General features: G+C 59.2%; 91 protein-coding genes and 3 pseudogenes (2 of these 94 cut by a window edge). 48 read left to right on the top strand and 46 right to left on the bottom strand.

The features are described from left to right. Positions 1–811, top strand: partial view of an IS66 family transposase gene (tnpC, locus tag BLU63_RS29060; RefSeq protein ID WP_083376068.1) — the 3' portion only. 725 nt of this gene lie to the left of the window's left edge; the window shows 811 of its 1,536 coding nt (coding positions 726–1,536); its start codon lies off the left edge, out of view; its stop codon occupies positions 809–811. Between the two features lie 33 nt (positions 812–844). Here the strand turns inward: tnpC and BLU63_RS29055 are convergent, their stop codons facing one another. From BLU63_RS29055 to BLU63_RS29035, 4 genes are all read right to left on the bottom strand, one after another. Next, a complete protein-coding gene (locus BLU63_RS29055; protein WP_083376069.1) occupies positions 845–1,378 on the bottom strand; it encodes an NUDIX hydrolase in 534 nt (177 codons plus the stop codon). A gap of 92 nt (positions 1,379–1,470) precedes the next feature. Beyond that, positions 1,471–2,322, bottom strand: coding sequence for a universal stress protein (locus BLU63_RS29050; RefSeq protein WP_083376070.1), 852 nt, complete (start codon positions 2,320–2,322; stop codon positions 1,471–1,473). An 11-nt stretch (positions 2,323–2,333) separates the two neighbouring features. Continuing rightward, positions 2,334–3,821 carry a SulP family inorganic anion transporter gene (locus BLU63_RS29045; protein WP_083376071.1) on the bottom strand — a complete coding sequence of 496 codons (1,488 nt, stop codon included), beginning with the start codon at positions 3,819–3,821 and terminating at the stop codon, positions 2,334–2,336. A gap of 548 nt (positions 3,822–4,369) precedes the next feature. After that, the gene (locus BLU63_RS29035; RefSeq protein WP_083376888.1) at positions 4,370–4,819 is read right to left on the bottom strand and encodes an antitoxin Xre/MbcA/ParS toxin-binding domain-containing protein; all 450 of its coding nucleotides are present in this window, start codon (positions 4,817–4,819) and stop codon (positions 4,370–4,372) included. A gap of 335 nt (positions 4,820–5,154) precedes the next feature. Between BLU63_RS29035 and BLU63_RS29030 the strand changes: the two genes are divergently transcribed. The 3 genes from BLU63_RS29030 (at position 5,155) to BLU63_RS29020 (ending at position 8,687) form a co-directional block, all read left to right on the top strand. Then, complete coding sequence (locus BLU63_RS29030) at positions 5,155–6,456, top strand: ISL3-like element IS1411 family transposase (RefSeq protein WP_011920678.1); 1,302 nt, start codon at positions 5,155–5,157, stop codon at positions 6,454–6,456. A 948-nt stretch (positions 6,457–7,404) separates the two neighbouring features. Then, positions 7,405–7,734, top strand: a complete 330-nt coding sequence (locus BLU63_RS29025; protein WP_083376887.1) for a hypothetical protein — start codon at positions 7,405–7,407, stop codon at positions 7,732–7,734. A gap of 47 nt (positions 7,735–7,781) precedes the next feature. Next, positions 7,782–8,687, top strand: coding sequence for a hypothetical protein (locus BLU63_RS29020; protein WP_231990921.1), 906 nt, complete (start codon positions 7,782–7,784; stop codon positions 8,685–8,687). A 418-nt stretch (positions 8,688–9,105) separates the two neighbouring features. Here the strand turns inward: BLU63_RS29020 and BLU63_RS29015 are convergent, their stop codons facing one another. The 7 genes and pseudogenes from BLU63_RS29015 to BLU63_RS28990 form a co-directional block, all read right to left on the bottom strand. Then, entirely contained in the window at positions 9,106–9,612 is a 507-nt protein-coding gene (locus BLU63_RS29015; protein ID WP_144443426.1) for a hypothetical protein, read from the bottom strand. A gap of 158 nt (positions 9,613–9,770) precedes the next feature. After that, positions 9,771–10,196 (bottom strand): annotated as a pseudogene (locus tag BLU63_RS32900) (IS30 family transposase); the annotation flags it as partial. Then, positions 10,197–10,724, bottom strand: a pseudogene (locus BLU63_RS34005) (IS21 family transposase); the annotation flags it as partial. It lies immediately after the preceding pseudogene. A gap of 259 nt (positions 10,725–10,983) precedes the next feature. Then, positions 10,984–11,424 carry a hypothetical protein gene (locus BLU63_RS29005; RefSeq protein ID WP_083376885.1) on the bottom strand — a complete coding sequence of 147 codons (441 nt, stop codon included), beginning with the start codon at positions 11,422–11,424 and terminating at the stop codon, positions 10,984–10,986. Further along, positions 11,417–13,483 carry an integrase gene (locus tag BLU63_RS29000; protein WP_083376884.1) on the bottom strand — a complete coding sequence of 689 codons (2,067 nt, stop codon included), beginning with the start codon at positions 13,481–13,483 and terminating at the stop codon, positions 11,417–11,419. Before BLU63_RS29000 ends, BLU63_RS29005 begins: the two co-directional genes overlap by 8 nt. A gap of 4 nt (positions 13,484–13,487) precedes the next feature. Continuing rightward, positions 13,488–15,029 carry a site-specific integrase gene (locus BLU63_RS28995; protein ID WP_159454568.1) on the bottom strand — a complete coding sequence of 514 codons (1,542 nt, stop codon included), beginning with the start codon at positions 15,027–15,029 and terminating at the stop codon, positions 13,488–13,490. A 137-nt stretch (positions 15,030–15,166) separates the two neighbouring features. Continuing rightward, positions 15,167–16,378, bottom strand: coding sequence for a site-specific integrase (locus BLU63_RS28990; protein ID WP_083376882.1), 1,212 nt, complete (start codon positions 16,376–16,378; stop codon positions 15,167–15,169). A 120-nt stretch (positions 16,379–16,498) separates the two neighbouring features. On the opposite strand from BLU63_RS28990, the gene dnaQ reads away from it, so the two are divergent. The 3 genes from dnaQ to BLU63_RS28975 all read left to right on the top strand — a co-directional run bounded on the left by dnaQ (position 16,499) and on the right by BLU63_RS28975 (position 20,363). Further along, the gene (gene dnaQ / locus BLU63_RS28985) at positions 16,499–17,275 is read left to right on the top strand and encodes a DNA polymerase III subunit epsilon (protein WP_083376881.1); all 777 of its coding nucleotides are present in this window, start codon (positions 16,499–16,501) and stop codon (positions 17,273–17,275) included. A 203-nt stretch (positions 17,276–17,478) separates the two neighbouring features. Further along, complete coding sequence (locus tag BLU63_RS28980; protein WP_010459804.1) at positions 17,479–19,734, top strand: Orn/Lys/Arg family decarboxylase; 2,256 nt, start codon at positions 17,479–17,481, stop codon at positions 19,732–19,734. A 14-nt stretch (positions 19,735–19,748) separates the two neighbouring features. Further along, entirely contained in the window at positions 19,749–20,363 is a 615-nt protein-coding gene (locus tag BLU63_RS28975) for a GNAT family N-acetyltransferase (protein ID WP_010459805.1), read from the top strand. Here BLU63_RS28975 and BLU63_RS28970 read toward each other — a convergent pair. Both BLU63_RS28970 and BLU63_RS28965 read right to left on the bottom strand, forming a co-directional pair. Next, positions 20,329–21,222: a LysR substrate-binding domain-containing protein gene (locus tag BLU63_RS28970; protein WP_010459807.1), complete on the bottom strand. Its 894-nt coding sequence runs from the start codon at positions 21,220–21,222 to the stop codon at positions 20,329–20,331. The two genes, BLU63_RS28975 and BLU63_RS28970, sit on opposite strands and share 35 nt — an antisense overlap. Before the next feature lie 88 nt (positions 21,223–21,310). Further along, a complete protein-coding gene (locus BLU63_RS28965) occupies positions 21,311–21,571 on the bottom strand; it encodes a hypothetical protein (RefSeq protein ID WP_010459809.1) in 261 nt (86 codons plus the stop codon). A gap of 175 nt (positions 21,572–21,746) precedes the next feature. On the opposite strand from BLU63_RS28965, the gene BLU63_RS28960 reads away from it, so the two are divergent. Both BLU63_RS28960 and BLU63_RS28955 read left to right on the top strand, forming a co-directional pair. Next, on the top strand, positions 21,747–22,307 hold the full coding sequence (locus tag BLU63_RS28960) for an NADPH-dependent FMN reductase (protein WP_083376880.1): 561 nt from the start codon (positions 21,747–21,749) through the stop codon (positions 22,305–22,307). Between the two features lie 112 nt (positions 22,308–22,419). Beyond that, entirely contained in the window at positions 22,420–23,703 is a 1,284-nt protein-coding gene (locus BLU63_RS28955) for an arsenic transporter (protein WP_010459813.1), read from the top strand. 131 nt (positions 23,704–23,834) lie between these two features. Here the strand turns inward: BLU63_RS28955 and BLU63_RS28950 are convergent, their stop codons facing one another. Next, the gene (locus BLU63_RS28950) at positions 23,835–24,785 is read right to left on the bottom strand and encodes a DUF1853 family protein (RefSeq protein ID WP_077749647.1); all 951 of its coding nucleotides are present in this window, start codon (positions 24,783–24,785) and stop codon (positions 23,835–23,837) included. A 107-nt stretch (positions 24,786–24,892) separates the two neighbouring features. Between BLU63_RS28950 and BLU63_RS28945 the strand changes: the two genes are divergently transcribed. The 8 genes from BLU63_RS28945 (at position 24,893) to BLU63_RS28910 (ending at position 35,271) form a co-directional block, all read left to right on the top strand. Beyond that, positions 24,893–25,783 (top strand): NAD(+) kinase, encoded by an 891-nt coding sequence (locus BLU63_RS28945; RefSeq protein WP_010459816.1) that lies wholly within the window; start codon positions 24,893–24,895, stop codon positions 25,781–25,783. Beyond that, positions 25,780–26,754, top strand: a complete 975-nt coding sequence (locus BLU63_RS28940; RefSeq protein WP_370654424.1) for a metallophosphoesterase — start codon at positions 25,780–25,782, stop codon at positions 26,752–26,754. The genes BLU63_RS28945 and BLU63_RS28940 overlap by 4 nt, the downstream gene beginning before the upstream one ends. Then, positions 26,751–27,620, top strand: a complete 870-nt coding sequence (locus BLU63_RS28935; RefSeq protein ID WP_077749648.1) for a rhomboid family intramembrane serine protease — start codon at positions 26,751–26,753, stop codon at positions 27,618–27,620. The genes BLU63_RS28940 and BLU63_RS28935 overlap by 4 nt, the downstream gene beginning before the upstream one ends. A gap of 30 nt (positions 27,621–27,650) precedes the next feature. After that, entirely contained in the window at positions 27,651–27,911 is a 261-nt protein-coding gene (locus tag BLU63_RS28930) for a YeaC family protein (protein WP_010459822.1), read from the top strand. Next, on the top strand, positions 27,908–28,738 hold the full coding sequence (locus BLU63_RS28925; protein ID WP_042932108.1) for a DUF2797 domain-containing protein: 831 nt from the start codon (positions 27,908–27,910) through the stop codon (positions 28,736–28,738). Before BLU63_RS28930 ends, BLU63_RS28925 begins: the two co-directional genes overlap by 4 nt. Positions 28,739–28,748: 10 nt before the next feature. Beyond that, the gene (gene pepN / locus BLU63_RS28920) at positions 28,749–31,406 is read left to right on the top strand and encodes an aminopeptidase N (protein WP_083376879.1); all 2,658 of its coding nucleotides are present in this window, start codon (positions 28,749–28,751) and stop codon (positions 31,404–31,406) included. A 384-nt stretch (positions 31,407–31,790) separates the two neighbouring features. Next, positions 31,791–32,858 carry a WD40/YVTN/BNR-like repeat-containing protein gene (locus BLU63_RS28915; RefSeq protein WP_083376878.1) on the top strand — a complete coding sequence of 356 codons (1,068 nt, stop codon included), beginning with the start codon at positions 31,791–31,793 and terminating at the stop codon, positions 32,856–32,858. A gap of 28 nt (positions 32,859–32,886) precedes the next feature. Then, complete coding sequence (locus BLU63_RS28910; RefSeq protein WP_042932105.1) at positions 32,887–35,271, top strand: efflux RND transporter permease subunit; 2,385 nt, start codon at positions 32,887–32,889, stop codon at positions 35,269–35,271. Positions 35,272–35,384: 113 nt separating this feature from the next. Here BLU63_RS28910 and BLU63_RS28905 read toward each other — a convergent pair whose 3' ends face one another. Beyond that, on the bottom strand, positions 35,385–36,104 hold the full coding sequence (locus BLU63_RS28905; RefSeq protein ID WP_010459832.1) for a FadR/GntR family transcriptional regulator: 720 nt from the start codon (positions 36,102–36,104) through the stop codon (positions 35,385–35,387). 188 nt (positions 36,105–36,292) lie between these two features. Beyond that, on the bottom strand, positions 36,293–38,029 hold the full coding sequence (locus BLU63_RS28900; protein ID WP_010459835.1) for an IlvD/Edd family dehydratase: 1,737 nt from the start codon (positions 38,027–38,029) through the stop codon (positions 36,293–36,295). A 193-nt stretch (positions 38,030–38,222) separates the two neighbouring features. On the opposite strand from BLU63_RS28900, the gene BLU63_RS28895 reads away from it, so the two are divergent. The 9 genes from BLU63_RS28895 (at position 38,223) to BLU63_RS28860 (ending at position 45,199) form a co-directional block, all read left to right on the top strand. Then, positions 38,223–39,545 carry an MFS transporter gene (locus BLU63_RS28895; RefSeq protein WP_083376877.1) on the top strand — a complete coding sequence of 441 codons (1,323 nt, stop codon included), beginning with the start codon at positions 38,223–38,225 and terminating at the stop codon, positions 39,543–39,545. 150 nt (positions 39,546–39,695) lie between these two features. Further along, positions 39,696–40,688 carry an AraD1 family protein gene (gene araD1, locus BLU63_RS28890; protein WP_010459837.1) on the top strand — a complete coding sequence of 331 codons (993 nt, stop codon included), beginning with the start codon at positions 39,696–39,698 and terminating at the stop codon, positions 40,686–40,688. Between the two features lie 10 nt (positions 40,689–40,698). Then, the gene (locus tag BLU63_RS28885; RefSeq protein ID WP_083376876.1) at positions 40,699–42,279 is read left to right on the top strand and encodes an aldehyde dehydrogenase (NADP(+)); all 1,581 of its coding nucleotides are present in this window, start codon (positions 40,699–40,701) and stop codon (positions 42,277–42,279) included. A gap of 200 nt (positions 42,280–42,479) precedes the next feature. Further along, a complete protein-coding gene (locus BLU63_RS28880) occupies positions 42,480–42,776 on the top strand; it encodes a DUF5629 family protein (protein ID WP_083376875.1) in 297 nt (98 codons plus the stop codon). Next, the gene (locus tag BLU63_RS28875; protein WP_083376874.1) at positions 42,763–43,938 is read left to right on the top strand and encodes a lactonase family protein; all 1,176 of its coding nucleotides are present in this window, start codon (positions 42,763–42,765) and stop codon (positions 43,936–43,938) included. Before BLU63_RS28880 ends, BLU63_RS28875 begins: the two co-directional genes overlap by 14 nt. Before the next feature lie 156 nt (positions 43,939–44,094). Then, on the top strand, positions 44,095–44,274 hold the full coding sequence (locus BLU63_RS28870; RefSeq protein ID WP_010459844.1) for a hypothetical protein: 180 nt from the start codon (positions 44,095–44,097) through the stop codon (positions 44,272–44,274). Between the two features lie 217 nt (positions 44,275–44,491). Further along, positions 44,492–44,617: a hypothetical protein gene (locus BLU63_RS33580; protein ID WP_255311789.1), complete on the top strand. Its 126-nt coding sequence runs from the start codon at positions 44,492–44,494 to the stop codon at positions 44,615–44,617. Between the two features lie 115 nt (positions 44,618–44,732). Then, the gene (locus BLU63_RS28865) at positions 44,733–44,945 is read left to right on the top strand and encodes a hypothetical protein (protein WP_010459849.1); all 213 of its coding nucleotides are present in this window, start codon (positions 44,733–44,735) and stop codon (positions 44,943–44,945) included. Next, positions 44,942–45,199, top strand: coding sequence for a hypothetical protein (locus BLU63_RS28860; protein ID WP_077749656.1), 258 nt, complete (start codon positions 44,942–44,944; stop codon positions 45,197–45,199). Before BLU63_RS28865 ends, BLU63_RS28860 begins: the two co-directional genes overlap by 4 nt. A 171-nt stretch (positions 45,200–45,370) precedes the next feature. Here BLU63_RS28860 and BLU63_RS28855 read toward each other — a convergent pair whose 3' ends face one another. The 3 genes from BLU63_RS28855 to BLU63_RS28845 are packed head-to-tail and all read right to left on the bottom strand — an operon-like array spanning position 45,371 to position 50,846. Beyond that, the gene (locus tag BLU63_RS28855) at positions 45,371–45,967 is read right to left on the bottom strand and encodes a glutathione S-transferase (RefSeq protein WP_083376873.1); all 597 of its coding nucleotides are present in this window, start codon (positions 45,965–45,967) and stop codon (positions 45,371–45,373) included. Further along, positions 45,964–49,605, bottom strand: coding sequence for an AAA family ATPase (locus BLU63_RS28850; protein ID WP_083376872.1), 3,642 nt, complete (start codon positions 49,603–49,605; stop codon positions 45,964–45,966). The genes BLU63_RS28855 and BLU63_RS28850 overlap by 4 nt, the downstream gene beginning before the upstream one ends. Further along, complete coding sequence (locus BLU63_RS28845; RefSeq protein WP_010459857.1) at positions 49,602–50,846, bottom strand: exonuclease SbcCD subunit D C-terminal domain-containing protein; 1,245 nt, start codon at positions 50,844–50,846, stop codon at positions 49,602–49,604. Before BLU63_RS28845 ends, BLU63_RS28850 begins: the two co-directional genes overlap by 4 nt. A 210-nt stretch (positions 50,847–51,056) precedes the next feature. On the opposite strand from BLU63_RS28845, the gene BLU63_RS28840 reads away from it, so the two are divergent. Continuing rightward, positions 51,057–52,640: an ABC-F family ATP-binding cassette domain-containing protein gene (locus tag BLU63_RS28840; RefSeq protein ID WP_083376871.1), complete on the top strand. Its 1,584-nt coding sequence runs from the start codon at positions 51,057–51,059 to the stop codon at positions 52,638–52,640. Positions 52,641–52,646: 6 nt separating this feature from the next. Here BLU63_RS28840 and BLU63_RS28835 read toward each other — a convergent pair whose 3' ends face one another. The 7 genes from BLU63_RS28835 to BLU63_RS28805 form a co-directional block, all read right to left on the bottom strand. Then, positions 52,647–54,284 carry a BatD family protein gene (locus BLU63_RS28835; protein ID WP_083376870.1) on the bottom strand — a complete coding sequence of 546 codons (1,638 nt, stop codon included), beginning with the start codon at positions 54,282–54,284 and terminating at the stop codon, positions 52,647–52,649. Continuing rightward, on the bottom strand, positions 54,281–56,020 hold the full coding sequence (locus BLU63_RS28830) for a tetratricopeptide repeat protein (protein ID WP_083376869.1): 1,740 nt from the start codon (positions 56,018–56,020) through the stop codon (positions 54,281–54,283). Before BLU63_RS28830 ends, BLU63_RS28835 begins: the two co-directional genes overlap by 4 nt. Beyond that, the gene (locus BLU63_RS28825) at positions 56,017–57,096 is read right to left on the bottom strand and encodes a vWA domain-containing protein (protein WP_083376868.1); all 1,080 of its coding nucleotides are present in this window, start codon (positions 57,094–57,096) and stop codon (positions 56,017–56,019) included. The genes BLU63_RS28830 and BLU63_RS28825 overlap by 4 nt, the downstream gene beginning before the upstream one ends. Continuing rightward, complete coding sequence (locus BLU63_RS28820; RefSeq protein ID WP_010459865.1) at positions 57,089–57,583, bottom strand: DUF4381 domain-containing protein; 495 nt, start codon at positions 57,581–57,583, stop codon at positions 57,089–57,091. The genes BLU63_RS28825 and BLU63_RS28820 overlap by 8 nt, the downstream gene beginning before the upstream one ends. Then, positions 57,580–58,524, bottom strand: a complete 945-nt coding sequence (locus BLU63_RS28815; protein ID WP_010459867.1) for a DUF58 domain-containing protein — start codon at positions 58,522–58,524, stop codon at positions 57,580–57,582. Before BLU63_RS28815 ends, BLU63_RS28820 begins: the two co-directional genes overlap by 4 nt. A gap of 5 nt (positions 58,525–58,529) precedes the next feature. Continuing rightward, positions 58,530–59,489, bottom strand: coding sequence for an AAA family ATPase (locus BLU63_RS28810; protein ID WP_003218556.1), 960 nt, complete (start codon positions 59,487–59,489; stop codon positions 58,530–58,532). Between the two features lie 294 nt (positions 59,490–59,783). Beyond that, on the bottom strand, positions 59,784–60,137 hold the full coding sequence (locus BLU63_RS28805; RefSeq protein WP_010459880.1) for a hypothetical protein: 354 nt from the start codon (positions 60,135–60,137) through the stop codon (positions 59,784–59,786). A gap of 503 nt (positions 60,138–60,640) precedes the next feature. Between BLU63_RS28805 and BLU63_RS28800 the strand changes: the two genes are divergently transcribed. After that, the gene (locus BLU63_RS28800) at positions 60,641–65,542 is read left to right on the top strand and encodes an NAD-glutamate dehydrogenase (RefSeq protein ID WP_010459882.1); all 4,902 of its coding nucleotides are present in this window, start codon (positions 60,641–60,643) and stop codon (positions 65,540–65,542) included. A 101-nt stretch (positions 65,543–65,643) separates the two neighbouring features. Here the strand turns inward: BLU63_RS28800 and BLU63_RS28795 are convergent, their stop codons facing one another. The 4 genes from BLU63_RS28795 to pdxR all read right to left on the bottom strand — a co-directional run bounded on the left by BLU63_RS28795 (position 65,644) and on the right by pdxR (position 69,001). Then, positions 65,644–66,354: an ATPase gene (locus tag BLU63_RS28795; protein WP_083376867.1), complete on the bottom strand. Its 711-nt coding sequence runs from the start codon at positions 66,352–66,354 to the stop codon at positions 65,644–65,646. A 226-nt stretch (positions 66,355–66,580) separates the two neighbouring features. Further along, complete coding sequence (locus BLU63_RS28790) at positions 66,581–66,994, bottom strand: cupin domain-containing protein (RefSeq protein WP_010459886.1); 414 nt, start codon at positions 66,992–66,994, stop codon at positions 66,581–66,583. Positions 66,995–67,150: 156 nt separating this feature from the next. Beyond that, entirely contained in the window at positions 67,151–67,444 is a 294-nt protein-coding gene (locus BLU63_RS28785) for an antibiotic biosynthesis monooxygenase family protein (protein WP_010459887.1), read from the bottom strand. A 123-nt stretch (positions 67,445–67,567) separates the two neighbouring features. After that, positions 67,568–69,001 carry a MocR-like pyridoxine biosynthesis transcription factor PdxR gene (gene pdxR / locus BLU63_RS28780; RefSeq protein WP_083376866.1) on the bottom strand — a complete coding sequence of 478 codons (1,434 nt, stop codon included), beginning with the start codon at positions 68,999–69,001 and terminating at the stop codon, positions 67,568–67,570. A gap of 206 nt (positions 69,002–69,207) precedes the next feature. Here pdxR and BLU63_RS28775 point away from each other — a divergent pair, with 206 nt between their 5' ends. The 3 genes from BLU63_RS28775 (at position 69,208) to BLU63_RS28765 (ending at position 71,352) form a co-directional block, all read left to right on the top strand. Continuing rightward, on the top strand, positions 69,208–69,648 hold the full coding sequence (locus tag BLU63_RS28775) for a carboxymuconolactone decarboxylase family protein (protein ID WP_010459889.1): 441 nt from the start codon (positions 69,208–69,210) through the stop codon (positions 69,646–69,648). A gap of 86 nt (positions 69,649–69,734) precedes the next feature. Then, positions 69,735–70,655: a LysR family transcriptional regulator gene (locus BLU63_RS28770; protein WP_174604237.1), complete on the top strand. Its 921-nt coding sequence runs from the start codon at positions 69,735–69,737 to the stop codon at positions 70,653–70,655. A 175-nt stretch (positions 70,656–70,830) separates the two neighbouring features. Next, positions 70,831–71,352, top strand: a complete 522-nt coding sequence (locus BLU63_RS28765; RefSeq protein ID WP_083376864.1) for a GNAT family N-acetyltransferase — start codon at positions 70,831–70,833, stop codon at positions 71,350–71,352. Position 71,353: 1 nt separating this feature from the next. Here the strand turns inward: BLU63_RS28765 and BLU63_RS28760 are convergent, their stop codons facing one another. Further along, positions 71,354–72,046 (bottom strand): aspartate/glutamate racemase family protein, encoded by a 693-nt coding sequence (locus BLU63_RS28760; protein ID WP_083376863.1) that lies wholly within the window; start codon positions 72,044–72,046, stop codon positions 71,354–71,356. Positions 72,047–72,124: 78 nt separating this feature from the next. Between BLU63_RS28760 and BLU63_RS28755 the strand changes: the two genes are divergently transcribed. Further along, a complete protein-coding gene (locus tag BLU63_RS28755; protein WP_083376862.1) occupies positions 72,125–72,901 on the top strand; it encodes a helix-turn-helix domain-containing protein in 777 nt (258 codons plus the stop codon). Between the two features lie 70 nt (positions 72,902–72,971). Then, positions 72,972–73,466 (top strand): hypothetical protein, encoded by a 495-nt coding sequence (locus BLU63_RS28750; protein WP_010459894.1) that lies wholly within the window; start codon positions 72,972–72,974, stop codon positions 73,464–73,466. A 130-nt stretch (positions 73,467–73,596) separates the two neighbouring features. Here the strand turns inward: BLU63_RS28750 and BLU63_RS28745 are convergent, their stop codons facing one another. Both BLU63_RS28745 and ccoN read right to left on the bottom strand, forming a co-directional pair. Then, complete coding sequence (locus BLU63_RS28745) at positions 73,597–73,818, bottom strand: hypothetical protein (RefSeq protein WP_042932102.1); 222 nt, start codon at positions 73,816–73,818, stop codon at positions 73,597–73,599. 8 nt (positions 73,819–73,826) lie between these two features. Continuing rightward, on the bottom strand, positions 73,827–75,254 hold the full coding sequence (ccoN, locus tag BLU63_RS28740) for a cytochrome-c oxidase, cbb3-type subunit I (protein ID WP_010459896.1): 1,428 nt from the start codon (positions 75,252–75,254) through the stop codon (positions 73,827–73,829). Between the two features lie 274 nt (positions 75,255–75,528). Between ccoN and BLU63_RS28730 the strand changes: the two genes are divergently transcribed. The 3 genes from BLU63_RS28730 (at position 75,529) to BLU63_RS28720 (ending at position 78,902) form a co-directional block, all read left to right on the top strand. Then, positions 75,529–77,202 carry a nitrite/sulfite reductase gene (locus BLU63_RS28730; RefSeq protein ID WP_010459897.1) on the top strand — a complete coding sequence of 558 codons (1,674 nt, stop codon included), beginning with the start codon at positions 75,529–75,531 and terminating at the stop codon, positions 77,200–77,202. Then, positions 77,199–77,678: a DUF934 domain-containing protein gene (locus BLU63_RS28725; protein ID WP_083376860.1), complete on the top strand. Its 480-nt coding sequence runs from the start codon at positions 77,199–77,201 to the stop codon at positions 77,676–77,678. The genes BLU63_RS28730 and BLU63_RS28725 overlap by 4 nt, the downstream gene beginning before the upstream one ends. Before the next feature lie 255 nt (positions 77,679–77,933). After that, complete coding sequence (locus BLU63_RS28720) at positions 77,934–78,902, top strand: hypothetical protein (protein ID WP_083376859.1); 969 nt, start codon at positions 77,934–77,936, stop codon at positions 78,900–78,902. 115 nt (positions 78,903–79,017) lie between these two features. Here BLU63_RS28720 and BLU63_RS28715 read toward each other — a convergent pair whose 3' ends face one another. Beyond that, entirely contained in the window at positions 79,018–81,372 is a 2,355-nt protein-coding gene (locus BLU63_RS28715) for a tetratricopeptide repeat protein (RefSeq protein ID WP_083376858.1), read from the bottom strand. A 214-nt stretch (positions 81,373–81,586) separates the two neighbouring features. Here BLU63_RS28715 and BLU63_RS28710 point away from each other — a divergent pair, with 214 nt between their 5' ends. Beyond that, positions 81,587–82,258: a DUF3313 domain-containing protein gene (locus BLU63_RS28710; RefSeq protein WP_083376857.1), complete on the top strand. Its 672-nt coding sequence runs from the start codon at positions 81,587–81,589 to the stop codon at positions 82,256–82,258. Between the two features lie 136 nt (positions 82,259–82,394). Here the strand turns inward: BLU63_RS28710 and BLU63_RS28705 are convergent, their stop codons facing one another. The 7 genes and pseudogenes from BLU63_RS28705 to BLU63_RS28675 all read right to left on the bottom strand — a co-directional run bounded on the left by BLU63_RS28705 (position 82,395) and on the right by BLU63_RS28675 (position 88,634). Continuing rightward, entirely contained in the window at positions 82,395–83,390 is a 996-nt protein-coding gene (locus BLU63_RS28705; RefSeq protein ID WP_083376856.1) for a DUF3829 domain-containing protein, read from the bottom strand. Next, positions 83,387–84,760, bottom strand: coding sequence for a J domain-containing protein (locus BLU63_RS28700; protein WP_083376855.1), 1,374 nt, complete (start codon positions 84,758–84,760; stop codon positions 83,387–83,389). The genes BLU63_RS28705 and BLU63_RS28700 overlap by 4 nt, the downstream gene beginning before the upstream one ends. Positions 84,761–84,906: 146 nt before the next feature. After that, entirely contained in the window at positions 84,907–85,935 is a 1,029-nt protein-coding gene (locus BLU63_RS28695) for an HAD family hydrolase (RefSeq protein ID WP_010459905.1), read from the bottom strand. Continuing rightward, positions 85,932–86,201 (bottom strand): annotated as a pseudogene (locus BLU63_RS28690) (hypothetical protein); the annotation flags it as partial. The pseudogene BLU63_RS28690 and the gene BLU63_RS28695, both read right to left, overlap by 4 nt. A gap of 55 nt (positions 86,202–86,256) precedes the next feature. Continuing rightward, complete coding sequence (locus BLU63_RS28685) at positions 86,257–87,657, bottom strand: DUF1254 domain-containing protein (protein ID WP_083376854.1); 1,401 nt, start codon at positions 87,655–87,657, stop codon at positions 86,257–86,259. A 16-nt stretch (positions 87,658–87,673) separates the two neighbouring features. Beyond that, the gene (locus tag BLU63_RS28680; RefSeq protein WP_077749976.1) at positions 87,674–87,886 is read right to left on the bottom strand and encodes a hypothetical protein; all 213 of its coding nucleotides are present in this window, start codon (positions 87,884–87,886) and stop codon (positions 87,674–87,676) included. A gap of 322 nt (positions 87,887–88,208) precedes the next feature. After that, positions 88,209–88,634 (bottom strand): YciI family protein, encoded by a 426-nt coding sequence (locus BLU63_RS28675; RefSeq protein WP_010459909.1) that lies wholly within the window; start codon positions 88,632–88,634, stop codon positions 88,209–88,211. Between the two features lie 495 nt (positions 88,635–89,129). Here BLU63_RS28675 and tpx point away from each other — a divergent pair, with 495 nt between their 5' ends. The 7 genes from tpx to BLU63_RS28640 all read left to right on the top strand — a co-directional run bounded on the left by tpx (position 89,130) and on the right by BLU63_RS28640 (position 102,264). Continuing rightward, entirely contained in the window at positions 89,130–89,630 is a 501-nt protein-coding gene (tpx, locus tag BLU63_RS28670; protein ID WP_010459910.1) for a thiol peroxidase, read from the top strand. 444 nt (positions 89,631–90,074) lie between these two features. Beyond that, positions 90,075–91,391, top strand: a complete 1,317-nt coding sequence (locus BLU63_RS28665) for an MdtA/MuxA family multidrug efflux RND transporter periplasmic adaptor subunit (RefSeq protein ID WP_083376853.1) — start codon at positions 90,075–90,077, stop codon at positions 91,389–91,391. After that, on the top strand, positions 91,388–94,492 hold the full coding sequence (locus BLU63_RS28660; RefSeq protein WP_010459912.1) for an MdtB/MuxB family multidrug efflux RND transporter permease subunit: 3,105 nt from the start codon (positions 91,388–91,390) through the stop codon (positions 94,490–94,492). Before BLU63_RS28665 ends, BLU63_RS28660 begins: the two co-directional genes overlap by 4 nt. Next, positions 94,489–97,596, top strand: a complete 3,108-nt coding sequence (locus BLU63_RS28655; protein ID WP_010459913.1) for an efflux RND transporter permease subunit — start codon at positions 94,489–94,491, stop codon at positions 97,594–97,596. The genes BLU63_RS28660 and BLU63_RS28655 overlap by 4 nt, the downstream gene beginning before the upstream one ends. Continuing rightward, the gene (locus tag BLU63_RS28650; RefSeq protein ID WP_010459914.1) at positions 97,593–99,074 is read left to right on the top strand and encodes an efflux transporter outer membrane subunit; all 1,482 of its coding nucleotides are present in this window, start codon (positions 97,593–97,595) and stop codon (positions 99,072–99,074) included. Before BLU63_RS28655 ends, BLU63_RS28650 begins: the two co-directional genes overlap by 4 nt. 207 nt (positions 99,075–99,281) lie before the next feature. Beyond that, the gene (locus BLU63_RS28645) at positions 99,282–101,381 is read left to right on the top strand and encodes a putative bifunctional diguanylate cyclase/phosphodiesterase (protein ID WP_077749971.1); all 2,100 of its coding nucleotides are present in this window, start codon (positions 99,282–99,284) and stop codon (positions 101,379–101,381) included. Between the two features lie 136 nt (positions 101,382–101,517). Then, entirely contained in the window at positions 101,518–102,264 is a 747-nt protein-coding gene (locus BLU63_RS28640) for an SDR family oxidoreductase (protein ID WP_083376852.1), read from the top strand. Between the two features lie 166 nt (positions 102,265–102,430). Here BLU63_RS28640 and mapR read toward each other — a convergent pair whose 3' ends face one another. The 3 genes from mapR to BLU63_RS28625 form a co-directional block, all read right to left on the bottom strand. Beyond that, on the bottom strand, positions 102,431–103,840 hold the full coding sequence (mapR, locus tag BLU63_RS28635) for a GntR family transcriptional regulator MpaR (RefSeq protein ID WP_010459917.1): 1,410 nt from the start codon (positions 103,838–103,840) through the stop codon (positions 102,431–102,433). A gap of 131 nt (positions 103,841–103,971) precedes the next feature. Continuing rightward, positions 103,972–105,399, bottom strand: coding sequence for a cytochrome c oxidase accessory protein CcoG (gene ccoG / locus BLU63_RS28630; protein ID WP_083376851.1), 1,428 nt, complete (start codon positions 105,397–105,399; stop codon positions 103,972–103,974). A gap of 208 nt (positions 105,400–105,607) precedes the next feature. Further along, positions 105,608–105,841: a DUF3203 family protein gene (locus BLU63_RS28625; protein WP_010459921.1), complete on the bottom strand. Its 234-nt coding sequence runs from the start codon at positions 105,839–105,841 to the stop codon at positions 105,608–105,610. Positions 105,842–105,966: 125 nt separating this feature from the next. Between BLU63_RS28625 and BLU63_RS28620 the strand changes: the two genes are divergently transcribed. Then, a complete protein-coding gene (locus tag BLU63_RS28620) occupies positions 105,967–106,479 on the top strand; it encodes an MgtC/SapB family protein (RefSeq protein WP_010459923.1) in 513 nt (170 codons plus the stop codon). Between the two features lie 10 nt (positions 106,480–106,489). On the opposite strand, the gene BLU63_RS33115 is transcribed toward BLU63_RS28620, so the two are convergent. Beyond that, the gene (locus BLU63_RS33115; RefSeq protein ID WP_167362284.1) at positions 106,490–106,657 is read right to left on the bottom strand and encodes a hypothetical protein; all 168 of its coding nucleotides are present in this window, start codon (positions 106,655–106,657) and stop codon (positions 106,490–106,492) included. 208 nt (positions 106,658–106,865) lie between these two features. Here BLU63_RS33115 and BLU63_RS28615 point away from each other — a divergent pair, with 208 nt between their 5' ends. The 3 genes from BLU63_RS28615 (at position 106,866) to glgB (ending at position 114,636) form a co-directional block, all read left to right on the top strand. Continuing rightward, a complete protein-coding gene (locus tag BLU63_RS28615) occupies positions 106,866–108,863 on the top strand; it encodes an alpha-1,4-glucan--maltose-1-phosphate maltosyltransferase (RefSeq protein WP_077749968.1) in 1,998 nt (665 codons plus the stop codon). A 197-nt stretch (positions 108,864–109,060) separates the two neighbouring features. After that, on the top strand, positions 109,061–112,402 hold the full coding sequence (treS, locus tag BLU63_RS28610) for a maltose alpha-D-glucosyltransferase (protein WP_083376850.1): 3,342 nt from the start codon (positions 109,061–109,063) through the stop codon (positions 112,400–112,402). Between the two features lie 2 nt (positions 112,403–112,404). Next, a complete protein-coding gene (gene glgB, locus BLU63_RS28605) occupies positions 112,405–114,636 on the top strand; it encodes a 1,4-alpha-glucan branching protein GlgB (RefSeq protein WP_010459929.1) in 2,232 nt (743 codons plus the stop codon). Between the two features lie 158 nt (positions 114,637–114,794). Here the strand turns inward: glgB and BLU63_RS28600 are convergent, their stop codons facing one another. Continuing rightward, positions 114,795–115,343: the 3' portion of an autotransporter domain-containing protein gene (locus BLU63_RS28600; protein WP_083376849.1), read on the bottom strand. 525 nt of this gene lie beyond the right edge of the window; only the last 549 of its 1,074 coding nucleotides appear in the window; its start codon lies off the right edge, out of view; the stop codon is at positions 114,795–114,797.

The following is a 115,343-nucleotide window of genomic DNA, read 5'->3' as shown; positions in this document are numbered from 1 at the left end:
GCATGTGTTGGCCCAGGGCGTGATCCACGCCGATGAGACCCCGGTTCAGATGCTCGCACCAGGCGAAAAGAAAACCCACCGCGCTTACGTGTGGGCCTATAGCACCACGCCTTTCTCGGCCCTCAAGGCCGTAATCTACGACTTCAGCCCCAGCCGTGCCGGCGAACATGCGCGTAACTTCCTGGGCACGTGGAACGGTAAGCTGGTCTGCGATGACTTCGCCGGCTACAAGGCCAGCTTCGAGCTGGGCATCACCGAAATCGGCTGCATGGCCCATGCACGCCGCAAATTCTTCGACCTGCATGCAGCCAATAAAAGCCAGTTGGCGGAGCAGGCGCTTCACTCGATTGGCGGGTTGTATGAAGTCGAGCGACACGCCAAGGAAATGAGCGACGAAGACCGCTGGCGATTACGTCAGGAAACAGCGGTGCCCATCGCTGAAAAACTGCATGAGTGGATGTTGGCCCAACGCGAACTTGTGCCCGAGGGTTCGGCCACGGCCAAGGCCCTGGATTACAGCCTTAAACGCTGGGTAGCGCTGACGCGCTACTTGGAAGATGGTGCTGTACCCATCGACAATAACCAGATCGAGAATTTGATCCGGCCGTGGGCGCTTGGGCGCTCGAACTGGTTATTTGCCGGGTCGCTGCGCAGTGGAAAAAGGGCGGCGGCAATCATGAGCCTGATCCAGTCGGCGCGTATGAATGGGCACGATCCGTATACCTATCTCAAGGATGTGCTGATGCGGCTGCCGACACAGCGGGCGAGCGAAATCACGCAATTACTCCCGCAGCATTGGATGCTTGCCTGAGACAGGCTAAGTGGACTTCGCCAAATAGTCAGCTCAAAGGCTGACTTGTATCAACAATTCGGAAGCGACTTTTCTCAGCATATAGGTTTCGCGCAGAATTGATTGCCCCATCGAAGACTCGTGACGCTGCATAACGGCTTCATTGTGCGTGATGGCTTCATGCAGGTTGATCCAGACAGGCCGCATACCATTAGCGATTTCGTGGCTTTCCATTCTCACGGGCTCTAGCTGGGGCGCTACTTCGCATTGATAAAAATGCGAGGTCATGTGCATCAGATCGTACTGTGGCCCCCAGTAGGGCCGGTACTCCTCAATGTAACCGTAGTGCTGGAGCACCTTTATGTCACGAGCACCAGTCTCTTCCTCAAGCTCACGCTTCAGGCCTGTGACAATGTCCTCGTCACCATCAAGGCCGCCTCCAGGAAAGCTGAAGTCGTTATAGCGCTCGGTGAACAGCAACAGGATCTGTTCATCCCGCATCACGATGCCGCGTGCTGCATGTCGACGGAATACTCTGCCCTGTTTGGATTTCAGCTCGGGGTGAACAATTTCAGTTATGAGTTGCATGTGGTCTCGTTACGGCAAAATCAGTTAGTCATCGTCCAGGGTGGCCACGGCATTTCCGCAGTTCTGGAAATACTGTGGCCAGTGGAACTGGCTCAGCGAAGCAGCAATACGGGTAAAGTGGATGTTCGCAGCATCGTCGTGGTCGTGCTGCCTACCAGAAACTGCCTGATGCGTGAGTGCCCGTACGCCCCCATGACCAAGAGGTCAATGCCGTGCTCTGCCTGATACGCATGAAGTACCGACTCTACTTCGCCTGGGCGGATCTCGGCATGCACTAGCGGGCCAGAAGAGGCAAGTGTGGTTCGTGCTTTCTCCAGCTCGTTCTGGTTTTCTTCAGAGTCCGTACCAACCATGACGATATGAATTGGCAGGTCTTCGCACAGCGGGCTTGAAGCAAGCATCTGTACGGTCTTGTGGCCTGTAGCGCTGCCGTCAAATGCCACCATGATCGTTTCAGGTTTCCTGAAATGGCTGGTTGTAATCAGGATGGGGCGGTGGATTGTTCGGACTACCGCTTCAATCTGGCTGCCAAGACTTTGGGCACTGCGCGTGCTGTCCTCACCGACTCTTCCAATCACCAGTAATCGAATATCGTCTTGGAGATCGCTCAGGCTCTCGACGAGATGGCCATGGCGCTGCTTCAGATCAGGTGACATGGCGCCAGAGATGACTGTTCGCTCGCGAGCTTTTTCAAGCATGTGCTGCCCATGCTCCAAGGCCAGTTTTGCACGCTGCGCATCCAGCGTGGCCAACTCTTCCAGTAGATGTTCTCTGCTACCGAGACCGATATTGCCGCTGAGGTCAGCGGATGCAGGATATTTTTCCCTATCCAGCACATGGAGCAAGGTCAGGGGAGCGCTGAGTCGTTGCGAGGCCCATGCTGCGTAATCGCAGACCGCCAATGAGGATTGTGAGTTATCAATGCATGCCATTACGTGGGTCATTGTCGTTCTCCTTAGTGGCTCATGAGCTTGTCGATGGCACCGGGTTTGTCATGCACGCCGAAGCGGTCAACGATTGTTGTGCTGGCTTCATTGAGACCGAGCACTTCAACCTCAGCGCCTTCACGGCGGAACTTGATCACGACCTTATCCAGCGCTGCGACGGCGGTGATATCCCAGAAATGCGCTTGTGTGAGATCGATGGTGACTTTGTTGAGCGCTTCCTTGAAGTCAAAAACTTCAGTGAACTTGTCCGCAGAGCTAAAGAACACCTGGCCCACGACGCGGTAAGTCCGATGCGATTCCGTCTCTTCCAAAGTGCTCTTGATATCCAGGTAGTGCCCAACCTTATTGGCAAAGAACAGCGAAGCCAGCAGCACACCTACCAGTACGCCGTAGGCTAGGTTGTGAGTGGCCACGACGACCACGACGGTCGCCACCATGACGAGGTTGGTCGACAGCGGATGCTCTTTCAGATTGCGCAAGGAATCCCAGCTAAAGGTGCCGATGGACACCATAATCATCACAGCCACGAGTGCCGCCATAGGGATTTTGGAGAGCCATTCGCCAAGAAATACCACCATCAGCAGCAGGAAAACGCCGGCACACAATGTCGAGAGACGGGTGCGGCCACCAGATTTCACGTTGATGATCGACTGGCCGATCATGGCGCAACCTGCCATGCCGCCAAGCATGCCGGCAGCGATGTTGGCCACACCCTGGCCTTTGCACTCGCGGTTTTTGTTGCTGGTGGTATCGGTCAGGTCGTCGACGATGGTCGCGGTCATCATCGACTCCAGTAGGCCTACAACTGCCAGCGCAGCGGAGTAAGGAAAGATGATGCGCAGGGTTTCAAAGTTCAGCGGCACTTCAGGCCACAGAAAAATCGGCAGCGTATCCGGCAGTTGGCCCATGTCCCCCACGGTACGGATATCTAGCCCCAGATAAATGGCGATGGCAGTCAGGGTCAGGATGCACACCAGTGGTGAGGGAACCAGCTTGCCGATCTTAGGTATATACGGAAACAGGTAGATGATTCCAAGGCCCGCTGCGGTCATCGCGTAGACGTGCCAGGTCACGTTGGTCAATTCAGGTAACTGCGCCATAAAAATCAGAATCGCTAATGCGTTCACAAAACCCGTGACCACAGAGCGAGAGACGAAGCGCATCAGCGAACCTAGCTTCAGGTAACCCGCGAGGATTTGAAGTACCCCACAGAGCAACGTGGCTGCCAGCAAATACTGAAGTCCGTGCTCTTTAACCAGAGTGACCATGAGAAGTGCCATGGCGCCGGTAGCCGCCGAGATCATGCCGGGACGACCGCCGACAAAGGCAATAACAGCACAGATACAGAAGGAGGCGTAAAGTCCGACCTTTGGGTCAACGCCGGCGATGATGGAAAAGGCGATGGCTTCAGGGATCAGCGCAAGTGCGACTACGAGCCCCGCGAGCACATCTCCACGGACGTTGGAAAACCACGTTTGTCTAAGTTTTTGCAGCATAGAAAATATCCAAGGCAAAGCATCGCGCACGCCAAGGGAATGGCGAGCGAATCGATACAAATTCAAATTTTGAGGATTTTTTTGCTGTGTGCTTAAGGCGTATAACCAGGCGTACAGCAGTGCGCACCCGCGAGCGAGGCTAGCGGAAGCAGGTTGTTGCGAGGGGGCGTAGCGCTAAGGCGGCGTAGGCTGCCAGTAGATCGTTTGGAGTACAGTCATGCTGATGTTCCTGTAGCTCAAGGGGTATGCGGAGCAGAAGTATACAATGAAGCCATCGTCGATTGCGACCCGCTGCCAAGCTCCGCATGAGCTACGTCAGATACAGGCTTATTCAATGGGTATACCTGCGGGCAAGGCTTTGTTTTCCACCCGTTCTTGTCTGAGCTGGTCTGTGTGCTGAGAGGTGAGTTGGCCAGACGGTTACGACTGAGGGTTTGGCTTCGTAATACTTAGGAGTTGGCTTCAACCGCTATCGACTTATTTTGGATATGGTACTGATACGGCATTGTTTAGGGGGACGAGGTGCATGCTGATTGACCCTCACAGGATCAGAATACTAATCCTTCCGCGGCCTGAATCAGTACCTCTTCTACTCGACGAGTGCCCTGTATTGTGGAGAGCATTGCGATTGGGCTTTTTCCTAAAAAACGGAGTTGGGATTTGTTGAGCCAGTTTTCAGCTTTCTGATTGTTCCCGAAAAGCACCCCTGCCATGGCTGTGATGTGTGCGACACGAAATAGTCGATCGCTTTCGTCGACTGTCAATCGATGACCGCGCATAAGCCTCTCATCAAGGTTTTTTTGTGGAATGATGAGGTCACGCGCTTCAATGCTTAGAACTCCATGGTCGCAAAGCTTATCGACAATACCGGCTGGGAAGCCGGCCTCGATCAGATCGTGGATATCCTGATCTGAAGCGCGGATTTGGATATGAAGAATCACTTCCAAACGGAGCCGATAGGCGCGGTAAGCATCATCACGAAAAATATCTGTAACCATGGGGGACGCTTATCCTGGCTCGTCTCTTGCGGTGAGCAAAAGCAATTTTTTGTACCTTTTGGCAATGGGCGGATTTATTCACCATAGTTTTTCAGTCCTCACTGTTGAGACTTACAAATCGTCGGGGTCTCGGAATGGGAGAGTGGCCACGTAACACCGCTTTGACCGATTCGGCAGCTCGCTCAAGGCTATCTCGATCGGCCAAGTACACTGCCTCTATAAGCTTATCCGGCTCTTCGCATTTAAGGGTGTAGAAAAAATCTGACCGGCTGGAAAAGGAGTCGAGGATCTTAGAAAATGTAAGCTCTCACACCAACAAAAACTAAGCCCCCGACGTGAACAATCTTACCTTTTCTAGCCCTGATCTTTCCAGCTTTTGCCAACTGAATAACCTCGGCCTGACTGCCACTGGACAACATCTTTGTGCAGAGCGCGCCGTCATCGAATGTCGTTTAACCAAAGCACCCGAGCCATGCCCCAAGTGCGGGGCTGCTGGTGTTTCACGCGGTACTGTCGATAGGCATCTTGCTCACACACCTTACGGACAACGACCAACCAGATTGCTGCTGCGTATCCGTCGCTGGCGTTGTGCTTGCGGCTGTTTCTGGCATGAAGATACAAACAGTGCAGCACCTCCACGTTCAAAGCTTTCATATGGGGCGATACGCTGGGCATTAGCTGCCATCGTGCTGGATCATCTGTCGGTATCTCGTGTTGCGAGCCAGCTTGATGTTGCATGGCACACCGCTAATAATGCCATTATCAACGAAGGACGGCGCCTGCTTTTTAATGACTCGACACGTTTTGACGGTGTGACCGTGCTGGGCGTGGATGAGCATGTTTGGCGACATACACGCTGTGGTGACAAGTACGTCACCATCGTGGTTGACCTTACGCCCGTGCGTAACAAAAACGGGCCGGCCCGCTTGCTCGATGTGCTGGAAGGCCGCTCCAAACAAGCCTTTAAGCAATGGCTACAGAGTCGCCCCAAATCGTGGCGTGACCAGATCGAAAGCATTGCCATGGACGGTTTTACGGGGTTTAAATCTGCAGCGCAAGAAGCCCTGCCTCAAGCCCAAACCGTGCTGGATCCTTTCCATGTCGTGCGCTGGGCAAGCAACATGCTGGATGAATGCCGCCGGCGTGTGCAACACGACATCCTGGGCCGCAGAGGGCGTAAAAATGACCCGCTCTACAAAAGCCGTCGAACGCTACTGACTCGGATCAGCTACCTGTCTGACGCCAACAAAAAGCAACTGTTCCAGCTGTTTGCAGATGAGCACCACCTCGAAGTGGATTGCACCTGGAGCATGTACCAACGGGTGGTCAGCGCCTACAACGAGCCGGATCGAAAACGTGGTAAAAAACTCATGGAAGAGGTCATAAATATCATTACAGCCAGCGACTTGCCCAAAGCGCTCATCGAGGTGAAAGGCTTGGGGGAAACGCTGAAAAAATACGCTGAGAGCATCCTTGCCTACTTCGACCGGCCAGGAACCAGCAACGGTCCAACAGAAGCTATCAACGGGCGACTTGAGCACTTACGAGGTACCGCCTTGGGCTTTAGAAATTTAACCAATTACATAGCCAGGTGCTTGCTGAAGTCAGGAGGGTTTAGAAATCAGCTACACCCTTAAATGCGAAGAGCCGCTTATCCCTGCCTATTCGTTTGGCGTCAAGTATCTCGTCGACGCTGGAGTTTTTCGAAAGCTTCTTGTCTACACCCATTGGGATGACCCTCTCAGAGGTTGCTGGACATGCTTACAAAACTATCCTAGTGCACATTGTGCCTACGCCCTAGGGCGCAATGATCCAAATGACCGAACGGTTAGAGGGCTGTATTGGACATAGCGTTACGGATTACCTCACGAATTACAGCTGCGCGGATAAGTTTGTCGTATCTATAGAGCTGCTTTTCACTCCAGTACACGAAAGCCGGCGGAGACTCAGATGAATCTAAGCTCTGGCCACGGATCGTTGATTGCTTGCTTTAACCAGACCCCAGAAGCATCCTCCTCCCGATAAAAAGAGCAAATACGTAGTGCTCTCGCCAGCCTTTCGCAATTGAACCGTAAGACGGGAACGTTATCATCCGGTATACCGGTGCCATCCGGACGGCCGACATAGGTCCGTTCCGACAACATGATCGTCAATCCTACATTCAGCAGTGAGTAACAGCTTGAAGTAATCCAGTCTGGATGCCTTTCTGAAATGGTTGTGGTTTGTCAGAGCATGAAGTACAGCGTCTTCACCTATTGGCGGATTAGCGTCAAGCCGTCATTTTTCAGCGGAGACTGAGCGTCTTCGGATTCGCTGGCTTCTGGGCCAATGCCGATTTACCCCCCGTGTGGCAGGGAAGTACTTGCCCAACTCCTGGCCGCAGGATTGCAAGCTGAGCAATGAAGATTTCGAGGTCACCAATGAGTTTGCTCATGTACTCTCGTGAGCTTCGTAAGTAGTTTGAAACCGCTGCTGCGTGCAGCGACCCTACGAATACCGCAACCATCATTTACAGGAGTTTGAAGTTGAACAACTTCTCACACAGAACGCGCGCGCGCGGGAGAATCCGCCGCAAGAGATCCTTAGTGGCTATCACGCTGGTCGCTGTGGTCGCACTATTGGTCGCTGCAGCACTGGTTCAAAATCGCGGACTGCAGATTGATGCAAAGCGCAATGGATTCGGCGTCAAGCTCGATCCGGCGGAGCAACCGGCCCCCTCTATTGCCACCCATAACGATGGCTCTCCCATCGTTACCGCAGCTGACGCGCAGGTCGAGGTCCACGTCACCGGGCCAACTAAATCGGCGCCTGCACAAAACCCTGTAAGGGACGGAATGTCCACCCACGGAGCGGCCTCGCCGATCGTTACAGGGCAAGGCGCTGTGGTTAAGGCCACAGTCGATACCCGGCCGTGAGGGGGGCTAAACTTCGCCGTACGGCGATGATGCTTTTGGTGTTGGTTATGCCTCCGTTGGCCTTGGCGCAGTCACCTGATATGCAGACCACGGGCCCATGCTCGTCCATCGTCAGCGGTGCGGGCGCATCGGGGACAAGTTATTGCATCGGTATCACCAAAGAAGCGTTGGAACGCCTGACAAACATCACTGCCGCGAGCCAGGGCCGCAGGCTCTTTGTCGCAGAGGCTTGGCTTAGCCCGACTCCGATGTTCGGACGCCCTAGCGGTTACAAGCAATCCGTTAACGAGCAGGTTTTCTTGACCGTGCGCGCGACGAACATCACGGCGGCGCCCATTGTCCTGACAGCAGCCAAGTGGGAGATCGTGCAAGCGAAAAATCTGTCCAAGGGCGGCGGCTCATTCGGCTACAGGAACTTGCTGTGGCCTGCGCTTTCAGTGAATAAGCCAATCAAGATCGAGGCTGGAGAACAGGTCGACATCAAGTTCGGTGAAGGTTTGGAGCTGAATGGCATGGCCAGCCGCCTGCGTAAAAACCGCGACCTGGACAGTGCATATACATTGCCTGTCGAACCGACACGGATCAACGGCGACAGATACATCAATTGGTTTGCCGAACAGATGGAGCTGCTGTACGGGGCCAAGGCCAAGCTGCGACTCACTTTTTATGAGGGTGACTACAAGCCTATCGCCAGTTTGTCATTGCCACTCGCACAGGGCGTGGACTTTTTCTATCATGGCGAGGCGGTGGACCAGAAAGGAAACGTGCAGTACGCGCCCCGCCTTGCGTACGACGCCTTCCTTGGCCAGTACCTCGAAATGCGGGCGAAAATAGAGCCAGGGTTTCGTATTAACACTCCGCCGACCACGTTGATTGAGGTAACTCCAGATCCTAGCGTGTGGGGTAAGCAAAGGTATCGAGATCTGGGGATTCAAGAGCAGCCGGAGGATTGATGTTGCGCGCATAGTGGCAGTGCTCTCGAGTCCTATAGCTGGCGGCTCAAGGCATTGTTATGGTGTGGCATTTTCCTTCCTGACGAAACATACATCCGCTACATTGATTTTTTAATTGGAGCAATGAATATGAAAGGTGTCGTGTACGATCCACCAGGGCCAGGCCTTCCATACCTGGCTGTTGTTTTAAACAACGGCGAGGTCGTTGTCGCCAGAAGTGTGTCCTCAGTAGCAGCAGGTGAGGCAATGATCGCAAAGGTCTTCAGTGACTTCGCTGATGCAAAGGCACAAGGAAAAATCTAATCAAATGCCCGTGCCTGCTGCTCGCACGGCAGGCACCTTTCCTATTATTTTCCGGCACTATCCCAACCGCCCTCGGCTGCCTTTTTTGCTTTCCTATTTGGCCAACGGTATAACCTTAAAGGTGTTGACGATTGCTGCGTATCAGGTGAGAGAGATAGGGGGTGATCTTTTCCATCATCAGTTCTGTAAATTCCTTAGCTCTTTCTTGAGGTATTTCCTCACCCTCAGCTATGCCCAGAGTCTTGGCCGCATATGCAAAGCCTTCCCTGACGGCACCTTCAAGCGCTCGCTGTTCACTTCTCCTGATCAAGATTGGTAAGGCCAAATCCGCAGCTGCTCTTTGGACAGCGGGGTCGAAGCCATAGCCGCTTATGACCTTGATAAACTCCTCATCGGCAACGCTACTGCTCACCTCAACGTCGATTTCCTCACTGGTTATAGGATCAAGCGCATAGGTCTCATCTATGTCTGGGCCTACGTAGTTGTCATTGATGAGAACTAGGACCCGGAACATTCCGAAATACTCAATATAGGACCAGAGCCTGTTTTTATCGGAGTCGCTCTTCAAGGAAACGCAGTGGAATATCGTTTTGCTGTCTCGATTGATCACCAGATCACTCAAGTAAGCGTGCCCATAAGGCGGTTCAGCTTGATCGTCCAGTAGGTAGTCAAGTGCCTTGCCAAATTCTCGATGCGGTACTCGACAGTAAGAGGCAAACGCTAATGCTGTCTTGACGAGCGAACGCCCAGCCGCCTTTCCACCGAGACTGAGCTCTACCGTTAAGGGGCTATCCAGGTAGGGCGGCTATTCTGCCTTGCCACTTCATTGAGCGTGGCTTGCGAGTGATCAGCAAGGTCAGTCCCTTTCGGGAAGTACTGTCTTAACAGCCCATTGGTGTTCTCATTCGATCCCCGCTGCCAAGGACGATGAGGATCACAAAAGTAGACCTTGATGTCGGTAGCCACCGTAAAGCGCTTATGGTCAGCCATCTCTTTGCCGCGATCCCACGTCAGCGATTTGTAGAGTTCTTGGGGTAAGTTGCGGGCGTTTTCGATCAGGGCGCTGATGGCCGTCTCGCTATCCTTACCGACCAACTTCACCAGCATTACGTAGCGGGTATGACGCTCAACAAGAGTTGCAATTTGGCTGTTCCTGCTACCGCACAGCAAGTCGCCTTCCCAATGACCTGGAACCGCCCGATCCTTATGGGCATCAAACAGCATCTCGTGGCCTTGGCTGGGGTACGCAACCAACCAGAATGCGCGACTGGCGCACAGCTTCATGTGGGAGACCTGGATACGTCGAAACAGGCCACCGATCAGCAGACTCTCTTCGCTCCAGTCAAATTGAAACGCCTCGCCGAGGGCAAAAGTCAGCGGTACAAAAGCGCGTAAAGACTTGCCTTGCTCACCTCGCCAAGAGCGTACAAACGCCGTGAGCTGGCTGTAGCCGCCGTCGTAACCCTCGGTTTTGATCTGCTCGAAAAGCGCTTTGGCGCTCCTGCGGTTGTGTTTTGGCCGGAACGAATCGGCCTTGAGCGCCTGTTGCAGGGTCTCGTGGAAAGGGCTGAGTTTGTTGAAGGTTGCGCAGCGTTCGTAAGCCGGCTGAGTGGCTTTGGGCGCTCTGACCCATTTTCGGGTGGTGTCTCTAGACAGCCCGGTACGCTTGGCTATCTGATGCAGCGAGAGCTTGTCGCGGAAGTACATCCGCCGGATTTTCCCCAACATTTCCATGCTGATCACCCTGTGTTCTCCTGCTCAAAAAGTGAGCAGAAGCAGTTGAACACCTGGGTCAGTTTTCAGTCGGCAGAACAGCCTTTACTGGGTCAGTTTTCGGTCAGCGGCAACATCGATGTGTCTTGGAGTATTGAAAATCGTATATAAATAATAGTAGTTTGGGGCTGAGTTAGGTCTTATTGCCGCGGATTACCATCCTCGTAATCCATATACTATCACTAGCGAGGCAATAGAAATTCAAGATTACTTTCAATGATCACTGAATTTTAACGTTGCGCGGTTGTGGCTCACGGATTGTCGGAAGTGGAGCCATCAGCCGCTCTCGTGTAAGGCCTGCAATGGTTGCGTTGTAAATGAGTCGATTTGCGATTTCGGCCATCCTGGCGAGTTCTGCTTTCAGTTCATCATTCTCTGCCTGAAGCCTAGAGATCTTCTTCATGGCGTCCAGCGTGCTCCGTGGTCTTGGTATATCCGAGAGCTTTTGTTTTTCTGTTTTGAGATGCTGCTTCTTATTCTTATAAGCGACTTTTACAGCTATTTTCTTGTCGAGCGCCTGACGAGTTGGCGGGTTATCCCAACCCATTATACCTTGTGCACCAATGCAGACTGAGTTCCAGTCCAGCGCATGCTCGGCTGGCCAGTTGCGGATCATCTGAGCGATTTTTCTTTCATGTAGTTCTGTGATCGTTTTAGGCATTATCCGAACTCCGAAGCAACTCCAAGCAAGCCAAGAGATCATCGCCGTATGTAATGCGCAGCTCATTCCTGTCCAGCAACTTTACACCTGCTGCTTTGGCTTTCTCGGACATAATTACCTTCTCGTGGCTGAAATCCTCCCCCGCCATTTCGATTGGGCTGCCGTCAGGTATGTCCGGGTTGTGTAGGATTGCCAACAGTTGATCGAGTCGTTCAATCTGCGGTCCTGCCTTTTCAGTCCATCGCGATGCAGCCCGCTCGTCTTTCGCTATCGCCCGTTGCGCGGCTGTGTAAGTCAGGAATAAATTGTCACGGTCTAGCTTGATGATTTCTGCGGCGATCTTGTCGCCCTTGCACATGAGCAGTTCCGAGCAGTTGAGGCAGTCGGCGAACTTGTTGCAGGGACCGGCTCGCCAACTTCGGCGACAGATGCCATAACGGCTGCGATGGAATGGCCCCTGACCATAAAGCTCTGCTTCCTCATAGGTGACTGGCGTCAGGGGTTCTTGCTCTTGGATTGTCCCGAGCAAGGCTGCTCCATCAGAAGCCGCTTTAAGCGGGTCGTCGTGCAGGTAAGTTCGAGTCTGCCGGATGGTGGCGCGACTACTCCAATCGGTAAGTAATTCTATGGAAACACCGCTGCTGCGCCCTAGTCTGTTTAGAAGGTGGCGAAGGCTGTGAGACTTTAGGTTGATAGCACCATAGCCATTTCTTCGGAAAAAGTTCCCAGCGTGTGGTGTTCTTGGTCCTGTCGACAAATACGGACCAAATGTATCGCTAGTGTAAGGTGCAAGCAGCACCGGACTGATATTAAATTCAGGTGAAAGCTGAAATCGACGAAAACACAGCAGAGATTCGGACATTCGAAGCGGTGGTCGCACCGAATTGCGCGGGTTTTCCTGATAGGGAAAGTGTGGATTGAGTCTACGATGTACTTTTAACACCAGGTTCCAAAGAACATCCAGCGTGAAACCTTTCAACGAAGCACTGCCAGTGTGCAATTTTACGAAGCTCATGCAACTATTCGGGTTGGAAAAACCTAGCGCTTGTACTACCTGACGACTGCTAAGAACTTGGTCGTCAGGTACATTTGGACAGTTCGCGTGTCGATAGAAATGGTCTGGGTTAGTTTCCATATAGCGTGCTAGACGACGACCTTCCTCGGTAATTTTGCTCAACCGTCGAATAGAATCGGTAGCGACTGTTGCCATCGTCTTCGGAATGGCTTTACGAGCGAAATGCCCCGACTTCGGTACCCAGTACGCTAAATAATTCTGGAGTTTTCCATCTTTATCGGCGTCGTCGCGCAAGCAGTCGGTCCGTAGACGCAGGGTTTCGCCAATGCGCATGGGCGCACTCATTAGAAGCCCTGTAACACAAGTGATCATAATATCGTTGTCTATTTGCGTTTCACTGGTGCCTCGCGAGAAAACTTCAGCAATGGCTAGCAGCGCGTCCTGATCTGGTATTTTCTTTAATTTGGCCTCACTTGAAGCGTTTGCGCCGTTGATCGCATCGTAACTGTGTTGTCCCACGTAGGGATTACTCCAGAAACCTGGATCTACCTGAAGAATAAAAAAATCCGCCAGCATCTTCAAGGTTCTCTGAATATGGCTGCACAGCCCTTGGCGGCTGGGTATGTCTACAATAGTGCTGACGACCGCTTCCCAGTGTCGTTGTTCGAACTTGGTGATGTCAGGCACTGGCATATCGATTCGCAAAACGTATTCTATAACCCGAAGCGCTTGTATCTGCATGCATATTGATTTTTGTGGGTGGATCGTATGTCTATATCGCAAATAGGCCTTGGCTAATTCGGTAAAAGCCGGGTGCATTAATTGATGCGTGTCAAGGCGCGTGGTACGGGATGGCAGATTCCGGTATTCGTGGTTGATAAAACGGATGCCTGAGTAAGTTGTTGGCCAGCGATCTGCATTCCAGGCAAAATCCTTCAGGTCAGACCATAGCGTCAGGTTATCTTTGGCCATGGTAACGAATTCACGAAGGTTCTGTTTGGCAGACAATTCGCGTTTAGGGGTGAATCGAATGGACTGACTCATAAGTTCATTTCTCACTCGCTGCATTGCGTGCATTGCGTGCATTGCGTGCATTGCAGCGTCCAATGCAGCTTTTGACAGCGCGTATGTCTGCTGATAGATCTATAGGTATCAATATATTTCGCAGCCCTCCGATTTTGAACGCTTGTTGTTCCGCGGTTTGTCGCTGTTCCAACGCATCCAATACCTCTTGATGTGGCGCATCCACCAAAGGTTCGAAATACCTACAGCGATAACAGGGAATCGGCACAGAGGTTGTCGCGCAGAAACTGAATTTTCCGCAGTGACCGACTGTTTTTAGCAATCCAGCGCGAGCGAATTCCAACTTGCTGGTTTGGTCGTTGGCTCGAGTGGCCTGATCTGCTGAGTCGATCAGGGTTCCCGTAAAAGCCATTGCGAATGGGGCCAGAGCAGGTGCCATTGTTTCATCGAGTTGCCGCGCTTGTTCCGCAGGGTCGTTGTAGTAGGCAACTAAAGTTTGTTCAGACGTGTGACCTAGCCAGTGAGACAGCATGTGAAGTGGTACGCCTTGTCGGGCGAGTTGTCGCGCCCGGGTATGGCGCATACGCGTGGCAGTGACAACCATTGTCCGTCCAGTACGTGGACTGGTGGGAGGCTGCTGTAACGAGTATTTAATCTTTGCCTCACCATATTCGCAAGTCGGAAAATTATTTTCCCAAGTGAGAATTTTAGATACGCTTTCTCGTCGTAGATGAAAAAGCTCGCTGTCTAGATTCCTCAAAAGGCTGAGTCGATTTTGGCCTTCAATGAGTTGCCGAGACTGCCTGACTCGGAATTCGCTGCAAAACAGAGGCAATTTTTTCAGTTGATCATCAGTAAGAGAAAGACCCAGAGTCTCTTCGTAAAGCGCTCTTGCTTCAAGATATTGAAGATGGCATAAGTTCCACAAGTGATCGGCCATAGAGTGAGGCTCAAATTTGCTATCACGAAAACCTATTTCTGCTCCCTTGTCCTTGCTGCCAGGGAAGAGAATGACTTTCCCTATAGGGCTCATTTTATCCGAGCCGTCGTTTTCTTGAATGTCGCCAATTTTTAGGTTCGCAATCTGTACAGGTCTACGTGCATATTGCATTGAAAGAAGCTTGATGAGCGTAACTTGAGTGCTGGATTTGCCACTGTCATAATTATTCCATACTACGCTGAGCAGATCATCATATTCCTCGTTGGTAAGCCAGCTTTTATTTGGATCGTCTGAAAGCACATTGCGCGGGGCTGAGAGATGGGCGGCACTACCATTCAGCAAACTTAAAGCGCTCTGATCAATCATGACGTTGTCGCGTTCCAGCCAATGTAAGAAAAAACATAAGATTCTGTTCTTGATTCTATGGAATGTTGGGACTGTTAGTGCTTTAGCTATCCAGCAAGAGTCGAACGAGCTGGTAGGATATGTAAGTAGAGCTTTTCGAAACGCTGAGATGAGATTGCCATAGCTAGCTGGCGCATAGTCACATTGTGCCGTGAAAGATATTAAGTGATGTTTTAATGACGGTACGAGCGTGGGGTTCAAGTTGGACAGGGCTTTTTCCATGTTGAATCTATTCTGACCAATCTGAACACATGTATCCCCATCCCAATAAAACGCTCCGCACTGAGCGCTGGGGCGCGTAGTACGGTTGAGATCGAGGTCAAATAATGGGGGGTGTGCTGGCAAAGATATTTTTCCATTCATTGTAAAATCCTTGCAGTGTCGGAAGCAATTTTGCGGCCAATTACATGTGATTTTTCTTCAATATGGCGGCGGTTGTAACGTGTTGACATGTGTGAGCCTGGTACCCAACCCATTAGTTGTTCTCTCAGGGTTCTTTCTTCTTCAAAAGACATACCTTCTCTATCTGCGTGCTTTGAAAATCGATAATTCCAGTCGTGCCGTAGTAGGTGGGGGTGAAGGGGTTTTAGTGCTCCAAACATCTGCTTGAGATTAGTAAGTCCTGTACTGAATGCCGTCTTGGGTAGTGCTTGACCTTGGCTGCGTCCTCCGCGATGGACTATAAAAATAAAGGTCTCCTCAGAAAATCCGACATGCGGTACTTCAGCCCGCCAATTGTCTCGATAGTTAATCAGCTGTTCTTCTAAGTTTTCCGATATCGGAACTCTACGCCCCTGAGTTTTGGCGACTGGCTGATGCAGTCGAGCGTCAAATTCATCATGGTGGTTGCGCTCGATGTCCAAGTAGGCGCTATCGATGCCACTGGCTTCGATTAAGTGCTTAAGTTTTAGGCTTAGCAGCTCACCGAATCGCATTCCGGTTTCGTAAAGAACTCGTAGCATCAAAATGTTGCGTAATCTGTGGCCAAAATTTTGTGCTTGTCGAACGCCCTCAAAGGGCTGATCAAACAGGTCCAACAGCCTGCTACGAGTTTCGTTAGGCAGGCTCAAACTTACGATACGCTGCTCGCGTGCAGCTTTTGATCCGACTTTGCGCTTCTTTTTTTCCAAAAGCATTGTGTTTTGCGCCTCAACAGCATCTCTGACTTCGTGCGTATTTGAGTCTGTTATTACCTCATGGGTGAGCCATCGGATGTATCCTGCAGCGTATACAACATAAGTGTTGTACTTTGCGTTGCTGATGACACTAGCCTTGCTGGTCAACTTACTTGCACGCAGACAATTTGTAAGGTCATCAATCTCAGCAGCGCTAAGAAACTTACGGCTATGAAAGCGTTTGGCTAGGTCGATGTATCTGCTGGTTTCCCACTCACAGACTCTCTTGATTGCTGCAAGGTAGACCTTTTGGGTTTCGTGCGTAGTGGATGGCCTGATTGAGCGGGCGATGAAAGCTGTCGGATAAAACAAGGGGAAGCCAGAGGCATTAGCTTCATAGAGTTGAGAGAACCGTTCGCCATCTCTTGCAACAAAGGTCTTGAGCGTATAGTTCATATTTACATCTCTGCGTAGTGGAAGAGAATGTCGATTGCTGTTTACACCTGCTCCTCAGCACTTGAGGCGTTTTTCTGACGCTATGTTAAGATTTGCCTGTTATTCAGAGGCGGTGATGCGATGACGATTTACAAAAGTGTAGCTAACAGGATGGTAGTACTCGATACCGAAACCACCGGCATGCCGGTGACCGACGGCCACCGGATTATCGAAATCGGTTGTGTCGAGTTGATCGGTCGGCGCCTGACGGGCCGGCATTTCCACGTTTACCTGCAACCGGATCGCGAGAGTGACGAAGGCGCCATCGGCGTCCACGGCATTACCAACGAATTCCTGGTGGGCAAACCGCGGTTCACTGAAGTGGCCGATGAGTTTTTCGAATTCATCAAAGGCGCGCAGCTGATCATCCATAACGCGGCGTTCGACGTTGGCTTCATCAACAACGAATTCGCCCTGATGGGCCAGCACGACCGTGCGGATATCACGCAACACTGCTCGATCCTCGACACCCTGATGATGGCCCGGGAACGTCACCCGGGGCAGCGCAACAGCCTCGATGCGTTGTGCAAACGTTATGGTGTCGACAACTCTGGCCGTGAACTTCACGGCGCCTTGCTCGACTCCGAGATCCTCGCCGACGTTTACCTGACCATGACCGGCGGCCAGACCAGCCTGTCACTGGCCGGTAATGCGTCCGACGGCAACGGTTCCGGCGAAGGCGCTGACAACTCCGCCACCGAAATCCGCCGCTTGCCGGCCGACCGCCAGCCGACCCGGATCATCCCCGCCAGCGAAGATGACCTGGCCCGGCACGTGGTACGCCTGGAAGCCATCGCCAAGTCCGCCGGCGCCCCGTCGCTGTGGCAGCAGTTGGTCGAGGCCAAGGCGCAGGCTTGAGGCGAATTAGATGTAACAGGGCTTTTGTGGCGAGAGCGCTTCCTTGCCACAAGTAGTCCTGCTGAATGTTGGAGAGTTGATGGCCACATGATGGTGCACTCATTGACCCGCTTCAGGGCATCGTCGCTCGCCACATCCGCTTCAACCCTCTACCCTGAGCATATTGGCAGGCCACGGTCTGCAGCCTCAGGACACTGAGCCTCATGTATAAAGATTTGAAATTCCCGGTCTTGATCGTGCATCGCGACATCAAGGCCGACACCGTCGCCGGTGATCGCGTGCGTGGCATCGCCCGGGAACTGGAGCAGGAAGGCTTCAGCATCGTTTCGGCGGTGGACTACACCGAAGGGCGGCTGGTCGCTTCGACCCATCACGGCCTTTCCTGCATGTTGATCGCCGCCGAAGACGCCAGCGCCCACTCTCATTTGTTACACAATATGGCCGAGCTGATCGGCCTGGCGCGAGTGCGGGCGCCGGACTTGCCGATCTTTGCGCTGGGCGAACAGGTCACGCTGGAAAACGCCCCGGCCGATGCCATGGCCGAACTCAATCAACTGCGCGGCATTCTCTATCTGTTCGAAGACACCGTGCCCTTTCTGGCGCGGCAAGTGGCCCGGGCGGCCCGTAAATACCTGGATGGTTTGCTTCCGCCGTTTTTCAAGGCGCTGGTGCAACACACCGCCGATTCCAACTATTCCTGGCACACACCCGGCCATGGCGGTGGCGTGGCGTATCACAAGAGCCCGGTGGGGCAGGCGTTTCACCAGTTTTTCGGGGAAAACACCCTGCGTTCGGACTTGTCGGTGTCGGTGCCGGAACTGGGTTCCTTGCTCGATCACACCGGCCCGCTCGCTGAAGCGGAAGCCAGGGCGGCGCGCAATTTCGGCGCCGATCACACCTTTTTCGTGATCAATGGCACCTCGACTGCCAACAAGATCGTCTGGCATTCGATGGTCGCTCGCGATGACCTGGTGCTGGTGGACCGCAACTGCCACAAGTCTGTACTGCACTCGATCATCATGACCGGCGCGATTCCGTTGTACCTGTGCCCGGAACGCAATGAGCTGGGGATCATCGGACCGATTCCGCTGAGCGAGTTCAGCCGCGAATCGATTCAGGCAAAGATCGACGCCAGCCCGCTGACCCAGGGGCGTGAGCTCAAGGTCAAGTTGGCCGTGGTGACCAATTCGACCTACGATGGCCTTTGCTACAACGCCGAACTGATCAAGCAGAGCCTGGGCAACAGCGTCGAGGTCCTGCATTTCGACGAGGCCTGGTACGCCTACGCGGCGTTCCACGAGTTTTTCGCCGGTCGTTATGGCATGGGCACGTCCCGTAGCGAAGACAGCCCGCTGGTATTCACCACGCATTCCACACACAAACTGTTGGCCGCGTTCAGCCAGGCCTCGATGATTCATGTCCAGGACGGAGGTGCGCGGCAACTGGATCGCGATCGCTTCAATGAAGCGTTCATGATGCACATCTCGACGTCGCCGCAGTACAGCATCATCGCTTCGCTGGACGTGGCATCGGCGATGATGGAAGGCCCGGCCGGGCGTTCGCTGTTGCAGGAGATGTTCGACGAAGCCCTGAGTTTTCGCCGGGCGCTGGCCAATCTGCGCCAGCACATCGCTGCGGACGACTGGTGGTTTTCCATCTGGCAGCCACCGTCGGTGGAAGGCATCGAGCGCGTGGTCACCGAAGACTGGCTGCTGCAACCCGACGCGGACTGGCATGGCTTTGGTGGGGTGACTGACGATTACGTGTTGCTTGATCCGATCAAAGTCACCTTGGTGATGCCTGGCCTGACGGCGGGCGGTGCGCTGAGCGAACGCGGGATTCCGGCGGCCGTGGTCAGCAAGTTCCTTTGGGAGCGCGGGCTGGTGGTCGAGAAGACCGGCCTCTATTCATTCCTGGTGCTGTTCTCGATGGGCATCACCAAGGGCAAATGGAGCACGTTGCTGACCGAATTGTTGGAGTTCAAGCGCAGTTACGACGCCAATGTCAGTCTGGCGACGTGCCTGCCATGCGTGGCGCAACAGAACGTCGCGCGTTATCAGGGCATGGGTTTGCGGGATCTGTGCGATCAACTGCACGCCTGTTATCGCAGCAATGCCACGGCCAAACACCTCAAGCGCATGTACACCGTGTTGCCGGAAATCGCCATGAAGCCGGCTGACGCCTATGATCATTTGGTGCGGGGAGAGGTGGAGGCAGTGTCGATTGATGCCCTGGAAGGGCGAATTGCCGCGGTGATGCTGGTGCCGTACCCACCCGGCATCCCGCTGATCATGCCGGGGGAGCGGTTCACCGAGTCGACCCGGTCGATCATTGATTACCTGTCGTTTGCTCGCACGTTTGACAGCAGCTTCCCCGGGTTTGTCGTTGATGTGCACGGACTGCAACACGAAGACGAGGGCAATGGACGGCATTACACCGTCGATTGCATCAAGGAATGAGGACCTTTCCCAGCATGCAGCCGATCATGAATCCCAAATACCCAGGCCTCTCGGTGCGTGTCGCCGATGAGGGGTTTGCGCCCTATATCTGGGGCAGCGATTTCAGTTTTGAAGTCGCGGCCTATGGTGCAGCTGAAATCGGCAAACCGGTGGAGCAGTGGCGGGTCACGCCGATCACCCCTTATCGAAAGTGCTACGGGATTGATCCCGAGGAGTTCAGCAGTTTTCGCGATGCCGCCGACAGTGCGGTGTTCATGGCCTATCTCGATGACGAGCCCGTCGGTCATCTGGTGGTCAGCACCAACTGGAACGGCTTTGCCCATATCGACGAGTTGGCCGTGCATGCGCCAGCGCGCCGTCACGGTGTGGCCAAGGCGTTGCTGGATGTGGCGCAGTTCTGGAGTCGCAAGAAGAAGTTGCCGGGCATCATGCTCGAAACCCAGAACAACAATCTGGGCGCCTGTCGACTCTATGAGCGCTGTGGTTTCGTGATAGGCGGGATCGATCATCTGCGTTATCGCGGCATCGACCCGAACACCGCCGAAGTCGCGCTGTTCTGGTATCGCCTGTTCGATAATCCGCTGGAAAACCCGCTCAGCTCGACAACATCGCCACGGCTTGTTCCGTGAGGATGTCCAGCAGCACCTGAACGGCGGGCATGGGCTCGCCGTTCTTCAAGGTCAGGGCATAGAGGCTGATCGGCACCGCAGGCGCCAAGGGGCAGGCATCCAGGCCGCTCGACTTGGCCCCAAGGGCGGTGAAGGGGTCGACAATCGCCAGGCCTTCGCCGGCCTCGACCATGCTGCGCATCATCTGATGGGTCTGCACCCGCGTCTGGATGACCGGGGCAGGGCGCAAGGCATGCAATTTGTTATCGAGCGCCGGGCTTAGCGGATCATGACCTTCCAGGCCAACCATCGACTGGCCGGCCAGGTCCTGCAACGAAATGTACTTCTGTTTCGGTTGCAGCCAGCCATGGGGCGCCAACAGCTGGAGCTTGCCTTGGGCAATCACTTGGCAATAAATGTCGGCGTGGTCGGGATCGTGCAGGCTCAGCCCCAGATCGCTTTCACGCAGCAGCAGGCTTCTGACGATCTCGCGGGTGGGTTGGCTCAGCAGGGTGCAAGCCGCATCGGGAAGGCGTCGGCGCAGGGCGGCGATGCTGTGGGGCAATAACTGCTGGGCCAGCGGCGGGGTGCATATGATGCGCAGCGGGTGCGCCTGATACTGCTTGAGGCTGCTGGCCAGGCGCTGGACCGGTTCAAGCGCGTCATACACGCGGGCGATTTCAACCTGCAGCTCCCGCGCCTCGCGCGTCGCCTGCAAACGTCCACGCACGCTGGAAAACAGCATGAATCCCAACTGATCCTCGGCATCGCGCAAAATGCCTTCGACCTCGGCCACCGGCAACTGCAGCCATTCGGCGGCGGTGCCCAGATGACCGGTCTGCAAGAGCGCGTGGATCACTTCGATATGACGTAAACGCATGCGTGAAGTCCATGTTCAGCAGGTGAGGGAGTCAGTGACTGAATCCTAACTCAAGTGCGCGCATATGACTTCTGCTCATAACGCGGGGTTATGAGGCGGTGGTGATTTCCGGTCGGATGCCGACGTAAGTGTCGGGTTCGCGAACGATGGTGACATCCGACTGAATCAGCAGAAACTGGTTGTCATCGAGCTTCTTGACGCGATCGCCAATGGCCAGCTTATAGGTGGTGACAGGCTTCGTGTCGCCGAGGCCGTCTGCCGACGGGGTGGATTCCTGGAACTCATGCACGGAATAAACGCGGCCTTCCGCGTCTCTTGCATGGAACTGATCGACGAGTACTGCTGCCATCTGCTTAGAACCTCTGGAGATAAATCACTCAATTTGCGGTTCTGTAGACCGTGGTTAAGCGAAGTAAGTTTTCCTACAGGAAAAAAATAGTCAGGGGCGGTGAATTCAACAGCCCACTGGGTGAATCGTCATCTATAACTACAAGTCTTTCCCATCGAACAGTCGAGAGTCTTCAATGAGCAACGTCTACACGATCGCTGTACTGGTCGGCAGCTTGAGAAAGGAATCAATCAACCGCAAGGTTGCGCTCGCCCTGGCCGACCTGGCGCCTGCCAATCTCAAGCTCACCATCGTCGAAATCGGCGATCTGCCGCTCTACAACGAAGACATTGACGGGACTTCACCGCCGGCAGCCTACAGCACTTTCCGACAACAAGTGAGTTCATCCGACGCAGTGCTGTTCGTCACCCCTGAATACAACCGCTCGGTGCCGGCACCGCTGAAGAATGCGATTGACGTGGGATCGCGTCCCTATGGCAAGAGCGCCTGGAGCGGCAAGCCAGGGGCGGTGATCAGCGTTTCGCCGGGGGCTGTCGGTGGGTTTGGGGCCAACCATCACTTGCGTCAGTCAATGGTGTTTCTGGACGTGCCGTGCATGCAGCAGCCGGAAGCCTATCTGGGGGGCGCAGGTTCGGCGTTCGATGAGTCGGGCAAATTGTCCGAATCGGTGAGGCCGTTCTTGCAGAATTTCATCAATGCGTATGGCAAATGGGTCGAGCAGCATAAGAAAGAGTGACCTGAACGCAACACATCCCCTGTAGCAGCTGCCAGGTTGTTCAGTCTTTGCTTTACTGCATATTCGGAATTCCATATATTCACGCCTCGTTTTTCCAGAGGCGTTTACCCGCATGCTTATAGCGTCGCTGATTTTCCTGCTGACCATCACCCTGGTGATCTGGCAACCCAAAGGCCTGGGGGTTGGCTGGAGTGCGACATTCGGCGCCGTGCTGGCGCTGATTTTCGGGGTGGTGCACCTGGCTGATATCCCGATTGTGTGGCAGATCATCTGGAACGCCACCGGCACCTTCGTGGCGCTGATCATCATCAGTCTGTTGCTGGATGAGGCGGGATTCTTTGCCTGGGCAGCCTTGCATGTGGCCCGGTGGGGAAAGGGCAGCGGGCGCAAACTCTTCGCTTATATGGTGCTGCTCGGGGCGCTGGTGTCGGCGTTGTTCGCCAATGACGGTGCGGCGCTGATTCTCACGCCTATCGTGATTTCCATGCTGCTGGCGCTGCGCTTTTCCCCGGCGGCGACGTTGGCATTCGTGATGGGCGCCGGGTTCATCGCCGATACCGCGAGCCTGCCGTTGGTGGTGTCGAACCTGGTGAACATCGTTTCGGCGGACTACTTCGATATCACCTTCAACCGCTATGCGGCGGTGATGATTCCGGTCAACTTCGTGAGCGTCGCCGCCACGCTGGCGATGTTGATGTGGTTTTTTCGTCGTGACATCCCCAAGGCTTACGACCCCGAGCAACTGGAACATCCGTCGACGGCGATCCATGACAAGGCGACGTTTTATGCCGGTTGGGCAGTGCTGGCCATCCTGTTGATCGGCTGCTTCGCCCTTGAGCCGCTGGGCATTCCGATCAGCGCCATTTCCGCTGTCTGTGCCGCGTTGCTGCTGGCCATCGCCGCCCGTGGCCACAAGATCTCCACGCGCAAGGTGATGAAAGAAGCGCCATGGCAGATCGTGATTTTCTCGTTGGGCATGTACCTGGTGGTCTATGGCCTGCGCAATGCCGGGCTCACCGGGTATCTGGCGGGGTGGCTGGACGGGTTCGCGCAGTACGGCGTTTGGGGCGCGGCGATGGGCACGGGCGTGCTGACGGCGCTGTTGTCGTCGATGATGAACAACTTGCCGACGGTGTTGATTGGTTTGCTGTCGATCGATGCCAGCCAGGCCACGGGAGTGGTGAAGGAAGCGATGATTTATGCCAACGTCATTGGCAGCGACCTGGGGCCGAAAATCACGCCGATTGGCAGTCTGGCGACGCTGTTGTGGTTGCATGTGCTGCAACGCAAGAACATTCAGATCGGCTGGGGGTACTACTTCAAGGTCGGGGTGGTGTTGACGGTGCCGGTGTTGTTGGTGACGTTGGCGGCTTTGGCTTTGCGGTTATCCATTTAGAACGGGGGTGGCTTCTTCGCGGGCAAGCCTCGCTCCTACAGGATTTATGACGAATGCAAATTCAGCGAACGATACAAAACCTGTAGGAGCGAGGCTTGCCCGCGAAGAGGCCAACCCAGGCACTACAAATCTCAACCACTGCCCGGCACGTTCGGCCAAAGATCCGCCACCAGAAACAACCGTTCCGCTTCCTCCCAATCCCCATCCGCGTTCTCGATCAGGCGCACCATCAACTGCGCCGGGGCCAATGGCTCCAGGTCACTGAGCCATGCGTCCAGCTGCCCGGTGTTCCAGGTCTGTTCCGCCGGGTAATGCGCCGGCGCCAGCCACGCATGGCGGGGCAGGGGTTGCCAGCGGCCGAACGGGCGCTGCACGACAAAGTCCGCCCAGTCTTTCTGATGCAGCCAGCTGCCGCGCAGATGCTGTGGATGGGCACCGTGGGGGGGCTCGGCTTGTCCTGGCCACGGATACAGCAGATAACCGCCCAGCCACAGATGCGCGCTGAACTGCTGAATATCCAGCGCCGCCAGCACCTCGCGACTCTCGGGGCGGGCGGAAATCGGCAGTTGGTGTTGCGTCAGATGCGCCAGTTTGCGGTCCAGTCGATCATGACAGCCTGGTCCGAGCCACTGCGCCGTGTCCTGTCCGTCACCATTCTGCGGCCCCAGATACAGCTTGATCGCCAGTTCCAGATGATGCACGCCGTCGCGATCGCGCAACAGCATGTCCAGCTCGCCCAAGGTGTGGCCTTCGCGGCGGATCGGCATGTTGGCGGCAATCAACTCGATACCCGGCGCATGGCGCACGGCGTATTGCCACAAGCGTTCGTAGTACAGGCCCAGTCGCCGGGTCCTGGCCTGCGCCAGCCAGTGCAGCAAGTCGTAACTGTCACGGTCGAGTTGCTTCAGCCAGCGTTCCAGCTGCTCAGGTGCCTGCACCCAGTCGCTGCCGGCCAGCGGATGGCGTTGCGGCCACGGAGTGGTGTCGAGCATCGGCGGCGCGAGGATGACCCAGGCAAGGTCGCGCACTTCGGGGTGGCGCAACTGGTGGGGTAACTGGAGCAAATCGGGAAATAGGATCATCTTGCGAGCATAGCCCTAAACATGAGTACACCCTTGTGGCTGAAAGGATTTTGTCTATCCCGCGCTTTCGCCCATAATCGTGTTTTTCACCGTCGCGCAGGAACCCCATGGAGCAATTTCGTAATATCGGCATCATCGGTCGCCTGGGCAGTTCGCAGGTGCTGGATACCGTCCGCCGACTGAAACGGTTTCTGCTTGATCGTCACCTGCACGTGATTCTCGAAGACACCATCGCCGAAGTCCTGCCCGGTCATGGCCTGCAAACCTCGTCTCGCAAGATGCTCGGCGAAGTCTGTGACATGGTGATTGTGGTCGGCGGTGACGGCAGCCTGCTTGGCGCCGCGCGTGCCTTGGCTCGACACAATATTCCGGTGCTCGGCATCAACCGGGGCAGCCTCGGTTTCCTGACCGACATTCGCCCGGATGAACTGGAAGTCAAAGTCGCCGAAGTGCTCGACGGCCATTACCTGGTGGAAAACCGCTTCCTGCTGCAAGCCGAAGTCCGGCGCCATGCCGAGGCCATCGGCCAGGGCGATGCGCTGAACGACGTGGTCCTGCACCCGGGCAAATCGACGCGGATGATCGAATTCGAGTTGTACATCGACGGCCAGTTCGTCTGCAGCCAGAAGGCCGACGGCCTGATCGTCGCAACGCCCACCGGTTCGACCGCCTATGCGCTGTCGGCGGGCGGGCCGATCATGCACCCCAAGCTCGACGCTATTGTGATTGTGCCGATGTACCCCCATACCTTGTCGGGCAGGCCAATTGTGGTCGATGGCAACAGTGAGCTGAAAATCGTCGTGTCCAAAGATATGCAGATTTACCCGCAAGTCTCCTGTGACGGGCAGAACCATTTCACCTGCGCGCCGGGCGACACCATCACCATCAGCAAAAAAGCCCAGAAACTGCGGCTGATCCACCCGCTCGACCACAACTACTATGAGGTCTGCCGGACCAAGCTTGGCTGGGGCAGCCGGTTGGGTGGTGGAGGCGACTGATGCTCGATCCCGCGCGTAGCTACGACCTGATCGGTGACGTGCACGGTTGCGCTCTGACCCTTGAGCACTTGCTCGACCGGCTCGGTTATCACAAACAAGGTGGCGTCTGGCGGCATCCATCGCGCATGGCGGTGTTCGTCGGCGACATCATCGACCGCGGCCCGCGGATTCGCGAGGCGCTGCATATCGTCCACGACATGGTCGAGGCCGGTCAGGCGCTGTGCATCATGGGCAACCATGAATTCAACGCCCTCGGCTGGGCCACGCCGGCGCCGCCAGGCAGCGGCAAGCAGTTCGTGCGCGAACACACGCCACGCCATGCGCGCCTGCTCGGTGAAACCCTGACGCAATTTGAACATCACCCCGGCGACTGGCATGACTTCCAGCAATGGTTTTACGAACTGCCATTGTTTGTGGATGCCGGGCGTTTCCGCGTGGTGCACGCCTGCTGGGATGCCGGCCTGATCGAGCCGCTGCGCGCGCTGTTCCCCGATGGCTGCGTCGACGAACATTTCCTCCAGGCCTCGGCCGTGCCGGGCAGTTTCGCCTGCACCGTGTTCGATCGTTTGCTGCGCGGGACCGACATGCGCCTGCCCCACGGGCTGACCATGACCAGCGGCGATGGCCTGACGCGATCGTTCTTCCGCACCAAATTCTGGGAAGACGACCCGCAAACCTACGGAGACATTGTGTTCCAGCCCGACGCCTTGCCCGAACCCGTGGCCCAGACGCCCCTGTCGTCCACCGAAAAAAATACCTTGCTGCGTTACGGCGTCGATGAGCCGCTGTTGTTCGTTGGCCATTACTGGCGCAGCGGCAAACCGGCGCCGATCCGTCCGAACCTGGCCTGCCTGGATTACAGCGCGGTGCTCTACGGCAAACTGGTCGCCTATCGCCTGGATCAGGAAACCCGCCTCGACCCGCACAAGTTTGTCTGGGTCGATGTCGAGCGGCCGGAGGTGTTGCGATGACTACCGTTGCTGTTTTACGCCTGCCGCTGGCCGTGGATTTGAGCGGGTTCGTCAAACTGCTGCAACGCATGCAGGTGCCGCATCGGGTCAGCGAAGAGTCCGGTGAACAGGTGCTGTGGGTGCCGGCCAATATCAGCGAAGACGTCCGTTCCTTATATGAACGTTTCCCGGCGGGCGACCCTGATCAGCAGCTGGACATTCCGGTCGCGCAAACCACCAGGCGGCCTGGTTTCGTCGAGCAGCTGCGTCATGCCAAGGCAACCGGCTTGGTGTTGCTGCTGAGCCTGATCGTCGGTGCGGTGACGCTGCTGGGGGAAAACCTCGACACGCTGCGTTGGCTGACCTTCCTCGATTTTCGTATCGTTGGCGAGTACATCCATTTTGTGCCCTTGGCCGACAGCCTGGCGGCGGGGCAGTGGTGGCGTCTGGTGACGCCGATGCTGATCCACTTCGGCATCCTGCACCTGGCCATGAACGGCATGTGGTACTGGGAGCTGGGGCGGCGCATCGAGTCGCGTCAGGGCAGCATCAACCTGATCGGCTTGACCTTGCTTTTCAGCCTGGTGTCGAACTACGCCCAGTTTGTTTTCAGTGGCCCGACCCTGTTCGGCGGGTTGTCCGGGGTGCTTTACGGCCTGCTCGGGCATTGCTGGATTTTCCAGATATTGTCGCCGAACCCGGCATATCGCCTGCCGCGCGGCGTGCTGGTGATGATGCTGGTGTGGCTGGTGCTGTGCCTGTCGGGCCTGGTCTCGATGATCGGTTTCGGTGAAATCGCCAACGCAGCCCATGTCAGCGGGTTGCTCGTCGGATGCTTGACCGGTTTGTTGGGCGGTTTGTACAACCGCCGTAAACTGGCCGTCTAATCAGTTATGTATTAAAGAGCGGAGCCCTTGATGTCCTCTTTTAACGAAATGATTCAAAACATCACCCCCGATATCTACCAGAGCCTGAAGCTGGCGGTGGAGATCGGCAAATGGTCCGACGGTGGCAAACTCACCGCCGAACAACGTGAATTGTCGCTGCAAGCGATGATCGCCTGGGAAATCCAGAACCTGCCCGAGGAAGAGCGTACCGGCTACATGGGCCCGCAGGAATGCAGCTCGAAGTCGATCAGCGTGCCGAACATCCTGTTCAAATCGGATGCCATCCATTGATTGAGATTGGCCGTGGTGCAATCAGCAAAATGTCGGCGCGCCTTGACGGGCCGAACGTGCAGTACGCGTTTCGTCTGGATGACGTCGAGGTGCCGGTCAATCCCTTGATCGGCAGCACGGTGCGTCTGGAATATCTGGGGGCGATTCATTGCACCCATTGCGGGCGCAAGACCAAAACCAGTTTCAGCCAGGGGTATTGCTACCCATGCATGACCAAACTGGCGCAGTGCGACCTCTGCATCATGAGCCCGGAGCGTTGCCACTACGACGCTGGCACCTGCCGTGAGCCGGAGTGGGGCGAGAAGTTCTGCATGACCGATCACATTGTGTATCTGTCGAATTCGTCCGGGGTGAAAGTCGGGATTACCCGCGCCACCCAGCTGCCGACTCGCTGGATCGACCAGGGCGCCCGTCAGGCGTTGCCGATCATGCGCGTTTCGACCCGCCAGCAATCGGGGTTTGTCGAGGACCTGTTCCGCAGTCAGGTGGCGGACAAGACCAACTGGCGTGCTTTACTCAAGGGCGACGCGGTGTCGGTGAACCTGGCCGAGGTTCGCGATCAGTTGTTCGACAGCTGCGCCGAAGGGTTGCAAGGTTTGCAGGAACGATTCGGCCTACAAGCAATCCAGACCATTGCCGACGTAGAAACCCTCGAAATCCGCTATCCGGTCGAGCAATACCCGGCCAAAATCGTCAGCTTCAACCTGGACAAGAATCCGATTGCCGAAGGCACGTTGTTGGGGATCAAGGGCCAATACCTGATTTTCGACACCGGCGTCATCAATATTCGTAAATACACGGCTTATCAGCTCGCCGTGCATCAGTAAGGACTCCAGCATGCGCACCGAACAACCGAAGATGATCTATTTGAAAGACTATCAGGCGCCCGAGTACCTGATCGACGAGACGCACCTGACCTTCGAGTTGTTCGAGGACCACAGCCTGGTCCATGCGCAACTGGTGATGCGCCGCAATCCCGAGCGCGGCCCGGGCCTGCCGCCGCTGGTGCTGGACGGCCAGCAACTCGAGCTGCTGTCGGTCACCGTGGCTGACCGCGAGCTGAGCGACGCTGATTATCAGCTGACGGAAAACCACCTGACCCTGCACCCGACCAGCACCACCTTCACGGTCGATACCAGCGTCAAGATCCACCCGGAAACCAACACCGCCCTGGAAGGTTTGTACAAATCCGGCACGATGTTCTGCACCCAGTGCGAGGCCGAAGGCTTCCGCAAGATCACCTATTACCTCGACCGCCCGGACGTGATGAGCACGTTCACCACCACGGTCATTGCCGAGCAGCATAGCTATCCGGTATTGCTGTCCAACGGCAATCCGATTGCCTCCGGTCCCGGCGAAGACGGCCGGCACTGGGCGACCTGGGAAGACCCGTTCAAGAAACCGGCGTACCTGTTCGCACTGGTGGCCGGTGACTTGTGGTGCGTCGAAGACAGCTTCACCACCATGAGCGAACGCTCGGTGGCGCTGCGCATTTATGTCGAGCCGGAAAACATCGACAAGTGCCAGCACGCGATGAACAGCCTCAAGAAGTCGATGCGCTGGGACGAAGAGGTCTACGGTCGCGAGTACGATCTGGACATCTTCATGATCGTCGCGGTCAACGACTTCAACATGGGCGCCATGGAGAACAAGGGCCTCAACATCTTCAACTCCAGCGCCGTACTGGCCCGCGCCGAAACCGCCACCGATGCCGCGCACCAGCGTGTCGAAGCGATCGTCGCGCACGAATACTTCCACAACTGGTCGGGCAACCGCGTGACCTGCCGCGACTGGTTCCAGTTGTCGCTCAAGGAAGGCTTCACCGTGTTCCGTGATTCGGGCTTCTCCGCCGACATGAACTCGGCCACCGTGAAACGCATCCAGGACGTGGCTTACCTGCGTACTCACCAGTTTGCTGAAGACGCAGGTCCCATGGCTCACGCCGTGCGCCCGGACAGCTTCATCGAGATTTCCAATTTCTATACCCTGACCGTTTACGAAAAGGGTTCGGAAGTGGTCGGCATGATCCACACCTTGCTCGGCGCCGAAGGCTTCCGCAAAGGCAGCGACCTGTATTTCGAACGCCATGACGGCCAGGCCGTGACCTGCGACGACTTCATCAAAGCCATGGAAGATGCCAACGGTGTCGACCTGACCCAGTTCAAGCGCTGGTACAGCCAGGCCGGTACCCCGCGTCTGGCGGTGAGCGAGTCCTACGACGCCGCCGCGAAAACCTACAGCCTGACTTTCCGCCAAAGCTACCCGGCGACCCCGGACAAGGTGGAAAAACTGCCGTTCGTGATTCCTGTGGAATTGGGCCTGCTTGACTCGAAAGGGGCGGCCATTGCATTGCGTCTTTCCGGTGAAGACCGCACCCAAGGCGCTTCGCGGGTGATTTCGGTGACCGAAGCGGAGCAGACCTTCACCTTCGTCGACATCGCTGAACAGCCGCTGCCTTCATTACTGCGCGGCTTCTCGGCGCCGGTGAAACTGAGCTTCCCGTACAACCGCGATCAACTGATGTTCCTGATGCAGCACGACAGCGACGGTTTCAACCGCTGGGATGCCGGTCAGCAATTGTCGGTTCAGGTGCTGCAAGAGCTGATCACTCAGCAGCAGAAGGGCGAAGCACTGGTGCTGGATCAACGTCTGGTTTCTGCTCTGCGCACCGTGCTGTCCGACGAGACGCTGGACCAGGCGATGGTTGCGGAAATGCTCTCGCTGCCGGGTGAGGCGTATCTGACCGAAATCAGCGACGTGGCTGACGTCGACGCCATCCATATCGCTCGCGAGTTTGCCCGCAAGCAATTGGCTGAAGGTTTGTTCGAGGCGCTGTGGTTGCGTTATCAGGCCAACCGCGATCTGTCGAAGAAAACCCCGTATGTGGCCGAGGCCGAGCATTTCGCCCGTCGTGCCTTGCAGAACATCGCGCTGTCGTACCTGATGCTCAGCGGCAAGCCGGAAGTGTTGGCGGCGACGCTGGAACAATTCGAGACCAGCGACAACATGACCGAACGCCTGACCGCGCTGGCGGTGTTGGTCAATTCGCCGTTTGAAGAGCAGAAGGCCTTGGCGCTGGCGAGTTTTGCCGAGCACTTCAAGGACAATCCGCTGGTCATGGATCAGTGGTTCAGTGTCCAGGCGGGCAGCACGTTGCCCGGTGGTCTGGAGCGCGTTTGTCAGTTGATGGAGCACCCGGCGTTCAACATCAAGAACCCGAACAAGGTGCGGGCGCTGGTCGGTGCGTTTGCCGGGCAGAACCTGATCAACTTCCATGCGGCGGACGGTTCCGGGTATCGCTTCCTGGCGGATCTGGTGATCGAGTTGAATGGCTTCAACCCGCAGATCGCTTCCCGCCAGTTGGCGCCGCTGACTCGCTGGCGCAAATACGACGACGCCCGTCAGGCGTTGATGAAAGGCGAGCTGGAGCGGATTCGTGCTTCGGGTCAGCTGTCCAGCGATGTGTTTGAAGTGGTCAGCAAAAGCCTGGCTTGATCCCTGTTCCGCGGAGTACCTGATCATTCCCACGCTCTGCGTGGGAATGCATCCCGTGAAGCTCCGCGCACAGCCTCTACAGCGGACGCAGAGCGTCCATCGCGGCTTTCCCACGCAGAGTGGGAACGATCTTCACGATCTTGCTTAACATCACCCCTCCGAATGCCTCCCCATTCATCCGCACCCGCTATCGCTCCAGTTAACAAAACATAACGTGGCGTCGATTGTCAGACCTTTCCAAACCCCGATAGGATAAGCCAGCTTCCGAAGGGGCTCTAGATTGCGCATTTCAGGACTATGCTCCAGAACAGGCAATCCCGATGAGCACCCCTTACGGCGCCCTGAAAGGTTGAACGACCTAACAATAATAATGGGGGAAGGTCTATGAGTGAGCCTGTCATGGGTGTGGGTATCTGCCGCCCGCCGGCATTACGCAAGTTCGCGTTGCTGGCCACAGCGCTCTCGCTGTTGGGTTGTGCCGTGCTGTCGGCACCTGCGGTGGCCGCTGCGGCGCCAGCGTCCGACACTGTTTACGCCGTTGAATCTGCCAAAGCCAGCAAGAGCCTGATGCTCGACGTCGTGCACGTCGGCAAGCGCCTGGTGGCTGTGGGTGATCGCGGGCATATTCTGTATTCCGATGACCAGGGTGCAACCTGGACCCAGGCCAAAGTGCCGACCCGGCAATTATTGACGTCGGTGTTTTTCGCCGATGACCAACACGGCTGGGCCGTCGGCCATGACGCTCAGATCCTCGCCAGCGAGGACGGTGGCGCCACCTGGACCAAGCAATTCGAAGATTTGAAACGCGAATCGCCGCTGCTCGACGTCTGGTTCCAGGACGTCAACAGCGGCTTTGCCGTGGGCGCCTACGGTGCGTTGCTGGCCACCACCGACGGTGGCAAGCACTGGGAAGATGCCAGTGATCGCCTCGACAACGAAGACCAGTACCACCTCAACGGCATTGCGGCGGTCAAGGATGCCGGGCTGTTCATCGTCGGGGAGCAGGGCAGCATGTTCCGCTCCGCCGACTGGGGCCAGACCTGGGAGAAGCTTGAAGGACCATACGAAGGTTCGCTGTTCGGCGTGATCGGCACCGCTCAGGCCAACACACTGCTGGCCTACGGATTGCGGGGCAATCTGTTCCGCTCGACCGATTTCGGCACGACCTGGGAACCGGTCGAACTCAAGGCTGCTCGCGGTGCGCTGGAGTTCGGTCTGTCCGGCGCAACGCTGCTCGACGACGGCTCCATTGTCATCGTCGGCAACGGCGGCTCGGTGATCCGCAGCAACGATAACGGTGAAACCTTCAGCGTGTTCAACCGCCCGGATCGCATTTCCGTTTCGGCGGTGACCGCAGCAGGCAACGGCAATCTGATTCTGGCAGGACAGGGTGGCGTTCGCGTCACCACGCCAACCGGCGCAGAGAATGGCAAAAACGGGTCGTCCAAATGAGCCGGGCAAATAATAAGAAGGCGGGTCTATGACATCCTTGAGCAGTCATCACCAAGACAAGGCGACGTTTCTGGAACGCCTGATTTTCAACAACCGCCCGGCAGTGATCGTCATCTGCCTGCTGGTCAGCATCTTCCTGTTCTGGCAGGCGACGCTGATCCGGCCGTCCACCAGTTTCGAAAAAATGATCCCCCTGGATCATCCCTTCATTCAAAAGATGATGGAGCACCGCAACGATCTGGCGAACCTGGGCAACACGGTGCGCATTTCCGTGGAAGCCACCGACGGTGACATATTCTCCAAGGAATACATGGAGACCCTGCGTCAGATCAACGACGAAGTGTTCTACATTTCCGGCGTCGACCGTTCCGGCCTCAAGTCGCTGTGGAGCCCGAGCGTGCGCTGGACCGAGGTGACGGAGGAGGGCTTTGCCGGTGGCGAAGTGATCCCGCAGAGCTATAACGGCTCCCAGCAAAGCCTCGACCTGCTTCGCAACAACGTGCTCAAGTCCGGTCAGGTCGGGCGCCTGGTGGCCAACGACTTCAAGTCGAGCATCGTCGACATCCCGCTGCTGGAGTCCTACCCGGACCCGCAGGATCAGGGCAAGTTGCTGGCGCTGGACTACCGCAAGTTCTCCCACGAGTTGGAAGAAAAGATCCGCGACAAGTTTGAAGCGCAGAACCCTAACGTGCAGATCCACATCGTCGGTTTCGCCAAGAAAGTCGGCGACCTGATCGATGGCCTGGTCATGGTGGTGATGTTCTTCGGCGTCGCCTTCGTCATCACCCTGATCCTGCTGTACTGGTTCACCAACTGCATGCGCAGCACCGTGGCGGTGTTGAGTACGACGCTGGTGGCGGTGGTCTGGCAGTTGGGGTTGATGCACTTCTTCGGTTTCGGGCTTGATCCGTATTCGATGCTGGTGCCGTTCCTGATCTTCGCCATCGGTATTTCCCACGGCGTACAGAAGATCAACGGGATCGCCTTGCAGTCCAGCGAAGCCGACAACGCCTTGACCGCCGCACGCCGCACGTTCCGCCAGTTGTTCCTGCCAGGGATGATCGCGATCCTTGCGGACGCGGTGGGCTTTATCACGCTGTTGATCATCGACATCGGTGTGATTCGTGAACTGGCCATCGGTGCCTCCATCGGTGTCGCGGTGATCGTGTTCACCAACCTGATCCTGCTGCCGGTCGCCATCTCCTACGTCGGCATCAGCAAGCGCGCTGTCGAACGCAGCAAGAAAGACGCGCACCGCGAACACCCGTTCTGGCGCCTGCTGTCGAGCTTTGCCAGCCCGAAAGTCGCACCGGTGTCGATCGTCCTGGCCTTGCTGGCCTTCGGCGGTGGCCTCTGGTACAGCCAGAACCTGAAAATCGGCGACCTCGACCAGGGTGCCCCGGAACTGCGGCCGGACTCGCGTTACAACAAGGACAACAACTTCATCATCAGCAACTACTCGACCAGCTCCGACGTATTGGTGGTGATGGTCAAGACCAAGTCCGAAGGTTGCTCGCGCTACGAAGCCATGGCGCCGATCGACGAACTGATGTGGAAGATGCAGAACACCGAGGGCGTGCAGTCGGCGATCTCCCTGGTGACCGTGTCCAAGCAGATGATCAAGGGCATGAACGAGGGCAACCTGAAATGGGAAACCCTGTCGCGTAACCCGGACGTACTGAACAACTCCATTGCCCGTGCCGATGGCTTGTACAACAACAGTTGTTCCCTGGCGCCGGTGCTGGTGTTCCTCAACGACCACAAGGCCGCCACCCTGGATCGCGCCGTGCATGCGGTGCAGGACTTCGCCAAGGAAAACAACAAGGACGGCCTGGAGTTCATCCTCGCGGCGGGTAACGCCGGTATCGAGGCGGCGACCAACGAGGTGATCAAGGAATCCGAGCTGACCATCCTGATCCTCGTTTACATCTGCGTCGCGACCATGTGCATGATCACCTTCCGTTCCTGGGCGGCGACCTTGTGCATCGTGCTGCCGCTTGTGCTGACCTCGGTACTCGGCAACGCCCTGATGGCCTTCATGGGCATCGGCGTGAAAGTCGCGACCCTGCCGGTCGTTGCGCTGGGGGTGGGGATTGGCGTGGACTACGGCATCTACATCTATAGCCGCCTGGAAAGCTTCCTGCGTGCAGGCCTGCCGTTGCAAGAAGCCTACTACCAGACGCTCAAGTCCACTGGTAAAGCCGTGCTGTTCACCGGCCTGTGCCTGGCGATCGGTGTGTGCACCTGGATCTTCTCGGCCATCAAGTTTCAGGCCGACATGGGCCTGATGCTGACCTTCATGCTGCTCTGGAACATGTTCGGCGCGCTTTGGCTGCTGCCGGCGCTGGCTCGCTTCCTGATCAAACCGGAGAAACTGGCGGGGCAGAAGGGCAATTCGTTGTTCGCTCACTGATCCCTGGCTGAAATAGAAAAGCCGCAACCTGGGTTGCGGCTTTTTTTCATCTTGGGATTAACACAACCCTTTGCAGGAGCCGGCTTGCTGGCTCCTAAAAAGGACCGCGTTGGTTATGAGGGATCAGTGCCGAGCACGACGTTCAGCGCACTGCGCGCATCGTCGAGCTGAACGAGGGTCGCATGCCGCGCACCCAGCGCATCGCGGTTCTCGATCGCCGTCAGGATCGCCTTGTGTCGGGGCAGCGCCAGTTCATGCAGGTTCGGCCGCTGGTTGGAATGTTTCAGCGCTTCAGCAATCGCCACCGACAGCATGTTGCACAGGTTGGCCAGCAGATCGTTGTGGGTCGCATCGGCGATGCGGCTGTGAAAATCCAGGTCCGGCTGCAACAGCGCTTCCGGCGTCGGTGCGGCTTCCATGCGCTGGTAGGCTTCACCGATGGAGGCGATGTCTGCGTCGGTCGCGAACTGCGCGGCGAGGGCGGCGGCAGCGGGTTCGATGATGCTGCGCACGCTGGTCAGCAACTCGAAAAATTCATTCTGCGGGCTGCTTTGCATCAGCCAGTGCAGCACATCCGGATCGAGCATGTGCCATTCCTTGCGCTGCTTGACCACGGTGCCGACCCGCGGACGGGAATACACCAGGCCTTTGGCAACCAGCACGCGGGTGGCTTCGCGCAGCACCGGGCGGCTGACCGCGTACTCCTCGCACAGCAGGGCTTCGGCGGGCAGTTTGTCGCACGGTTTGAAGCGCCCGGAAACGATCTGCATGCCCAATTCCTGGACGATGCGCGAGTGCATGCTTTTGCGGTCGGAGGGTTTGCGGTAATCCATGGGGAACGGCGCGATCCTGTGCGATGGAGATGCCGCGCATGATAGCAGGCGCGGACCCGGTCCTGAATCAGATGAAGAGCCAATGTGGGAGTGAGCCTGCACGCGATAGCGGTCGCTCAGTCAACATCAATGTTGAATGTTCGACCGCTATCGCGAGCAGGCTCGCTCCTACAGGGGGATTGATGTGATCAGTGAGAGTGGCGCGGGACTTCGGAACCGCGGCAGCCAACCAGGAAGTCGAAATCGCAGCCCTGATCCGCTTGCAGCACATGGTCGATGTACAGCTGACGATAACCGCCCACGATCAGATTTTGCGGCGGTTGCAGATCCGCCATGCGCGCCGCCAGTTCAGCATCCGGGATGTCCAGGTGCAAACGCCCGTTGGCGCAATCCAGTTCGATCCAGTCGCCTTCCTTCACCGTCGCCAGAGGTCCGCCGGCCGCTGCTTCCGGGGCCACGTGCAAAACCACGGTGCCATACGCCGTGCCGCTCATGCGTGCGTCGGAAATGCGCACCATGTCCGTCACGCCCTGGGCCAGCAGCTTGGCCGGCAAGCCCATGTTGCCGACTTCGGCCATGCCCGGATAACCCTTCGGCCCGCAGTTCTTCATCACCAGAATCGAGTTGGCATCGACGTCAAGGTCCGGATCGTTGATCCGCGCCTTGTACATGTCGAAATTCTCGAACACCACCGCACGCCCGCGATGCTGCATCAATTCGGCACTGGCCGCGGATGGCTTGAGCACTGCACCGAGGGGCGCGAGGTTACCGCGCAATACGCAAATGCCGCCGTCGGCGCGGATCGGGTTGTCGAGGGTGCGGATCACTTCGTCCTGGCCATAGATCGGCGCGTCCTTGGTGTTCTCGCCCAGGGTTTTGCCGTTGACGGTCAAGGCGTTCGGGTTGGGGATCAGGTTGGCTTCACCGAGGCGACGCAATACCGCTGGCAGGCCGCCGGCGTAGTAGAACTCTTCCATCAGGAAGCGCCCGGACGGTTGCAGGTCGACGATGGTCGGCATGCCGCGACCGATGCGGGTCCAGTCATCCAGGTCCAGCTCGACGCCGATACGACCGGCGATGGCTTTCAAGTGGATCACGGCGTTGGTCGAGCCACCGATGGCGGCGTTCACGCGGATGGCGTTTTCGAAGGCTTCCTTGGTCAGGATCTTCGACAGCCGCAGATCTTCACGGACCATCTCCACCGCGCGCATGCCGGACATGTGCGCCAACACATAACGCCGCGCATCCACCGCGGGAATCGCCGCGTTGTGGGGCAGGGACGTGCCCAGTGCTTCGGCCATGCAGGCCATGGTCGACGCCGTGCCCATGGTGTTGCAGGTGCCGGCCGAACGGGACATGCCGCCCTCGGCCGCGAGGAAATCGTCAATCGTGATGGTGCCGGCTTTGACTTGCTCGCTGAGCTGCCAGACCACGGTGCCGGAGCCAATGTCCTGGCCTTTGTGCTTGCCGTTGAGCATCGGCCCGCCGGTAACGACGATGGCCGGCACGTCGCAACTGGCCGCGCCCATCAGCAGCGCCGGGGTGGTTTTGTCGCAACCGGTCAGCAGGACCACGCCATCAATCGGGTTGCCACGGATCGCTTCTTCAACGTCCATGCTTGCCAGGTTGCGGGTGAGCATGGCGGTAGGGCGCAGGTTCGATTCGCCATTGGAGAACACCGGGAATTCCACCGGAAAACCACCGGCCTCGATCACCCCGCGTTTGACATGCTCCGCGATCTGGCGGAAATGCGCGTTGCACGGGGTCAGTTCCGACCAGGTGTTGCAGATGCCGATGATCGGCTTGCCGTGGAACTGGTGGTCGGCGATGCCCTGATTTTTCATCCAGCTGCGGTACATGAAGCCGTTCTTGTCAGCGGTGCCAAACCATTGGGCGGAGCGCAGGTTGGGTTTTTTATCGGACATGATCGATTCTCTTATTGTATGACTATATTGTTCGAGCTAAGGCGTAACATAAGCGCAATTTCGCCGGTTTGGAAGTGTTGTTGGTTAATTAGTAATACTATATAGTCGCTTTCAACGGAGGGATTGCCCTGGCGGTTTTCAGCGAGAGGCGTCCCCCGAGGTTCTATAACAACAACAATCGGAGACCGATCTCATGAGCCAGGAACTGCGGCTTATTCGTCGCATTACGCTGAAACTGATTCCCTTCCTGATCCTGCTGTACCTGATCGCCTATGTGGATCGCTCCGCCGTAGGTTTCGCCAAGCTGCACATGGGCGCCGACATTGGCCTGGGTGACGCAGCCTATGGCCTCGGTGCAGGGTTGTTCTTCATTGGCTACTTCCTGCTGGAAATCCCCAGCAACCTGATGCTCGACCGCTTCGGTGCCCGACGCTGGTTCGCTCGAATCATGGTCACCTGGGGCGCCATCACCATCGGCATGGCGTTCGTCCAAGGGCCGCACAGCTTCTATGTCATGCGCTTTCTGCTCGGCGCGGCCGAAGCCGGGTTCTTCCCGGGCGTTCTCTACTACATCACCCAATGGTTCCCGGTTCGTCATCGCGGCAAGATCCTTGGCCTGTTCATTCTTTCCCAGCCCATCGCGATGATGATCACCGGCCCGGTGTCCGGCGGTTTGCTTGGCATGGACGGCGTCCTTGGTCTGCACGGGTGGCAGTGGCTGTTCATCGTCATCGGCACCCCGGCGATCCTGCTGACCTGGCCGGTACTGCGTTACCTGCCTGACGGGCCCCAGCAAGTGAAATGGATGGATCAGGCCGAGAAAGACTGGCTGACCGGCGAGCTGAAAAAGGACCTGGAGGCCTACGGCCAGACCCGTCATGGCAATCCGCTGCATGCCCTGAAAGACAAGCGCGTGTTGCTGCTGGCACTGTTTTATCTGCCGGTGACCTTGAGCATTTATGGCCTGGGCCTGTGGCTGCCGACCTTGATCAAACAGTTTGGTGGTACGGACCTGGTGACCGGTTTCGTGTCATCGGTGCCCTACATCTTCGGGATCATCGGGCTGCTGATCATTCCGCGCAGTTCCGACCGCCTGAATGATCGTTACGGTCACCTCGCCGTGCTTTACGTGCTGGGCGCCATCGGGCTGTTCCTCAGCGCCTGGCTGACGGTGCCGGTGCTGCAACTTGCGGCGTTGTGCCTGGTGGCGTTTGCGCTGTTTTCCTGCACCGCAGTGTTCTGGACCTTGCCCGGTCGTTTCTTCGCCGGCGCCAGTGCCGCGGCCGGGATCGCGTTGATCAACTCGGTGGGCAACTTGGGCGGCTACATTGGCCCGTTCGTGATCGGTGCACTGAAGGAGTACACCGGCAACCTGGCGTCGGGGCTGTACTTCCTGTCGGGGGTGATGGTGTTCGGGCTGGTGTTGACCGGCGTGGTCTATCGGTTACTGGAGCGCAAGCATGTGCTGGCGGCCGACCAGTTCGCGGCCAGTGCTCGCGGCGCGACTCGCACCTGAGAGATCACACAAATCCTCTGTGGGAGCGAGCCTGCTCGCGAAGGCGGAGTGTCAGTCGGTAATGATTTTGGATTTGACGGCCTCATCGCGAGCAGGCTCGCTCCCACAGGGTGCAATGCCGCCTTCAAGATTGTTTACAGGAGAAAATCCATGCGTTTAGTGCAGTTCGAACTGAGTAACGGCGAGCGCCGGGTAGGCGTGGTCGAGGAGGGGCTGGTGCGCGAAGTGCAGGACGCGCGCACGGTCCGTGACCTGGCCCTGGCGGCAATCGAGGCGGGCGTCAATCTGCAGCAGCAGGTGAAAACCCTGGGCCTGGGCATCGGCCATGACTACGCGGAGCTGCTGGCGCAGCTGCGGATACTCCCTCCGCTGGATCACCCGGACCCGGCGCACATGCTGGTCAGCGGTACCGGCCTGACCCATCTGGGCAGCGCTTCGGCCCGCGACAAGATGCACCAGCAGGCCGGCGATGAAGCGGCAATGACCGACACCATGCGCATTTTCAAATGGGGTGTGGAGGGCGGTAAACCGGCGGCCGGGCAGGCCGGTGTGCAACCGGAGTGGTTCTACAAGGGCGACGGCAGCATCGTCGTGCGTCCGGGCCAGCCGTTCCCGCTGCCACCCTTTGCCGAAGACGCGGGTGAAGAGCCTGAACTCAGCGGCCTCTACGTCATCGGCCACGACGGTAAACCGTATCGCCTCGGTTTCGCGGTGGGCAACGAGTTCTCCGACCATGTGATGGAGCGCAAGAATTACCTCTACCTGGCGCATTCGAAATTGCGCAGTTGCAGCTATGGCCCGGAACTGCGGGTCGGCGAATTGCCGGCACATCTGGCTGGCACCAGCCGCATCCTGCGTGACGGTGAAGTGCTGTGGCAGAACGAGTTCCTCAGCGGCGAGGCCAACATGTGCCACAGCTTCGAGAACCTTGAGTACCACCATTTCAAGTACAGCCAGTTCTTGCGTCCGGGGGACGTGCACATTCATTTTTTCGGCACCGCGACCTTGTCCTTTGCCGACGGCATTCGCACCCGGGAGGGTGATGTGTTCGAGATCAGTCAGGCCGAGTTCGGCGCGCCTTTGATCAACGGGATCGCCCCGGTTGAAGCCGCTTTCGAGCCCGGCACCGTCGGCACCCTTTAAGGAGATACGCATGCCTCAGATTCTTGGTCACAACTACATCGGCGGTCAGCGCAGCGCGACTGGCACCGTCAAAATGCAAAGTGTTGATGCCAGCAGCGGCGAAGCCTTGCCTCATGATTTCTTCCAGGCAACGCCTGAGGAAGTCGATGCCGCCGCCAAGGCTGCCGCCGCCGCTTACCCGGCCTATCGCAGTCTGAGCGCGGAACGTCGCGCGCAATTTCTCGATGCGATTGCCGATGAACTCGACGCCTTGGGCGATGACTTTGTCGCGGTGGTCTGCCGCGAAACGGCATTGCCGGCCGGACGTATTCAAGGCGAGCGCGGGCGCACCAGCGGGCAGATGCGTCTGTTCGCCAAAGTGCTGCGTCGCGGCGATTTCTACGGCGCGCGAATTGATCTGGCAATGCCGGATCGCCAACCGCTGCCACGACCGGACCTGCGCCAATACCGCATCGGTCTTGGGCCTGTTGCGGTGTTCGGTGCGAGCAACTTTCCGTTGGCGTTCTCCACGGCGGGCGGCGACACCGCGTCGGCGCTGGCCGCCGGTTGCCCGGTGGTGTTCAAGGCTCACGGCGGCCACATGGCCACCGCCGAACTGGTCGCCGATGCGCTGATTCGCGCGGCGGAAAAAACCGGCATGCCGGCCGGCGTGTTCAACATGATCTACGGCGGCGGAGTCGGCGAAGCGCTGGTCAAACACCCGGCGATTCAGGCGGTCGGTTTTACCGGTTCGCTGAAGGGTGGCCGCGCCCTGTGCGACATGGCTGCCGCACGTCCACAACCGATCCCGGTGTTCGCCGAGATGTCGAGTATCAACCCGGTGATCGTGTTGCCGAAGGCATTGGCTGCTCGGGCCGACACCGTCGCCCGTGACCTGACCGCTTCGGTCGTGCAGGGATGCGGTCAGTTCTGCACCAATCCCGGTCTGGTCATCGGTATTCGCTCGCCGCAATTCACCGCGTTTGTGCAGCAGGTCGCGGGCCTCATCGGCGATCAGGCGGCGCAAACAATGCTCAATGCCGGGACGTTGAGCAGCTATGGCAACGGCCTGCAAAAACTCCTTGCTCACCCGGGCATTGAGCATCTGGCTGGCAATCCGCAGCAAGGCAATCAGGCGCAACCGCAGTTGTTCAAGGCTGACGTCAGCCTGCTGATCAATGGCGATGCAGTGCTGCAGGAAGAAGTGTTCGGCCCGACCACTGTGTTCGTCGAAGTGGCGGATCAGGCGCAACTCAGTGCCGCGTTGAACGGCCTGCACGGGCAGCTGACGGCGACGATCATTGGTGAGCCGGCGGACTTCGAACAGTTCGGCGAGCTGACGGCGTTGCTGGAACAAAAGGTCGGACGGATCCTGCTTAATGGCTATCCGACGGGCGTTGAAGTCTGCGACTCGATGGTCCACGGCGGGCCGTACCCGGCAACTTCCGATGCACGCGGCACGTCGGTCGGCACGTTGGCGATTGATCGATTCCTGCGGCCGGTGTGTTTCCAGAACTATCCCGACAGCCTGTTGCCGGAACCGCTGAAGAACGCCAACCCCCTGCGCATCCAGCGCCTGGTGGACGGCAAACCTTCCCGCGACGCCCTTTAACAGCTCACCGTAATCCCCGTGGGAGCGAGCCTGCTCGCGAAAGTGGTGCATCAGTCAACAACAATATCGACTGACACTCCGCATTCGCGAGCAGGCTCGCTCCCACAGTATTTTGTGTCGCCAGCATGTTGTATGAGCGACACAGACCCACCCTCACATTGAGCTATCATTGCGTCTTTCCCATTCAAAGATTGACTGCCATGACTGCCGTATCCGACACCTTGATCAACGCCCTCGAACACTGTGACATGCTGGAAATCGACGGGCTGCACGCCTTCGATTTTTCCCTCGATGAAGACGATAACCTGCACATCGAATGCATGGACGGCCGAGCACTCAAACGTTGGGAGTTCAGCATTGCGCAGATCACAGCGGCGACTTTCGATCCTGATTTGAAGAGCTGGATCATTACCGGCGATTCCGGTGAGCATCGACTAGTGCCTATGGACGCGTTCGGCGGTGGTGACGATGAGGAAGAAGGGAATGAGGATGCATAAGCTCTGGCCGCTGTTGATGGCCGGCAGCATCGGCGCGATGGGCATTGAAGCCGCGTCGGCCGACGACTATCAGTTGCTGGTCGGTTCCTACACGGCGGGGCAGAGCCAGGGGATTTATCGCCTGAACTTCGACAGCGCCACCGGGCAGATCAACCCCAAGCCGCTGCAAGTGGTCACCAGTGAAAACCCGTCCTGGCTGACCGTTTCCAAGGATCAGCAGCGTTTGTTCGTGGTCAATGAAAACGGCCCCGGCCAGAAAGACCCGGTCGGGCGCGTCAGCAGTTATTCAATCGATCCCAAGACCCATGCACTGAGCTTGATCAATCAGGTGCAGAGCCTGGGCAACGAGCCGACGCATTCGAGCCTCAGCGGTGAGGCCAGTCATTTGTTCGTCAGCAACTATTCAGTGGTTGAAGACCCGGGCGGCACGTTGGCGGTGTTGCCCGTGGGCGCCGACGGTAAGCTCCAGCCCGTGGTGCAGATGAGCAGTCACCCGTCGAGCCGGGTCAATCCCGAGCGGCAGATGTCGGCGCATGTGCATTCGACGGTTTCCTCGCCGGACGGCCAGTACGTGTTCTCCAATGACTTGGGCGCCGACAAGATCTTTGTCTACCGCTTCGATCCCAAGGCCAATCCGGAGCTACCGTTGACTGCCGCCACACCGGCGTCGGTCCAGTTGCCAGCCGGCAGCGGGCCGCGTCATTTGCTGTTCAGCGCCGATGGCAAACACGCCTGGCTGACCATGGAAATGAGCGCGCAGGTCGCGGTGTTCGATTACCAGAACGGCAAACTTGAGCAGACCCAGATGGTTGATCTGGCGGCGGGCCAGCCTGTTTCCGACAAGGCCGCCGCTGCGTTGCACGCCTCGGCCGATGGCAAGTTCCTTTACGTCAGCAACCGTGGCACCGCCAATCAGGTGCTGGTGTTTGCCATCGATCCTGCGACCGGCCATCTTCAGGAGCTACAACGTCGTTCGGTGGACGGTGATCACCCGCGCGAGTTCAGCCTCGACCCGAGTGGCCAGTTCTTGCTGATTGCCAACCAGAAGAGCAACCAGATTGTTGTGGTCGAACGCGATGCCAAGAGCGGTTTGTTGGGTAAAACCGTACAGAAACTGCCGATGGATGCCCCGAGCGACCTCAAGTTTCTGGTGCGTCAATAGGCCGCAGGCCCCGGTTGATGGGGCCTGCATCCTTGTATTAATGAGGCTGATATCTGCTAATGCTACAAAAGATTTCAAGGCGCCAACCCTCGAAGGTTAAGTTTGCTCCACGGCCCCATCGGGCAAACAAGCCAACTGAATCCGAGGAATACCGCCATGAACTTCAATCTCTTCTCCATCATCGCCGCTTCTGCCATCTCCGCCACCGTTGCTCTGCCAGCCAGCGCCAACGTTGAGATCAGCGACAAAAAATCCCACGCCCAGAGCTACACCCAGAAATACCTGCAACAGAGCGCCAACTTCTACGCGGCACTGGATCACAAGACCCAAGCCTGAAATTCAAGCCCTGCACCCTTTATGCAGGAGCGAAGTCACTTGCGCCGATCGATCGAAATACGTCGAACGTCGAACGTCGATGAGTGATGTCGCTCCTGCATAACGCGTTTACGACAGCATCACATTGCCATCAATGTATCGCTTGATATCACATAGCCATGCATTTAGATTTGACGTTGATTTTTTGACTCAACATCTAATAACAAGGATCGACAGCATGGCGATGCGTCTGGCAGTGGTTCTTCTGTTCCTCTATTCAACCCCCATTCTTTCGGCTGCTCAGCCCGTTTCCCAGGAGCCGGACGCGGCCCGCGAACGCTTGATGAGTTTTATTCAAGACTGAGATAGACGGGCTTAATGATCAATGAAGCTGATGGTGACTATGGAAAACCCTGAGTGGTTGTCACCGCTTTTTTGATCGATTCTGTGGGCACTTAAACATGCCCACGGAGAACACCATGGCCAGCTCAATCCTCACTTCTGCCAAATACGGCGCCTACCTGGCCATAGGTCTTTACGTGGCCCTGGTGCTGATTGTCAGCGTTTCGTCCAATTTGCAGCACACCTTTGAAGCGCCGGTTCAGGTCGCTTATCCCGCCATCCAGTTCGAACACCGTGCTCAAAGCGTCGTGGTCGATCAAGCCGCATCGGCGGGAGTGGCAGGGGCATGAAAGGCAGCAAACTCTGGGTCATTGCCTTCCTGGCATTCATGACCAATGGCGCTTCCCTGTTGGGGATAGGGCAGGGCTCGGCGGGTTCAGTTGCGCGGTCCATCGAAGCCAATCACAACCTGGCGCGTAATATTGAAACGGCGAAAGCTCTGGGTTTGCTGGCCGGCAATCCGCCCATGAAACGGCAAGACGATTTCTTCGGGCCGTTCCAGGTGGATTGCTCGGTAGTGGAGATGTGCGAGGTGTTCGCCTGAAAACGAGCGGCTATTGAGATCCATTGTGGCGAGGGCGTTTGTCGGAACGCCGCATCGCCCCGTTGGGCTGCGAAGCAGTCGTAAATCGGGCGACTCGGTGTGTCAGAAAGATTGAAGGGGGCTGCTTCGCACCCCAGCGGGAGCAAGCTCCCTCGCCACAGGGATTGTGCGTTACTTCTGCATCACGCCTACAAACAACTCTGACGCCAGAAACCGCTGCAACCACCCCTGCAACCGCACATAAGACGTCTGCCCGAACCACTCGCGATCGACATGGGCGAATTGCCGTATGAACGGCATCAACGCCACATCCGCCAGGCTCGGATGCGCCGCCAGCAGATACTCGCGTCCCTCCAGCAACACCTCCAGCTTGCGCAAGAACACCTCACCTTCAGCACGATAGGTGTCCATCGGCTGCTCGGGGTAACGCTCGGCGTACTTGTAGCGATTCAAATGCACCTTGAACACCTGATCGTTCTCTTCAATCAGCGCGGCGATGTGCCCCTGTCCGGCAGGATCACCCTTGAGCAACCAATCCTGCGGATCGTTCTGCGCCAAGGCCCAGTGCATGATCGCCAGGCTTTCATCGATGACTTGACCGTCGATACTCAGCACGGGGACCGTGCCCTTCGCCGACAGCGCAAGCATTTCGGCAGGTTTGGCTTTCAGGCTGACCTCGACAATCTGCACCGCTACGCCCGAATAGCGCAGGGCCATGCGCGCTCGCATGGCGTAAGGGCAGCGGCGGAACGAGTACAGCGTATTCATTTGACCTCCAGGGTACTCAAGCCATTGCCCTGGCGTTGGACCTGAATCTGCACCGGAATCCGCTCATGCATTTCCTGCACATGGGAAATCACCGCGACCTTGCGGCCCTGGGCTTGCAAGCCGTCGAGTGCGTCCATGGCCAGTTGCAGGGATTCCGGATCGAGGCTGCCGAAGCCTTCGTCGATGAACAGCGATTCGATTTTCAGTGTGCTCGAAGCCATCGACGCCAAACCGAGCGCCAGGGCCAACGACACCAGGAACGTCTCGCCGCCCGACAACGAATGCACCGAACGCAGCTCATCGCCCATCTCGGTGTCCATCACCAGCAACCCGAGCATGCTGCCGCCGCGTTTCAGGCGATAGCGCCGCACCAGTTGTCGCAGCTGTACGTTGGCGTGATGCACCAGCAAGTCGAGGTTGTAGGCTTGGGCGATCTTGCGGAAGGTGTCGCCGGTCGCCGAGCCGATCAACGCATTCAGGCGAGCCCAGCGTTGATACTCGCTGTAGGCGTCGGCGATCTGCTGCGCCAGGGCTTGGTTGGCGTTCTGCCGACGCTGATCCTCGGCCTGTTCGGCGCGCAGTTCGGCGCAACGGTGTTCGCTGGCGGCGAACAGGTTTTGCAGGTCTGTCAGTGCCGTGGCGAGTTGCTCGGCATCGAGATTGCCGTTGTGTTGCGCCTGATGATTGAGCAGGCGCTGGTCCCGTTCCTGCAATCGCACGTTGGCCTGTTCGATGGCTTTTTCGCTTTGCTGCAAGTGCTGCCGCAGTTCGCTGACGTGCTGGTCGTCGACGCTCAGCAGCGCTTCCAGTCCGCCATCGTCGAGCTCTGGATGCAAGGCGCGCCAGTCGGCGATCTTTGCGCTCAGTTCGCGGTCTTCGGTTTCCAGGGCCAGCAGGCGCTCTTGTCTGGCTTTGAGTTCAGCGGCCAGTTCGACTAACCGCGTGCGCACGGTTTGCAGTTCCTGATGGGCTGTTGCCTGGGCAGTGCGCGCCTGTTCGACGGCTTGATCCAGTTGCTGCTGCCAGTGTTCGGCGCTGCTGTGTTCGCCCAGCAATTGCGTCAACCGTTCCTGGCAAGCCTGTTGTTGCTCGGCGAGGATGGTGAATTGCTGCTGCGCCAATTCCAGTGCCTGGGCGCGGGCCAGTTGGCGGTCCTGTTCTTTTTCCAGTGTCTGCTGGCGTTGTTGCTGTTCGCCGAGCTCATCGCGTTGCTGTTCGAGCTGCTCCAGGCGCTGGGCGATCTGCCGGTCGAGTTGCATGAAGGTCGCGGCCGGTTCGTTGCGCAAGGCCTCCAGTGTCTCGGCCGGAAGCAGGGTACTGAAGGCGCTCAGCTCTTCGTCGAGACGCTGGCGATCACTGGCCAGCTCACGCTGCTGGTTACTCAAGTGCTGCGTCGCTTGCTGGCTAGTAGCCTCGGCGCTGCGCAGTTGCTGCTGAAGGCGAGCCGCATCTTGTTGCAGGGTGAGCAGGGCGGTCTGCCGTTGTTCATCCTGGGTGATGCTCTGGTTCAACTGGCTGTTTTGCTGCGCCAGCCAACTGTCGCGCTTGTTCGCGTCCTGAGCCAGCAGTTGCGTCGACAACGGATGGGCTTCGAGGCTCGGCGTCAGGCCTTGTTGCTGGCTGGCGAGTTGCTCCTGTTGCTGCAGCAGTTCTTTTTGCTGAGCAATCAAACCGCCGACTTCACCGCGCAAATCGGTGAGTTTCTCTTTCAGCAGGTCGACGGCCTTCTGCGCATTGGCCTGCTCGCTTTCATCGTGGCGACCGAGGCTTTGCAGCAACGCTTCGGGTTGATGATAGGGATGGTCGGGGCTGCCGCAGACCGGGCAGGGCTGATCGTCCTGTAGCTGTGCGCGCAGTTCTTCGACGCTGGCGCTGCGAGCCAGACGCTGACGCTCCAGCAGTTCGCGAGTGACGGTCAGGGTCTGTTCGGCGATGACCAACTCGTTCTTGGTCTTCACGCCGTCCTGGGTCAGGCGATCACGTTCCTGCTGGGCGCTGAGCTGGCGTTGCGTCAGCTCGGCGCTGCGCTTGTCGATCTCCTGCTGGCTGGCCCACAGCCGTGTCAGTTCTTCAAACGCCCGCAGTTGTTTGCGGTTGTCCTGCAACAAGTTGCCCAGTAACTGGATTTGTTCGGCCACGGCTTCCGGCTCGGCACCGGCTTCTTTGTAGAGCACTTCCAGATGCTGCTTTTGAGCCGTCAGTTCTTCGCCGGCGCGGGCGGCGCTTTGCTCCAGAGCCGCCAGTTCAGCCTGGCCCTTGTTCAAGCGATTACCGATCAACATCAGCTGTTGCAGGCGATCACGGTAGGCGTTCCACGCCTCGCTCAACGGTGCTAAATGCGTGCTTTGCTCAAGCTCCCCGGCAATCCGCTCCAGACGTGCAGCCACCTGTTTTTGTTGCTCGAGCAGGCCCTGAATCGTGTGCTGTCCTTGAGTGCTGGCCAGTTCCGCTTGTTGCTTGTGCTCTGCACTCACACTGGCGTCTTTGACCAGCCGAGCGAGGGTGCTTTGCTCTTCAAAGGCCTGGCGCAGCAACGGAGCTTTTTTCGTGTGCTGGCTTTGGGCGTCGACCAGCGCGGTCTGCGCAGCGCTCAAGCTCTGTTCGAGTTGCGCCTGCCGCTCGTTCAACTCGGCCTGCTGTTGGATGTGCTGCTGAATCTGCGCCGCCAGCGGGGTGAGCTGGGCGGTGAGTTCGGTCTTGCGGGCGAACTGGTGCCGTTGCGGGGCCAGTTGTTCCAGGCGCGTCAGCTTCAACCGGTCGCCAGCCAGGCTTTCCCAGTGCTGCTGGGCGCTGGTCAGCTGTTCGGTGGCGCTCTGTTGTTCGTCCTGCAATTGCCGCAGGTCTTTAAGCCAGGTGTGCTGCAATTCAAGCTGTTTGAGCTGCGCTTGCTGGGTCTTGAGTTGCTGCTGCGCTTCGTTGAAGCGCGCATCGAGTTCGGCTCGGGCTTCGGGGGCCAGCGGCGTCACCCCCGTGGCCTGATCCTGCAACAGCTTGTGCGCTTCACGCGCCTCTTTGGCTTTGTCGAAGGCGCGGCGACCGAGGCGGGTGTACAGCGCGGTATCGGTGAGCTTTTCCAGCAGTTCGCTGCGTTCGTTGTCGTTGGCCTTGAGGAAGGCACTGAACTCGCTCTGGGCCAGCAGCACGGCGCGGGTGAACTGTTCGAAGTTCAGGCCCAGCACGGCTTCGAGCTGGGTTTTGAACTCGACTTTCTGACTGGCCAGCAACTGATCCTGATCGATGTCGCGCAGGCTCTGACGACTGGCTTGCAGCTTGCCGCCGGCCTTTTCGCGAGCGCGATTGGCTTCCCAGCGAGCACGGTAACGACGGCCATCGATGCCGACGAAATCCACCTCGGCATACCCTTCGCCGGTGCCACGCCGCAGCAAGGTGCGCGGGTCGCCGGTGCTGATTTCGCCATCGGCGTCCGGTGCCTTGGCCGACACCTGAGCGTTGCTCAATCGCGGAACGGCGCCAAACAGCGCGAGACACAAGGCGTCGAGCAAGGTGCTTTTGCCCGCGCCGGTCGGCCCGGTGATCGCGAACAGGCCGGCACTCGCCAGCGGTTCAGCGGTAAAGTCGATTTCAAAGGGCCCGGCCAGCGAGGCGAGGTTTTTCAGGCGGATCGCGAGGATCTTCATGGTTGTTCGCTCTCCATCTGCACGTCCTGCAACAGCTCGGCAAAGTCTTTCAGCGTTTGCTCATCGACCTCGCTGCCGTAGCTGTCCTGCCAGGCACGACTGAACAATTCCTGCGGCGTGAGCTGGTCCAGTTCGATCAACGTGGTGCCATCTTCGACACCCTCGCGACTGCCGTTGCCGGCATATTCGGCGGCGATGCGCACCAGGCGCACGGCTTTGCCTTGAAGGGCGCTTTCAACCTGGTGACGCAAGTCGGGTTGTGGTTCGTCGAGACGCACCCGCACTTCCAGCCATGGCTGGCGCTGGATATCGGCCAGCAAATCGATGTTCGGCAGGTCGGCCAGTTGCAAGAGAATCTCGGCCAGCGGTGCCGGGCCGATGCGTTGCAGGTTGACCGCACGGGGAATCAGTTTCGGCTCGACGCTGACCAGGGTTTCGCCGTCGAGCGTGACGTCGAGAATCTGATGCTGATAGCCGATTTCCGAGAACGACAATGGAATCGGCGAGCCGCTGTAGCGGATGCGCTCTTCACCGTTGACCTTCTGCGGCTTGTGTAAATGCCCCAGCGCGACGTAGCTGATGCTCGGCCCGAACAGGCTGGCGGGCAGGGCTTCGGCATTGCCGATGATCAGGCTGCGCTCGGAGTCTTCCGACACGGAACCACCGGCCATGTGCGCATGACTGATCGCAATCAGCGCCTGGCCAGGCTTGCGCTTGGCATTGGCCGCCTCGATCAGCCATTCATGAACCTGACCGATGCCGCGCAAGTAGTTGTCACCCAACTGCGCGCCGGTCACTTCGGCCGGGCGCAAAAACGGCAGCGCCAGGCACCAACCGGCGATTTCCCCGCTGGCATCCGGCAACGGCAACAACAGCCGCTCGGCATCCAGTTGACCGTCGTCGAGCCACAGCACGCGGCCAAGCGCATGGGTGCGCAAACGCCGCATCAACGGCGCCGGCAATTCGATCCGCGAGCCGGAGTCGTGGTTGCCGGCGATGATGACGATGGTCAGCAGCGGTTGCTGCTCGTGGGCGCTGACGATGAATTCATAGAGGCGTTCCTGGGCTTTGACCGGCGGGTTGACCGTGTCGAAGATATCGCCGGCAATCAACAGCACATCAGGCTGGTCCAGCTTCAGCTGGCGTAGCAGCCATTCGAGAAAGCAGGCGTGCTCGAAATCGCGGTCCTGGCCGTGCAGGTTTTGCCCAAGGTGCCAGTCGGAGGTGTGAAACAGACGCAAGGCGTACTCCGTAGGAAATAAGGTGATGGCCGCGTGGAAATTGATGGCGGCGAAAGGGGAGAGAGTTTAATGGCAAAAGACCGGGGGATGCTGAAAGCTTTAAACGATTGCCTATCGATTGTGTGGGATTTCAGTATGGTAGGCAGTCGCAGTGACGAGACGGATGCTGTAGCGCACCACCAGGGAGTTTTGAATAGTTAAGGAGACGTCATGACCCAACGATTACTTCAACTTGATCAAGTGTCGTACAACCTGCCCGATGGGCGCGTTCTGTTCGATCACTTGAATCACACCTTTAACTCCAGGGCCACTGGCATCGTGGGTGCCAATGGCTGCGGAAAGTCGTTGCTTGGCCGCCTGCTGACGGGGCAACAATGTCCCACCAACGGTATCGTCCGTCGCGAAGGTCAGGTCTATGCCGTGGCGCAGTTATTGGAGCCCGAGCGCTATCCCACCGTTGCCGCGCTGGCCGGTGTCGACTTAATTCTGGCGGCGCTTGATCGCATCGCCCAGGGCAGCGTCGACGAGGATGACCATGCGTTAGCGGTCGATCAATGGGATTGCGCCACACGCCTTGAGGCGGAGCTGGAGAAGATCGGCCTGGGCCATTTGAATGCCGACTCGCACACCGACGTCCTTAGTGGGGGCGAGCGGCAGCGGGTCGCGCTGCTGGGGGCGTGGTTGTCTCGGGCCGACTGGCTCATTCTGGATGAGCCCAGCAACCACTTGGATATTGATCAGCAACACAAGCTTGCGCAGCAGATCGATCGCTGGCCCAGCGGCCTGGTGTTGATCAGTCATGACCGGGGCCTTCTGGAGCACGTGAACGAAATTGTCGAGCTTTCGCCATTGGGGTTGGCGGCCTATGGCGGCAACTACAGTCAATATGTGGCGGCGCGCGAGCAGGAACAGCAGTCGTTCCAGTCGGCATTGCAAGGCGAGCGGGCACAGGCCAAGCGCGAGCAACGTGAGATGGCCGTGCAGATGGAGCGTCAGCAACGGCGTAATGCGCGCGGCGACCGTCAGGCCCGCGACGGCAATCAGGCCAAGTTGATCACCAACGCCCAGAAAGAACGCAGTGAAAACAGTCAGGGAAAATTGCGCCTCAATCAGCAAGTGGCCCGGGAGCAGCAACAACAACGTATTGCCGAAGCCCGGGCGCGGTGTGCGCCGGATATCCAGCGCATGATGCTGTCCCCGGAAAGCGTGGTGCCCGATGGCAAGCTGATTGTGCAGCTCAACGACGTCATTCTGCCGTTCGGTCACACGGCGCCGGTCAATCTGACGCTGACCGGGCCTATGCGCATGGCAATCCTCGGCGCCAACGGTAGCGGTAAGTCGACCTTGTTGCAGGTGATCGCCGGCCAGTTGGCGGTTCGCGAAGGCGAAGTCATACGCACCTGTCATGTCGGCTGGCTGGATCAACACGCCGGGTTGCAGCACCCCGAGCGCACGGCGGTGCAATGGCTCTACGAGAGCAATCCGGAGTTGCCCGAAGCCGAGGCGCGAACCCGGTTGGCGCAGATGGGCATTGATGCGGATCGAGCGACGCTCAAGACCAGTCAGTTGAGTGGTGGCGAACGCCTGAAAATAGCCCTGGCGGCGCAGTTGTATGCACTGCGGCCACCGCAGTTACTGTTGCTGGACGAGCCGGACAACCATCTGGACTTGCCCAGCAAAGTAGCGCTGGAACAGATGCTCAATCAGTTTCAGGGCGCGTTGATCGTCGTCTCTCACGACAGCGCTTTTTTACAGGCCATTCATCTGGACGCCGAGTTTCATCTCAACAGTTAGAGGTCGTTACTTCGGATACAACGGCGGCAGGCCACTGTCACCCACCGGATCCTGAACCCGTTCGGCAATCGGGATCGCTTTGATCGCCCGCCACAGTTCTTCGCCTTGCCAGTGCTGGCCGGTTTCGCTGTAGAGCGCGCCGTTCAAGCCGTCCAGTGCGTCGGACAGTGGCACGAAGCGGGCGGCCATGTCGGCGAGGGTTTCCGGTTGTTGCCGGGCCCAGGCGTCGAGGGCCTGGCGGGTGGCGTGGGGATCGTTGGCCTGGCAGGCGCGCTTGAGTTCGTCGAGGACGGTGCGTGGGCTCGGGCCGGTCTGCGCGGCGCGCAGCACGGCGGGTTGCCAGCGGCCACGCCACCAGAGACCGAAACCGAGCAGGGTGGTGCAGGCCAGGATCAGGGTGCTGAGTTTCCAGCGCCAAAGGGTTTCGCTGTCGGCTGCGGACATGACCGACGGCGTGCCAGCCGGAGTATCGACCACCAGGCTCGGATTACTCGCCACTTGCAGGCTTCGGGCCGGCAGGCTGCTGTGTTCCAGGTGATCTTCGAAGGTGTTCCACCAGACCACTTCCACCGCAGGCAACTCGATGGCGCCACTGCGGCCCGGCACCAGCGCTTCGCGCTCTTCACGACTGCCGATCAGGCCGCGCTCGGTGCTTTGGTTGCTCAGCACCGGTTGGTCCGGGTAACGGCGCAGGCCGTTGACGTCGGTGGCGGGCAGCGGCGGCAGTTGGGAACTGGCCAGGCCTTCGGCCTTCAAGGTCAGGCTACGAGTCAGCGAATCACCCGCCTGCGCATGGTCCGGCTCCGGGTTCCAGCTTTCGCTCAGGCTCAGGCTGCGGGCCGGCAACCAGGGCAGGTCGGCAGGGTAGGTAATGGGTTTGGCCTTGACCGTCAGCAGAATCGGAGTGGAGCTGACACGCATCAGTTTCCCGGACTTCGGCGCCTGGGTGGCGTCCTGGGTGGGTTGGGTGTCGACGAGCGTGGCACTGAAAATCTGCGCCGGAATGGTCAATTCGCCGCTGTGTTGCGGGTAGATCGCATAGCGCATTTCAATCACGCCATGACGCAGGCCGTTGATGGCTTTCTCGTAAGTGCGCGACTCGCCCAGTTGTTCGATGCGCGCGTCGGGAATCTGCAACGGAGTCAGGCTGCTGTCGTCGTACAGCGACACCGAATGATAGATGCGTAAAGTCAGAATGGCCTGGGCCTGCACATAAACACTGGACTGGTCGAGGCTCGCGTCGATAAACACCGGGGCCAGTTTGTTCGCGGTGTCCTGGGTTTCGCTTTCGACCACTTGCACGGTAATCGGCTGGCTCTGCACCTCGCCCAGTTGCAGCGGGGGAATCGTCACGCTGCCGTTTTCCTTGGGCAGCAAGGTGATGATCCAGCGCGTGGTAGCGCGGTTATCGCCGTTCAGGGTGGTCAGTTGGTTGACCTGGCGGGTGCCACGCACTTCGAACAGCGGTTCCAGCGGTGCCAGGTCAGGCTTGCCGAATTGGGTGACGTCGTTGGATTCCAGGGTCAGTTCGACCGTCTCGCCGGAGTTCAGGCGACTGCGATCGACACTGGCGACCAGCGCCGCCGCCTGAGCCTGGACGGTGCTGAGCAGCAGGGCGAGCATGAAAAGGGTGAAGCGGGTCATCGCGTTTTTTCCTGATCCTGATGTTGTTGCTGTTCGTACCAGAATTTGCGCCTGAGCAATTCGCCCGGGTCATCGGGGATCTTGCGCAGCCATTGCTCCAGCGCCTGACGCTGTTCGCCGTCGATATTGTCGCTGGCCGGCCGCATCGGTGGTGTGGTGCTTTGCTCGTCCCCCAACTCGCTGCCCGGGACTTCATTGGCGCCCGGTTTCGGCGGTGTTGTGGCCTGTTGCCCGGCGTCCGGCGTGGTCTGCCCGGCGTCGGACTTCGGTGGATTGTTGTCCGCGGGCTGTGTGGCGGCACCCGGTGGCGTTTCTTGCTCGGTGTCCTTGGTCTCGTCATCGGCGGATTTCTGCGGCTCAACCGGTGGCGGTGCGTTTTTCTGCTTGAGCAGACTTTCTACCAGTGCTTTGTTGGTCTGCGCGGGGCGCAGATCAGGCTGGCGTTCCAGCGCCTGATCGTAAGCGTCCAGCGCCGCTTCCAGCTCACCGCTTTTGGCCAGGGCATTGCCACGATTGTAGTGGGCGTGGGCATCGTTGCCCTCGGCGAACCGCTGGGCGGCGCCGCTGTAGTCGCCGGCCTCATACAGCGCGACGCCTTGCCACTGCGGATCCTCAAAATGCTGCGAAGCCTTCGCCGGATGGCCTTGCCTGAGCAGATGCAGGCCCCGTTGATCGGGGCGCAACCACAAGTCTTCAAAGTCGAAGGCATAGCTCGGTTGCGGCAACAGGAACAGTAAAGGCAGGCAGAACAACCAGCCACGGCGACCTGCACACGCCGCCAGCAGCAACAGCGGCAGCAGCAGCCAGTAACCCTGATCGGCCCAGGTGTCCAGGCGCAAGGTCTGGCCGTCGTTGCGCAGGGTGCGTGGACCGTCAAGCAGGCCGAGCCCGCGCAGGTCGGTATCGCCCAGTCGCGCTGGGCGATAGCGTCCGCCAAGCTCGTTGGCAAAAGCTTTCAGGCTTGGACTGTCCAGGTACGGCACAAGGATCGCGCCCTGGTCGTCCTTGAGAAAACTGCCGTCCTCCTGTGCGACCGGTGCGCCTTCGGCGGTGCCGATGCCGAGCATCAGGAACTGCGTCGATTTTCGATCCAGTGCCTGGCGAATGCCTTCACGTTCCAGGTCCGTCAGGGTGGAACCGATCAACAGGATCCGGCCTTCACCCAATCCCCCCTGACTCAGCAGTGCCAGGGCCTTGGTCACAGCGAGGTCCGCGCGATGGCCGGCTTCGGGCATCAGCGACGGCTTGAGCGCATCGAGCAGATTACGGCTGGTCGACAGGTCATCCGACAGAGGCACCAGGGTGTGGGCGCTGCCGGCGTAAACGACGATTGCAGTCTGGGCGTCGCTGCGCACTTGCAGCAGGTCCAACAGTTTGCGCCGGGCCTGTTCGAGTCGGTTCGGCGCAACGTCGGTGGCGAGCATTTCCGGGGTCAGCTCAAGCACGACCACCAGCGGGTCGGCGGGCTTCTGACTGATTTGCTCGACGCGCTGCCAACTCGGCCCCAACAAGGCCAGGACGGTCAGTATCCAAGCCAGGCCGAGGACGACCCACGGCAGTTTGCTGTCGCGCCCGCTTCCACCGCTCAGCAAAGCAGCGTGGAAGGCCGGTGGCAGGATCATCTGCCAGCGCCCGGCGCGTTTTTGTCGATGCCAGAGTTGCCAGAGCAGCCAGCCCAGCAGCGGCAACAACAGCAACCACCAGGGGCGGAACCAGTACGGCCACAGCGCACTCATCGGCGCCTCCGCAGGCGCAGGCGTTTGAGCCGCTGGCGCCAGTCAGGCAATTGCGTTTGCAAAAACAGGTCCTTGGTAAAGAACCGTTGCAGCGGGTTGTCCGGCCAACGCTCGCGCACCACCAACAACATGCTCAACAACAATGCCAGCGCCAAAGGCCAGTGATACAGCGCCTGCGCCGGGCGGGCCTGGGTCGGCTGTTGGGTCACGGGCTCAAGTGTGTCGAGGGTGTCCTTGATCGTTTGCAGCTCTTTGCCATCGTGGGCGCGGAAGTACTGACCGCCGGTGACTTGGGCGATGGCCATCAACGCCGGTTCATCCAGATCCAGGCTCGGATTGACCCCCAGGAACCCCAAGGTGCCGCTTTGCTCCGGGTCAGCGCCGATGCCGATCGGGTAGATTTTCACGCCTTCCTTGGCCGCCAGGCGCGCCGCCGTGAGCGGGTCGATTTCACCGCCATTGTTGGCGCCATCCGTGACCAGGATCAACACACGGCTCTGGGCCGGACGCATGCGCAGGCGCTTAATCGCCAGGCCGATGGCATCACCGATTGCCGTGTTCTTGCCGGCGATACCGATTCGCGCTTCGTCGAGCCACACGCGCACGGTGTGCCGGTCGAACGTCAAGGGCGCTTGCAGGTAAGCCTGGCTGCCGAACAGGATCAGGCCGACACGGTCACCGTCGCGACTTTCAAGGAAGTCACCGAGCAAGTGCTGAACCAGCGACAGTCGACTGACGTCTTCGTCCTGCCACTGCATGTCGGGGAAATCCATGGAGCCGGACACGTCCACGGCCACCAGCAGATCGCGACCACTGGCGGCAATCGGCAGGGGATCGCCCAGCCATTGCGGGCGCGCCGCCGCTATCAGCAGCAACAGCCACAACAGAATGAACGGTGCTTGCTGGCGCCAGGCCGGCAGGTTGGCGCGCGCACGGCGGCGGGCGAGGCCTTCGAGGTCATTGAGGAAACTGACCTTGAGCGCCGGTTCGCCACTGTCGGCCACCGGCAGCAGGACGCGCATCAACCAGGGCAGCGGCAGCAGGGCAAAGATCCACGGCCAGGCGAACTCAAACATGTTTGCGAATCCAGGTATCGACGGCTTGAGTGAGGCCGGCGATGGCCTTGTCGTCGAGTTTGCATTCGGGTTTGTAGGCGCCTTCGACCAGCACCATCCAGCGGGTCAGACCGGCGGCCGGGCAGCGGTTGTCGAGGAACGCCAGCCATTTGCGCCCGTTGAGGGTGTGGCTCTGGCTGTAGGGGTAATGGTTGCGGCACAGGCGTTTGAGCAACCCATTGAGTTGTTGCAGCCAGGCGCCGGCCGGTGCGCCGTCGTAGGGCTTTGGCATCCGCGCCAATTCGGCGAGTGCGGCGATGCGCACCGGGTCCAGCGGTTGTTCGGCACGGACGATCGGGCGCTTGTTCGGAATGAATCGCCGCGCCTTCCACAGGCCGAAACCGATCAGCGGCAGCAACAACAGCAACAGCCACCAGCCGGGCGCGGGGGGCCAGAACTCGATGGGCGGCGGGGTAATCAGCGGTTGCAGTTGATCGAGGCTGCTCATCGACCTTTCCCCGGTTTCTGTGGGTTGAGGTACTCGCGCAGTTGCTCGACCATCTCGCTCTGGGTGCTCAGCGGCATCAGCAATACCCGCAGCTTTTGCGCGAGCAATTCCCAGCGGGCGATGCGCGCTTCGGCCTGGGCGCGGTAGGTCTGGCGCAGGTCGAAATTCAGGGTGTCGAGTTCCAGTTGCGCGCCACGTTCAACGAAACGAAGCAGCCCGGCGGCGGGCAGGGCGTGGTCCAGCGGATCGGACAGCGGCAACAGCAACAGGTCGCAATGGCGCGACAACAGGCTCAGTTGCTGTTCCGAACCTTCGGTCAAGGCGCGTTCATCGCAGATCACAATCACCAGGCTGCCGGGGCGCAGCACCTCCCGTGCACGACGCAGGGCCATGTTGAGGGAATCGCGGTTCTGTTCGCTTTCGGTGTGCAGCGACTGATTGACCCGCACCAGACGGTTAAGCAGTTGCAGCAGGCTTTGTTTGCTGCGCCGGGGTTTGATTTCGTAGTGCTCGTTGTCGCCGAACACCAGCCCGCCGACCCGGTCGTTATGGCCAAGGGCCGCCCAGCCAATCAGGCTCGCTGCCTGAGCGGCCAGCACTGATTTGAACATCAGCCCCGAACCGAAAAACAGCCGACGGCTTTGCTCGACCATGATGAAAATCGGTCGCTCGCGTTCTTCGTGAAACAGCTTGGTGTGGGGCTCCTGGGTGCGGGCGGTAACGCGCCAGTCGATGGTGCGCACGTCGTCGCCGGCCTGATAAACCCGCACCTGATCGAAGTCCACACCACGGCCGCGCAGTTTGGAGTGGTGCAGGCCGATCAGGGGGCTGCGCTGGCTCGGCGTGGAAAACAGCTGCACTTCGCGCACGCGATGGCGCATCTCGATCAGCTCGGCGAGGCTGACGCGGATGCCCGGCTCGGGCGGAAGGAGGGCGTTCATGGGGGTCAAGCGACGGCTACGACGTCGAGAATCCGCTGGACCACCCGGTCCTGATCGATGCCAGCGGCTTCGGCTTCAAAGGACAGAATGATGCGGTGGCGCAATACGTCGAACAGCACGGCCTGGATGTCTTCCGGGCTGACGAAGTCGCGACCGGCCAGCCAGGCATGGGCCCGGGCACAGCGATCGAGGGCAATCGAACCGCGAGGACTGGCGCCATAGGCGATCCACTCGGCCATCTCCGGGTCGAACTTGGCCGGGGTGCGCGTGGCCATGACCAGTTGCACCAGGTATTCCTCCACGGCGTCGGCCATGTACAGGCCGAGGATTTCCTTGCGTGCGGCAAAAATCGCCTGCTGGCTGACCCGGCGCTCGGGCTTGGTTTCGCCGTTCAGGGCTTCGCCACGGGCCTGTTGCAGGATGCGGCGTTCGACGGCGGCGTCCGGGAAACCGATTTTCACGTGCATCAGGAAGCGGTCGAGCTGGGCTTCCGGCAGGGGATAGGTGCCCTCCTGCTCAATCGGGTTTTGCGTGGCCATCACCAGAAACAGCGGTGACAGCTCGTAAGTGCTGCGCCCGACACTGACCTGGCGCTCGGCCATGGCTTCCAGCAATGCCGATTGAACCTTGGCCGGGGCGCGGTTGATTTCGTCCGCCAGCACCAGGTTATGGAAGATCGGGCCCTGCTGGAACACGAAGCTGCCGGTTTCCGGGCGATAGATTTCCGTGCCGGTGATGTCGGCCGGCAGCAGGTCGGGGGTGAACTGGATGCGATGGAACTGGGCTTCGATGCCTTCGGCGAGTTCTTTGATGGCCTTGGTCTTGGCCAGCCCCGGGGCGCCCTCGACCAGCATGTGGCCGTCGGCGAGCAAGGCGATGAGCAAGCGCTCGATGAGTTTTTCCTGGCCGAGAATCTGCGTTGAAAGAAAGGTTCGCAGCGCTAGCAGCGCTTCACGATGTTCCATCGATGACTGTTCCTGGAAAGGGTGACCGAAGACGTTCGAATAACGCCAGGGCTGGGGGCGTTACTTTAATCCATCGCGGGGGGCGGCGACTAACGGCATTTTGTGCAAAGTGCGGGAATTGATGGGTGAAATTGTTGGAAATTTGTAGGCGAGGGACAGGGTGGTGATCTGGCTGGCCTCATCGCGAGCGGGCTCGCTCCCACAGGTGACCGGGTTCTCACATGAAAATACGATCAAATGTGGGAGCGAGCCTGCTCGCGATGAGGCAGGTTCAGGCACCCGAGATTCCGAGGCTTAGAGCTGGCTTATATAGGTACCGGTGCCTTTAAGGATGTTCTGCAAGGTCTCTTCCACTTCCGCCAGATCCTGCGCATCGGTGCCGTGCAGGATTTCCAGCGAGTCTTCGCCATCGAGCACATCGATGTCCGCAGCGGCGATTTCGATCAGCAGGCGGTCAGGGCTGAGGGTGACTTTCACACCGTTGAGGGCCGAAGGTTTGTCGTGGAAGATGATCTCCAGCTCATCCTCGTCCGGAAAGCGGCTCATCAGGAACATTTCGCCCTCGACGCTGTTGCAGCAGAGCATGGCCAAGTTGTCTTCTTCTTCGTCGCACGGGTTGACGATCAAGAGGTCAGTTGTCATTTGCATGGGAAAATCCTGGCTCGGCGAGCGTGGTGAACGTAACAAAAGGCAATTCTGCCAGCCCCGGGGAATTTCTGCTCGCCTGAGTGTCAGATCATGTGTCGTGAACACTTGGAGTGTTACTGGTCATTTCTGGTACGGATGTGCCGCAAAACCGGGGATAAAGCGCCCGTTTTCCTGCACGACTGCTAGTGTTGTTCGAGGCGCATGTCGTGAGCTGCGTACCGATGACCGAATATGTCGCAGCGCCGCAAGCACAGGCCTTGCCGCACTCGTTAAGCTGCGCATCGAATGGATATCCGTAAAGACAGTGTGCAATTCATCGCACAGGCGTTTTTGCCGATACCCCTTCATGGAAGGTGAATGTGACCTGAGTGTCTCGTCCAGCTTCACCCACCTGTCACCCTGTTTCCTCTGCCCGAGAATCAGGAACAGGGTGACGGATCGCCCCGAAAGGGGTTTTGCACGCGACGCTTCCATCAATAACAAGCCCAAGCGGAGTACCACAGATGGCGTTCTTCACCGCAGCCAGCAAAGCCGACTTCCAGCACCAACTGCAAGCGGCACTGGCCCAGCACATCAGTGAACAGGCACTGCCACAAGTGGCGCTGTTCGCTGAACAATTCTTCGGCATCATTTCCCTGGACGAGCTGACCCAGCGTCGGTTGTCCGACCTCGCCGGCTGCACCCTTTCTGCGTGGCGCCTGCTTGAGCGCTTCGATCACGCGCAACCGCAAGTGCGCGTCTACAACCCGGATTACGAACGCCACGGCTGGCAGTCGACCCACACCGCGGTCGAAGTGCTGCACCACGACCTGCCATTTCTGGTGGACTCGGTGCGTACCGAGCTGAACCGTCGCGGCTACAGCATTCACACCCTGCAAACCACTGTGCTGAGCGTGCGTCGCGGCAGCAAGGGCGAGCTGCTGGAAATCCTGCCGAAAGGCACCCAGGGCGAAGGCATTCTGCAAGAATCGCTGATGTACCTGGAAATCGACCGCTGCGCCAACGCGGCCGAGCTTAATGTCCTGACCAAAGAGCTGGAGCAGGTTCTCGGTGAAGTCCGCGTCGCGGTCACCGATTTCGAACCGATGAAAGACAAGGTCCAGGAAATTCTCTCCGGCCTGGACAACAGCCAGTACGCCGTCGATCCAGAAGAAAAAGCCGAAATCAAAAGCTTCCTGGAATGGCTGGTGGGCAACCACTTCACATTCCTGGGCTATGAAGAGTTCGTGGTTCGCGATGAAGTCGACGGTGGTCACATCGTCTACGACCAGGATTCCTTCCTGGGCCTGACCAAACTGCTGCGCACCGGCCTGACCTACGATGACCTGCGCATCGAAGACTACGCCGTGAACTACCTGCGTGAACCGACCCTGCTGTCGTTCGCCAAGGCTGCGCACCCAAGCCGTGTACACCGTCCGGCTTACCCGGATTACGTGTCGATCCGCGAAATTGACGCCGACGGCAAAGTCATCAAGGAATGCCGTTTCATGGGCCTGTACACCTCTTCGGTGTATGGCGAGAGCGTGCGGGTCATTCCGTACATCCGCCGCAAGGTCGAAGAAATCGAACGCCGTTCCGGCTTCCAGCCCAAGGCTCACCTGGGCAAGGAACTGGCGCAGGTGGTCGAAGTGCTGCCGCGTGACGATCTGTTCCAGACGCCGGTGGACGAGCTGTTCAGCACCGTGATGTCGATCGTGCAGATCCAGGAGCGCAACAAGATTCGCGTGTTCCTGCGCAAAGACCCGTATGGCCGTTTCTGCTACTGCCTGGCCTACGTGCCGCGCGACATCTACTCCACCGAAGTGCGCCAGAAGATCCAGCAAGTGCTGATGGATCGCCTGAAAGCCTCGGACTGCGAGTTCTGGACCTTCTTCTCCGAGTCCGTGCTGGCACGCGTGCAACTGATTCTGCGCGTCGATCCGAAGAACCGTCTCGACATCGACCCGGTCCTGCTGGAAAAAGAAGTGGTCCAGGCCTGCCGCAGCTGGCAGGACGACTACGCCAGTCTGGTAGTCGAAAGCTTCGGCGAAGCCCACGGCACCAACGTGCTGGCTGACTTCCCGAAAGGCTTTCCAGCCGGTTACCGCGAGCGTTTCGCTGCCCATTCGGCCGTGGTCGACATGCAGCACCTGCTGAGCCTGACCGAAAAAAATCCGCTGGTGATGAGCTTCTATCAACCACTGGGCCAGGTGTCTGGTCAGCGCGAATTGCACTGCAAGCTGTATCACGCCGATACACCGCTGGCGCTGTCCGACGTGTTGCCGATCCTGGAAAACCTCGGTCTGCGCGTGTTGGGTGAATTCCCGTATCGCCTGCGCCACAACAGTGGCCGCGAGTTCTGGATTCACGACTTCGCGTTCACCGCCGCTGAAGGCCTGGAACTCGACATCCAGCAACTCAACGACACCTTGCAGGACGCCTTCGTCCACATCGTGCGTGGCGATGCCGAGAACGATGCGTTCAACCGCCTGGTGCTGACCGCCGGCCTGCCTTGGCGCGATGTGGCGCTGTTGCGTGCCTACGCCCGTTACATGAAGCAGATTCGACTGGGCTTCGACCTGGGTTACATCGCCAGCACCCTGAACAACCACACCGACATCGCTCGCGAGTTGACCCGGTTGTTCAAGACCCGTTTCTACCTGGCGCGCAAGCTGACCAGCGACGATCTGGAAGACAAGCAGCAACGCCTGGAACACGCGATCATTACCGCGCTGGACGAAGTCCAGGTGCTCAACGAAGACCGTATCCTGCGTCGCTACCTGGACCTGATCAAGGCCACGCTGCGGACCAACTTCTACCAGACCGATGCGAACGGCAAGAACAAGTCCTACTTCAGCTTCAAGTTCAACCCGCACCAGATTCCAGAGCTGCCCAAGCCCGTACCGAAGTTCGAAATCTTCGTTTACTCGCCACGCGTCGAAGGCGTGCACCTGCGCTTCGGCAACGTCGCTCGCGGTGGTCTGCGCTGGTCTGACCGTGAAGAAGACTTCCGTACCGAAGTGCTGGGCCTGGTAAAAGCCCAGCAAGTGAAGAACTCGGTCATCGTGCCAGTGGGCGCCAAGGGCGGCTTCCTGCCGCGTCGTCTGCCACTGGGCGGCAGCCGAGACGAGATCGCGGCCGAGGGCATCGCCTGCTACCGCATCTTCATTTCGGGTCTGTTGGACATCACCGACAACCTGAAGGACGGTGCGCTGGTTCCGCCGGCCAACGTCGTGCGTCATGACGACGATGACCCGTACCTGGTGGTCGCTGCGGACAAGGGCACTGCCACCTTCTCCGACATCGCCAACGGTATTGCCATCGACTACGGCTTCTGGCTCGGCGATGCATTCGCATCGGGCGGTTCTGCCGGTTACGACCACAAGAAGATGGGCATCACCGCCAAAGGCGCGTGGGTGGGCGTTCAACGTCACTTCCGCGAGCGCGGCATCAATGTCCAGGAAGACAGCATCACCGTGGTGGGCGTCGGCGACATGGCCGGTGACGTGTTCGGTAACGGCTTGTTGATGTCCGACAAGCTGCAACTGGTCGCAGCCTTCAACCACTTGCACATCTTCATTGACCCGAACCCGGAGCCGGCCAACAGCTTCGCCGAACGTCAGCGCCTGTTCGACCTGCCGCGCTCGGCCTGGTCGGATTACGACACCAGCATCATGTCCGAAGGCGGCGGGATCTTCTCCCGCAGCGCGAAAAGCATCGCGATTTCCCCGCAGATGAAAGAGCGCTTCGACATCCAGGCGGACAAACTGACCCCGACCGAACTGCTGAATGCCTTGCTCAAGGCACCGGTAGACCTGTTGTGGAACGGCGGTATCGGCACCTACGTCAAAGCCAGCACCGAAAGCCACGCCGATGTCGGCGACAAGGCCAACGATGCACTGCGCGTGAACGGCAACGAACTGCGCTGCAAAGTGGTGGGCGAGGGCGGTAACCTCGGTATGACCCAACTGGGTCGTGTCGAATTCGGCCTCAATGGCGGCGGTTCCAACACCGACTTCATCGACAACGCCGGTGGCGTGGACTGCTCCGACCACGAAGTGAACATCAAGATCCTGCTGAACGAAGTGGTTCAGGCCGGTGACATGACCGACAAGCAACGTAACCAGTTGCTGGCGAGCATGACCGACGAAGTCGGCAACCTGGTGCTGGGCAACAACTACAAGCAGACCCAGGCCCTGTCCCTGGCGGCGCGTCGTGCCTTGCCGCGGATCGCTGAATACAAGCGCCTGATGAACGATCTGGAAGGTCGCGGCAAGCTGGATCGCGCCATCGAGTTCCTGCCGGCCGAAGAAGCCATCAACGAGCGCGTCGCTGCAGGCCATGGCCTGACCCGTGCCGAGCTGTCGGTGCTGATCTCCTACAGCAAGATCGACCTCAAGGAAGCGCTGCTCAATTCCCAGGTGCCGGACGACGATTACCTGACGCGTGACATGGAAACCGCTTTCCCGCCAAGCCTGGTGAGCAAGTTTTCCCAAGCCATGCGCCGTCACCGTCTGAAGCGCGAAATCGTCAGCACCCAGATCGCCAACGATCTGGTCAACCACATGGGTATTACCTTCGTTCAACGACTCAAAGAGTCGACCGGCATGAGCCCGGCGAACGTGGCCGGTGCTTATGTGATCGTGCGTGACATCTTCCATCTCCCGCATTGGTTCCGTCAGATCGAATCCCTGGATTATCAGGTTTCCGCCGACGTGCAACTGGAGCTGATGGACGAGCTGATGCGCCTGGGCCGTCGCGCCACGCGCTGGTTCCTGCGTGCCCGTCGCAACGAGCAGAACGCTGCCCGTGACGTTGCGCACTTCGGTCCGCACCTCAAGGAGCTGGGGCTGAAGCTCGACGAACTGCTCAGTGGCGAGATCCGCGACACCTGGCAGGCCCGCTATCAGGCGTACGTCGAAGCCGGTGTGCCGGAGTTGCTCGCACGCATGGTGGCTGGCACTTCGCACTTGTACACCCTGCTGCCGATCATCGAGGCCTCCGACGTGACCGGCCAGAACCCTGCAGACGTGGCCAAGGCCTACTTCGCCGTGGGCAGCGCGCTGGACATCACCTGGTACCTGCAACAGATCAGCGCTCTGCCGGTTGAAAACAACTGGCAGGCCCTGGCCCGTGAAGCGTTCCGTGATGACGTCGACTGGCAGCAACGTGCGATCACCATCTCCGTCCTGCAACAGGGCGACGGCACTCAGGACGTGGAAACCCGCCTGGCGCTGTGGATGGAAGAGCACGAAGGCATGATCGAACGCTGGCGCGCCATGCTGGTGGAAATCCGTGCCGCCAGCGGCACCGATTACGCCATGTACGCGGTGGCCAACCGTGAGTTGCTGGACCTGGCGTTGAGCGGGCAAGCGGTAGTGCCTGCGCCTGTCACAGCAGCTGCGGAGCTGGAACCGGCTGCCTGATCGGCTGTTGAATGAAAAAAACCCGCATTGAGAGATGCGGGTTTTTTTTTGGGGTAGACGTGCTCATTTCATTGTGATTAAAGGCAAGATTATGCTGAGCGCTAGTACGACGCTTGAAGTTGTTTTGACTCAATGGCTGATAGTATCTCTGTGGGTTGCATCACTAAATTGTTGAGCGATTGATCAAACTTTTGCAGTGCCCGAATTTGCACATTCTGTTGCTCGTTAATATCCGCCACAATCTCTTCACTGCGCTTGTAATCGGCCCATAACGGACTCAACGCTTTGGCATCATGCCCTTGAGCAGTGCCGATATAATTGAAGTTTGAGTCGTAGAACTGCCCACTCACATGCGCTTCGATATCCGAACTGCGCGATGTGATCAATTGGCTGCGGGTGTCGACAATGGCGACCACGTCGGGCTTCGCCGCCCTGAGGCTTTGCATGTCCGGATACACCGTCACCGAGCCGAACTGGCGTTGTAACGATGCCTTGACCCAGTCCACGGCATGGTCCGGTCTGGAGGTGGCCACGTAGGCGTCGTGGATCGATTGCACCAGCAGGCTCTGGCCGAAGCCGGTGCCGGCGTTGGCCTGGTAGTGTTGCAGGTAGTCGCGGTTGGCCTGGGTGTTGCGGCTGTAGACGATACCCAACGAAACCTGGTGGCCGTTGGGGACGTGCGTGGCATTGCTGCGGCCAACCGGTCCAGTAAAAAGGCCTTCCAGCGAAGACCCGGCTTTGGGCGCAGTGGGAACAGAGCAGCCCGCCAGGATGAGGGTCATTGTTAATGTACTGACAAGCGCAAGTTTCATGGTGTTACTCCAGTGAAACAACATGAGTCGGAAGTTGTAATGTCGGAATATCCGGCGAGTTATCCAGACTAAACCTGTCGCTGCACAATGAAATAGCCAGTCGCTGCACTTCTTGGCTGGCCGATAGTTTAATTGGGTTTAAGCGAGGCCCAGTAATTACGCCGGGAAATAAAAAGGCCCGAAATGTTAATTCGCGCCTTTTTATTTATGGCTATCCCTTCAGCTATCAGTTTTCCAAGGGGATCAACACTTTCTCGTCGGGGGACAACACCATGAATACCAACAGTTTGGCAGGCTTGGTTGCACTGGCGTTTTTCGAAACCAAGTGTTCCGAACCGGCGGGTTCGTACCAATACTGTCCGGCCTTGTAAGTGATTGCTTTCTCACCCTTCACTTGAGAAATAACCGCACCCGACAGCACGTAGGCCATGGCAGTGCCTTCATGCTTGTGGGCAATCGACGATTGGCCGGGTTTGTAGTCGACCTCGATCATCATGGCTTTTTTGCCGGGCACGTTTTTCAGCGCTTCATCCTGCAATACCGTGATCTTTTCTGAAGGGCCTTCGTGAGCAATGGCAGTCGCAGAAACGGTCAGGGCGAGGGCAGCCAGGGGAGCAGCAAGGATACGCAAAGCTTTCATGGACATTCACCTGCGGTTGGTTTAGTTGTCAGAAACAACAGTAGTGCGCAGGTGGGGCCAATCAAACAGCCAATATTCGCGAAGGTGAGGGGACCAATCTGTAGCGGCCCTGTGGCGAGGGGACAAGCCCTCCGCCACAGGGCCGCTACAGGGTGTTCAGCGGATCGGGAAGCTGTTGAAGTCGACGGAATTTGCCAATCGATTGTCGATCAGGCCAATAAAGCCTTGTACTTCAGGGCAGTTGAAATGCGATTGCATGGCCGCTTCCGATTGCCAGCGGGCGCTGACGGTCCAGCGGTTGCTGTCCTCTGGGCAGCGGTCGACCATATAGGAATCACAGCCCGGTTGCTGACGCAGGGTGTCGACAATCTTTTGCAGTTGCTTACCCAGTTCTTCCGAGCGGCCGGCGGCGGCCTGCACCTGTACGGTATTGATCACTTCGTTGGACATTGCTCACACTCCTGAATCAGGCCGGACGAATCCTGCTCACTGAGGGATAACGCTTATGCAGGATAGGCCTGCACCTGTGGACCGCCAATAGCCAATCGCTGGATAAAGACGCAGACCAATCGATCAGGCCACCTGCTGCAAAATGTCGCGCAAACGGTCCAGGGCTATGTCGATGTCCAGGGTTTCGATGGCGCCAAAGCCCAGGAACAGCCCGGCCCGTGGCGCTTGCTGGTAGAAAAAGCTGTCGATAGCGTAGAGGCCGACTTCGACCTTTTTCGCCAGTTCGATCACCAACGGAATATCGATAGGCACTTTGCACATCACCACCATGTGAAACCCGGCCGTGGTGGGCACGGGTTCAAGCCAGGGCGAAAGGTCGCCCGCCATGCGCGACAGGATCCGCTCGCGACGTCCGGCATAGATCGTATGGCAGCGCCGGATGTGCTTGAGCAGGCAACCTGCGGCGATGAACTTGGCCAGCGCCCACTGGGGCAGGGTGGAGGTGTGCAGGTCGGTCAGTTGCTTGGCGCGGATGACGGCTTCAAGAATCGCCGGCGGCAACACCGCATAACCGAGGCGCAGCTCCGGCAGCATGGTTTTCGAAAATGTCCCGACGTAGGCGACGATGCCACGCTCATCCATGCTTTGCAGTGAATTGGTCGGGCGGCCTTCGTAGCGAAACTCGCTGTCGTAATCGTCCTCGATGATGATTGCGCCCAACTCATAAGCCCGTTCCAGCAGCGCAACCCGGCGCGCCTGACTCATCGGCATGCCCAGCGGAAACTGGTGGGACGGCGTGACGTAAATCAGCCGGGTGCCCAAGGGGATCTTGTCCACTTCAATCCCTTCGGCATCCACCGGCACCCCGATCACCGTGGCCCCATGGGTGCCAAACAACAGGCGAGCCGGCGGATAGCCGGGGTCTTCCATGGCGACAATGCTGCCCGGACGGGTCAGCACCCGGGAGATCAGGTCCAGCGCCTGTTGCGCGCCATTGCACACCACCACGTCTTCGTCCTGGCAATTGACCCCACGGGAAAATGCGATGTGCCGGGCGATCGCGTTGCGCAGCGCCGGCAGGCCTTCGGGCAGGCTGTAGAAGCCCTTGGAACCGGCAATCTGACGCAACGCGTGAGAGGTGCAGCGCCGCCAATCGTCCTGCGGAAACTGGCCTTTGCTGGTCGCGCCACCGATGAAGTCGTAGCGTAACGAGCCCTCCAGGGTCGGGTGGCGCAGAAACACCGGCAGGTTGCGCCAGGACTCGATCACCTCGAAGCTCGCCAGCTGTGAATGGCTTTGCTTGGGGGCGGCTTTGGCTGTCCGGGCGTTGACGAACGTGCCTTTGCCGATCACCCCGGTGAGGAAGTTCTCATAGGTCAGTTGCGCGTAGGTGTCGGAAATGGTCTTGCGCGAAATGCCCAGCTGTTCGGCCAGCAAACGACTGGGTGGCAGTTGCGTCCCGGCTGCCAGGCGGCCGGATTCAATGGCGCTGCGCAGTTGGTTGTACAACTGGCCTGCCAGGTCCTTGCGGCCGTTGATGACAACATGAAGTTCCATACCGGCGAGGCTCCTGGAGCGATTGAGGCGCGTGTGCGTCGCGCCAGATTACCCGCATGAGCCGCCGTGCAGAAGTTGCGTGGGCGAAAACCCCGGGATTGGTCTGCCGCCGAATGGTCCACGGCTTTTTCGCCGAATTGGATCTGTAACGCCGCTGCGTCAGCGCCTACCTTGGGGGTCTTCATTTGATCCAAGAGGGTCACCCCATGAGTTCCCGCCTGGATTACTACAGTGCGTCGCCCAAAGCGATGAAAGCGATGATTGCCATGGAGGCCTTGACCAGCAACCTCAGTATCGAGCCAGCCTTGCTGCATTTGATCAAGATCCGCGCCTCGCAACTCAATGGCTGCGCCTTCTGCACCGACATGCATTCAGTGGACGCGCGGCGCCTTGGCGAGACGGATCGGCGCTTGTATTCGATTGTGGTGTGGCGCGACAGCGGCTTCTTCAACCCTCGTGAACGCGCGGCGCTGGCCTGGACCGAAGCGGTGACCTTGCTTTCCGAAAGCCATGTGCCGGATGACGTCTACGCCGTGGCGCGTGAGCAGTTCAACGAAAGCGAAATGGTCGACTTGACCATCGCGGTCACCACCATCAACAGCTGGAATCGCCTGGCGGTGAGTTTTCGGCAAAGCCCCAGCAGCTGAATCGATTTTCCGCCGTAGGTGTCACGTCAGGTTCATAAACGCTGCGCAGGATGAGGGCTTCAAGGATAGATCGACAGGAGTCATTGATGTCATTCATGGAATCCACCCGCGCCGCCGGTATCGATCCGGTACTGGCGCAGTCTTTCCGGGTCAGCGCCCGTTGCGGCTGTTTCATGCAAGCGGCCCGCAGCCTCAACATCAAATCAACTCAGTTGCGCAAACACCTCGCGCAGCTCGAAACGCAATTGCAGTGTTCGCTGTTCAATCACCAGGACAATGGCCTGGCCTTGAGCCGTGAAGGGTTGCAGCTTCAGGCGCAATTGATCGCCCTGGCCCATGAACACGACGTGCCGGTGATCGAACAGCCGCTGATTCGGTTGGCTGTGGCCGAGTCGATCTTGCACGACATCCTGGGCCGCGATCTGGTCTCGTTGCTGCGACGCAACGCCAGCGTGCGCCTGGACATCATCACGCTGGACAGCGAACTGTCGCTGCGAGCGGTCAGTGCAGATGTGGTGCTGTGGCTGGCAGGCACCGAGTCACCGCTGCCGGGCCCGAGTTTCCCTGTCAGCGAGCCTCAGCCTTTGGCGCGACTGGATTATCTGCCGCATATCGCCAAACGTTATTCACGGGTAGCGGCCCGCCCCGACAGCCTCGATGACCTCGCTGACTTCATGTTGGTGCAATGGCAGCCTGATCGTCAGGTCGAGAGTTTTCGGCCGTGGAATGGCGTGGTCGATCAGCGTCTGGCCGGCGTGGTGCAGTTGCATTCTTATGAGCTGATGCTGGAAATGATTCGTTGCAGCGCCTGCATTGGTTTGCTGCCCAATTACATGAGCCAGTTTGACAGGGGGCTGGTCGGGTTATCGGGGTTGTTCGACCAGCCGATGCAGCGCCAGGTGTGGATGGCGGTCAATGCCGAGTCTGCGGGGCAGGCCGAGGTGCAGATGATCGTCGAACTGATTCACAACACCTTCAACGAGCGGCGGGAGTGGTTCGAAGCCTAACCCCGATCCAAACTGTGGGAGCGAGCCTGCTCGCGATAGCGTCGTAACATTCAATATCCAAGGTGACTGACCCGCCGCTATCGCGAGCAGGCTCGCTCCCACATGGGATTCTCGCCATTCCAGGAGATGGTGTTGTAGAGTAAGCGGCCATGTCTGCATCAAGGATGAGTCAACCATGCCCGCCACCGATTCTGTCATCACCCTCGAACGCTTCAGCGAATCCCACATCGACGGCGTCACCGCGCTCTACAACGAGCCGGCGATTACCCGTCAGGTCCTGCAAATGCCGTTTCAATCCACCGAGATCTGGCGCCAACGCCTGGCTTCGGATAACGAGCGGCTGGTGAAGCTGGTGGCGCTGCATCAGGGCGCGGTCATCGGCAACATTGGTCTGGAGCAGTTCTCGCGGATCCGCCGCAGCCATGCCGGCAATCTCGGCATGGCGGTCGCGGTGCAATGGCAAGGCAAAGGCGTGGGCTCAAAACTGCTGGCAGCGGCGCTGGACGTCGCCGACAACTGGATGAACCTGCAACGGGTCGAGCTTTCGGTGTACGCCGACAACGAAGCGGCCATCGGGCTTTACCGCAAGTTCGGTTTCGAGACCGAAGGCCTGTTCCGTGACTACGCCGTGCGGGACGGCCGACTGGTCGATACCCTGAGCATGGCGCGCCTGCGCCGCTCACTCAAGTCCGACTGACTCAGTCACCCAGCGCGAACGCCACCGCCGCCTGCGCATGCAGTGCGGTGGTGTCGAGCAAGGGCAGGGCGCTGTGCTCGGGTTTGATCAGCAGGCCGATTTCCGTGCAGCCGAGAATGATCGCCTGGGCGCCACGCCGAGTCAGGGACTCGATGACCTGCTGATACACCTTGCGTGACGCCTCGCTGATCACCCCGACGCACAACTCGTCATAGATGATCCGGTGCACGGCGTTGCGTTCCTCGGCGTCCGGCACCAGCACCGTCAACCCCATCGCGCTCAGGCGATCCTTGAGAAAGTCCTGTTCCATGGTGAACGCCGTCCCGAGCAACCCGACTTTCAGCGTTCCGGCCTCCACGGCGGCCTGACCGGTCGGGTCGGCGATGTGCAGGAACGGAATACTGATCGCGGCCTGAGTCTGCCCGGCCACCTTGTGCATGGTGTTGGTACACAGCACCACGCATTCGGCACCACCGGCCTGCAGTCGCTGCGCCGCATCCACCAGAATCGCCGCCGCGTCGTCCCAGCGCCCGGCATGCTGGGCCTGTTCGACAGGGCCGAAGTCGACGCTGTACATTAGCAATTTCGCCGAACGCAACGGCCCGAGCCGGTCGCGAACCTGTTGGTTGATGAGGCGGTAATACTCGGCGCTGGACTCCCAGCTCATGCCGCCGATAAGGCCGATGGTGCGCATGGCGTGCTCCTGTTGTTGGCAACCCTTTGCAAGAGAGTGTCCAGTGGATCCCGGTTTCGATCTATCAGGAAATTTCACATGCCTGATGTCATAAGTCAGCGTTTGTTCGACGGCAAAGTCTGCCTGCAACTCTTGCCCCGTGCGGCGTACAGCGCGCGTGACGCGGCGCAGTCGCAAACGCTTGGGGTCACGCTGGAGCGTCAGCAGGGCATACACGCCATCGATTCCGACCGTCGGGTGGATTTCGATACCTTGCCCGGCGTCTTGGCGTATACGCCGATCGGCGTCGAGGTGTTCTCCGAGTCCGTCACCGGTGGTGAATACCTGCTGATGCGCCTGGACGAACCGTTTGCCGATGAACAGTTACCCTGTGTCACCCGCCGTGTGCAGTCTTCAGGCAATCGACGTGCGCTGACCCTGGCACGAGCGGTGCGGCGTCTGTTGCTCGCGCCGCAGCCCGATCCACTGGCGTTTGAGCAGTGTGCGCTGGGGCTCGTTGACTTGACCCGGCAGAAAATCGACACCACACAGCGGATCACGTCCATGTCCTTCGTCCGGGTGCTGGAGCAGATCGCCGAGCAGTTCCACCAGCCTCTGACGCTTGCGCAACTGGCCGACACCTACGGGCAGAATCCGCTGCGTTTCCTGCGCGATTTCACCCAAGCCATGGGCCTGACGCCCCATGCTTATCTGGTGGAAGTTCGCCTTCAAGCGGCACGCCGCTTGATCGAACGCACAGACCTGAGCCTGGCCAATATCGCCCTGGATTCGGGGTTCGCCCATCAGTCGCACATGGGCAGCGCGTTTCGCAAATACCTGGCCATGACCCCCAGCCAATACCGTTCACGCTTTTAGTCGTACGCCGGCAGCGCGCATCTGCCATGCTCAACGTCCGCAGCACCGCTTCAACCAAAGGAACACCGCAATGGACGACGTACAGCAACTGGGCGAGATGCTTCGCCACTATGCAGAAAGCGAAGCGCACAAGAAGCAAGTGTTTGAGTCGCAATCGGCCGTGTGGGCGACGCGCATTGGTGAACTGTTCGACCAGATCCAGCAATGGCTGGAGCCGATCCAGGTGCCGAACCTGCTGGAAGTGAGTCGCGAGGTGTATGTCGCTTCAGGGCCGAGCGTTCCGGTCGAGTCGTCGACGTTCAAGACCGAGAAACTGAGCATTGTCATTGCCGGCAAACCGGTGGAGTTCGTGCCGGACGTGATGGGCGTCGGTGGTCAGATTTCGTTGGCGGTGATGGGTTTGACGGCCGCGCGGTATGGCAGCATTTCGCTGGTGTGCCTGCCGCCTTCGACGAGCTGGCAATGGCGCAAGACCAATGGTTTGAAAGACCCGGATACGTTTGCCTTCGACGCGAACTTCCTGGCGCAGCAGTTGCAGAGCCTGATCCCCCGCGAACGCGGCTGATTCTCTGACCTTACACATAATCCTGTGGGAGCGAGCCTGTTCACGATGACGGTGTATCAGTCAGCATTAATATCGACTGACACTGCGCCATCGCGAGCAGGCTCGCTCCCACATTTGGATGTGTGGTGTGTCAGATTTCCAGGTTGACCCAACCGGGTTTAGCTTCTTCGGGGGCTACCGCCTTCACAGTCTTCCCCGTCGCCAACTCCACCCGCCGCGCCACCTCAGGGTCATCGGCAAACGGAATCAGGCTCGCGTCCTCCAGGCTCTCGGCCGTCTGGTGTTTCAGGCAGTACTCGATTGCCAGCCAAAACCCCACGACCCCAAACAGATTCAGCACTATCTCGGTCATCTCAAACCTCACGCAATCTGCGCTTCACGTTCGGCCATCGCCATGTCCGAAACCCGCACGGTGCGCCACGTGTTGTAGGCCATCAGCAACATGCCGCTGAGGAAGAAAACCCCGCCGGCAAAGCGCACCACGAACCCCGGATGGCTGGCCTGCAAGGCCTCGACGAACGAGTAGGTCAGGGTGCCGTCGTCGTTGATCGCACGCCACATCAACCCTTGGGTGATGCCGTTGACCCACATCGAGGCGATATACAACACCGTGCCAATGGTCGCGAGCCAGAAGTGCAAGTTGATCAGCGGCGTACTGAACATCTGCTCACGACCGAAGACTTTCGGCACCATGTGGTAAATGGCCCCGAAGGTGATCATCGCCACCCAACCGAGGGCGCCAGCGTGGACGTGGCCGATGGTCCAGTCGGTGTAATGGGAGAGGGCGTTGACCGTTTTGATGGCCATCATCGGTCCTTCGAACGTCGACATCCCGTAGAACGCCAGCGACAGCACCAAAAAGCGCAGGATTGGGTCGGTGCGCAATTTATGCCAGGCGCCCGACAGGGTCATCATGCCGTTAATCATCCCGCCCCAGCTCGGTGCCAGCAGGATCAGCGACATCGCCATGCCCAGCGACTGCGCCCAGTCCGGCAGTGCGGTGTAGTGCAAGTGGTGCGGACCGGCCCAGATGTACAGGGTGATCAGCGCCCAGAAATGCACGATCGACAACCGATACGAATACACCGGCCGCCCGACCTGTTTCGGCACGAAGTAATACATCATCCCCAGGAACCCGGTGGTCAGGAAGAAGCCCACCGCGTTATGCCCGTACCACCACTGCACCATGGCGTCGGTGGCCCCCGAATACACCGGATAGGACTTGAACCAGTCCACCGGAATCGACAGGTGATTGACCACGTGCAGCATCGCGATCACGACGATGAAGGCACCGAAGAACCAGTTGCCGACGTAGATGTGCCTGGTCTTGCGCTGCACCACGGTGGTGAAGAAGACGATGGCGTAGGCGACCCAGACCACGGTCATCCATACCGCGCCGGAGAACTCGATCTCGGCGTATTCCTTGGTGGTGGTGTAGCCCAGCGGCAGGGTGATCAGCATCACCACAATCACCGACTGCCAGCCCCAAAAGGTGAACGCGGCCAGTTTGTCGGAGTACAGCCGTACCTGACACGTGCGCTGCACCGCGTAGTAACTGGCGGCGAACTGCGCACTGCCGGCAAAGCCGAAAATGACCAGGCTGGTGTGCAGCGGGCGCAAGCGGCCGAAGGTGGTCCACGGCAGGTCGAGGTTCATCTCGGGCCATACCAGTTGCGAGGCGATCCACACCCCCATTGCCATCCCCACGACGCCCCAGACGATGGTTGCCACGACGAATTGGCGGACGACCTTGTAGTTATAGGCCTGTCCGATTGTTGCTGTGCTCATGGTCAATGCTTCCACGGTTGCAAAGTCTTGCCAGGCCACCCGGACTGGCATGTCGTCCACTGTAGAAACCCTGCCCGAAACAAAACAGACTCAGAAAAACCGAGTTTATGCGGATCAGATACGAGGCCTGCCTGCGGTGATCTGACGCACTCTGATACGGTTTTTTAGCACTCAGGTGAATCTGTAACGCGCTGCGCCGTAGGTTCATAGTCACTGCCACAAGCACCGCCACCCCTGTAGCAGAGCGTGCGATCCACCCTGATGAGGTAGCCACATGTATCAGTACGACGACTATGACCGGGCCCTGGTCTTCGAGCGGGTTGCGCAGTTTCGCGATCAGGTCGAGCGTTTCATGACGGGCGAGTTGAGCGAGGAAGAGTTCCTGCCGTTGCGACTGCAGAACGGCCTGTATATGCAAAAGCACGCCTACATGCTGCGCGTGGCGATTCCTTACGGCACCCTGAGCGCCAGGCAGATGCGCACGCTGGCGAGCATCGCCCGGGACTATGATCGCGGTTACGGCCACTTCACCACTCGGCAGAACATGCAGTTCAACTGGATCGAACTGGCGCAGGTGCCGGATATCCTCGAACGACTTGCCCAGGTCGAGATGCACGCGATCCAGACCTCCGGCAACTGCGTGCGTAACATCACCACCGAAGCGTTTGCCGGTGTGGCGGCGGATGAACTGATGGACCCGCGACCGCTGGCCGAGATCCTGCGCCAGTGGTCGACCATCAACCCGGAATTTCTGTACCTGCCGCGCAAGTTCAAAATTGCCATCTGCTCGGCGGAGCAGGACCGCGCCGCGATCATGATGCATGACATTGGCCTTTATCTTTATCGCGATGACAGTGGGCAGATGCTGCTGCGGGTCATTGTCGGTGGCGGGTTGGGGCGCACGCCGATTCTTGGATTGCAGATTCGCGAGGGTTTGCCCTGGCAGCATTTGCTTTCCTATGTCGAGGCGGTGCTGCGGGTCTACAACCGTCACGGCCGACGCGACAACAAGTACAAGGCGCGGATCAAGATTCTGGTCAAGGCCCTGGGCATCGAAGCTTTCGCCAGGGAAGTGGAGGAAGAATGGCAGTACCTCAAGGACGGTCCGGCGCAGTTGACCGACGTCGAATATGAGCGGGTCGCCAGTGCCTTCGTGGCTCCCGATTACCGTTCACTGTCCGACACGGACCTGAATTTCGGCACGCGCCTGGCCGAGAACCCGGCCTTCGCACGTTGGGTTACGCGCAACGTTCAACCGCACAAGGTCGCGGGTTACACCAGCGTGGTGCTGTCGACCAAACCGGGCTTCGACTCACCACCGGGGGACGTGACGACCGAGCAAATGTTGGCCGTGGCCGAGTGGTCCGAACAGTTCGGGTTCGGCGAAATTCGCATCGCCCATGAACAGAACATCGTGCTGCCGGACGTACCCAAAGCTGATCTCTACGCCCTGTGGTGCCTGGCCTGCGAGCAGGGCCTGGGCTGCGCCAATATCGGTTTGCTGACCGACATCATCGCGTGCCCCGGCGGCGATTTCTGCGCGCTGGCTAACGCCAAATCGATCCCGATTGCCCAAGCGATCCAGGCACGTTTCGAAGACTTGGATTACCTCCACGACCTGGGCGACATCAGCCTGAACATTTCCGGCTGCATGAACGCCTGCGGTCACCACCACATCGGCAACATCGGCATTCTGGGCGTCGATAAGAACGGCAGCGAGTGGTACCAGATCACCCTCGGCGGCAGCCAGGGCAAGAACAGCGCCCTGGGCAAAGTCATCGGCCCGTCCTTTAGCGCTGCCGAAGTGCCCGAGGTTATCGAGCGGATCATCGCCACGTTCGTCGATTACCGCGAGAGCGAAGAACTGTTTGTCGACACCTTGCAGCGCATTGGTCTTGAGCCGTTCAAGGAGCAGGTTTATCCAAAGTTGCTGGAGGTCTCGGCATGAACAATCTGTTGCGACTGGTGGAGGGTGTGGCGCGGATTGTGGCTGACGATCCTTGGGTGCTGGTCAGGGACGCAGAGGGTGAATTGCCGGACGGGTCAGTGATTTTACCGTTGAGTCGCTGGCTTCAAGCGCCCGCACAGCATGCGGTCTGGCTGGGGCCTGACGACGAGGTGGAAAGTCTGAAGCCGTGGTTTGACGCATTGCCGCTGATTGCCCTGGATTTCCCGAGTTTCCGCGACGGTCGCGGTTACAGCCAGGCGTACCTGCTGCGTACTCGGTTGGGCTGGACGGGGGAATTGCGCGCGGTCGGTGATGTGCTGCGCGATCAGCTCAGCCACATGCGCCAATGCGGATTCGATAGTTTCGCGGTGCGCGAAGACAAATCCGCCGAGGACGCGCTGAAGGGATTGGCCGGGATGAGTGTGCTCTATGGGCGTTCAGTGATTGAACCGCGGCCGTTATTCAGAAGACGCTGAAACCGACACCGATGTTTGCAGCAACGGTCGAGCCGCACGAGGTTGCGTTCGGCGGCGGAGCCGTCGTAAACCCGGAGCACGCGGTACTCATGACACAACGTGCAAACTGATTTCTCGACTGCTGCGCAGGCGAACGCAGACTCGCAAACTCGACAGCTGCTACGGGCGCGCCCTCGGCATTTTTGCTTGGGCCGCTGATGGCATTTTGGTAGAGTCCACGCCTCATCAGGGAGTCGGTAAAGAAAGGAGTCTGGTTTGAGTGTGGGCAAAAAGATTTTGGGGCTGATTGCGCTGTTGCTGATGTTGGCGCTGTGGGCCAGTTATTTTTACGTGTTCAAGGAAAACCGTGACGGCCAGTTGGGCGGAGCCTTCGACAGCACGGCCTGGTGCGGCACGCCACCGGCCAGCGATGCCGTGCTACTGGGCAAGGATCAACTGACGCTGCGCATCACCAACACGGTGCGCGGCGAGTTCATGCTCAGTGGTGCCGTGGTGGTGTCCGAGCGCACCTTCAACCGCTACGACCTGGGCCGCAACGAACTGCGCCTGCGTCTGGAACCTTTGCAGTGGTCGTTCGGCGTCACGCCGATGTTCCTTGAGCAGGTCAAGGTCCAGCCGCTGAGCCGCAACCTCGCGTCGGCCAACAAAAGCGCCTACGCCGAACTTGAGCCAAGGCCCATCGGAGTGCAGGGCCGGGCCACGGATTTTCCCTTCGATACCTACCGTTATGGCTACAAACCGGTGCTGTATTACCTCAAGGGCAACGAGCGCATCGACTTGAGGTTCAAAAACATCACCACGCTGATGGAGATGTCGAACACGTTCACGCCGGTCCAGAAGTACAACCGCGTCGACTACATCAACGAACGCAACGCGATGATCCGCGACGAAGACTACAAGGCCTACGGCGCCCACGAGTGTGCATTCAGCGTTGAGCGCAAAGGCTCGTTCAAGGTGATCGTGCTGCTCTTGTTGCTGGTGCTGTGCCTGCCGCTGCTGCACGTGTTCTATCGCGATGAACCGGGGATCGATTTTCTCGCCACGCTGGTGAGTATCGGCGCGATCCGGGTGTTGCTGGTGGGGCCGATGAAGGACTTCCAGCTGTACACCATCGACTTTTTGTTCGCGGGGGTGATTATCCTGGTGGGCACGGTGTCGCTGATCAAGGCGATGCGGGCGAACAGCCGGCGGGAGTTGGCGTTGAAGAGTGGTTCTTCGTGGTAAATCCGATCTGAAACCGGGTTGACGCCATCGCGGGCAAGCCTCGCTCCCACCAGGATTGCATAAACCCTGTAGGAGCGAGGCTTGCCCGCGAAGAGGCCTTCGGGTCAACCATCGGTCATTTCAACGCCGGATCGCCCCCGTTCATTTTCTTCCAGCGTTGCAACAGCACCTGCGCCTTCGGTTCCTGCCCGTTATCCAGGTAGTACTGGATCAGCGACAACCGCGCATTGCGGTTGGCCGGTTGCACGTTCAACAACCGCTCCAGCTCTTCGCATGCCTCATCAACCTTGCCGCTGTCGTGCAACGCCACCGCCAGCACGTAGCCGTATTGGGCGTTCTGCGGTTCCAGTTGCGCGGCTTTGCGCAAGGCTGGCATGGCTTGCGCTGACTGGCCCGCACGCACCAGCGCCAAGCCCTGGGTGTGTTGCAGCAGGGCGTTGTCCGGGTGTTCTTTCAGGCTTTGTGCCAACAGCGTCTGCGCTTCCTGGCCGCGTCCATTGGCTTCCAGCCATTGCACCAGCGTGACCAGCGCCGGGTAGAAATCCGGATCACGCTTGAGGGCGGTGCGCAGCAGCGATTCGACTTCGTCGTTGCGCCCGCTGGCCTGGTAGAGCATCGCCAGGTTCAGGTTGGACTCGGCGCGCTCGGCCAGGCTTTTTTGCACCGCTTCGTATTCGGCAATGGCCGCGTTCCAGTTGGCCTGGGCGCTGCCCAATCCGTTACGCGCGACGCTCAGCAAGTCTCGGGCCGCGACGATCCGCACCGCCTTCACCGGATCGCCCAGCAACGGCGTCAGCAGCGGCGCACGCTCCGGTGGCGGCAGGAACGCACTGATTGCCCGCACTGCGCTTTCACGCACCTGCGGTGCAGGGTTGCTCAAGTCCTTGGTCGCGAGTTTCAAGGCCTGTTCGCTCGGGTATAGCGGCAGTTCTGCCAGCAAGGTGGCGCGCTGAATCGCCGGCAGGTTGCTGCGCTGCAACTGTTCGTACAAGGCTTGCGCGGCGCCGGGCTGGCCGTTGCGAATCAGCCACAGGCTTTCGTCGTAGCGTGGCGCCTGCGCCGTGGTGGCGGTGTTCCAGAGTTTGAATTGCTCAGTGACCTTGTCGCCGGCCTTGCCTTGGTGACAGGTCAGGCAGGCGTCCGGCGTGCCGAGTTTTTTTGCCCGCTCCGGGTTGGGAATGCTGAAGCTGTGGTCGTGCCGGAAGTCGTTGCCCATGTAGAACTTGCCGGGCATGTGGCAATCCACGCATTGGGAGCCAGGCTGGCCCGGGGTGTGGCGGGTGTGTTCGATGGAGTCGTAGTTCTTGGCTTGCAAACCCTTGCCATCGACGCCTGTCACCGAAGTCTTGCCGGCGGTGTTGTGGCATTGCAGGCAAACGCCGTTGCCCGGGGCCTTGAGTTCGGTGCTGTGGGGGTTGTGGCAGTTGCTGCAACGCACGCCCTTGTCGAGCATTTTGCTTTGGGCGAAGGAGCCGTGTTCGAACACTTCATCCTTGATCTTGCCGTCCAGCGCGTACAGCTCGCGGGTCAGGGGGCTCGGCAGGTAGTCGTCCATCAAACGCTTGCCAACGGTGTAGCCGTCGCCCAGCGGTGCGCGGCGCGAATGGCAGCGGGCACAGGTTTCGATTTCGACCGTGGCGTCCTTGTCCTTGAGGTCGACCGCAAAGCCGGCGTGGATCAGATCACCTTTCTTCGCCGTCCATTCCAGGTGGTTGGACGCGGGCCCGTGGCACGCCTGACAACCGACACCGAGGCTGTTCCACTGGCTGTCGAAGGTGTTTTTGGCCGCGTCGAAATTGCGCTTGTAGCCAGTGGTGTGGCATTCGACACACATGAAATTGGCGTTCTGGCTGGGCTTGCTCCAGTGCAGCGGGTTCTTGAAATTCACGCCCTGGCCCGGATAGAGGTGGAACCAGCGGTTTCTCTCGGTATCCCAAGCCACACCCAGCGCTTGCAAGCGACCTTCGCCGACCTCTATCAGGTATTGCTGCAACGGCGCGATGCCAAAGGTGTAGGCCACTTTGAAGTCGGCATTTTTGCCGTCAATCCCGGGCGTGTTGACCCAGAAACCGTCGTCCTTGCGCGAGAAACGGGTGGTTTCGTTTTGCGCCTTGAACGTGACGTTATTGAAATCGCCCAGCATCGTTTCGGCATTGGCCTCCTGCATCGCCAACTGGTGATGGGAGCCTTGCCAATCTTTCATCTGTTCGCTGTGGCAGCCCTGGCATTGTTGCTCATCGCCCATCTTCGCCGGTGTCACGACGACGGATTGCGCTTTGGCCGGCTGAACAGTCGGCGTACTGACGGGCACGGTATTGATCGGCGCTGGCGTGCTGTACAGCAGAAACCAGCCGATTGCCGCCACGGCCACCAGCAAGACGCCGATGGTTACGGGAAACAGGTAACGGTTAATCAATGTCGGTGGTGAATCAGGGGTTGGGGTTGCTGCTTTATTTTTATATTTCGGCATTGCAGCTTCCATAGTCCAGTGCATTTGCCGTCAGGCGTGCGTTGAAGCTTGATGCAGCTTTGCCGGAGGTTCTGTGTCTGTCAAATGGCGCTTGTGAGCCATTGCGCAGCGATAGATAAATAGTGTGCTTTTTGACAACAAAACGCTGTGCGTTGGCTATAACTGTAATTCCCGTATGCAATACCGTTGTCGGCCTTCTGACAGGAGTTACAGCATGAAGCTTGCGTTAATGATGAGCACGTTGTGCATTGCCTCGATCGGGGTGGTGGGCTGTGCCAGCAAAGTCGTAGAGCCGGACCAGTATTCAGGTTTTCTCAAGGACTACAGTCAACTCAAGGAAGCCAAGTCACCCTCGGGCGCGACAGTGATGCGCTGGGTCGATCCCAAGCTCGACATCCGTCAATACACCAGCGTCTACATTGAGCCGACCCAGCTCTATCCGAAACCACAACCGACGGTGAAAATCCCCCAGGCGACCCTCAACGGCATCACCGGATACTACGACCAGGCGCTGAAGCGCGAGGTGGGTAAATCCCTGCCATTGGCTGCAGGTCCTGGTCCGGGCGTGATGGTGGTGCGTGCCGCGATTACGGCGGTAAGCAGCAAGACAGAAGGGCTGAAACCTTATGAAGTGATCCCGATTGCGCTGGTGGCTGCGGCGGTCAGCACGGCCAGCGGTATTCGTGATCAGGAGACCGATCTGGCCACCGAAGCGGTGTTCCTCGATGGCGGCAATAAGCATGTGTTAGCCCAGGTCGTGCGCAAGGGCACCGGCAAGCCGCTGGAAAACGAGTCTCAGGTGATGAAGGCCGATGACGTGAAGGGCGTGATTGATGGTTGGGCGTCGGATTTGCACCAGTCTTTTCTAAAGCTTAAGTCCAAGTGATGCGTTGACGCTTGATGGTCGCTTCGCGGGCAAGCCTCGCTCCTACGCTATTGAGTCGTTAGTCAACTTTATGAACGACCTGATCCTGTAGGAGCGAGGCTTGCCCGCGAAGGCGGCCTCAAGAACAACACATCACTCAATAATCAGCACGCGCCAGCCGGTTGTAATGGCTGATCACCGAATCATATCCACGCGTCACCGCATAAAAATCATCACTCAACCGCTGTGGTTCAGCCTTGTTCTTCCAGTCCTTGTGCAGCGCATTCAAGGCATCCAGATACTTCTGTGTCGGCCTGGCGATGTGCGACCAGAGATAACTGGGTGCTTCGTTACGGTTTTGCGTTTCCTGCATATGGCGTTGGCCGAACTGCTGCAGGAAATCCCAGGCCAATTGCAGTTCAGCGATGGCTTTAGCCAGTGCCTGCGGCGTCAGGCTTCGATTGTTCACGCCCTCCGTTACAAGGTTCAGCGTGTCCTTGGCCTGGATCATGTAGGCCAGCAAATACCAGTGAATGTCCTTGCCCAGGCGCGTTTCGATCAGTTTGAGTTGCTCGCGCCGCTGTTCAAGGTCCAGCGCTTCAACCTGCTGCCTCAGTACCGTTGACGCCGTGAGGTAGTCCTCGGCCCTGGGTCTGAATTGATCGGCAAAGGCGGGCTGCACCTCACTGATGGCGGTCGAAAAACGCGCCTGTCGGTAAAAGGTGATTTGCTGCGTAAAGGGCGTCACTTGCTGTAATGCCTGTGCGTAGGCATCGGCTTTCAACGCCAGTGTTGGGTCGTAGTCCAGCAACTTGAGTTTTTCGCTGATTTTCGGCGAACAGATATCCCTTTGAATGGCGGGTGCATCACGGGCACCGTTGTCGTCGAAATCATGCTGGTTGGTGATCCAGTCTCGCACCGGTTCCGCAGGTTGCTTCGGCGATTTGTACAGTGCGTAGGCGACCCGCCAATGCACGTCGACCCGGTTGATGCAATCGATCACCGGGCTCAGGGCATTGGCCTGTGCGGTGAGCGGAGCGTCGTGTTGATCCAGCCACAAATCGATGCGGGCGACGAATGTCGAAGAGCCGGCCAGCCCCATCAGGATCAGCATCACAAGGCTCGCCACCGGGAATAGCCATTTCGGGTTCATGGCTGTTTCTCCTGGCCGTACCACTGCTCAACAGTGGCCGGTGCGTTGCATTCGCTGGCGGTGGCCGGCATCCGGCTGCACAAGCGTTCGGTCCACTGTTGCAGGCCCTGGTTGCGGTTGACCGTACTTTGGCTTGAGATCACTTTGAACACGCCGAGTACTAAAACCAGCACCAAAATGCCCGCGCCCATCAGGCTGCGTTTGAGCAAGGGGCTGGCGTGTTGCCAGGAAACGTGCGGTTTGACCTTCCGTCGGCGTATAAGTCCGACACTCATCAGTGTTGTGATGTAAACGATGCTGCCGACCACGCCATACACGGTGCCAATGCCCGCCGCCATCGCAATGCAGGGAATCAAGTCGCGCAGCACTCCAAACGGCAGGGGCATGAGCGAGGGCGAAAGGCGCACACTCAATCGATCGTCCAGCCACCAAAAGCGATGGGCAACGTGCGCCGTCAGCCAGTTGAGTGCCCATCCGACGACCGCGAATATCACCGACCAGAACACCGTGACGCCGATCAATTCGCCCAGACGCGTGCCCAACGGCGCGAACTGAATAAAGGTGCCGACCAGACAGGCCAGGACAATACCCAGGTAAATCGGCCAGCTGTCATAGGTATGTTCCCAGTCACGCCAGAAGAACGGCGTACCGCCGGGCAGGTCTGCGCAGATGTCGGGGTGGTTGGCGTACAACGCAGAGCTCAGCTTTCGACAGTGCACCCAATCGTCTTCGCGCAAGCGTCGGGCCAGGGCTCGGCGCTGACTGAATGGGCCCGGCGCCAGCAGCAAGTGGGCGGCGCGATGCTCTGGCGTGGCAGCGGGTTCTGCGGCGAGGCGTTGTTGCCGGGCCAGAAATATCGGCGCTTCACGACGCTCCGCCAAGCGCTCGCGCTGTAGCGACAGTTCTACAATCAGTTCTTCGTCCAGTTCCAGGCGCTGCCAGAGACTGAACCAGTGAAAGGTTTCCATTGCCCATTCGAGCAGTGTTTCACAGGTCTCGAAGTGTTCGACGCAATGCCTGAGCACGGCGTCTTCCATCACATCGGCCGCGCCATGTTCGAGGGCGGCGGCATAACGTTGTTCGAGCTCGACACGGCTGACACCGTCCAGCGAACGGGTGACCCGTTGCAGCGTGTCGACTTCCACCACCGACAGCCCGCTCAGGTCCCACGGGGCATCGTTACCCGAGTCATCCTCGCGCAACTGCTCCCATTCCTTGATGCTCAGCGCTTGCTCATACGCCTCACGCAGACGCTGAAAGCCCTCTGGGTCTTCATCCGGGCGCGTCTGTTTGAGCAGGATTGCGTATTGGCGTTTGATACTGCGTGTATCGGCATCGGCCGGGAGGCCAAGGGTGGTCCAGCAACTCATTGCGTGTGCAACTCCATGAAAACCCGGGACGCGTCCACTAGTGGCAATTTGATTTTGCGCACCCTACCTGTTTCCCGTCGAAAAGTCCTCGGGTCTTACCGTCAGTCACCGACAAACGTTTACTGCAGTCCGGCGTAACGCTTTTTTTATTGCACTTGCTCGGGAGCGGGCGCATCGAATGGATAGATCTGGCGCCATTCGGATGCCATATCCACAATCGTCCAGCCACGGGTTTTGGCTTCGTCCAGGGCCTTGTCCAGACGTCCGATCTGCGATTGACGGTCATAGGCCCATTCGCGCTTGGCGTCGGTGTGGTGCACCAACCCCATGAAGCGTTTGCCCGGCCCGGCGGCGGTCCACTGCAGCATTTGCAGGTCGCCATCGGAGTTGCCGAACGCGAGGATCGGCCGGCGCCCGATCACCGCGTCGATGCTTTCCGGTTTGCCCGGGCCGTCGTCGTTGTGGGCCAGTTTCGGGGTGCGCACGATCGAGGCCTTGCCGTCCTTGAACTGGAACGCGGTGACAAAGGTGGTGCCGATCACTTGCTCGGGTGGAATGCCGTAGACCTTCTCGGCAAAGGCGCGCATGAACGCGGTGTCGCCCCCGGAGACGATGTAGGTCTTGAAGTCCTGGCTGCGCAGGTAATCGAGCATTTCCAGCATCGGCTGGAAGATCATCTCGGTGTACGGCTTGCCGGTTTTCGGATGTTTGGCTTGGCTCAGCCAGGTCTTGGCGTAGTCATCGAAGGCGTCGGTGGTCATGCCGGTGTGGGTGGCGCCGAAAATCTTCAGGATGCCGTCCATACCGGTGGCAGCCAGGGCCTGGTGATCGTTTTCCAGCACGGCTTTGAAGGGCTGGGTGGTTTTCCATTCCGGGTGTTGCGGTGCGGTGCGCTTGACCTCTTCGAGGGCAAACAGCAACTCGAAATACATCGGCTGTTCGCTCCACAACGTGCCGTCATTGTCAAAGACGGCGATGCGGTCCTCGGGTTTGACGAAGTCCTTGCCGGACTGGTCGGTGACAGTCTGGACGAACTCGATGATGCTTTTCTTCGATGGGCCGTCGTTCCACGAGGGCAAGGGTTCGGCTGCCAGGGCCAGCAGCGGCATGCTCAAGACCAGCGCAAACAGAAGCCTCAGCCCATGGCGTCGGCGGGTCGACATCAGGTTTGTCATGGGAAGTCCTTCTCGTGAATAGGGTTGAGTGGGCGCAACGCGTCAGCTGCCGGGGGCGGGTGGTGACAGGTCTGACTATGCAGCGTAGCCAAGGATTTCTTCAGTTGGCGCAGCGCCTGATCTTCGGTCGGTTGCCGGCTGTAACAGGCGCGCAACAGGTTTTGCAGGCGCGGGCCGAGGTTGCCCGGTTTCAGGCCCAGGCGGCTGCGTCTGCCCCAGAGGTACAGGGCGCTCAGTTGTGCCGGTTTGCCATCGATCTGCACCGGAGTTTTGCACCGGGTGTGTCGGTCGGGGTGCTCCTGCGGTCTATGGGGTGGGAATTCATGGTTTAGCAGGCACGGGGTTTAGCGGCGGAATTTGCCACTGGCCGCTGGTGACTTCCGGTTTAGGCAGGTAAAGGCGCAAGACCCCATAGAACGGGCCTTCCGGCGCAGGCAGCCAGTTGCTTTGCAGGTCCTTGGCCGGTGCACTGTTTTGCAGATAAAGGGTCAAGCCACCGTCGGTGTCGAGCTTGAGATCGGGCAGCATCCGCGAATTGATCAGGTAGCGATTCAACGGGTTGGTCACCAGCAACTTGTTCTTGCTGTCGTACATCGTCAGCGACCAGAACGCATCGGCCGGGGGCAGGGCGCCTTTGTCGAAGTGCAGGGTGTAATCGTGTTTCGAGGCGTCGAGCGGCTTGCCGTCCTTGTCGACGAAATAGCCGATGTAATTGGCCTCTTCGGCCGAGTTGCCGAAAATCCCCAGGTTGGCGCCAGCGTAGCGGTACAGGTAATTGCCCTTGAGGTGATCGCGAGTGCCGTAGAAATCGCCGCTGGTGACCTCGTGAGTATCGACTTTGTCTTTCTTGAATCGGGCGAATTCGGCCTTGGCATCACTGATACCGTCTTCCAGGGCCTGGCGTTGTTCTGCGGTGAAGTCGTGCAGGTTGAAAGGCTCGCCGGCCTCGATGCCGATGGTCTTGAAGCGCGCGAGCAAGTCCTTTTCCGCGTCCTGCGCCGGGGCGAAGGCCAGCATGAAGTTAAGGTAGCGGAACAGATCAGGGGTATCGCTCATGGTCGGGGTGGGTTTGGGCCAGGCAACCTTCGGCGCGGCGGGTGGGGCCTTTTGCTTGACGTAGTGGCTCAGCGTTTCGACCTTGTAGCCTTTCTGAATCTTCTTGACCTGGGCCAGGTCCTTTTCATCGAACAGCTGCGTGCGATACAGGGCGTAGGCGATGTCGGTTTCGCTGCGCAGCAGTCGATCCATTTTTACCGGTTGCTGACCCTGCCAGTTGGGGCCGGCGACCATGAAATGCCCGCCGTTGTTGCCCGTACTGCGGGTGCCCAGGTACGCAAAGTTTTGCGTGTAGGCGTCGATCAATTGCACGGAGTAGTAACGGTGCTCGTCGATGGGCGGCAAAGTCAGCACCACTGGTTCGGCGCGCAGGTCCATCCACACAAAGGAGTAGGGCGTGTCGGCGTTGGGTGTGACGAACGCAGTGTCCTTGGCGGTGAACGCCTTCGCGGTGTTGCCGATCCGGTTGAACGGCGCCTTGAAGTTCGCGCTCTTCGTGTCAACCGCTTGGGAGTAGAGGGTTTTGTACATCTCCACCACCGGAAATCCGTACAGGTAGGCTTCCTTGGCGATGCCCCGGGCGTCTTCGGGAGTAGCAGTGAAGTCGGCCCAGGCGCTGGTGCTCAGGGCGAGCGAGAGCGCGGTGAGCAACAGGCGGTTAGTCATAGTGAACCCTTGGGCGTCATTTCACCGCTGTGACGGCGTCGAGTACCGGACGGGATGGGGGGTCGATCGCCATAGAACCCGTGTAGAAACAAAGGATCGCTTCTTGGGCCGGCAGACTGTTTTCCAGCGCAGCCTTGCGGATTTGGGTATCGAGGTCCTGGGCACCGACGCCGCAACTGACGAACATGGTCATCAGGCTGTAGCCGGCCAAGCGAATTGCACAGTGCATACGAGACTCCTATTTACCGAAAGGCAGTTGTGTCGCGGTTGCCACTGCTGCGTAATCTCTTTCCTATCAAGCCTGTATGACATGTTTGTTGAAGTTAGCAGCTAACGTCGGATTCGCCAGCCGGACGGGGGCTTTGGAAGTTTGTTCAGGTTTTCGGTATTTTTTGTGCATTGAAATTGAATGCAAACCTGAGGCTTGGGTGATGTGGCAGAAAAGCCATCGCGGGCAAGCCTGGCACCTGCAAGAGAGCGCGGTGTGGTGATCGACTTGCCCGAGAAAGGTGTTGATGAGGTGGCGCTGGACGCTTAACCCCCTGCAATGTTCAGCGCTTTTTCATCTGCTCGCGTATCCGTTCTTCCTGCTCACGCAGTTGCGGAGTGAATTCCTCGCCGAAATCTTCCGCTCCGTATATAGGGCGGATCTCGATCTCCGCTTCGGTGCCCGGCATCGGATTGGGGCAGCGTTTGACCCACTCGATCGCTTCCTCTTTCGACTTGACCTCCCAAATCCAGTAACCGGCGATCAGCTCCTTGGTTTCGGCGAACGGGCCGTCGATGACCGTGCGTTTTTCGCCGGAGAAACGCACCCGGGCGCCTTTGCTGCTCGGTTGCAGGCCGTCGCAGTCGATGAGGATGCCGGCCTTGGTCAGTTCCTCGTTGTAATTGCCCATCGCTGTCATCAATTCCTCGGTGGGCAGCACACCGGCCTCGGAGTCCGGGCTGGCTTTCACAATGATCATGAATCGCATGGTTTTATCTCCGCTGGAGGGTGGGTGATTCACTGTCTAGTCGAATGGGCGTGAGCCGAATCGACAGGCAATGTGTGAAATATAGAGGCGGTGGCTGCCTTTCATCTTGAACACCGGGTGAAGGCGGGAGAGGGCGGTACGCTGTACACCGGCTGCGCGAACTGTTCGGCTGTCGCTGGTGCGTTGATATGTGCCGGATTTTCGAGGCGCGGCACCAAAATGTGCTGCGGTTGCTGAGACAGTGGGTGCGCATCCGATCCTGTGGGAGGTCGCCTGCTTACGATAGCGGACCGACATTCAAAATGAATATCGACTAATACACCGCTATCGCGAGCAGGCTCGCTCCTACAGGTTTCTGTGTCGTTTGGAAGAGTTGTATCCAGTTTAGGGGGCGACACTTCACAATTTGTATCCGGGCATAGGTCGTCGGGCCATTTCGTGGTTAACTTCGGCCTCTTCAAAATTCTCCACAACAACGTCAGAAGGACTCCGTTCATGGCTCAAGTCACTCTTAAAGGCTCCCCGGTTCAAGTCAACGGCCAACTGCCACAAGCCGGTTCCAAGGCGCCAGCCTTTTCCCTGGTTGCCGGCAATCTGTCCGACGTGACCCTGGCGAACTTCGCCGGCAAGCGCAAAGTGCTGAACATCTTCCCAAGCGTCGACACCCCGACCTGCGCCACTTCGGTACGCAAGTTCAACGCCCAGGCCAACGACATCGCCAACACCGTGGTGCTGTGCATCTCCGCTGACCTGCCGTTCGCTCAAGCTCGCTTCTGCGGCGCCGAAGGCCTGGAAAACGTACAGAACCTGTCGACCCTGCGCGGTGCCGAGTTCATCGAGAACTACGGCGTGGCCATCGCTGACGGCCCGCTCAAAGGCCTGACCGCCCGTGCCGTCGTGGTACTGGACGAAAACGACAACGTTCTGCACAGCGAACTGGTCAAGGAAATTGCTGAAGAACCGAACTACGAAGCGGCACTCGCCGTTCTGAAATAAGGTTACTTTTACAATTGTTAACGGCCTGAGGGGGCGTTCTCAGTTAATTTCCCCGCCGCGTTGTCGCCTTAAAGCGGGCCAGGCAAGGCGCAGGCCGCTGGGAATGGTTGTTCCCTTTCCAAGGCCTGCAACGCAGGCTGGCCCGCTTTAAGGCAAAACCCGAAGGGCCGGGCCTGCTGTTGTGCAGGGCTGCGTTGCTCGAAGCTTATTTGGAATGACCAAACCACGCTTCTCGCGCCTTGGCCTGCACAACAGCAGACCCGGCGCGGCGGGGTAATTAGCTGAGAACGCCCCCTCTGTCCAGGCCGTTTTCATTTGTGCTTCAGTGTCTTAGATAAATCTCCTGTTACGTAAGCCGAAGGTAAATTGCCGGTAAAGGCGCTTTGCTTAATACCCACCAGTGCTTATCGTTCAGCCTCCTGTAGAAAGAAGCTCACGCGCCCAATGGTTGATCATTCCATGCAATCCTCCGCTTCCCGTAATCCTCGTCGCTGGCTGCTCGGCCTGCTTGTCCTGTTGGTCATCGCTGGCCTGTGCTGGAAATTCTGGCCCGCCGGCACTGCCAATAAGGACGGAGCTGCGCCGAAAGCCGTGGCCGGCCACACCGGCAAGTCGGGGGGGATGCGTCCTGGCTTCGGCGGGGCGACCGGACCGATCCCGGTGCGCGTAGCGCCGGCGGTAAAGGGTGATTTTCCGCTGTACTACAAGGCACTGGGCACCGTTACCGCACTGAACACCATCAATGTGCGCAGTCGGGTTGGCGGCGAACTGATGAAGATTTCCTTCGAAGAAGGGCAGATGGTCAAGGCCGGCGACCTGCTGGCTGAAATCGATCCGCGCCCTTACCAGAACGCCTTGCTCCAGGCCGAAGGCACGCTGCTGCAGAACCAGGCACAACTGAAAAACGCGCAGGTCGACGTCGAGCGTTATCGCGGCCTGTTCAAGGAAGACAGCATCGCCAAGCAAACCCTGGACACCGCCGAAGCACTGGTCGCCCAGTACCAGGGCACGGTCAAGACCAATCAGGCGGCGGTCAACGACGCCAAGCTCAATCTCGAATTCACCAGGATCCGCGCCCCGATTACCGGGCGCGTGGGTCTGCGGCAGCTGGACGTCGGCAACCTGGTGGCGGCCAACGACACCACGGCGCTGGTGATCATCACCCAGACCCAACCGATCAGCGTCGCCTTCACCTTGCCGGAAAACAGCCTCGACATCGTCCTGGCACGCTACCGCACCGGCGCCAAATTGCCGGCCGAAGCCTGGGACCGTGGTGACACCAAGTTGCAGGCCACCGGTGTGTTGCAGAGCCTGGACAACCAGATCGACGTGACCACCGGCACCCTGAAATTCAAGGCACGCTACGAGAACCGTGATCAGGCGCTGTTCCCCAATCAGTTCGTCAACGTCCACCTGCTCGCCGACACCTTGAAAGACGTGGTGCTCGCGCCATCGGCGGCGATTCAGTTCGGCACTAACGGCACCTTTGTCTACGCCATGGACGGTGACAAGAAAGTCGCGATCCGCCAGTTGAAAGTCGGTGCCAGTGACGGTGAAAACACGGTGATTACCGAAGGCCTGGCGCCTGGGGACCGAGTGGTCCTCGAAGGCACCGACCGCCTGAAGGAAGGCAGCGAAGTGGAGGTGGTCAACGACACCAAGGACGTGCCGACCACCCCGACCGGGCACCTGCAAGGCAAGTCGGCAGCCAGCTCGGCTGAGCCGGCGACCAACGACAAGGCGAAAAAGGGCGGCGCATGAACATCTCGCGGCTGTTCATCCTTCGCCCGGTCGCCACCACGCTGAGCATGCTGGCCATTATCCTGGCCGGCGTGATTGCTTATCGGCTGCTGCCGGTGTCGGCATTGCCTCAGGTGGATTACCCGACCATCCGCGTCATGACGCTGTATCCCGGCGCCAGCCCGGATGTCATGACCAGCGCCGTGACCGCGCCGCTGGAGCGTCAGTTCGGGCAGATGCCCGGCCTGACTCAGATGGCGTCGACCAGTTCCGGTGGCGCGTCGGTGCTGACCCTGCGTTTCAGCCTCGACATCAACATGGACGTCGCCGAACAGCAGGTGCAGGCCGCGATCAACGCTGCGACCAATCTGCTGCCCAAGGACCTGCCGGCACCGCCGGTGTACAACAAGGTCAACCCGGCGGACACCCCGGTGCTGACCCTGGCCATCACCTCCAAAACCATGCTGTTACCCAAGCTTAACGACTTGGTCGATACGCGCATGGCGCAGAAAATCGCCCAGATCAGCGGCGTCGGCATGGTCAGCATTGCCGGCGGCCAGCGCCAGGCGGTGCGGATCAAGGTCAACCCGGAGGCGTTGGCGGCCAATGGCTTGAACCTGTCGGATGTGCGCACCCTGATCGGCGCGTCCAACGTCAACCAGCCCAAGGGCAACTTCGACGGCCCGACCCGGGTCTCGATGCTCGATGCCAACGACCAACTGACCTCGCCGAAGGACTATGCCAACCTGATTTTGGCCTATGCCAACGGCGCGCCGCTGCGCCTCAAGGACGTGGCCGAGATTGTCGACGGCGCCGAGAACGAACGCCTGGCGGCATGGGCCAATGAAAACCAGGCGGTGTTGCTGAACATTCAGCGTCAGCCCGGCGCGAACGTTATCGAGGTGGTCGACCGTATCAAGGCCTTGCTGCCGAGCATCACCGACAACCTGCCGGCCGGCCTTGACGTCACGGTCCTCACCGACCGCACCCAGACCATCCGCGCCTCCGTCACCGATGTGCAGCACGAATTGCTGATCGCCATCGCGCTGGTGGTCATGGTCACGTTTCTGTTCCTGCGCCGGTTCAGCGCCACGATCATTCCGTCGGTGGCCGTACCGCTGTCGTTGATCGGCACATTCGGCGTGATGTACCTCGCCGGTTTCTCGGTCAACAACCTGACCTTGATGGCCCTGACCATCGCCACCGGTTTCGTGGTGGACGATGCGATCGTGATGCTGGAGAACATTTCCCGGTTTATCGAAGAAGGGGACAGTCCCCTTAATGCGGCGCTGAAGGGCGCCAAGCAGATCGGCTTTACCCTGATTTCCCTGACCCTGTCTTTGATCGCGGTACTGATCCCGCTGTTGTTCATGGCGGACGTGGTGGGGCGCTTGTTCCGCGAATTCGCCATCACCCTGGCGGTGGCGATCCTGATTTCCCTGGTCGTGTCGCTGACCCTGACGCCGATGATGTGCGCACGGTTGTTGAAACGTGAACCCAAGGAAGAAGAACAGGGCCGTTTCTACCGGGCCAGCGGCGCGACAATTGATTGGATGATCGCGGCTTACGGCCGCAAGTTAAAGTGGGTTCTCAAGCATCAACCGCTGACGCTGATGGTAGCCATCGGCACCCTGGCGCTGACCGTGTTCCTGTATTTGATCGTGCCCAAGGGCTTTTTCCCGGTGCAGGACACGGGCGTTATCCAGGGCATTTCCGAGGCGCCGCAGTCGATTTCCTTTGCGGCGATGAGCGAGCGGCAGCAGGAACTGGCCAAGGTGATCCTGGCCGATCCGGCGGTGGAGAGCCTGTCGTCCTACATCGGTGTCGACGGCGACAACTCGACGCTCAACAGCGGTCGCCTGCTGATCAACCTCAAGTCCCACAGCAACCGCGACCTGAGCGCCACCGAAGTGATCGCCCGTCTGCAACCGGAACTGGACAAGCTGGTTGGCATTCGCCTGTTCATGCAGCCGGTGCAGGACTTGACCATTGAAGACCGTGTCAGCCGCACGCAATACCAGTTCAGCATGTCTTCGCCAGATTCCGAGTTGCTCAGCCTGTGGAGCGGTCGCCTGGTGGACGCACTGACGCAACGCCCGGAGTTGACCGACGTCGCCAGCGACTTGCAGGACAAGGGCTTGCAGGTCTATCTGGTGATTGACCGCGATGCAGCGTCGCGGGTCGGCGTATCGGTGTCGAACATCACCGATGCGCTGTACGACGCCTTCGGCCAGCGGCAGATTTCCACCATTTACACCCAGGCCAGCCAGTACCGCGTGGTGCTGCAATCGCAGTCCGGCGAGAAGATCGGCCCGGATGCGTTGAACCAGATTCACGTCAAGACCACCGACGGCGGGCAAGTACGCCTGTCCAGCCTGGCGCGCATCGAGGAGCGTCAGGCGCAACTGGCGATCACTCACATCGGCCAATTCCCGGCCGTGATGATGTCCTTCAACCTCGCACCCGGCGTGGCGCTGGGGCACGCGGTGGAAATCATCGAACAAGTGCAAAAAGACATCGGCATGCCGATTGGCGTGCAGACCCAGTTCCAGGGCGCCGCCGAGGCATTCCAGGCATCGTTGTCGAGCACCTTGCTGCTGATTCTGGCGGCGGTGGTGACCATGTACATCGTGCTCGGCGTGCTCTACGAGAGCTACATCCACCCGATCACCATTCTCTCGACCTTGCCCTCGGCGGCGGTCGGCGCCTTGCTGGCGTTGTTGTTGAGCGGCAATGACCTGGGCATGATCGCGATCATCGGCATCATTTTGCTGATCGGCATCGTGAAAAAGAACGCGATCATGATGATCGACTTCGCCCTCGACGCCGAGCGCAATCAGGGCATGGACCCGGAAACCGCGATTTATCAAGCGGCGCTGCTGCGTTTCAGGCCCATCCTGATGACTACCCTGGCGGCATTGTTTGGTGCGGTGCCGTTGATGCTGGCCACCGGTTCCGGCGCTGAATTGCGCCAGCCGTTGGGCCTGGTGATGGTCGGCGGTTTGCTGCTGAGTCAGGTGCTGACGTTGTTCACCACGCCGGTGATCTACCTGTATTTCGACCGTCTCGGTCGGCGCTGGGGTCGCAAGTCTGAAGCCGCGGAAGCGGTAGAGCAGCCATGAACCTGTCCGGACCTTTCATCAAGCGGCCGGTCGCGACCATGCTGCTGAGCCTGGCGATCATGCTGCTGGGCGGCGTGAGCTTCGGCCTGTTGCCGGTGTCGCCGTTGCCGCAGATGGATTTCCCGGTGATCGTGGTCCAGGCCAGCTTGCCCGGCGCCAGCCCTGAGGTTATGGCCTCGACCGTGGCCACGCCGCTGGAACGCTCCTTCGGCGCCATCGCCGGCGTCAACACCATGAGCAGCCGCTCCAGCCAGGGCTCGACCCGGGTGATTTTGCAGTTCGACCTCGACCGCGACATCAACGGTGCGGCCCGGGAAGTGCAAGCGGCCATCAACGCCTCGCGCAACCTGCTGCCGAGCGGGATGCGCAGCATGCCGACCTACAAGAAGGTCAACCCGTCCCAGGCGCCGATCATGGTGCTGTCGCTGACCTCCGACGTGCTGGAAAAAGGCCAGCTCTATGATTTGGCCTCGACGATCCTGTCCCAGAGCCTGTCCCAGGTGCAGGGCGTCGGTGAGGTGCAGATCGGCGGCAGCTCCTTGCCGGCGGTGCGCATCGAACTCGAACCCCAGGCGCTCAACCAGTACGGCGTGGCCCTGGACGATGTGCGCAACACCATCGCCAATGCCAACGTGCGCCGGCCCAAGGGCTCGGTCGAAGACGGCCAGCGGCTGTGGCAGGTGCAGGCCAACGATCAACTGGAAAAGGCCAAGGATTACGAATCGCTGATCATCCACTACGCCGACGGCGCGGCATTGCGCCTGAAAGACGTGGCCAAGGTCAGCGATGGCGTCGAGGACCGTTACAACAGCGGCTTCTTCAACAATGACGCGGCGGTGCTGCTGGTGATCAACCGCCAGGCCGGTGCGAACATCATCGAGACGGTCAACGAAATCAAGGCTCAGCTGCCGGCGTTGCAGGCGGTGCTGCCGGCCAGCGTCAAGCTGAACCTGGCGATGGACCGCTCGCCGGTGATCAAGGCGACGTTGCACGAAGCGGAAATGACCCTGCTGATCGCCGTGGCGCTGGTGATTCTGGTGGTGTTCCTGTTCCTCGGTAACTTCCGCGCCTCGCTGATTCCGACCCTGGCGGTGCCGGTGTCGCTGGTCGGCACGTTTGCGGTGATGTACCTGTACGGGTTCTCCCTGAACAACCTGTCGCTGATGGCGCTGATCCTGGCCACCGGGCTGGTGGTGGACGACGCCATCGTGGTGCTGGAGAACATTTCCCGGCACATCGATGAAGGCGTGCCGCCGATGAAGGCCGCCTACCTGGGGGCTGAGGAAGTCGGCTTCACGTTACTGTCGATGAACGTCTCGCTGGTGGCGGTGTTCCTGTCGATCCTGTTCATGGGCGGGATTGTCGAAAGCCTGTTCCGCGAGTTTTCCATCACCTTGGCAGCGTCCATCGTGGTCTCGCTGGTGGTCTCGCTGACGCTGACGCCGATGCTCTGCGCCCGTTGGCTCAAGCCGCACACGCCGGGGCAGGAAAACCGTTTGCAGCGCTGGAGCCAGCGGGCCAACGAGTGGATGGTCGGCAAATACGCCACCAGCCTCGACTGGGTGCTGCGTCACCGCCGGCTGACCTTGCTCAGCCTGATCGTGACAGTCGGTGTTAACATTGCGTTGTATGTCGTTGTTCCTAAAACGTTTATGCCGCAACAAGACACCGGCCAACTCATCGGTTTTGTGCGCGGCGACGACGGTCTGTCGTTCAGCGTCATGCAGCCGAAAATGGAAACGTTCCGCCGTGCCGTGCTCAAGGACGATGCGGTGCAAAGCGTCGCCGGGTTCATCGGCGGCACCAACGGCACCAACAACGCCTTCATGCTGGTGCGCTTGAAGCCGATCAAGGAACGCAACATTTCCGCGCAGAAAGTCATCGAGCGCCTGCGCAAGGAAATGCCCAAGGTCCCTGGTGCGCAGTTGATGCTGATGGCGGACCAGGACTTGCAGTTCGGCGGGGGGCGTGAACAGACCACTGCGCAGTATTCCTACATCTTGCAAAGCGGTGATCTGGGCGCATTGCGCCAGTGGTACCCGAAAGTCGTCGCCGCTTTGAAAGCGTTGCCAGAGTTGACGGCGATCGATGCCCGTGAAGGTCGGGGCGCCCAGCAAGTAACGCTGATCGTCGACCGCGATCAGGCGAAACGCTTGGGGGTCGACATGGACATGGTCACCTCGGTGTTGAACAACGCCTACAGCCAGCGGCAGATCTCGACGATTTACGACAGCCTCAACCAATACCAGGTGGTGATGGAGGTCAATCCGAAATACGCCCAGGACCCGATCACGCTCAAGCAGGTGCAAGTGATCACCGCTGACGGCGCGCGGATTCCGCTGTCGACCATCGCGCACTATGAAAACAGTCTGGAAGATGACCGGGTCAGCCATGAAGGCCAGTTCGCCTCCGAAAGCATTGCCTTCGACATGGCGGAAGGCGTCACGGTGGAGCAGGGCAGCGCCGCCATCGAGCGCGCAGTTGCCAAGGTGGGCCTGCCGGAAGATGTCATTGCGAAAATGGCCGGCACCGCCGATGCCTTCGCCGCCACCCAGAAGAGCCAGCCGTGGATGATTCTCGGCGCGCTGGTGGCGGTCTATCTGGTGCTGGGCGTGCTGTACGAAAGCTACATTCATCCGCTGACCATTTTGTCGACATTGCCGTCAGCCGGGGTTGGCGCGTTGCTGTCGATCTACGCGCTGGGCGGCGAGTTCAGCCTGATTTCGTTGCTCGGGCTGTTCCTGCTGATCGGCGTGGTCAAGAAAAACGCCATCCTGATGATCGACCTCGCGCTGCAACTGGAGCGCCAGCAGGGCCTGGCGCCGCTGGAGTCGATTCGCAGTGCCTGTCTGCAACGTCTGCGGCCGATTCTGATGACCACCCTGGCGGCGATCCTCGGCGCGTTGCCGTTGCTGTTGGGTCGTGCCGAAGGCGCGGAAATGCGTCAGCCGCTGGGCCTGACCATCATCGGCGGGCTGATTTTCAGCCAGGTGCTGACCCTTTACACCACCCCGGTGGTTTACCTCTATCTCGACAAACTGCGCCATCGCTTCAACAAATGGCGTGGCGTGCGTACCGATGCTGCTCTGGAAACTCCGCTATGACTGACCGTTCGCTTATCAATCTGGCCACGCCACTGGCAGCCGCCCGGGGCTCGCGTTTGTTGAGCCTGGCGCTGTGCGTGGCGATGCTCAGCGCTTGCGCTGTCGGCCCGGACTATCAGCGCCCGCCAGCCGCCGCGCCGGTGCAATACAAGGAAGCCGCCGGCTGGCGTCAGGCCAGCCCGAGTGATTCACTGGCCCGTGGTGCCTGGTGGGAGTTGTATGGCGATCAGCAGCTCAACGGCCTGATCGAAAAACTCAACCGCTCCAACCAGACTGTCGCCCAGTCTGAAGCCCAGTACCGTCAGGCCCAAGCCTTGGTGCGCAGTGCCCGGGGCGCGTTTTTTCCAACGGTGGACCTTACAGTCGGGAAAAATCGTTCCAGCCAGGGCACCGGCAGCAGCAGTTCGAGCCTGACCAGTTCCTCCAGCGGGATTCGCGACACCTACACTGCGCAGGCCGGGGTCAGTTGGGAGGCGGATATCTGGGGCAAATTGCGTCGGGGCCTGGAAGCCGACACCGCCAACGCCGAAGCCAGCTTCGCCGACCTGGCAGCGATGCGCCTGAGCCAGCAATCGGAGCTGGTGCAGAACTACCTGCAATTGCGGGTGATCGACGAACAGAAGCGCCTGTTGGAAGCGACCGTCGAGGCCTATCAGCGTTCGCTGAAAATGACCGAAAACCAGTACCGCGCCGGTGTCTCCGGCAAGGACGCGGTGGCCCAGGCGCAGACTCAGCTTAAAAGCACCCAGGCGGACATGGTCGATCTGATCTGGCAGCGTGCCCAGTTCGAGAACGCCATCGCGGTGCTGATCGGGCTACCACCCGCCGAGTTCAGCCTGGCCGAAACCAAGACCATCCCGGCATTGCCTGAAGTGCCGCTGGGCCTGCCGTCGCAGCTGCTCGAGCGTCGCCCGGACATCGCTTCCGCCGAGCGTTCGGTGATGGCGGCCAACGCCAACATCGGCGTGGCCAAGGCCGCCTACTACCCGGACCTGACCCTGAGCCTGAACGGCGGTTACAGCAGCAGCACCTATGCCAACTGGATCAGCGTGCCGAACCGCTTCTGGTCGGTAGGGCCGCAACTGGCCATGACCCTGTTTGATGGCGGCCAGCGTTCGGCCGAGGTCGATCGCAGTGAAGCGGCCTACGACGAAACCGTCGCCAAGTACCGCCAGACCGTGCTCGATGGTTTCCGCGAGGTGGAAAACTATCTGGTGCAGCTCAAGGTGCTGGAAGACGAAGCCGGCGTGCGCCAGGAAGCACTGGATGCTGCGCGTGAATCCCTGCGGTTGACGCGAAATCAATACAAGGCCGGATTGATTGCTTACCTGGACGTGGTAGTCATCCAGGCCACGGCGTTGAATAACGAACGTAACGTGTTGAGTCTGTTACAGAGCCGCTTGATCGCCAGTGTGCAGTTGATTGCAGCGCTGGGCGGTGGTTGGGACGGGGCGCTTCAAGTCAGCGAAAACAAATAGCCCTGACCCCCAACCCCTTTGTTGATCGTTCCCACGCAGAGCCTGGGAACGATCAACTTGAGCCTTTGGGGCGATCAAACAAGCGTTTCATCGGGTTGATGGCCATTTGATTACTTTGTCAGTGCGTTCTTTTGCGCAATCAGTACAATCGCCCGATTTGCCCTGCCGAGAACGGAAGCAGTACGGGGGGCGATCGCGAGAAGTCACATGCTCATCGGTAGCTATTCCCCCACGCTGGTTATCATTTCGCTCTGTGTAGCGATTCTCGCCTCCTATACCGCGCTCGACCTGACCGAACGCATTGCCACCGCCAAGGGCCGTGCCGTGTTCCTTTGGACCGCGGGCGGCGCCTTTGCCATGGGCGTGGGCGTGTGGTCGATGCACTTTATCGGCATGCTCGCGTTCACCTTGCCCATCGATCTGGGTTACGACTTCAGCCTTACGTCCCTGTCGCTGCTGACCGCGATCCTGTCCTGCGGTTTTGCCCTGTGGCTGGTCAGTCAGCCCCGGTTGCCGTCCTGGCAACTGGCGTTCGGCGCGCTGATCATGGGCGCCGGGATCAGTGCCATGCATTACACCGGCATGGCCGCCATGCGCATGCAGCCGGGCATCGATTACGACCCGACGCTGTTTGGTGCATCGCTGCTCATCGCCGTCGGTGCTTCCGGCGCCGCGTTATGGATCGCCTTCCGCCTGCGCCAGCACACGCCGTATGTGGGCCTGTTTCGCGCCGGTGCGGCGGTGATCATGGGCCTGGCCATCGTCGGCATGCATTACACCGGAATGGCCGCGGCACGCTTCCCGGACGGCAGTTTCTGTGGGGCCGCCCTCAGCGGCTTGAACGGCAAAGGCCTCGACAACCTGGTGCTGATCACCACGCTTGCGGTGTTGAGCATCGCCTTGTTGACCTCGGTTCTCGATGCGCGTCTGGAAGCCCGTACCGCGGATCTTGCGCGCTCGTTGACGCAAGCCAATCGTGAACTGACCCAACTGGCCCTGCACGACACCCTGACCGGCTTGCCCAATCGCATGTTGCTGGCCGACCGTATCGAACAGGCCATGTCCAAGGTTCAGGAGCAGGGCGGTTGCTTTGCGCTGATGTTTATCGACCTCGACGGCTTCAAACCGGTGAACGATGCCTTCGGCCACCACATGGGCGATCAGTTGCTGCGCGAGGTCGGTTTGCGTCTGCGCGAAGACATGCGCAGTCAGGACACCTTGGCGCGGATCGGCGGCGATGAATTCGTCCTGCTGGTACGCCTCAGCGAGCCAAATGACGCGCTGAACGTCGCCGCGCGGCAGGTCGGGCTGATCGGCAGTTCGTTCCGGGTCGCCGAGCAAGACCTGCAGATTTCCGCCAGCCTTGGCATCGCGCTGTACCCGGGCAACGGCCAGACCGCCCAGGAATTGCTGATGAACGCCGACGCTGCGATGTACCACGCCAAGGGCGCCGGGAAAAACGGCTACAGCTTCTTCGACGCCTCGATGAACAGCAACGCGCGCAAACAGCTGCAACTGCTCCAGGATTTGCGCAATGCTCTCGATCAGCAGCAGTTCAGCCTCTATTACCAACCCAAGTTCGACGCCAGCAATGGTCGTCCGGTGGGGGCCGAAGCGCTGCTGCGCTGGGAGCATCCGACCCAGGGCATGCTGCTGCCGGACAAGTTTATCGAGCTGGCGGAAAGGACCGGGCTGATCATTCCCATTGGTGAATGGGTGCTGAACGAAGCCTGCCGCCAGATGCGCGAGTGGTACGTGCTCGGCTACACCGACTGGCGCATTGCGGTGAACCTCTCGGCGTTGCAGTTCTGCCATACGGGCCTGGTCAAGAGCGTCTCCAACGCCTTGGCCCGGCATCAGTTGCCGGCCAACAGCCTGACCCTTGAAATCACCGAAACCACCGCCATGAGCGATGCCGACGCGAGCATGACGGTGCTTCAGGAACTTTCGGACATGGGCGTCGATCTGTCCATCGATGACTTCGGCACGGGTTATTCGAGCTTGATGTACCTCAAGCGCCTGCCGGCCAATGAGCTGAAGATCGACCGCGGTTTTGTCCGCGATCTGGAACACGACAGTGACGACGCCGCCATCGTGTCCGCCATCGTCGCGCTCGGCCAGGCGCTGGGCTTGCGCATTGTCGCCGAAGGCGTCGAGACCGGTGTCCAGCAAGACTTCCTGACCAAACTCGGTTGCGATTCGTTGCAGGGCTACCTGCTCGGGCACCCGCTGCCGGCGGATCGCTTCATGGCCGACATCGTCCGTGGTGAACGATGGGTGCCTGTGGCCGCTGTCGAGCCTGCCTGATCGTGAGGGGCGACGGCGTCTACAGAGACCCCAATGCACACAGCGTTGGCGAGTTCAGTTGATGTGAGTCCATGCAAAAGCCGGCAATGGAGGTTATTCTTGCCCCCGATTGCTTACGCGTGAAGGGGAAGTCAACATGGACAAAGTCATTGTCATCACCGGCGGCGGCCGTGGTATCGGCGCGGCAACCGCGCTGTTGGCTGCAGGGCTTGGTTATCGGGTCTGTATCAACTATCAGTCCGACGAATCGGCTGCACAAAGCGTCCTGGGGCAAGTTCGGGCTCTGGGTGCTCAAGCCATTCTCGTGCGTGCCGACGTCAGCATCGAAGACGAAGTGATCAGTCTGTTCCACCGCGTGGACACCGAACTGGGGCGCGTCACGGCGCTGGTGAATAACGCCGGCACCGTGGGTCAAAAATCCCGCGTCGATGAAATGTCCGAGTTCCGCATTCTCAAAACGCTCAAGACCAACGTCCTGGCACCGATCCTCTGCGCCAAGCACGCGATCATGCGCATGTCGCCCAAGCATGGCGGGCAGGGCGGCAGCATCGTCAATGTGTCCTCTGTAGCCTCGCGTCTGGGCTCACCCAACGAGTACGTGGATTACGCGGCGTCAAAAGGCGCGCTGGACAGCTTCACCATCGGCCTGTCCAAGGAAGTGGCGGGCGAGGGCATTCGCGTCAACGCGGTGCGGCCAGGCTTTATTTACACCGACTTCCATGCGCTGAGCGGTGACCCGGATCGGGTCAGTAAGCTGGAATCGGCGATCCCGATGGCCCGCGGTGGACGGCCGGACGAAGTGGCCGAGGCGATTATCTGGTTGCTGTCGGACAAGGCTTCTTATGCGACCGGGACTTTTGTTGACCTGGGCGGTGGGCGTTAATCCTTAAGATTTGTATTGTCCGGCCCGGCCCGGCCCGGCCCGGCCCCTTCGCGAGCAGGCTCGCTCCCACAATGGATTGATGTGAACACAGTATTTGTGAACGACACTAAATTCCTGTGGGGGCGAGCCTGCTCGCGATGACGGTAGCCCAAACGACATCAACGCTTCAGAACGACCGCACTATCCGCCCCAACGTCTCCATCGCCTTCTCCGAATCCTCGGTCCACGGGCTGCCATAATTCAGCCGGATACAATTCCTGAACCGCTGCGTCGGTGAAAAGATCGGCCCCGGCGCGATGCTGATGCCTTGCGCCAGTGCCATCTGGAACAACTTCAGCGAATCCATCTGCGGCGGCAGTTCCAGCCACAGGAAGTAGCCGCCGGCCGGTTGGCTGACACGTGTCTGCGCCGGAAAATAGCGGGCGATGGCGGCGAGCATGGCGCTTTGCTGTTCTTCCAGTGCGTAGCGCAGTTTGCGCAGGTGCCGGTCGTAGCCGCCGTGTTGCAGGTAGTCGGCGATAGCGGCCTGGGCCGGCATCGAGGCGCACAGCGAAGTCATCAGTTTCAGCCGTTCGATCTTCTGCGCATATCGCCCGGCGGCGACCCAGCCGATGCGGTAGCCGGGGGCGAGGCTCTTGGCGAAGGAACCGCAATGCATCACCAGCCCTTCGGTATCAAACGCCTTGGCCGGTTTCGGCGCCTGCTGGCCGTAATAGAGTTCGGCGTAGACGTCGTCCTCGATCAGCGGCACCTGGTGGCTGCGCAACAGCTCGACCAGCTCCTGCTTCTTCGCCTCGGGCATGGTCGCGCCCATCGGGTTCTGGAAACTGGTCATGCACCAGCACGCCTTGATCGGGTGGCGCTCCAGGGTTTGCGCGAGCACGCCCAGGTCGATACCGTCGCGCGGGTGCACCGGGATCTCGACGGCTTTGAGTTTCAGCCGTTCCAGGATTTGCAGGCAGGCATAGAACGCTGGCGCTTCAATGGCCACCAGGTCGCCGGGTTCGGTGACCGCTTGCAGGCACAGGTTCAGGGCTTCCAGCGCGCCGTTGGTAATCAGCAGTTCTTCCATCGGCAACATCAGGCCGCCGACCATGTAGCGCAGGGCAATCTGGCGCCGCAGCTGCGGGTTGCCCGGCGACATGTCGGTGACGACCATGCGCGGGTCCATGTCCCGTGCGGCGCTGGCCAGGGAGCGGGACAGGCGCTGCAACGGGAACAGGGTCGGGCTGGGAAAGGCCGAGCCGAAGGGCACGGTGGTCGGGTCCTTGATCGAGTCGAGGACCGAAAACACCAGCTCGCTGACGTCGACTTCGGTGGATTCATTGACCTGGCTGCTGATCACCGGCTCCGAGAACGGGCTCGGTGCGTGCGCGTTGACGAAATAGCCGGAACGCGGCCGGGCGCGGATCAGGCCACGGCGTTCGAGCAGGTAGTAGGCCTGGAACACGGTGGACGGGCTGACCCCGTAAGTCTGGCTGGCATAGCGCACCGACGGCACGCGCTGGCCAGGACCCAGGACGCCGGAGCGAATCAGTTCAGCGATGTCTTCGGCGAATTTTTCGTAGCGTTTCATCGAGTGCCTGGATTGGTGTTTTTTCAGTGAAATCGAGGTGACTTCTTCGCGGGCAAGCACCGCTCCTACAGTCAGCACGAAACCGAAGGAGCGAGGCTTGCCCGCGAATGGCAGCACCGCAGTCTAAGGGATCAACGGTTCATCGGCGCAACAAACCGGCTCTTGGCCACGCTATAGATGTCCGGTTCGTCACTGTCGACAATCTTGAAACTGATCGTCTGCGAGCTGCTGCTGGGGCGTTCGGCGGTCATGGCCACTGACACGGGTACATCGACAATCTCACCCGGCGCCAGGCTCAGCTCGGTCTTGCCTTGCAGCACGAAGCCTTCGCCGTCCACCAGGCTCAGCCGATAGTCCTGACGCAGCTGGGTCTTGTTGATGACCTTCAAACTGTAGATGTTTTCGATCTGCCCCTGGCTGTTCTCTCGGAACAGGCCGCGGTCCTTGCTCACGTCCAGCGACACCATCGACCGCTCGACCAACGCCAGGGCGAGGGCGCCGATCATCACCAGCAGCACCGCGGTGTAACCGATCAGCCGCGGCCGTAGCAGATGAGTCTTGCCCCCTTGCAACTCATGCTCCGAGGTATAGCTGATCAAGCCACGGGCATAGCCCATTTTGTCCATGATCGAATCGCAGGCGTCGATACACGCCGCGCAGCCGATGCACTCCATTTGCAAGCCGTCGCGTATGTCGATCCCGGTCGGGCAGACCTGCACGCACAGCTGGCAATCGATGCAATCACCCAGGCCCACCTCGGCCGGTTTCACCTCGCGTTTGCGCGGGCCACGGTTTTCACCACGGGCCACGTCGTAGGAAATGGTCAAGGTGTCCTTGTCGAACATCACGCTCTGGAATCGCGCATACGGGCACATGTGCATGCACACCGCTTCACGCAGCCAGCCGGCATTGATGTAAGTCGCGCCGGTGAAAAACAGCACCCAGAACAGACTGACACCGCCCATCTGCAAGGTCAGCAGCTCTTCGGCCAAGGGCCGGATCGGCGTGAAATACCCCACAAAGGTCAGCCCGGTGAGCAGACTGATGGCCAGCCACAGTGTGTGCTTGGCCGAGCGGCGAATAAGTTTGTTCAGGCCCCACGGCGCGGCTTGCAGCTTGATGCGCTGGTTGCGTTCGCCTTCGGTGAACTTCTCGCACCACATGAAGATCCAGGTCCAGGAACTCTGTGGGCAGGTGTAGCCGCACCAGACCCTGCCGGCGAACACGGTGATTGCGAACAGGCCGAACGCGGCGATGATCAGCAGCGCCGAAAGCAGGATGAAGTCCTGGGGCCAGAAAGTTGCACCGAAGATGTGGAATTTGCTTTCGGAAAGGTCCCAGAGCACCGCCTGACGGTCACCCCAGTTCAGCCACACGGTGCCGAAGAACAGCAAAAACAGAACGCCCGCACCGCTCAGACGCAATGTGCGGAACAGGCCGGTGAAGCTTCGGGTGTGAATCAGGTTGTCGCTGGACTTGGCCTTTATCTTTGGACGCAAAGGCTCGGTTTTTATAAATGAGGCAGGTTCTACGATTCGGACGGGGATTCTTTCGCTCATGGTCTTTCGCTCATCAGCCTCCATCAGGCATGAGCACTATGACCAGCGATCTGTTTGCATAACAGACTCAGGTATTGCAATAAAAAGCGGATCAGATGGGGATTGATCCGCTGCCCGCGACAACTTGATGCACCCCGTCACAGCAGGGCGCAGACGCCTATATCAGGCGCTTGATCAGGCGCTTGCGGGGCTTGTTGATCGGGGTCAGTCAAATCACCGAATCACTGTCGGTAGCCTTCAAATGCTTACGGCCGTCCACTGCGCCTGCTACGGTCAATGCATCGGCTTCTGCTTCGGTGATGTACACGCGCTGGCCGTTGAGTTCCACCGCCGACATGGCTTTTTCCGAGTCGGTGATGATCGTGACGTCGGGGCACAGACGAATTTCTTCGCCGTTCTCGGTGATGAAGAAGCAGGTCTGGCTTTCGATGCGCACAGTCATGGCGATGTCCTTTTTTTAGCGGGTTCTAAACTGTTAGGGCGCATCCGGCGGACATCGTTCTGTGCAACCGATTAATGGTCGGCGCGGTCCATCCTCCCATAACGATCAATCACAAGGATTGCACCATGAACGCCTGGTGGCACGAGGTTTGGGTAACGCTGCAAGCGGAGTTCGCCGACATCGGCGATGCGTCACAACTGACGCGTATAACCGTGAGATTACTGATGGCTGCGATCTTGGGCGGCATCCTGGGTTTCGAGCGTGAGCAAAAGGGCAAGGCCGCCGGCGTGCGTACGCACATGCTGGTAGCGCTGGGAGCTGCGTTGTTTGTGCTGGTGCCACAGATGTCCGGCTCCCAGGCCGATGCCATGAGCCGGGTGGTGCAAGGCGTGATCGCCGGGATTGGCTTCCTCGGCGCCGGCACCATTCTGAAAAACCAGGAGGGCGATGAAGGCCACGTAAAAGGCCTGACCACCGCCGCCGGTTTATGGCTGACCGCCGCCATCGGTGTCTCGGCCGGGCTGGGCCGCGAGGCGACGGCGGTGTTTAGTACGCTGCTGGCGTTGGCGATTTTCAGCGTGATGCCGAGGATCGTGCAAATGCTCGACAGGGACAAAGACGAGCAGGAACGGCCCTAGATCGCCATCGTCACTCAGGCGAGACGATCACCGGCGGCATCGTGCTCGGTGGTTCTTCCCGGGGTGGCGGCGTAGTGCCAGGCGGTTCCTTCTCAGGCACCGGTTGCGGTTCGGTCGGCGGAATGGTCGGGGTGTCGATGTTCGGATCGGGTGTCTCGGCAGGGATTGGAATACTCATCGTTGAAGCCTCCAGTGGCACATGGCGTAAGTCGTGCTTAAGTGAGTTGACCGTCACGCAAGGGATTTGATTCCGCAGCAAATGGGCGTGAACTTTTCCCCGCGCTTGTCGCTCGGAACCTAAGTGAGTTCATTTCGGACCCGACGGGTTTCGTGTGAAAGACGACCAGACACAAGAGCGTCCATGGGGCGTTAAGGAGAGATGCTCGATGACTGCTGAAAAACCGACAGAGCTGAACTACAACCCTCATATGCCACTTTCACAGGCGCTACTGCTGCCGCGCATCGCGATTGAAAGCGTCATGCCGACCCTGGATGGCGGGCAGTTCGCGGCCAAGGCCGTGGTGGGCCAGGACGTGGTGGTGACCAGCAAAGTGTTCGCCGACGGCCACGACAAACTGGCCGTGCGCATACGCTGGCGTGCCGACGGCGACGAGGCCTGGCAGAGCGAGGTCATGACCGAACTCGGCAATAACGGCTGGGAAGGGCAGTTCCGCGTTGAGGATCAAGGCCGCTACGTCTTTTGTATCGAAGCCTGGATCGATCAGTACGCCAGCTTTCTATACGAGATCGAGAAGAAACACATTGCCGGCGTGCCCATCAGCCTGGAGTTGCAGGAAGGGCGCAATCAGGTGAAACAGGCGGCCGAGCGCTCGGAAGGGCCGCTGAGCGAAGACCTGGCGGCGTTGCACCATGAATTGTCCGGGTTGCTCGAAGCCGAGCAAGTCACGTTGTTTCTGCACCAACGCAGTGCGGACCTGATGGCTCAGGCCGATCACCGTGCCTACTTGAGCCTCAGTCCTGAATTTCCGCTGGACGTCGAGCGCGAGCTCGCCCAGTTCGCCAGCTGGTATGAGTTGTTTCCGCGCTCGATCACCGACGATCCAAACCGTCACGGCACGTTCAACGACGTGCATGCTCGGTTGGCGATGATTCAGGACATGGGTTTCGACGTGCTGTATTTCCCGCCCATTCATCCAATCGGTCGCAGCTTCCGCAAAGGCCCGAACAATTCACTGAGCGCCGGCCCCGACGATCCGGGCAGCCCGTATGCCATCGGCAGCGAAGAGGGCGGGCACGAGGCGATTCACTCCGAGCTCGGCACGCGCGAAGACTTTCGTCGACTGGTGGCGGCGGCGGCGGATTACGGACTGGAAATTGCCCTCGATTTCGCGATCCAGTGTTCCCAGGATCACCCGTGGCTCAAACAGCACCCGGGCTGGTTCAACTGGCGCCCGGACGGCACGATCAAATACGCCGAGAACCCGCCGAAAAAGTACCAGGACATCGTCAACGTCGATTTCTATGCCAGCGATGCAATTCCCAGCCTGTGGGTCGAGCTGCGGGACATTGTGGTCGGTTGGGTCGAAGAGGGCGTGAAGATCTTTCGTGTCGACAACCCTCACACCAAGCCGCTGCCGTTCTGGCAATGGCTGATCGCCGATGTGCGGGCGTTGTATCCCGAGGTGATCTTCCTGGCGGAGGCCTTTACCACGCCGGCGATGATGGCGCGGCTGGGCAAGGTCGGTTACTCCCAGAGTTACACCTACTTCACCTGGCGCAATACCAAGCGGGAACTGGCGACCTATTTCACCGAACTCAACGAGTCGCCATGGCGCGAATGCTACCGGCCGAATTTCTTCGTCAACACGCCGGACATCAACCCCGCGTTTCTGCATGAATCCGGACGCGCCGGCTTTCTCATCCGCGCAGCTCTGGCGACCATGGGCTCCGGTTTGTGGGGCATGTATTCGGGCTTCGAACTCTGTGAAGCCGCGCCGGTGCCGGGCAAGGAGGAATACCTCAATTCCGAGAAATACGAGATCCGCCCACGGGACTTTACCGCGCCGGGCAACATCATCGCCGAGATCGCCCAGCTCAACCGCATCCGCCGGCAAAACCCGGCACTGCACACGCACCTGGGCCTGAAGGTCTACAACGCGTGGAACGACAACATTCTGTACTTCGGCAAACGCAGCGCGGATGGCAGCAACTTCATTCTGGTGGCCGTCAGCCTCGATCCGCATAACGTCCAGGAAGCGAATTTTGAATTGCCGCTGTGGGAAATGGGCTTGCCCGATGACGCCAGCACTCAGGGTGAAGACTTGATGAGCGGCCATCGCTGGACCTGGTACGGCAAGTATCAGTTCATGCGAATCGACCCGGCGCATCAACCGTTCGGTATCTGGCGAATCACAACTTCTTGAAGACCCCCAGATTTGCGATGGGATGAGCTTTTGTGGCGAGGGAGCTTGCTCCCGCTGGGGCGCGCAGCGGCCCTATTTTTTCAGGGTCAACTGATTTACAGGTTTTGCGACTGCTTCGCAGCCGAGCGGGAGCAAGCTCCCTCGCCACAGGTAGGCGTTCGGCTCAGGGGCTGCACTGAATTCAACAGGAGTTTCAAATGGCGAAGAAACCCAAGGCAGCCACCTTTATCAAGGACCCGCTCTGGTACAAGGATGCGGTGATCTACCAGGTTCACGTTAAGTCTTTTTTCGACTCAAACAACGACGGGATCGGCGACTTTCCCGGCCTTATCGCCAAACTCGATTACATTGCCGACCTCGGCGTCAACACCATCTGGCTCTTGCCGTTCTATCCGTCGCCACGGCGCGATGATGGCTACGACATTGCCGAATACCGTGGCGTCCACCCCGATTACGGCACCATGGCCGATGCCAAACGTTTCATCTCCGAGGCCCACAAACGCGGCCTGCGGGTGATTACCGAGCTGGTCATCAACCACACCTCCGACCAGCACGCCTGGTTCCAGCGCGCACGAAAAGCCAAACCCGGTTCGGCGGCGCGGGACTTCTACGTCTGGTCCGACGATGACCACAAATACGACGGCACCCGGATCATCTTTCTCGACACCGAAAAGTCCAACTGGACCTGGGACCCGGTCGCCGGCCAGTACTTCTGGCACCGGTTCTATTCGCACCAGCCAGACCTCAACTTCGACAACCCGCAAGTCATGAAAGCGGTGCTGTCGGTGATGCGCTACTGGCTCGACATGGGCATCGACGGCCTGCGCCTGGACGCGATTCCCTACCTGATCGAGCGCGACGGCACCAACAACGAAAACCTGCCCGAGACCCACGACGTCCTCAAGCAGATCCGTGCCGAGATCGACGCCAACTATCCAGACCGCATGCTTCTGGCCGAGGCCAATCAATGGCCGGAAGACACGCAGCTGTACTTCGGTGACACCGATAAAAAAGGCCTCAACGGTGATGAATGCCACATGGCCTTTCACTTCCCGTTGATGCCGCGCATGTACATGGCGCTGGCTCAGGAAGATCGTTTCCCGATCACCGACATCCTGCGCCAGACCCCGGAGATCCCGGCCAACTGTCAGTGGGCGATTTTCCTGCGCAACCACGATGAGTTGACCCTGGAAATGGTCACCGACAAGGAGCGCGATTACCTGTGGAACTACTACGCGGCCGACCGTCGGGCGCGGATCAACCTCGGTATTCGCCGCCGCCTCGCACCGTTGATGGAACGGGATCGCCGTCGGGTGGAACTGCTCAACAGTCTGCTGCTGTCGATGCCGGGCACACCGACGATGTATTACGGCGATGAAATCGGCATGGGCGACAACATCTACCTCGGCGACCGTGATGGTGTGCGTACGCCGATGCAGTGGTCGATCGACCGCAACGGCGGTTTTTCCCGCGCCGACCCGGCGAGCCTGGTACTGCCGCCGATCATGGACCCGCAATACGGTTACCTGTCGGTCAATGTCGAGACCCAGGCCGGCGACCCGCATTCGCTGCTGAACTGGACCCGACGCATGCTCGCCGTGCGCAAACAGTCCAAGGCCTTCGGGCGTGGCACGCTGAAAATGCTCTCGCCGAGCAACCGGCGAATTCTGGCCTACACCCGTGAATACGACGGGCCGGACGGCAAATGCGAAATCATCCTGTGTGTGGCCAACGTATCGCGCAGTGCGCAAGCGGCGGAGCTGGACCTGTCGGCTTACGCCGGTATGGTGCCGGTGGAGATGCTCGGGGGTAACGCCTTCCCGCCGATCGGCCAGTTGAATTTCCTCCTGACGCTGGCGCCTTACGGCTTTTATTGGTTTGGACTTGCTGCGGAGAATCAAATGCCCAGCTGGCACGTAGAACCGGCGCAAAGCCTGCCGGACTTCACCACCCTGGTGTTGAAAAAACGCATGGAAGAACTGCTCGAAGCGCCGTCACGCGGCACGCTGGAGCAGGGCATCTTGCCGAACTGGCTGCAAAACCGTCGCTGGTTCGCCGGCAAGGACGCGGCCATCGAGAAAGTCAACCTGGTCTATGGCGTGCGCTTCGGCGATGCGCAGCATCCGGTGCTTTTGAGTGAAATCGAAGTCACCAGCGGCGGCCAGACCAGCCGTTACCAGTTGCCGTTCGGCTTCATTGCCGATGATCAGGTCGGGCCGGCGCTGCCGCAGCAATTGGCGCTGTCTCGAGTGCGACGTGGCCCTCAGGTGGGGTTGATCACCGATGCGTTCAGCCTGGAAAACTTCATCCGCGCGGTGCTGCGAGGCATGCAGGAAAACACCGTGTTGCCTTCCGATGGCGGCGAGATCCGTTTCGAACCGACCGAGGAGCTGGCCAAACTGGGCCTGACGGCCGAATCCGAAGTGCGATACCTGTCGGCCGAGCAGTCCAACAGTTCGGTGGTGATCGGCAGCAGCCTGGTGCTGAAGCTGATCCGCAAGGTCGCCTCGGGCGTGCACCCGGAACTGGAAATGAGCGCCTATCTGACCAACGCCGGTTTTAGCAACATCTCACCGCTGCTGGGGTCGGTGGTTCGCCGCGACGCCAAGGGCGAGGACAATCTGCTGATGATTGCCCAAGGCTATTTGAGCAATCAGGGCGATGCCTGGGAATGGACCCAGAACAACCTCGAACGGGCACTGCGCGACGAACTGGCCGACGCCATGTCCGAGCAGGAGCAGCACTACAACGCACTGGGTGAGCTCAAAGACTTCGCCGGCATGCTCGGCCAACGGCTGGGTGAGATGCACCAGGTGCTGGCGGCCCCGACCGATGACCCGGACTTCGCCCCGCAGGTCACCACGCAAAAAGAGGCCCTGGCCTCGGCCAAGGACGTCGCGGCGCAACTGGAGCACTCGCTGAAGTTGCTCAAACAGCATCAAAGCGAACTGAACCCGGCGGACAAAGCGCTGGTCACTCGTTTACTGGACAACAAAAAAGCCATCCTCAGTCATGTCCAGGACCTGGGCGAAAAAGCCGTCGGTGGTTTGCGCATTCGCGTCCACGGCGACTTGCACCTGGGTCAGGTGCTGGTGATCAAGGGCGACGCCTTCTTGATCGACTTCGAAGGCGAGCCGGCACGGCCGCTGAGCGAGCGACGCGGCAAGCACAGCCCGTACAAAGATGTCAGTGGCGTGTTGCGCTCCTTCGATTACGCCGCGGCGATGGCGATCAACGTGCATAACGTCGACAACACCGCCGAAGCCCGAGCGGCACGGCAACGGGTAGCCGACCGTTATTTGAATGAAGCAAAACAGGCATTTGTCGACGCTTATCGGCTGGCGGCAGCTAGTCTTGCTCATGCGTGGCAAGATCCGGAAGGCGAGGACGCCGCGTTGGCGTTGTTCGGGCTGGAGAAGGCGGCGTATGAGGTGGCTTATGAGGCTGAAAATCGCCCCACGTGGTTGCCGGTGCCATTGCACGGTTTGTATGGATTATTGAGTGGGCTTAAACCCTTTTCCGAGCTTGGTGGAGAGTAGTCATGAGTTTCTCGAACAAGGAACAGGGTCACGCTAAAGAAGCGTTGCTGCCCAGATCGCGGGATATCGACGCGCTGGTACGCGCCGAACATCACGACCCTTTTGCAATTCTCGGCCCCCACGGCGATGACGCCGGCGGACAATTCATTCGAGCGTATCTGCCAGACGCGCTGAGCGTGCAGGTACTGGCCAGGGACTCCGGGGAAGAACTCGGCAACCTTGAAGCCACTCAGACGCCGGGCCTGTTTGTCGGGCACTTCGATCGGGCGCAGCCGTATCTTTTGCGCACCCGTTGGGCCGGTGGCGAACAGGTTTCCGAGGACCCTTACAGCTTTGGCCCATTACTCGGCGAAATGGACTTGTACCTGTTCGCCGAAGGCAATCATCGCGACCTCAGCGCCTGCCTCGGCGCGCAGTTGAAGACGGTGGACGGCGTCGACGGCGTGCGTTTCGCCGTGTGGGCGCCGAATGCCAAACGGGTGTCGGTGGTTGGTGACTTCAACAACTGGGACGGTCGTCGGCACCCGATGCGTTTGCGCCATCCCACCGGGGTCTGGGAAGTGTTCATCCCGCGTTTGCAGGCAGGGGAAACCTACAAATATGAAATCCTCGGCGCCCACGGGATTCTGCCGCTCAAGGCTGACCCGATGGCATTGGCCACCTCGCTGCCGCCGGATACCGCGTCCAAAGTCGCCTCACCGTTGAACATCGACTGGCAGGATCAGGCGTGGATGGAGTCTCGTGGCGAGCGTCATCTGCCGAGTGCGCCGCTGTCTATCTACGAGTTGCACGCCGGCTCGTGGCAATGCGAGCTGGACGATCTGGGTGAAGTGGCGCGCCAATACACCTGGCACGAACTGGGCGAGCGGCTGATTCCTTATGTGAAGGAACTGGGCTTCACCCACATCGAGCTGATGCCGATCATGGAACACCCGTTCGGCGGTTCCTGGGGTTACCAGTTGCTGTCGCAATTCGCCCCGAGCGCCCGTTATGGTTCGCCGGATGACTTCGCCGCCTTCGTCAACGCCTGTCACCAGGCTGACATCGGCGTGATCCTCGATTGGGTGCCGGCGCATTTCCCCACCGATACCCACGGCCTGGCGCAATTCGATGGCACCGCGTTGTACGAATACGGCAATCCGCAGGAAGGTTTCCATCAGGACTGGGACACGCTGATCTATAACCTGGGCCGCACCGAAGTGCACGGCTACATGCTGGCCTCGGCGCTGCACTGGCTCAAGCATTTCCACGTCGATGGCCTGCGGGTCGATGCCGTGGCGTCGATGCTCTATCGCGATTACTCGCGCAAGGCCGGGGAATGGGTGCCAAACCGTCACGGCGGGCGCGAGAACCTCGAAGCCATCGACTTCCTGCGCCACCTCAACGACGTGGTCAACATCGAAGCGCCCGGTGCGCTGGTGATTGCCGAGGAGTCCACCGCGTGGCCGGGTGTCAGCCAGAGCACGCAACAGGGCGGGCTGGGCTTTGACTACAAATGGAACATGGGCTGGATGCACGATTCACTGCATTACATCCAACAGGATCCGGTGTACCGCGCCCATCACCACAACGAGCTGAGTTTCGGCCTGGTGTATGCCTGGTCCGAGCGTTTCATCCTGCCGATCTCCCACGATGAAGTGGTGCACGGCAAGCACTCGCTGATCGACAAGATGCCCGGAGACCGCTGGCAGAAGTTTGCCAACTTGCGGGCCTATTTAAGCTTCATGTGGGCGCACCCGGGCAAGAAACTGCTGTTCATGGGTTGCGAGTTCGGCCAGTGGCGCGAGTGGAATCACGATCAGCAACTGGATTGGTACCTGCTGCAATACTCCGAACACAAGGGTGTGCAGAAACTCGTCGGCGACCTCAATCGGCTGTACCGCGAAGAGCCGGCGATGCATGACCAGGATGACGCGCCGCAAGGCTTCCAGTGGTTGATCGGCGATGATGCGATCAACAGCGTTTACGCGTTCCTGCGTTGGAGCAAGGAAGGGCGGCCGGTGTTGGTGGTGGCGAATTTCACACCGGTGCCGCGTCAGGCCTATCGCATCGGCGTACCGTTCGCCGGGCGCTGGGGCGAGGTGATCAACAGCGACGCGGCGATGTATGCCGGGTCCAATTATGGCAACAGCGGCGGGGCGTTTACCGAGGAAGAGCCGAGCCATGGCCAGAACATTTCACTGGTGTTGAATCTGCCACCGTTGGCGGTGTTGATCCTGAGTCCTGAGGGTTGATCCAGTACGGGGTCTCTCCCATCGCGAGCAGGCTCGCTGCGACATGATCGTTCCCCACGCTCCGCGTGGGAATGCAGCCCCGGGACGCTTGGCGTCCCTGCGATGTGACGCAGAGCGCCACTGGAGGCATTCCCACACGGAGCGTGGGAACGATCACTTCACCACCGCATCCGCACACCCAGACTCCCGATCAACCCATTCAAATCATTTTCATCCACATCACTGCTGTAATCGGCGCTGACGTAGAAACTCACCGCGGGCGTGACTCTGGCCACCAGCCCCAACCCCACTTCGACCGTCGATGAGTTGCGGCTGCTGCTGATCTTGTCGACCTGATCGAGGGACACGGTGTTGCCGGTGTACACGGTGTGCCACAAGTTGGTCCGCACATAGGGTTCGACCCCCAGGCCGTTGATGTCGTAACTACCTTTCAACCTTGCGCCGACCCGGCCGCTCCAGGACGTCAGGTCGCTGGACGATGCATTACTTGAACCGGCATAAGGCGTATCCAGTGTGATGCGCTGATTGATCAACTGCGCTTGCGGTTCGACTACCCAGTTTTCGCTGACCCCAATCGGAAATCCGCCTTCCACCGACAACGTCACCGCGCTGCCTTCGGTTGCTATCCGTGCGCCTTGGTCGTTACGGCTGTAACCGGCGACCCGTCCACCACTGGCCGACAGATCCACGTGCCAGCCTTGTGGCCC

The sequence above is a fragment of the Pseudomonas mandelii genome, from assembly GCF_900106065.1.
Lineage (GTDB): Bacteria > Pseudomonadota > Gammaproteobacteria > Pseudomonadales > Pseudomonadaceae > Aquipseudomonas > Aquipseudomonas mandelii.
Note: the sequence above shows the minus strand (reverse complement) of the source record. Positions and strands in the feature narration are given on the sequence as shown.

What these genes read in the sequence shown, in the direction of transcription:
- BLU63_RS33580 (WP_255311789.1), top strand. Translation starts at nt 44,492, where the DNA reads ATGGCGATGCGTCTGGCAGTGGTTCTTCTGTTCCTCTATTCAACCCCC.
- BLU63_RS28750 (WP_010459894.1), top strand. Translation starts at nt 72,972, where the DNA reads ATGGACGACGTACAGCAACTGGGCGAGATGCTTCGCCACTATGCAGAA.
- BLU63_RS28865 (WP_010459849.1), top strand. Translation starts at nt 44,733, where the DNA reads ATGGCCAGCTCAATCCTCACTTCTGCCAAATACGGCGCCTACCTGGCC.
- BLU63_RS28935 (WP_077749648.1), top strand. Translation starts at nt 26,751, where the DNA reads ATGACTACCGTTGCTGTTTTACGCCTGCCGCTGGCCGTGGATTTGAGC.
- BLU63_RS28975 (WP_010459805.1), top strand. Translation starts at nt 19,749, where the DNA reads ATGCAGCCGATCATGAATCCCAAATACCCAGGCCTCTCGGTGCGTGTC.
- BLU63_RS33115 (WP_167362284.1), bottom strand. Translation starts at nt 106,657, where the DNA reads ATGAGTATTCCAATCCCTGCCGAGACACCCGATCCGAACATCGACACC.
- BLU63_RS28790 (WP_010459886.1), bottom strand. Translation starts at nt 66,994, where the DNA reads ATGAAAGCTTTGCGTATCCTTGCTGCTCCCCTGGCTGCCCTCGCCCTG.
- BLU63_RS28960 (WP_083376880.1), top strand. Translation starts at nt 21,747, where the DNA reads ATGAGCAACGTCTACACGATCGCTGTACTGGTCGGCAGCTTGAGAAAG.
- BLU63_RS28930 (WP_010459822.1), top strand. Translation starts at nt 27,651, where the DNA reads ATGTCCTCTTTTAACGAAATGATTCAAAACATCACCCCCGATATCTAC.
- BLU63_RS28765 (WP_083376864.1), top strand. Translation starts at nt 70,831, where the DNA reads ATGCCCGCCACCGATTCTGTCATCACCCTCGAACGCTTCAGCGAATCC.
- BLU63_RS28860 (WP_077749656.1), top strand. Translation starts at nt 44,942, where the DNA reads ATGAAAGGCAGCAAACTCTGGGTCATTGCCTTCCTGGCATTCATGACC.
- BLU63_RS28695 (WP_010459905.1), bottom strand. Translation starts at nt 85,935, where the DNA reads ATGACAAACCTGATGTCGACCCGCCGACGCCATGGGCTGAGGCTTCTG.
- ccoG (WP_083376851.1), bottom strand. Translation starts at nt 105,399, where the DNA reads ATGAGCGAAAGAATCCCCGTCCGAATCGTAGAACCTGCCTCATTTATA.
- BLU63_RS28970 (WP_010459807.1), bottom strand. Translation starts at nt 21,222, where the DNA reads ATGCGTTTACGTCATATCGAAGTGATCCACGCGCTCTTGCAGACCGGT.
- BLU63_RS28650 (WP_010459914.1), top strand. Translation starts at nt 97,593, where the DNA reads ATGACTGACCGTTCGCTTATCAATCTGGCCACGCCACTGGCAGCCGCC.
- BLU63_RS29000 (WP_083376884.1), bottom strand. Translation starts at nt 13,483, where the DNA reads ATGAGTCAGTCCATTCGATTCACCCCTAAACGCGAATTGTCTGCCAAA.
- BLU63_RS28955 (WP_010459813.1), top strand. Translation starts at nt 22,420, where the DNA reads ATGCTTATAGCGTCGCTGATTTTCCTGCTGACCATCACCCTGGTGATC.
- BLU63_RS28910 (WP_042932105.1), top strand. Translation starts at nt 32,887, where the DNA reads ATGACATCCTTGAGCAGTCATCACCAAGACAAGGCGACGTTTCTGGAA.
- BLU63_RS28905 (WP_010459832.1), bottom strand. Translation starts at nt 36,104, where the DNA reads ATGGATTACCGCAAACCCTCCGACCGCAAAAGCATGCACTCGCGCATC.
- BLU63_RS28895 (WP_083376877.1), top strand. Translation starts at nt 38,223, where the DNA reads ATGAGCCAGGAACTGCGGCTTATTCGTCGCATTACGCTGAAACTGATT.
- BLU63_RS28770 (WP_174604237.1), top strand. Translation starts at nt 69,735, where the DNA reads ATGTCATTCATGGAATCCACCCGCGCCGCCGGTATCGATCCGGTACTG.
- dnaQ (WP_083376881.1), top strand. Translation starts at nt 16,499, where the DNA reads ATGACGATTTACAAAAGTGTAGCTAACAGGATGGTAGTACTCGATACC.
- BLU63_RS28810 (WP_003218556.1), bottom strand. Translation starts at nt 59,489, where the DNA reads ATGGAACATCGTGAAGCGCTGCTAGCGCTGCGAACCTTTCTTTCAACG.
- BLU63_RS29045 (WP_083376071.1), bottom strand. Translation starts at nt 3,821, where the DNA reads ATGCTGCAAAAACTTAGACAAACGTGGTTTTCCAACGTCCGTGGAGAT.
- treS (WP_083376850.1), top strand. Translation starts at nt 109,061, where the DNA reads ATGGCGAAGAAACCCAAGGCAGCCACCTTTATCAAGGACCCGCTCTGG.
- BLU63_RS28980 (WP_010459804.1), top strand. Translation starts at nt 17,479, where the DNA reads ATGTATAAAGATTTGAAATTCCCGGTCTTGATCGTGCATCGCGACATC.
- BLU63_RS28745 (WP_042932102.1), bottom strand. Translation starts at nt 73,818, where the DNA reads ATGACCGAGATAGTGCTGAATCTGTTTGGGGTCGTGGGGTTTTGGCTG.
- BLU63_RS28815 (WP_010459867.1), bottom strand. Translation starts at nt 58,524, where the DNA reads ATGAACGCCCTCCTTCCGCCCGAGCCGGGCATCCGCGTCAGCCTCGCC.
- tpx (WP_010459910.1), top strand. Translation starts at nt 89,130, where the DNA reads ATGGCTCAAGTCACTCTTAAAGGCTCCCCGGTTCAAGTCAACGGCCAA.
- BLU63_RS28785 (WP_010459887.1), bottom strand. Translation starts at nt 67,444, where the DNA reads ATGTCCAACGAAGTGATCAATACCGTACAGGTGCAGGCCGCCGCCGGC.
- BLU63_RS29055 (WP_083376069.1), bottom strand. Translation starts at nt 1,378, where the DNA reads ATGCAACTCATAACTGAAATTGTTCACCCCGAGCTGAAATCCAAACAG.
- araD1 (WP_010459837.1), top strand. Translation starts at nt 39,696, where the DNA reads ATGCGTTTAGTGCAGTTCGAACTGAGTAACGGCGAGCGCCGGGTAGGC.
- BLU63_RS28795 (WP_083376867.1), bottom strand. Translation starts at nt 66,354, where the DNA reads ATGAAACTTGCGCTTGTCAGTACATTAACAATGACCCTCATCCTGGCG.
- BLU63_RS28715 (WP_083376858.1), bottom strand. Translation starts at nt 81,372, where the DNA reads ATGCCGAAATATAAAAATAAAGCAGCAACCCCAACCCCTGATTCACCA.
- BLU63_RS28825 (WP_083376868.1), bottom strand. Translation starts at nt 57,096, where the DNA reads ATGTTTGAGTTCGCCTGGCCGTGGATCTTTGCCCTGCTGCCGCTGCCC.
- BLU63_RS28950 (WP_077749647.1), bottom strand. Translation starts at nt 24,785, where the DNA reads ATGATCCTATTTCCCGATTTGCTCCAGTTACCCCACCAGTTGCGCCAC.
- BLU63_RS28965 (WP_010459809.1), bottom strand. Translation starts at nt 21,571, where the DNA reads ATGGCAGCAGTACTCGTCGATCAGTTCCATGCAAGAGACGCGGAAGGC.
- BLU63_RS28675 (WP_010459909.1), bottom strand. Translation starts at nt 88,634, where the DNA reads ATGCGATTCATGATCATTGTGAAAGCCAGCCCGGACTCCGAGGCCGGT.
- BLU63_RS28945 (WP_010459816.1), top strand. Translation starts at nt 24,893, where the DNA reads ATGGAGCAATTTCGTAATATCGGCATCATCGGTCGCCTGGGCAGTTCG.
- BLU63_RS28820 (WP_010459865.1), bottom strand. Translation starts at nt 57,583, where the DNA reads ATGAGCAGCCTCGATCAACTGCAACCGCTGATTACCCCGCCGCCCATC.
- BLU63_RS28855 (WP_083376873.1), bottom strand. Translation starts at nt 45,967, where the DNA reads ATGAATACGCTGTACTCGTTCCGCCGCTGCCCTTACGCCATGCGAGCG.
- BLU63_RS28870 (WP_010459844.1), top strand. Translation starts at nt 44,095, where the DNA reads ATGAACTTCAATCTCTTCTCCATCATCGCCGCTTCTGCCATCTCCGCC.
- BLU63_RS28805 (WP_010459880.1), bottom strand. Translation starts at nt 60,137, where the DNA reads ATGCAAATGACAACTGACCTCTTGATCGTCAACCCGTGCGACGAAGAA.
- BLU63_RS28625 (WP_010459921.1), bottom strand. Translation starts at nt 105,841, where the DNA reads ATGACTGTGCGCATCGAAAGCCAGACCTGCTTCTTCATCACCGAGAAC.
- ccoN (WP_010459896.1), bottom strand. Translation starts at nt 75,254, where the DNA reads ATGAGCACAGCAACAATCGGACAGGCCTATAACTACAAGGTCGTCCGC.
- BLU63_RS28850 (WP_083376872.1), bottom strand. Translation starts at nt 49,605, where the DNA reads ATGAAGATCCTCGCGATCCGCCTGAAAAACCTCGCCTCGCTGGCCGGG.
- BLU63_RS28840 (WP_083376871.1), top strand. Translation starts at nt 51,057, where the DNA reads ATGACCCAACGATTACTTCAACTTGATCAAGTGTCGTACAACCTGCCC.
- BLU63_RS28660 (WP_010459912.1), top strand. Translation starts at nt 91,388, where the DNA reads ATGAACATCTCGCGGCTGTTCATCCTTCGCCCGGTCGCCACCACGCTG.
- BLU63_RS28730 (WP_010459897.1), top strand. Translation starts at nt 75,529, where the DNA reads ATGTATCAGTACGACGACTATGACCGGGCCCTGGTCTTCGAGCGGGTT.
- BLU63_RS28685 (WP_083376854.1), bottom strand. Translation starts at nt 87,657, where the DNA reads ATGACTAACCGCCTGTTGCTCACCGCGCTCTCGCTCGCCCTGAGCACC.
- BLU63_RS28880 (WP_083376875.1), top strand. Translation starts at nt 42,480, where the DNA reads ATGACTGCCGTATCCGACACCTTGATCAACGCCCTCGAACACTGTGAC.
- BLU63_RS29005 (WP_083376885.1), bottom strand. Translation starts at nt 11,424, where the DNA reads ATGCCTAAAACGATCACAGAACTACATGAAAGAAAAATCGCTCAGATG.
- pdxR (WP_083376866.1), bottom strand. Translation starts at nt 69,001, where the DNA reads ATGGAACTTCATGTTGTCATCAACGGCCGCAAGGACCTGGCAGGCCAG.
- BLU63_RS28900 (WP_010459835.1), bottom strand. Translation starts at nt 38,029, where the DNA reads ATGTCCGATAAAAAACCCAACCTGCGCTCCGCCCAATGGTTTGGCACC.
- BLU63_RS28830 (WP_083376869.1), bottom strand. Translation starts at nt 56,020, where the DNA reads ATGAGTGCGCTGTGGCCGTACTGGTTCCGCCCCTGGTGGTTGCTGTTG.
- pepN (WP_083376879.1), top strand. Translation starts at nt 28,749, where the DNA reads ATGCGCACCGAACAACCGAAGATGATCTATTTGAAAGACTATCAGGCG.
- BLU63_RS28710 (WP_083376857.1), top strand. Translation starts at nt 81,587, where the DNA reads ATGAAGCTTGCGTTAATGATGAGCACGTTGTGCATTGCCTCGATCGGG.
- BLU63_RS28885 (WP_083376876.1), top strand. Translation starts at nt 40,699, where the DNA reads ATGCCTCAGATTCTTGGTCACAACTACATCGGCGGTCAGCGCAGCGCG.
- BLU63_RS28615 (WP_077749968.1), top strand. Translation starts at nt 106,866, where the DNA reads ATGACTGCTGAAAAACCGACAGAGCTGAACTACAACCCTCATATGCCA.
- BLU63_RS28620 (WP_010459923.1), top strand. Translation starts at nt 105,967, where the DNA reads ATGAACGCCTGGTGGCACGAGGTTTGGGTAACGCTGCAAGCGGAGTTC.
- BLU63_RS29020 (WP_231990921.1), top strand. Translation starts at nt 7,782, where the DNA reads ATGCCTCCGTTGGCCTTGGCGCAGTCACCTGATATGCAGACCACGGGC.
- BLU63_RS28680 (WP_077749976.1), bottom strand. Translation starts at nt 87,886, where the DNA reads ATGCACTGTGCAATTCGCTTGGCCGGCTACAGCCTGATGACCATGTTC.
- glgB (WP_010459929.1), top strand. Translation starts at nt 112,405, where the DNA reads ATGAGTTTCTCGAACAAGGAACAGGGTCACGCTAAAGAAGCGTTGCTG.
- BLU63_RS29035 (WP_083376888.1), bottom strand. Translation starts at nt 4,819, where the DNA reads ATGGTTACAGATATTTTTCGTGATGATGCTTACCGCGCCTATCGGCTC.
- BLU63_RS28760 (WP_083376863.1), bottom strand. Translation starts at nt 72,046, where the DNA reads ATGCGCACCATCGGCCTTATCGGCGGCATGAGCTGGGAGTCCAGCGCC.
- BLU63_RS28995 (WP_159454568.1), bottom strand. Translation starts at nt 15,029, where the DNA reads ATGGAAAAAGCCCTGTCCAACTTGAACCCCACGCTCGTACCGTCATTA.
- BLU63_RS28640 (WP_083376852.1), top strand. Translation starts at nt 101,518, where the DNA reads ATGGACAAAGTCATTGTCATCACCGGCGGCGGCCGTGGTATCGGCGCG.
- BLU63_RS28915 (WP_083376878.1), top strand. Translation starts at nt 31,791, where the DNA reads ATGAGTGAGCCTGTCATGGGTGTGGGTATCTGCCGCCCGCCGGCATTA.
- BLU63_RS28700 (WP_083376855.1), bottom strand. Translation starts at nt 84,760, where the DNA reads ATGAGTTGCTGGACCACCCTTGGCCTCCCGGCCGATGCCGATACACGC.
- BLU63_RS28875 (WP_083376874.1), top strand. Translation starts at nt 42,763, where the DNA reads ATGAGGATGCATAAGCTCTGGCCGCTGTTGATGGCCGGCAGCATCGGC.
- mapR (WP_010459917.1), bottom strand. Translation starts at nt 103,840, where the DNA reads ATGAAACGCTACGAAAAATTCGCCGAAGACATCGCTGAACTGATTCGC.
- BLU63_RS28835 (WP_083376870.1), bottom strand. Translation starts at nt 54,284, where the DNA reads ATGACCCGCTTCACCCTTTTCATGCTCGCCCTGCTGCTCAGCACCGTC.
- BLU63_RS28665 (WP_083376853.1), top strand. Translation starts at nt 90,075, where the DNA reads ATGGTTGATCATTCCATGCAATCCTCCGCTTCCCGTAATCCTCGTCGC.
- BLU63_RS28990 (WP_083376882.1), bottom strand. Translation starts at nt 16,378, where the DNA reads ATGAACTATACGCTCAAGACCTTTGTTGCAAGAGATGGCGAACGGTTC.
- BLU63_RS28725 (WP_083376860.1), top strand. Translation starts at nt 77,199, where the DNA reads ATGAACAATCTGTTGCGACTGGTGGAGGGTGTGGCGCGGATTGTGGCT.
- BLU63_RS28775 (WP_010459889.1), top strand. Translation starts at nt 69,208, where the DNA reads ATGAGTTCCCGCCTGGATTACTACAGTGCGTCGCCCAAAGCGATGAAA.
- BLU63_RS28800 (WP_010459882.1), top strand. Translation starts at nt 60,641, where the DNA reads ATGGCGTTCTTCACCGCAGCCAGCAAAGCCGACTTCCAGCACCAACTG.
- BLU63_RS28645 (WP_077749971.1), top strand. Translation starts at nt 99,282, where the DNA reads ATGCTCATCGGTAGCTATTCCCCCACGCTGGTTATCATTTCGCTCTGT.
- BLU63_RS28655 (WP_010459913.1), top strand. Translation starts at nt 94,489, where the DNA reads ATGAACCTGTCCGGACCTTTCATCAAGCGGCCGGTCGCGACCATGCTG.
- BLU63_RS28705 (WP_083376856.1), bottom strand. Translation starts at nt 83,390, where the DNA reads ATGAACCCGAAATGGCTATTCCCGGTGGCGAGCCTTGTGATGCTGATC.
- BLU63_RS29050 (WP_083376070.1), bottom strand. Translation starts at nt 2,322, where the DNA reads ATGACCCACGTAATGGCATGCATTGATAACTCACAATCCTCATTGGCG.
- BLU63_RS28755 (WP_083376862.1), top strand. Translation starts at nt 72,125, where the DNA reads ATGCCTGATGTCATAAGTCAGCGTTTGTTCGACGGCAAAGTCTGCCTG.